Source organism: Methanomassiliicoccus luminyensis B10 (assembly GCF_000308215.1).
Taxonomy (GTDB): Archaea; Thermoplasmatota; Thermoplasmata; order Methanomassiliicoccales; family Methanomassiliicoccaceae; genus Methanomassiliicoccus; species Methanomassiliicoccus luminyensis.
In genome coordinates, this window is record NZ_CAJE01000012.1 from 677,245 (window position 1) to 765,266 (window position 88,022).

Sequence of the window (88,022 nt, forward strand, 5' to 3'; positions counted from 1 at the left end):
TTGCGGGCGAAAGCGATGGCCATCTCCTTGGGCACCACATCCATGAGCATGTCCAGGAGGGCGTTGGTCAGGGTGAGGAAGAGAACCTCTTCCCGGGCCTCCTTGGGCACGGTCTTGTCCATGATGACCTCCTTGAGGCTGGAGAACCACACATCGCGGAGCGCGTAGGTGCGGTTCTGGTTCTTGCCGAAGATCATCTCCTCGGCAATGGAGTCCAGGTCCTCCCCGATGGTCTCGAGGTCCTCCACCAGCTCCTCGGGGGCGGGGAGGTCCCGCACCGCGGGCTGCGCTTTCTTGGTCTTCTTGGGCGTTTTCGCGGCCCCGCTCTTGGCGGCGGGCTTGGACTTGGCGGGCTTCTTGGTGCTGGTCAAAGGGCGATACCTCCACTTTCGGTCCGAGTATGAACGGCAAGGGGGCGGACGCCAGCAGCGGCGCCCGTCCGACGCCTCGAATAAATGACGTGCGCCTATATAGTTCCTCTTTGTCCAGGGGCGCCGGCCTTATTACTGCGGCCCCTCGACCACCTTCTTCACGATGTCCAATCCCTTGATGATGCTGGCCTCCGACGCCGCGTAGGAGAAGCGCAGGTGGCCTTCCGCGCTGTCGCCGAAAGCGGTCCCGGGGGCGCAAATGACGCCGGCGGCCACCAGCTTCCTGGCAAGGTCCCGGGAGGGAATGTCCAGGTCGTACGAGGGGAAGGCATAGAACGCGCCTTCCGGCAGGTGGCAGTGGAACCCCTTGATGTCGTTCAGCATCCTGGTGATGGTGACCCTGCGGCGGTCGAAGGTGGGAAGGATGCCCCGGGTGAACTCTTCCTGAGCGTGGAACACCTTGGCGATGGCGAACTGCGGCGGGGTGGGCGGGCACGCTACCAGGTGATACTGCATCTTGGCCAGGTCGTTGATGATATCGAGGGGCGCGGTGAGGTATCCGATCCTCCAGCCGGGGACGGCGAAGGACTTGGAGAACGAGTTCAGGACCACCGCCCCCTCCAGCACCTCGTTGAAGGAGTGGTGCTTCCCTTCGTATATGAAGTCCTCGTAGACCTCGTCCGAGATGATCCACAGGTCATGGTCCTGGGCGATGTCCACGAGGGCCTTGAAGTTCTCGCGAGTGAGCACCGAGCCGGTGGGGTTGGAGGGCGAGTTGACCACCAATCCCCTGGTCCGGGGGGTGATGGATTCCTTGATGCCCTCGATGTCCGGCTGGAACCCTTTCTCGTCCAGGAGGTGATAGGCCACCGGCTTGGCATCCGCCAGCACGCTGTCCGGCTCGTACAGCACGAACCCGGGCTCGGGCACCAGCACCTCGTCGCCGGGATCGAACAGGGTCTGGAACGTGGCCATGGTCCCCTGGGTGCCGCTCGCGGTTATGATGACATTTTCCGCCGTGACGTCCTCGCAGTACTTGCGCACCTTGCCCGCCACCAGTTCCCTGAGCGGGTCGATGCCTTTGGTCGGACCGTACTTGTTGCGGTCCTGGTCCAGCGCCTCCTTGAGCGCTTCCCTGGCCTCCCTGGGGGGCTCGAAGTCCAATTCTCCCAGACCGAGGTTTATGGCGTCCCTGCTGGCCATCTCGAAAATCTCCCTGACACCAGATGGCTTGATGCTCTGAACTCTCTTGGAGACCATCGCCCCGGGAAGGTTTAACGCAGTCTTATTGGTTTTGTTCAGCGCTGAGGTGAGACCCAGAGGGATCGGCGACGGCGAGGGCTGTGACCTGTCCCCGGCGGACCTGGTCAACAAGTGCGGCCATGGGCATCATGGGCTCGATTGCCATGTTGGACATCGAAGGGATATACATCAGCGCGGTGGAGAAGGGCGCCGGGAGCACCGTCAGCGTACGGACGACGGGGGCCCGGGGAGGGTGCCGGGGGCCGTACTTCCAGCGTTCCGGGGTGGGCTCCGGGATCGTGCTGGACGACCGGGGGCACATCCTCACCAACAATCATGTCGTCGCCGGGGCCGAGCGCATCGTGGTGGTTCTGGGGAACGGCAACATCCACGAGGCCAGGGTCATCGGGAGCGACGAGCGGACTGACATCGCGGTGCTGGGGACCGACGCGAAGGAGCTGGCGCCGGCCGAGCTGGGCGATTCCGACGCGCTGAGGGTCGGGCAGCCCATCCTGGCGATAGGGAGCCCGCTGGGGCTGGCAGGCGGGCCAACGGTGACGTCGGGAGTGGTGAGTTCGCTGCACAGGAACCTGTGGATGAGCTGCGGGAACGGTCTGAGCGTCATACAGACCGACGCGCCGGTGAACCCCGGCAACAGCGGAGGCCCCCTGGTCGATCTTTCAGGAAGGGTGATTGCGCTGACGGCGGCACAGGTGCTCTACGCCGACGGAATCGGCTTTGCCATACCTATCAATCTCGCAAAGAAGGTGTCCGAGCAGATCATACAGCACGGTTCGGTGCGGCGGCCCCGGCTGGGGATAGTGGCCATAGACGTGCTTCCGCGCATCGCCTACCAGTTCAGGCTCCCCAACACCCTGGGGGTGTTCGTCACGGACGTGCTTCCAGGGAGCGCCGCGGAGGCCGCGGGGCTGCGCATCGGGGACGTCATCCTGGCCATCGGCGAGGAGAGGCTGGGCGGAGTTCACGACCTGCTCGCCGCTCTGGGAAAGAGGGAGGTAGGCGCGGCGGTGGAGATGGAGGTGAGAAGGAATGGAAGGACCGAACGGATATCTGCTGATCTGGGCGCCAATCCTGACTGAGTCGCGCGCCTGGAAACCTTTCGAGCCCAAGCTCCCGGGCCCCTCGGGGCCGGCGGTCCCGCCGGGGCCTCCCCGCTGAGGTCTCAGCGGGAGAAACTTTCTTAGGGCACGACGCACGTGAGCAGGACGACGGATATGGAAGAAGAGCGCAAGATGGCCGTGGAGGACCTGGGCCTGTCGGCCGATGACCTGCGGGAGACGGACATAGATATAATGCGGTCGCTGGAGGCAGAGGGCGGCGACGTGGCCTTCCAGGGTCTCCGCCGGGTCACCAACCTGCACCAGGAGACGCTGTCCCGGGCGCTTAAGCGCCTGGAGGAGGACGGCTACGTGAAGCGGACGCCCCGGGGGTATCGGCTCACCGACGCCGGCTCGCACCTGGCGCAGGGGCTGCTCCTAGCCCCTCCCAAGGCCTACGCCACCGTCTTCCAGTCCTTCCTCCCCGGCGACGTCGGCCCGGGGGAGCTGGCCGGGCGCCTGGAGGGGAGATGGTTCAACAACCTCCGGTGGCTGGGCATGAGGGAGGACGGCGAGGAGGCGGTCCTCCGCTGGGTCACCGAAGGGAGTGGGATCGAGATAGTGGTCCGCCTGCGATGGGGGCAGGCCATCGTGGAAACGGATGCCTCCGGCCAGGAGGAGCTGGTCGAAGCCCTCGTGGCCGCCCAGAGAGTGTTCGGCCACTTGACCGAACAGTGGCGGAACGGGCTGGAGAGGATACCATCAGGCGTGAACCTGTTGTGGTGGTCCGACCGCGCACCCCGCCCGGCCGGCTGAGCGCTCTTGCTCGGGATCAGCCCTTGCCCAGAAGCTTGACTTTGATATTGTGGTCTCGGCTGAAGTGCGCAGCCAGATTGTACGACAGGTCGTCGGCCGCATATCCGCGGACGGACGAGCCGCACACTGGGCAGCGCACCGATTCTGGCACATCCTCCCCCGGCGGCCTTTCCTCGGGGGACCCATGCCACTCCTGGATGGCCCTCTGAGAATAAGGCAGCGGGGACAGGCCCTCTTCATGCACCTCGCTCCGCCGTTCCTTCTCCCCCTTTGCCGGGGCGCAGCTAAGGTCGCATAGGTCAGTGAAATTGTGGGCATTGGACATGTGGGCCTGAAGGCCCATGCTGAGATCGAGCTCTCCCTCTCCGACGATGTTGGTGTTGCAGATGGGACACAGGATCGATACCATGGAAACCAGTCTCCTTTGGCTAACGAGGCAACCCAAATGATGTCAGCTACCAGCACATAAATATGCTGGCCTGCAACTGAGCTCGGCCTCATCATTCGCTGCATTCGGCTCGCTGACGCGGAGCCTGCCGCCTTCCCGTGCAGAGAAGGCGGCGATGTTCCCGCTGGCGTTCGAGCCGACGCCAGATCGAGCCCGCACTGGATGCGCATTTGAACTGCCTTCCCGTTCTGCTGACCTAAGACACACTGGCACGCCTTGTTGACACGTTGCCCGTCTGAACTAGGTCGTCGGTACGTTCCAGGCGTATCTTGACGGTGCGAAACATCTTACCATGCAACGCTATTCCGCTGTTTACGCTCGTCACCGCTCAATATGTCTACACAAAGGCGGGTTTCCCGACCTTTCCGACAATACATATTATAAACCGAATACGGGATGAAGTGGCATTGTATTCGAGATCAGCCACGCACAGCCCCTGCCACCGGCCAGCTGCGGGTACGGGAAAGGACCATACAGATGCGGTTCATACGTCCAGCCATCTTGACAAAGAGGGATGGCCGTGCTGACGTTCTCGGCTGCAAGCACGAAGGACCGCCTTATCGCCACCGTCCTGTTCTGCCTGATGGTCGCAGGGGCGGCCCTCACCGTGGCGGACATGAACCCGTTCTGGTTCCTAGTGGCGCTGTGGGTACTGGCCATGATCATCGGTGTGACATCTCACAGTGATATAGAGATCACCTTTTCCCTCACATGCCTGACCGTGGCGGCCCTCCCGTTCGTCATCGGCCTGATAGGGGTTCCCTTCTGGAGCGGACCGTTCTCCATGGACACCTTGGGGTCCAAGCTGCTGCACAGCGTCTCTATATTCGCGCTCTGCCTGGTTACCTCGATTTACTTGGGATCGCACACCGCCATGTGCCTGAACCGTCCGTTCATGGTAGGGGTGTCGTTCATGCTGTACATGGCGGTGTTCACCATCCTCGGCCCCATAGGGTTCTATGGGGACCTGATCTTCCAGACCAGCCACCTCGCTGACCTCGACATGTTCATGTCCAACCTGATCATCTGCAGCATCATCGGGCTGGTGCTGGCGCTGACGATCAACCGCCGCTTCCGCCGGCTCGCCTTCTTCTCGGCGCCGGCATCGGCAAAGGGAGGGGCGTCCCCGTGAACCGTCTCCTGGCCATGGCCGCAGCGCCCTTCATGGCAGTCCTGGGGATAGGAGTGGTGTTCGGCCTCCTGACCGGCAAAGGCACCTACATCGCCTCAACCTGCTTCTGGAGCATAGTCATCCTCTCCATCCCCTTGATACTGGACAGGCATGAAAGGGTCACCCTGCCCTGGCCGGTGGTGCTGTGCGCCGGTATCGCCCTGATCCTGCACGCCATCGGTCTAATCATGGAGATGTACGGGATGTTCTGGTGGGATAAGCTCACCCACCTGGTGTCGGGCATCGTGGTGGCATCGCTGGTAAGCCTGGTGCTGCTGGTGATCCTGCATTACTCCAAGACCATCCGTATACCCTCAAAGTGGTTCCCCTTCCTCCTGATAATATCCGTCCTCGCCTTCGAGGGAGTATGGGAGATCCTGGAGTTCACGGTCGACCACACTATGGGCACAGGCATGCAATACGGGTTCGGCGACACCGTCAACGACATCACCACCAACCTCATCTCCGGCATACTAGCCGGGTTCGGCGCGTCGTATTTCATCGGCAAGAGCTCCGTTGATAAGATCGTCGAGGGTATGAAGGTGGAGAAGACCGTCAGGTTCCTCCAGAAGCACGTCGACCGGTGATGCCGTTCGCGCCTTGGGCATCACCAGGTTTTTTGAACAAGGAACGTGTATAGTCATCAAGCTCGGGGAGAAGGACATTTGAACATCATCGACACGATCAACCAATGGGTCATATCCCTCATCGAGACCACCGGGTACCTCGGCATATTCCTCTCCATGTTCGTGGAGGGGATATTCACTCCCATACCCAGCGAGGCCATCGTACCGTTCGCCGGCTACCTGGCTTCCACCGGCCAGCTTAACTTGATCCTGGTCGTTCTGGTGGCTTCGGTGGGGGCGACGGCCGGTTCGACGGTAGCCTACGCCCTGGCGAAGGTCATCGGCCGGACCGCGGTGCTGCGCTACGGCAAGTACTTCGGGGTCAGCCACGAGACCCTGGGCAAGGCGGACCGGTGGTTCGAGAGGTATGGTTACTGGGGGGTGCTGATCGGGCACTCCATCCCCGGGATAAGGTCCATCATCTCCTTCCCTGCAGGTTTGGCCAACATGAACCTGAAGAAGTTCATGGTCGCCACATTCACCGGCGCTTGCATCTGGAACACCGTGCTCACCCTGACCGGGTACTTCCTCGGCGAATACTGGGTGGAGTTCTGGGGCGGCCTGGACGGCCTGGACTACTACATACTCGCGGCGGCGGGCCTCGGGCTGGCGGGCTACTTCCTGTACAAGAGGTACGGGAAGAAGAGGGGCGTCCAACCGCAAGAGGAAAGTTGAGATCGGAACTGCTCACGGACCCGCGACGGTCTTGGCGGCACGAGTTTAGGTGATGGGCAGATATGGCGGAACCCTGGAAAGCGATGTACGATGAGGCGTTCCTCCGCGGCTTCGGGGAGAGAGTGCGCTCCGCGTACGGCGGGTTCGATGCCGACGCCTTCGTGGCCGCAGTGACCTCTGGGGAGTGGGGCGGTCTCGAGCTCAAGGCCCGCACCCGGCGGATCGCCGAGGCGCTGGGGAAGTACCTCCCGCCGCGGTACGAGGACGCGCTGGGAGTGCTGTACGCCGTCGACGAGGATTGCGTCGGCTTCCCCTATCTGTTCTTCCCCGACTTCGTGGCGGTGCACGGGCGCGGGGAGTGGGATCGATCTATGAAGGCGCTGGAGCGGTTCACCCGGCGCTCGTCGTCGGAGTTCGCTGTCAGGGCGTTCATCATCGATGACCCAGAAAGGGCGATGGTGCAGATGATGGCCTGGACCAGGCACGAGGATGAGAACGTGCGCCGGCTCGCCAGCGAGGGATGCCGCCCCCGCCTGCCGTGGGGAGAATCGCTGCCGATGTTCAAGCGCGACCCCACCCCGGTGCTGGCGGTGCTGGAGAGGCTGAAAGACGACCCTTCCCCGTACGTGCGCCGGAGCGTGTCCAACAACCTGAACGACATTGCCAAGGACCACCCCGAGGTGGTCCTGGAGCTCGCGGAACGCTGGAAGGGGGCCAGCGAGAGGACCGATTGGATCCTGAGGCGGGGCTGCCGGACCCTGGTCCGCAAGGCTGAGCCGAAAGCCCTGGAGCTGTTCGGGTACGAGTCGTGCGGTGCGCCACTGGTCTCATCGGCCTCGCTGATCGCATCGCCGTCGACCCTGGCGATCGGAGATTCGTGCGAGTTGCGCTACGAGCTCGATGCACGAGAGGGGAAGCCTCTCCGAGCTCGCGTGGAATATGGGATCTATTTCGTAAAGGCGAGCGGACGAACATCGCGCAAGCTGTTCCTTCTGTCCGACAGGACGGTGCAGGGAGGCGGGCGCATCGCCGGCGAAAGGACCCACGACTGGTCCGACCTGACCGTGCGGCGCCACTATCCCGGTGAGCATCGCATCGCCCTCGTGGTGAACGGTCAGGAGGTCGCCGACACCGCTATAATGCTAGAAAGGCGAGAATGACGTGCGAAAGAGGGCGACGCGGGATGAATCTCAACACTTGTTGCTGAAGTTCGAGGAAGGCATTGTCAAGGTCGTCCAGAGGGCCAAGGAGGTCTGCTTAACATGAGGGAGTCGACGTCCTAAGGAACCTTCAGGTGATGGAGAACATCCATCCCTGGGACCTTTCCTATGACATCATGATGGCAATAAGGTTCTATCCGATACAGTATTTCGACGCGTTCCTGGAGCGCCCCACCATGTCAAAGCGGCCGACCTCATATCACCAATGATCTGGAGAGCGGGGCATCGGTCTGCTACGAGCCTTTTGACTGGTGAATGAGGATAGTCCAGGACAGGGGTCTGTATAACCTAACCCCGCCCGACTAGACTATAAATCCCCCCAGAAAGAGATACCAACGATCAGCATACCGCCGATGAAGGGGAAAGCCCGAGCAAGCTAAAGATCGCTCACTATGTCCTTGACCATCAGCTCTGCGGTTGCTCTTTTCGGCATGATGTCGACCTTGAGGCCATATTCCTCAAGCTTGTCCTTGGTGTCGTTGCTTAAGACAGCGATGGTAACCCCATCTAAGACATCATTTGCATCCGCGCCTTCAAAACGCTCTTTCAAATGGAAGAAAAAAGCATCGGCATGACTCGGAGTTGCAAACGCCAACGTGCTGACCTCGTTGTCTTCCAACCGGTCCAGAAGCACCTCCATGTCTTCAGACCTCTTTAGCTGTAGGGAGTACACCGGCACCTCTGTCACATTCCACCCCGCCTCGATCAGGGACGATGGAAGGAGGCGTGAGCCCCTGTCAGAGCGGAGCAAGGCGATGCTGCCTCTATGCGGCAGCGCGTTTATGTGCTCGATGAGGGAACTGGTAGATGCTTCTGAAGATACAGATGGAACTTTCAGTCCGTTCCATTTTGCCGTCTCTGCTGACCGGTCGCCTATCACGATGACCTCGACCTTGCTCATCGACGTTAAGAACCTGTTGAGCAGTCCACGTTCGATGGCCATGTTGATGGAATGCCTTACCGCTGTAGGACAAGTCAATACCACACAATCGTATTTGGCCAGCGATAGGTCCATAATGAAATTGGAAAAAACGGAGTTGTCGATCGGCAAAGATACGAACAGGGGCACAAAGACGAATTCGGCCTTATCGGCATATGGGCGACATATCGGTTCCCAGCCTTCGGATGGGGCCAGAATTGCCACGCACTTTTTCATCGGTTCGCACAGGGGACAGTAAGATTATTTATCTTTCCTTAGGATTACGAAATATAATCGATGTTAGATTTTTAACATCCGATGTTGCTCCAGGGCGCAAATGAGCTGTTTCGACCTAGCTGCAAGTCCTAATCGTTCTCCGAATCCTTCCGGACACAAAAGGCAAGAAGATCCATATGGCGATGGGGGACGCTCGAGTTCCATTTGGTCTCCTTGTTTAAATAGGTATATGGAGCTTTATCCGTAGATTTATGCGATCGGCCACCTTTAGAATTAAAATCCCCGATTTTTGCCGTACATGCATAAACTGCCTTCCGTTCCTTGAAAAGAACAACGTATCCGTAAAGATCCTACGATGCGCCCCGTTGGGCCCCCATTGCGGTCACAGCCTGTTAAGGTTCGAAGGTGAACCCGAATTATTGGACGAACTCCTTCTGAATCCCTGGGATGTTGCAGCCGATGACATGAAGATCGAGGTTGCTAGAACAGGCAATGGGGTTTATTCTGCATTGGTCGTCAACAATAATTGCGAGTTGAGCCACATTATCAACGACTCGGGCTGCTTTTTAGAATTGGCCATCAAATCGGACGACAACGATGTGGTATTTCATCTGATCGGGACCGACGTAGACTCGATCAACTTATTTCTGAGCTCGGCAAAAGGTGCGGGGTTCGACGTGCGCGTCGTAAGTGTCTATGAAAAAAGGACTTGGGGAGGCCTCACATACCGGCAGGAAAAGGACCTGAGGATAGCCTTTGAATCTGGCTATTACAATATACCGAGCCAGATCACCCTGGAAGATCTGGCCAACAAGATGGGGATATCCAAATCGACCCTCAACATCACGCTCAGAAGAGCGGAACGAAAGATCATTTCCGACCATCTGACCAACTCTGAGGCAAATCAACGATAGACATGTATGCGGCCTCGAGCGATGCAGATCACAAAAGCAATTCGATCCATGACATTGATAATCCTAGACATGCCGTGTCAAGATGTCCAGCCTTCGGCCCCGGCCTGAAATAGTTCGTTGACGATGACAGTACCCTGACTTTTCGTTGCTATGAAAATACCGACCACATAACTGTGATATCGGCTTTTGATTCATATATGAATCTAAATTAGATCATCTGGCATTTTGCCAGACTACTCGGCCGACATGTACGACGATAGTTATAATAAGACTCTATCGAAGATGTTCGTCGTTTTAAAATTGTAGCCATGCACCGATAGGCCTTCAATCGGAAGGTTGATGAATTGTCATCTGAGAAATTAGGAAATGCTGGAGCTCTCGGCCTTTGCGCCTTTGGTCTTACGACCCTGGCCCTGATGCTTCACAACAACGGGCTGTACGGCATGAACACCATGATCCTCGCTATGGGCATGTTCTATGGCGGGATCGTTCAGCTTCTCGTGGGAGCTTTGGAGTGGAAACATGGCAACACCTTCGGAACTGTCGCCTTCGCCTCTTACGGAGCATTCTGGCTCTCATTCTGTTTCATGTTAATGCTCCCAGCATTTGGGCTCGCCGCTCCCGACGCTGCGGCGGTAGGCTGGTTCATGGCTTTGTGGACGGTGTTCACCTTCGCCATGTTCGTGGGCACTCTCAGGATCGCAAAGGCCTTGCAGCTTGTGTTTGGACTTGGTACGATCGGTTTCGCCCTGCTGGCTTTGAACGACCTCACCGGCATAGAGGTGCTTGGCGACATTGCCGCAGTGGTTGGCGTGCTCCTCGGATGCTCGGCACTCTACGCTGGCCTGGCAGAAGTGCTGAACGAGGTGTATGGAAAGGTCATCCTGCCCATCGGGCCCGTGGTCCACGCGGAGCCTAGACCAAAGCAGGACTCGCCTACCTCGCCGAATGACTGAGGTTGGGTCCGATAATCCGACCCCCGCCCCTAGGGAGAGGGGGACATACCCCAACCATGTGGTCCACCATTGAACGAACAGAGCGTAGAGAAAAAGGTGATTAGGTCAATGATACACGAATCAGAAAAACAAGCATACACAGGACATCAGACAGTTGCACGTAAGCACGATCTCGGGCACAGAGCACAAGTTGAGATGGCCTTGAACTTCGAGAAGCCGTATCGGACGCCAGTACAGAACTTTTCCAACATCACCGCAGTCCATAGCGGCGGATATCAGTTCAAGGACGCGCGCACAAATGCGACCCTATCGGCAAAGCTGGCTCTGAGATTTGCCAAGCTCACTCACTCGGATTTCGTCAAGCCAGCCCTGGATACCAATGGGCAGTTGATCGATATCGGGCTGAACATTAAACAGCCAGACGACAACTACGGTCGGGCCGTATCATCGCTTATCAACGAACCCGAGGATGTGGATCGGCTCGAACTGTATGATCCGTTCAACCCGAAAGAATGCCCCTATTTCACAAAGGGGTTTGTGGAGAACATACGGATGGTCTCCGACACCATGGATGAGGATTTTCATGTTCTCGGCATGTCCTGGGGCCCGTTCACCACCGCCGCCTACATACGGGGTGCGGAGAACATCATGATGGACATAAATCTCGATCCAGACCTTATCAAGAAGCTCGTGGCCAAAACTGCAGAGTTCTGCGAAAGAATACAGATGAGGTGCATTGATGCCGGCGCTACCGCTCTGTGGATGTCAGACCCAACAGCCTCGGAGGACATGATATCGACCGACATGTACCGTGAATTCGCACTGAAAGGGACCAAGCGTGTCTGCACCAATGTGAAGAAGGAAACCAAGGTACCCATATTCGTCCACATGTGTGGAGAATCTTCGGAAACAATGCAGCTATTGCCGGATGCCGGCGTTGAATGTTTCAGTTGCGATTCCAAGGTCAACCTGGCAATTGCCAGGAAGAACATCGGGAAAAAGATGGCCATTATGGGCAATATCGATCCCGTGAGGGTCTTGTGGCAAGGTACCCCCCAGACCATAAGGGACACTGCGTTCAAATGCATAGATGATGCGGGCCAAGAGGGCGGGTTCATCCTTGCGCCTGGGTGTGAAAGTCCCAGGGACTGCAGCGACGAGAACATGATCGCCATGGGCATGGCAGGAATCGACTATTGGATGAGATAGGGTTGACGCAACGCACCAGGGATGCATGGACCTATGGCGATATCCTTGGTGCCCCTCTTCATTTTTTAGCCAGTGTTTTGTCGGCGCATCCTGAGGCGCTGCAGCATTCACCTCATTGGCGTGGTGCAAAGGGCAGGTTTGAATTGGGGTGCCCTCGATAGAGTAGCTCGCCATTCTGGAGCGCCTTGTCCACACCCAGTGGCTAATCATATCAACAACACAACCTGGAGAGCGAGATTGCCGGTATGACGCTACGAACCTTGGCTAGTGAACGGCGGCCTAGAGCAGGACGCAGATGCGGCGTCGATCTTTATCGTGTAGCCATATTGGGCGGGATGGCATATCCTGTCGGGGGGTGGGCAAGCATGAAGGCATAGGCATACAGTCAAGCCCCCGGGGCAAGAACAGCAACACCCTCCGGCTGCTGAACGCGGCGTTGGAGGGGTCGCGCAAAGCAGGCACGGAGGCCAAACTCGTTGACATCACCAAGATGAACACCAGGTACAGCACCGGTGCCAGTACTGCCGCCGGAGCGGCAAGTGCAATATCAAGGACGATTACCTCCACCCTGCTGAAGAAGATGCTAGCCGCGAACGGCATCTTATTGAGCGGTCCGAACTACATGTCCCATGTCACCGCCCAGCTGAAGACAGTACTGGGCCGCAGCGTCAACGTGGAGCATGAGCAGTACCTCGCCGGCAAAGATGGCTTCTTAATCATGACCGCCGGCGGGGGTGTGAGAAGCTGTTGCTGGGCTACATGAATGGCTTCCTGAGGGAATCGGGAGCGTTCGCGGTCGGAGGCGTCGGCCATTTGCTGAACCGCGGGCCGGAGGCATGAACGAGGCGGTCAAGCGCTCGCAGGACATGGGCCGCGACAGGCGGGAGCGATCAAGGAAAAGCTGATCCTATTCAGAGCAGGTCGAGGAGCATGAGGCCTGGAGGAGGGGGTTCGCGAGGACCATCAGGACCAATGAAAAGACCTGGAGCCATAACTATGAGATCCGGGTCAAGAAGGGATGGGTGGGGCCTCAGTAGAGAAACCATTAATCGCGGCATGGCCGTTCCACCATCGATGGGCGTGAAACTAGGATACAGCGACAGGTCCCGCCTCGTCGTTCAGTCGGAGATCAGGAACATGACCCTGGAATGCAACAGGGTCGGGGGGATCAATCTCGCGCAGGGCGTGTGCGATCTTGATGTGCCCCAAGTGGTCATCGAATCCGCGTACGAGGCGATGAAGCAGGGAACGAACCAGTACACCAGGTACGACGGGCTGCCCATCATAAGAAAAGCGATCGCGCACAAGTTCAAGACCTTCAACCACGCGGACATCGACCCGGAGAAGAACGTCGTCGTCTCCGCCGGCGCGACCGGAGCGTTCTATTCGGCCTGCCTCGCGTTGCTGAACCCCGGCGATGAGGTCATTGTGTTCGAGCCGTTCTACCAGTACCATGTGAACACGCTGCTGGCCGTCGGTGCTGTTCCGAGATACGTTAGCATGAAGACGCCCGAGTGGACCATCGACATGGATGAGGTTAGGTCCGTGATCACCCCAAGGACCAAGGCGATGATCATCAACACGCCCGGCAACCCGTCAGGCAAAGTGTTCACCAGGAAAGAGCTGGAGGAGCTCGGTTCCATATGCGAAGCAGCGGACATCTTCCTGTTCTCCGATGAGATCTATGAGTACTTCGTCTACGACGGCCTGGAGCACGTCAGCCCGTGGTCGATACCGTTGTTGAGGGAGAGGACCATCGTCATCTCCGGTTACTCCAAGACGTTCTCCATCACCGGGTGGAGGCTTGGCTACTGCGTGTGCGGCGAGCGCTGGGCGCAGATGATCGGGTACATGAACGACTTGGTGTACGTGTGCGCACCGGCACCGTTGCAGGTCGGCGTGGCCGAGGGCATCATGAGGCTGCCGCCGAGCTACTACGAGAACATCGCCAGAACGTACCAATATAAGAGGGACGAGATGATCTCTTCCCTCCGTAGCGCGGGCATGGAGCCGTACGTGCCTCGGGGGGCGTATTACATCCTGGCGGACGTGACCAACGTGCCCGGTAGAACGAGCAAAGAGAAGGCGCTGCGTATACTGAAGGAGAAGAATGTGGCATCGGTGCCGGGATCGGCGTTCTACTCGAACGGAGGAGGGGAGAACCTGGTCAGGTTCTGCTTCGCCAAGAGGGACGAGGTGCTGAGTCGAGTGTGCGCATGCCTGAAGTAATGAGGTAGATTGGGATGCGGCAACAGATGCACATTCGAAAAAAAATCCCGCTGTAAGATTTTTTAATATTTTTTTAGAAATTTTAGAATCCAAAGTGCGAGGGGCCGGATTTGAACCGGCGGACCTCTTCAGGAACAGATCTTGAGTCTGTCGCCTTTGGCCGATGAGTGTGAGTCATCATTGACCTGGCTTGGCTACCCTCGCGGTGATGGACTTTCGTAAATACCATGCACATATTAAACCTTGCTTAGCCCAGATTTATACCGTTTGTGGACCGGAATCTACACGGAGAATACATCCAGACGTTTTATTCATAGTATATTATGGTTGGCGAAGTATTTTATATTCATAATTCCATTTACGTCCGCCTGTGCAAGCAGGCACGGGAGGGGTGCAGAACGACCTCGCCATTTCCTCCAGATTCGAACCACCCACAGATTCTTTAGAGGTGGCACCTCTCCCCCTCAACGTCCGCTACTTGATTTCATGTCTCATAGCGTCGTCACTGTCGCTTTGCCGTTGGAGACCGCCACGGTATGCTCGGTCTGCGCCACCATGCCTCCCCTGACCTCAGAGAGCATGGGGTACGCGAACAGCAGGCCGTGCCGGACCAGCGTCTTCAGGTGAATGGGCGCCTTGGAATCGAGCTTGGTGCACCAGCGCTCGCAGAACGGCAGCGTGCCGAAGTTCTCCTTCAACAGGCGGAAATGCTCAGCGGCCTTCTCGTCCCGGAGCTCCCGGTCCCGCATGATGCGGTAGATATTGCCGTGCTTGGAGTTGCGCACCTCGCCGGCGCCGTTGGTGGAGAACGGCTCGATGGCGAGGATCATGTCCTTCCCGACCCTGGTGAGATTGCCGTCGTCGTAGTTGGCGACGGAAATGCCTGCGTGCAGGTTGTACTGCTGCATGCTGTGCCCGGTGAGGTTCGTCACCGGCAGGTAGCCGTTGCTCTTGACGCCACGCTCTATGGCGCCACCCAGAGCGCCGATCGGAACGCCCTCGCTGACGATCTCGATGGCCATCCCCAGCCCTTTCGCGGACGCGTCGATCAGGGGGCCCCAGTTCCTCGTGCCCACCTCCACCGTTTGCGCTGTATCCCCGATATAGCCATCCACGTGCGCTCCGACATCCACCTTCACCAGGTCGCCCCGGCTGAACTTCAGCTCGTCATTGGTGCTCGGCGAGTAGTGCGCGGCGACCTCGTTGATGCTGATATTGGTCGGGAATGCCGGCTTCGCCCCCCTCTTCTCGATGAGGGCTTCCACCTCCTCGGCCACGCTCAGCAGGCTGACGCCCTCCCCGACCATGCCTGCACCGAGCAAGCGCGCTTCACTAGCAATGGCGCCGGCCCTCTTCACCTTCTCGAGGACCTCGTCATTCATTCAAAGCCGCCTCGATCGTTTCCGCCGGAATGGCCCCGGGACGAATGAGGGCCATCTCGCCCTCGTTGAGCTGGACTATGGTGGACGGCTTTCCGAACCGGGCGGGGCCGCCGTCGACGTACACGCTGACCGCGGGGCCGAGGTCGCCGATAGCGTCCTGGCAGGTCAGGGGGTTCTTGTGAGAGTGGATGTTCGCCGACGTGGACACTATCGGCCCGAACTCTTCGATGATCTTCAGCGCGACGGGGTTGTCCGGTATCCGAATCCCGATCTCGTTGGTCGACGATGTCAGTATGTCCGGCACCGCCGGCCTCTTGGCGACGATGAGGGTTATGGGCCCGGGCATGAACTTCTTGACCAGGCTCCTGGCCCGGTCATCGAGGACGGCAAGCTCCTCCATCATCCTGACGTCCTTCACCGCTATGGACATGGCCATGTCAAACGGGCGCCTCTTGGCCATGTATACGCGCTTCACCGCCGTCTCGTCGAACGGGTCGCACCCCAGCCCGTACACCGTCTCGGTCGGATAGACAATAAGCCTCCCAGCGGCGAGCTCCGATACTATACGCTCCATCTGCTCCTCGGGGATCGTGACGACCCCACCCTTCTCCACTACCTTGACTATCTCCATCAGTATTCCCCTAGATATCTCAGCGCTTCCACGATCTGCTCCCCCGCGTTCCCCCGGGCGGAGGGGCCGTGCCCCGGGTAGAGGTCCACCGCTCCCAGTGCCTGGAGCTTCTTCACCGAGGCGACCAGGTCGCCATGGTTCCCCGTGCTCAGGTCCCATCGGCCCACTCCGCCGGCGAAGACGGTGTCCCCGCTCAGCAGGGCCTTCGATCTGGCATCGAAAAGGGATATGCCTCCGGCAGTATGGCCGGGGGTGTGTATCACCTGCAGCTCATGCTCCCCGGTGGAAAGTACTTCCCCTCCCCGAAGCTCCTCCACGTCCAGGGGCGCCAAGCTTTCCCCGAACATGATGGCCTCGGTCCCCCTGGCCGAGCCCTCTCTGACCGGGGGCGCGTCAAGCTCGTGAATGAGCACCTTGGCCCCCAGCGCGGCGGAGAGCGCGGCAGCGCCCCCCACATGATCGAAATGGCGGTGAGTGAGGACGAGATGGGAGACCCTGTCCTTCCCCAGCGCCTTGGTGATGGCCCGGAGGGTCCTTTCGGCATATGCCCCGGTGCCCGCGTCCACCAGAATGGGCTCGTCCCCTGTGAGCAGGAAAACGTTGGAATCGAAACCCTGTCCAGGGAACATATGGACGGTCATCTGATGTTGAGAAGTCCGAGGGGCTATTTAACTTATTCTAGCCAAGTGAAAACGGAGTCAGGAATGTGTCTAGCGGCATCCGCTCTGGCTAACGAGAAACGAATGAAATATCTGTCTTTCGAACGAATGAACGTTCCACCGTGAACTCTAAGTACGTGGTGGCTCCTCGACTGGATACCACGGACCGGGGCGGTGCGCCCGGGACCGCGGCCGCCACTGATCGAGGGAAACACGGATGGATGATCATTTCTGCCCATTTTGCTTCGTAAGGAGAACAGCGCCCCAGGTGACCAAGGACCTGGTGATGAAGTTCGCAAAGGTCCCCGGCGTGCATATCAGGGTGCGGGAGGACCGCTGCACCGGCTGCGGCGCCTGCGTCAGGAAGAACTATTGCCTCGTCGGCGCCATATCCATCGCGGACAGGAAGGCCAGGGTGGACCAGGAGTTGTGCCGCGGCTGCGGGCGCTGCACCCATTTCTGCCAGAAGAAGGCTTTAGAGACATACGGCCTGGCCCCGGACATAGTGAACGGCGCGACCGGCCTGGCGCACGACGCCATCAGGCGAACCGACCGTCTGGTCCGCTCGGTCCTGAAGTGATGCCGCGGTGACCGGGCCGAGAGGGCCGTCTTTCGCCTTTTTCCCAACGTCCCGGACCTCCAGGGGGTCCGGACAAGCATTTATATTCATTGCGCACCCCACCACGAGAGCGACCAACGTTACGGCGTTGCATGGGCATGGGGAGCGGCCGCTGGGGCGAGAACCCCATACGGCCGAGGACCGTGCGCGAGGGAGCGATAGCATGGCACGCGGCATCATCGACAGAGTTGCGCAACGGATCAAGATAATGAGGAACGGCCCCTACGTGGTCTCGGGCGACGTGCCCCTGGACAAGCAGATCACCGAGAGCGACGACACCGGTTCGTCGGTGGGGTGGAAGGCCGGCGAAAAGTATCCGGAACAAGGCGAGGAGTACCGGCTGTGCCGGTGCGGGCAGTCGGGCAATAAACCGTTCTGCGACGAGACCCACCACATGGTGGACTTTGACGGGACCGAGACGGCCGATCGCAAGAGCTACGCGGACAGCTGCGAGACGCTGGAAGGCCCCCGGGTGAGGCTGACCGACCGGGATGACCTCTGTGCGGTGGCAAGGTACTGCCACGGGAAGGGTAACGGCGACGCCTGGGACCTCGCTCAGAGGGCCAGCACCGATCAGGAGGTCAGGGAGGCCGTGGACCTGGCCTGCAGCTGCCCCTCCGGGCGCCTGGTGGCGTGGGACAAGGGAACCGGCAAAGCGATCGAGCCGGAGCACCAGCCATCGGTGAGCCTGATCGAGTACCCCTTGGAGGGGGTCAGCGGGCCGATATGGGTCAAGGGCGGCATTCCCGTCGAGTCGAGCGGCGGGGGGCAGTACGAGGCCAGGAACCGCCAGACCCTGTGCCGGTGCGGCGCGTCGGAAAACAAGCCGTTCTGCGACGGCTCCCACATCTCCGAGGGGTTCAACGACGGAGACAGGTCCGTGGAAAAGGGGAGGGCCTCGGCCATCGTCCGGATAAAGTGAGAGGGGTCAGAACCGCTTGCTCCATCCGAGGAAGCCGACCACGTCCTTCACGGGGTCCTTGGTGGGGCGGGCCCCCAGCTGCTCGCGGTAGCGGGATACGCGATTGTCCAGTATGACCGCCGCCCCCCTGTCCGTCTCCGTGCGGATCAGGCGGCCGATGGCCTGCTGGACCTTACGCACCGCCGGGGCGGCGCTGGTATACTCCCACCCCTTCCCCGACCCATACTTCTTATCGTAGCGGACCTTCAGCTCGTCCAGCATCAGGGACGGGGGAGGATATGGTATCCCGACCACGATGGCGATGTCCAGCTCCTGGCCCGGGAAATCGAGCCCCTCCGCGACCTTGCCGCCCATGACGGTGAAGAACACACCGTCCTTCTCCTTCTTGAACGCCTGGATGTTGGACGCCAGCCTCCTCGACGAGCCGGACTCCTCCCAGTACAGCTGGCGGTCCACCTTCTCCTCGATGCCGCCGCGCATGGACCTCAGCATCTCGTAGGAGCGGAAGAACACCATGGTGTTGCGGTCGGTGGCGTTGCACAGGTCGATGATGTGCCCGGCGATCCTCCCCTTCATGGAGGGGTCCATGCGCATTTCCCTCTGCCCCGCGCTCACGTCCTCCGGGTATACCACCAGGCGGTTCCCTGGCGGGAACGGCGACGGGAACGAGCGCAGCTCGCTGCCGGGCGGAAGGCCCAGGACATCAGCGTACTGCCTCAGCGGGTGGAGCGTCCCGGACATGTGCACCGCCCCCTTGACCTGGGACAGGAACGCGGTGGTCTCCTCCGGCTCCACGCAGTTCGCCACCAGCTTGCCGTTGCTGTCGACGGAGATCAGCTTGACGAACCGGGAGTCGTCGGCGGAGATCCAGCTCTCCAGCAGCGTCCCCAGGCGGAGCGTGGCGGAAACGGGCTCCTTGCCCCTTTCCATGCGCTCCTCCACGAACTTGTCCCCCATGTCCATAAGGTTCGCGCACAGGCTGCGCAGCTCCTCCTCGCTGAGGCCGAGCGCCCCCCTCAGCCGCCCCTCCAGGAACCTCCTCCCTAGGCGGGCCTCCGACGAGTCGGGGGGCACCTGCTCCCTGGCCGCGTCATCGATGATCGAGCGCAGCGTAGCGCACAGCGAGCCCAGGTCCACTCCGGTCATCACCCGGGGGTTGGCGTGGTCCCTGGCCTCCAGCTCTGCCGCCTCCACGTCATGCATGGTAATGGTAAAGCTCTCCTGGTCGCGGGCGGCGTCGATGAGGTTATGGGCCTCGTCCACGATGAGCACGAAATCGTCCGGGGTCAGCTTCAGCCGGTCGAACAGCGCCGAGCGTATCTCCTTGGATAGCAGGTGCACGTACGGCACCACGATGACGTCGACCAGGGGGAGGATGGCCTTCCTGGCCTCATATGGGCACGCCCCCTGCTTCTGGCAGTAGCGGTCGAACTCGTCGGCGGTGGGCAGTTCGCTCATGCAATGATGGGCGAAGCTCATCTCCCCGATGGCCAAGTAGTCGGCGAAGAAGGGGCAGCCGCCCTTCTGCCGGGCCATGGTCCTCTGCTTCCTCTCCTCGCATATCTTTGAAAGAGCGTGCGGGGGGACATCCTCGTACTCCTCCAGGGTCCGCAGCAGCAGGCAGGACTTCCGGCGGCCCAGGAGCGGGATCCCCGTCACCTTGGTCCGGCGGGAGATGGAGCGCAGCTCTTTCATCACCTGGTCGCTCTGCGAGATCGTCCTGGTGAGGTACAGCACCTTCTTCTTGTGCTCCCGGGCGTGCTCCAGCGCGCCCACCAGCGAGCATATGGTCTTCCCGGTGCCGGTCCCCGATTCCATGACCAGGTGCTTCCCCTCCGCCAGCGAGGCCCCTATGGCTTCCACGACCTCCAGCTGGGAGGGGCGGGGCCGGTACGGGAACAGCGGATGGCCGCCCCGGTCCACGGGAGTGCCCTCCCACGGCCTGGGAACGTCCTCGGCCGCTCCACGGGGCTTGGAGGCTGGTGCCCTGACCCCTCCAGAGGGACGCCCGCACTTGGGGCAGCGCTCCGAGCCAGGGGACAGGAGGCTCTGGCAATTGTCACAGAATCTTCCGGCCACGAGTTTCCCATGCATAGGGGGTTTATATACATGACCCAGGGGGCCCCGAAAGAGAAAAAGAAGGGGGCGCTCCGGCCCTCCGCTGACGGCCGGAACCAGTTCATATAATGGACGGGCCCGAGGACATCTTCATCAGCCCTTCCTTCACCCGGCCCTCGTACTCGTCGCTCAAGCGGTCCATGGTCTGCTTGTCCAGCAGGTCCTTCGCCGCCGGGATCACCAAGCCCTCCTCGACCATGAAGTGGTTCTCGATGATCGACTTGAGGACGCGAAGCTTGGGCATCCACAGCTCGTCGTCCACGCCGATCTTCCGCAGCTCCACCAGGAGGAGCCTGATGATGCGCTCCTGCTCCAGGGACTCCATGGCGATCTCCCGGATCCGGACGTCCTCCTCCTTCATGATGGCCGCGTGGAGGGTCTGGGCCTCGGCGCGCTCGTGCGCCTCCACCCTCATGGAGAGGTCCGCGTACACCTCCATCCTGAGGTCGGCGTCCTCGATGCCGGTCTGGGTAAGCTTCTCGAGCATCTTCCTGTACTCGTTGTGCTCCGCTACGATCCGTTCTTCCAGGTTCATCCATATCCCTCTAGGGAGGGTTGCGAGCCAACGCATATATGATACTTGCACGCTGGCCCGGGGAAGATATTTCTACCGCCTCCTTCGTCAACATCGTAGACATGACCATAGATCTCCGGCACGCCATGACCGAGGGCCAGTTCGATGACCTCATGGAGATGTACCGGTCCACCTACTGGGCCAGGGACCGAACGCAGGAGGACGTCCGGAGGATGCTGGAGCGCACCGACATGATCTTCGCCCTGGTGGACAGCGGGGACGAGCGCCTGGTCGGCTTCGCCAGAGTGCTCACGGACACGGTCTACAAGGCCCTCATATTCGATGTGATGGTACGCCCCGACCGTCGCGGGGAGGGGTTGGCCCGCACTCTCCTGGAGAGCGTTCTCGCCCACCCTGAGCTGAGGGGAGTGAAGCACTTCGAGCTGTACTGCCGTGACGACGTCATCGACCTCTATAAGAAGTGGGGCTTCACCCAGGACCTTGCCGGACAGGTGTTCATGCGGAAAGAGGGGGAGCACGGCGGGGCTACCCGAGAGTAATGAACCTAGCGGGCGGCAGCGCGTAGACATCATGGAGCGCCACGTCCACCTCGTCCCAATCGGCGCATTCTAGGAAGTCGGTTGTAATGAGAGTGTTCTTCATTATGGAGTAAATGTGCTCCGGCGCCGGCGATTCGAACCGCAGAACGTAGATCCGGAACCCCGGCTTGGCACCCTTGAGCCCCTTGGGGCTGGAGATCACCGACGCACCATAGTCGTTGGGGAACCGGTAGATGTTGTGGATCCTCTTCCCGTCCATGCAGCCGCACACGCACTTGGCGTTCAGGTCCACTTTGTACTCGTCAAAGTTCAAGGAGCCCGCCTCTAATGGTGCCTATACCGTTGCCCGCGCTATTAACGCTTGCGTGGCTCGCAAGCTCACGGCAGCGAGATCGATCCAGCCACGCGAAGCTTGCCGCCGTCGAGGTGCATCAGCACCGCCCTCGATCCGGCGGGGTGCACCACTGGCTTCTCCAGGGCGAGGGTGAGCGTGGGCCTCCGGGGGTCCCCGCTGTCCTTGACCGCCTCCACCCGCGCGGGGATGAATTGCATCCAGTGACCCAGGTGCAGGACCATGCCCTCCTTCATGGGGATCTTCCAGAAGCTGACCAGGTCGGCCGTCGCGGTGACGGAGGCATCGCTCTTTATCTTGTCGTCCTTGGTGAGCACGTAGCCCCGGTCCAGGTCCTCCACGTCGATGTTCTTGAGGGCCAGTCCGACCCTGTCCCCGGTGACCGCTTCGTCGAAATCGTCGTCGTGCTTCTGTATCGACCTAACCTGGGCGACCTTGCCGGTCGGCAGGGCCTTGAGGTCGTCGTGCTTCCTGATGGTGCCGTACGGAACATAGCCCAAGATGACGGTTCCGACGCCCTTGACGTTGAAGAAGTGGTCTATGGGCACCGCCCCGAGGCCCTCCGAGGGCCTCTGCTGGTCTCTGGCCTCCTGTAGGAGCATCTCGCGGATGGCCGTCTTGTCATCCTCGATGAACCTATAATTCTCCAGCACGGTCCCCTTGGTCAGGGGCGCCAGCTGCTCCGGCGCCAGGTAGTTGCGCAGGATGATGTACCCTTTGCCGATCCCGGCGGCGTGGAGCATGACCATGGACTCGCCCAGCTGAGCGTTGATCGCCTCCACGATGACCAGGGCGCGATCGGCCATGGAAACGGCGAAGAACAGCGGGGCCAGGCGCTCAGGGTACTTGCTCGCCTCGATGAACGTGACGGTGTCGGTGCCCTGCTTCAGGTCGTACAAGGTGAGGTCCGATACCGTTCCCTTCTTGCCAAGGTCCTTGGCGTAGTCGTTGGGGCCTATGACCGCGACGTTCAGGTTGGCCATGGAGCAATGGTAAAAACGGCGCAGATAAAAGCCTTGCCATGGCCCGGGGCGGCCTCACGGGCGCGGCCCCGAGGGCGTCTCGCAGGCCTGCGGCTTCCCCCGCGCCAGGGATGTTATTGCTGCAGCTACCGCGATCCCTGCGGACACCAGGAAGGCCAAGCTCATGCCCCTCACGAACTCGTCGATGATGACCGGCGAGCCGCCGTCCATGGCGCCGGAGAACAGCGCGGACACCACTTCCGTGGAGGCGACCGAGGCCATCACCGCGCCCATTACGGCGAGGCTCAGGGATTGCCCTATGGTCCGCATGGTAGAGAGCGTTCCCGAGGCCACGCCCAGCTGGGAGCGTTCTACGCAACCCATCACGGCGCTGGTGTTGGGTGATGAGAACAGCCCCATCCCGATGCCGGTGATGACTAGGTACACTACCACCTCGAAGGTGGTGGAGCCCTCCCCCAAGGTGGCCAGGAGCGCCAGGCCCAGGGCGACGATGAGCATGCCGCCGGACGCCAGGGCGCGGGAGCCGATCTTATCGGAGAGATGGCCGGCCAGGGGGGACAGGACGCTCATGACCAGGGGCATCGACAGGAGGACCAGCCCGGTGGTGTACAGGTCCAGGCCCAGCACGCGCTCCATGTAGAACGCGATGATGAACGATACCCCGAAGTAGGCGGTGTAGTTCAGCAGGGTGGAGATATTGGCCGCCGCGAACAGGCGGTTCCGGGTTATCAGGTCCAGGTGCAGCATGGCATCCGGACCCTTCCTCCTCTCCGCCAAGATGAAGGCGGCGAGGGAGGCCGCCGTGACGGCCAGGAGCGATAGGACCGTGGCGGAGGTCCAGCCGGCGTCGTCGCCGATGGTCAGAGCCACCAGGAACGTTACCAGGGCCATCGCGAAGGTGACGGCCCCCGCGAGATCGAACCCCTTCCCGCTGCTCTCCACAGCCGGTTCCTTGAGCTTCCACGCCGCCAGGGCCATGACCAGGAGCCCGATGGGAACGTTGACCAAGAATATGGAGGGCCACCCGAACGCCTGGGTCAGTATGCCGCCCAGGGGCGGGCCCAAGGTAAGGCCGATGTACACGGACATGGCGTTGATGCCGAGGGCCTTTCCCCTCTCGTTCGGGGGGAACGCTCCTGTGACCAGGGCGGTGGCGGTGGACATCATTCCCGCGGCGCCCAAACCCTGGACGATGCGGAAGATGATCAGCTCCTCGCCCGACCGGGCGAAGCTGCACAGGAACGAGCCGAGGACGAACACCCCGAACCCGGCGATGAACAGGGGCTTCCTGCCGCGGACGTCGGAGAGCCTGCCGAAGGTCAGGAGAAGGCTCGCCAGGGTGACCAGGTACGCAGTGGGGATCCACACGGACAGGGCGAAGTCCATGCCCAGGCTCTGGGATATCGTCGGGAGCGACACGCTGACGATGGTGGAGTCCAGCGGCCCCATCATCGAGCCGATGCACGCGATCAGCAGGACCGTCCACTTATACGAGCTTTCCTTGACCATGGTCACCACATCTCGCTCCCCGGGCCCCGGGCGGGCTGTCGGCCATGCTTCTTCGGCGATAAGAGCGTTGCGCATTTGCACCGCCGGAAAGGCGCGCCATCAGCCTCGCGCCGGGCGGCGAGGATGGTCCGGGATCCGATAAGGCGGTCGAAAGCCGTATCTATTTCCGGGACGCTCCGTTCCCCGGTCGTGAGGAAGCCATGTCTGTACCTTCAGGGGGAGCGGCGGAGCGTGCGTATGGCATACCGCCAGGTACGGAGGGGAGGACCCAGACCGTACGGGCGACGGGACGATGTCCCCGCTGCGGCGTGTTCGTTCAGGAGAACTATCTGGTGTGCCCATACTGCGCGTTGCCGCTGAAGAAGGAGTGCCCGCACTGCGGGAAGCTGATCCCGCCGAACTGGAACGCCTGCTCGTTCTGCGGACACGTCATGACGAACGCCCTCCCGCTGGACGCGAGGGGTGCGGACGCCGGGAACGCGCCGATGAACGGAGCGGATGCGCCCCCTGAGCCCCGCGGAAGGTGCCCCCAGTGCGCCCGCGCCATCAGCGGCGGGGCCCGCTACTGCGGCGGCTGCGGCCTGAGGATCGAGGGGATCGACCCCGGACCGGTCGACGCCCCGTGACACTGGCGCGGTCCGGCCATACCGTTCTGCCCATTATCCCGACAGAGCGTAAGCTCGCACATGGATGCGATGGTGCAGAACAAGCAAATGACCAGGGCACATTTGAGGCGATTCTTTACAACACCTGTATCAGCGCGACCGGTACGAGCGGGTACTGCGCCTGAACGAGAAAGGTCCTGCTGCCGGGGGCAGGGAGGCGTTAAAGAGGACAGAGGTCCGCTGCGCTGCGTTCATCTGAACATGACCCCTGGGTCAGTAACTCCGGTCTCAGGGACATCGGCGACTATGCCCCTCTCCTCGTCGCCGACCTCCTCGTTGAAGGAGATCTTGCCGAACTTCTTCTCATAGTTGTCCAGCTGGACCTCCAGCCAGTCCCGGAATATCTTGGCCTGCTGAGGGCTCATCTTCAGGCACACCTGCTCCACCCTGTCCAGGACCGCCTCGCCGGACGTCTCGGACTGGGACGCGTTGATCGATATGGTCCGGATGGTCACCTCGAAGTAGTCTATCTGATGACCGCCGAAGATATCGCTCACGTACACCACCCGATAGTCTTTCGATCTATCGTCCTTGTACTTGATCTGCGGCTCGTGCATAGATATCGGAGTCAGCTTTAGTCATTGAGTATTAGTTATTTTCACCCAACATTATTGACCGGAACGGGAAAAGATGGCAGAAGGGGCGCTAAAACGCAGGAAAAGCGTGCTTCCTGATGCAATGGTCCGGGATCAGAGCCTTCCTGCCAGCCCAGTGCCGCATCCTCCGGCCTGTTCCACCGCTCTGGACGCCGGACAGCGGCGCGCCGGGGACATTCCCCGCCACCGCACTGGTTCGGGAATCGATTAATTATCTAGAGACGCATTATTGTTATACGGTGATTATTTTGAGCAATGAGAAGGTATGCTCCGAGACGCCTCTGCTGGGGGACAAGTTCCCCGACGTGGAGGTCGTGACCACGCATGGAAAGGCCAGCCTGCCCAAGGACTACGCGGGGAAGTGGTTCGTATTGTTCAGCCACCCCGGTGACTTCACCCCGGTGTGCACCACCGAGTTCGTGGCCTTCGCCAAGAGGGCGGACAAGTTCAAGGCGATGAACTGCGAGCTTATCGGCCTGTCCATCGACCAGGTGCAATCCCACCTGAAGTGGACCGAATGGATCGCCGACAACCTGAAGGTGGAGGTGCCGTTCCCCATCATCGCCGACGGGGTGGGGTCCCTCGCCACCAAATTGGGCATGATCCATCCCGGCAAGGGGACCAACACCGTGCGCTCGGTGTTCGTCGTGGACGACAAGGGCGTCATCCGCCTGATGATCCACTACCCACAGGAGGTGGGCAGGAGCGTGGACGAGGTCCTCCGGGCCGTGAAGGCGCTGCAGTTCCATGAGAAGAACCACGTGGCCCTGCCGGAGAACTGGCCCAACAACGAGATCATCGGGGACGAGGTCATCATTCCCCCCGCCGCCGACGAGAAGACCGCCAAGAAGCGCAAGGAACAGGGCGGCTGCTACGACTGGTGGTTCTGCCACAAGAAGATGTAAGGGGCTTTCCCGCCTTCGGGCGGGGCCCATTTTTTTTACCTCTCCGTTCCGAGGGAGCGGCGGCGATAGAACCTGGACTTGACCAGGTCGACCACGATGAGATAGGATGCCGTCACTACTGCCAGGAATGCGTAGAACTCCGGGGGCGGGGGGACCATCTGGAAGGGGCCGGCCAGCGGGGTGAACGGCATCAGGACGGCGAACCCCGCCACCGCCAGCGAGCTCAGGACGACCGGCAGGCTGGGGCGGCTCAGGAAGAAGGGGGTGGCCCGGGTGCGTATCGCGAATATGACCAGGGTCTGCGTCACCACCGATTCGATGAACCATGCGGTCTGGAACAGCCCATCGCCGGCGTGGAAGAGATACAGAAGGACGAAGAAGGTAAGGAAATCGAACGCCGAGCTGATGGGGCCGAAGAACACCATGAAGTCGCGGACGTACCGCACGTCCAGCTTCCGGGGCCGGGAGATGTACTCGCGGTCCACGTTGTCAGTGGGTATAGCGGTCTCGGACAGATCGTAGAGCAGGTTGTTCAGCAGGATCTGCAGTGGCAGCATGGGCAGGAACGGAAGGAACAGGGAGGCGCCGGCCGCGGAGAACATGTTGCCGAAGTTCGAGCTCACCCCCATCTGGATGTATTTCATGGTGTTCCCGAAGGTCCGCCGGCCGTCCAGGACCCCCTGGTTCAGGACCCGGAGGTCGTTCTTCAGCAGGATTATGTCCGCGGCCTCCTTGGCCACGTCCACGGCGTTATCGACCGATATGCCCACATCGGCGGCGCGGACCGACGGAGCGTCGTTGACCCCGTCGCCGAGGTAGCCGACCACGTGGCCGTTGGCCTTGAGAGCGGTGATTATCCTGACCTTCTGCACCGGGTCGGTCCGGGCGAACACATTGGCCCGCTCCACCGCCTCCTTGAGCTGCGGATCGTTCATTTTATCCAGCTCGCTCCCCAGCACCACCCCGGTGATCTCGAACCCCAGCTCCGAGCACACCTTCCGGGTCACCAGCTCGCTGTCGCCGGTGATGACCTTCATCGCCACGTTGGAGTCCCTGAGCATCCGGAGCGCTTCCCTGGTGCTCTCCTTGGGAGGGTCCAGGAAGGCCACGAACCCGGCGAACACCAGGTCCCTCTCGTCAGCCCTTCCGTACCCCTGGCGGTCCTCCACGTCCTTGTACGCCACCCCCAGCACCCTGAGCCCGTCCGCGCTCATGCGCCGGTACATCTCCCGGAGGCGGCCCAGCGTCTCGGGGTCCATCCTCATTGCGGAGCCGTTGCGATCGTAGTATGACGACACCCCGAACATGCTCTCCGGGGCCCCCTTGGTCATCATCACGGCCTTCCCGCCCCCGCGGACCACCACCGACACCCTCTTTCGCTCGAAGTCGAAGGGCACCTCCTCGATCAGCTGGTAGCCGCTGACGTCCACCCCGCCGTGCTCCACTATCGCCCCGTCCAGGGGGCTCCTCTGTCCCGTCTCGAAGTAGCTGTTGATATACGACAGCCGGAGCACCGGCTCGCTCCGCTGCTCCCCCCGAACGCCCACATACTGGACCAGGACTACCTTGTTCTGGGTCAGCGTCCCGGTCTTGTCAGTGCACAGGATATCCATGCTGCCGTAGTTCTGGATCGCCTCCAGGCGCTTCACGATGACCCCCTTGCGGCTCATGTCCATCGCCCCTTCAGTGAGATTGATGGTCAGGATGAGGGGCAGCAGCTCGGGGGTCAGACCGACCGCCAAGGCCACCGAGAACAACAGCGAGTCCACGATGCCCCGTTGGTTGGCAGCGTTGATGATGAAGACCACGACCACCAGGGCGAAGGTGACCCTCATGATCAGGTACCCGAAGCGGCGGGAGCCCTTCTCGAACTCGGTGGGCGGGCGGCGCTGGACCAGCTTTTCCGCCACCTCGGCGTAGCGGGTGCTCCGGCCGGTCCTGACCACCGCTGCCACCGCCGATCCGTTGACCACGGAGGTCCCCATGAAGAGGTAGTCGGACCGGTCGGCCGGCTTGCCCCTGGCCGGCGGCGCGGCGCTCTTTCCCACGGCCATCGACTCGCCGGTCAGCGCGGACTCGTTCACGAAGAGGTCCCGAGAGGACAGCACCCGGCACTCCGCGGGCACGATGTCCCCCGTGGACAGATGGACCACGTCGCCGGGCACCAGCTCGCTCAGCGGCACCTCCCTCTTCGCGCCGCCACGCACCACTGTGGCCATGGTCCTGACCTTCTTTGACAGCTCCTCGGACGCCCGCTCCGAGCGATGCTCCTGGAAGAAGGTGAGGCCGGTGCTGATCAGGACGATGGTGTAGATCACCGCGGCGCTGAGAGGCTGCCCGGTGAACAGGGTGACCGTCCCCGCCAGCAGGAGGATGATGACCAGGGGGTCCTTGAACTTGGACAGGAAGGTCCCCGCGGCGCTACGTTTCCGGCGCGGCGCGGCCTCGTTGGGGCCGTAGCGCTCCAGCCTCCGAGAGGCCTCCTCCTCGCCCAGGCCGAGGCGGGCGTCGGTGCCTAGGCGGCGCGCTGCCTCCGAAGCATCCAACACGAGCGCGTCATCATCGCTCAGGAAATCGTCCTGGCCGCGCCCGGCCTCCCTGCGGTCCCGATGAGGCCTTGCCATCGGAGCAGGTTGGAAACCAAGAGTATATCATAGCCTCCCGCCGCCGACAGTGGGAAATAGTCCGAGGTGCCAGGAAGGGGAGAGGATGAAAGCATGGCCGAAAAGAAAGGTATGTATTCGCTGCCAGACCTGCCATATGGCTACGGGGACCTCGCCCCCTTCGTCTCCGAGGCCCTTCTCAAAGTGCACCATGACGGCCACCACCAGAAGTACGTGAAGCAGGCCAACGCATTGCTGGAGAAGTTCGACCAAGCCCGGGCCGACGGCTCCTCCCTGGATATGAAGTGCGCCGCGCAAGCTCTGGCGTTCAACGTAGGAGGGCACTATCTTCATTCGCTGTTCTGGAAGAACATGGCCCCGCCGTCGAAAGGGGGCGGGGGAAGGCCGGGCGGAAGGATCGGTGACGAGATCGACAAGGAGTTCGGCAGCTACGAGCGCTTCCAGAAGGAGTTCACCGAGCTCGCCAACAGCGTGGAGTCCTCGGGATGGGCCACCTTGGTATGGTGCACCCAGACCGGCCGGCCGCTGCTGGTGCAGATCAAGGACCACGACCTCTACGCCATCCCGGGGTTCCGGACCCTCCTGGTGCTGGACGAGTGGGAGCATGCCTACTACCTTGACTACACGAACAAGAAGCCGGACTACACCGCGGGGTTCTGGAACGTGGTCAACTGGGAGGAGGTGGACCGGCGGCTGGAGAACATAATCGGCGGCAATAAGGCCGAGAGGACCGAGAAGTCGATAGAGCGGGTATCAAGCGGGGCCGTGCCTATAAGATAAAGCGGCCCCGAGGCCGCCGAGGGCTGCGACATTTCAGAAACCGAGAAATACGCGAGAGCGGTTCCATCCCTGACCCGGGAGAGGGTCGGGTGAGTCACGTTGCGCAAGTGGTGCGATGACCTGAGGAGGGGCGACCACGTCGTTCATATCTACAAGAGCGCTGACGAGCAGGCCAAGGCACTGCTGGACCTGATAGGCTGGATGCGCGAGGACGAGAAGCTCGTGCTGCACTGCGACGGCCCCGACCGCGAGGGCGGCGACTGCTTCGCCCTGAATGGCCAGATGTTCGAGGCGGCGGCCCAGGACGGCCACATGGAGGTACTCCCGTCATATCGTGCGGTGTGCCCCACCGGCAAGTTCCGCGCCGACGCCCTGCCGGACCTGCTTATATACGATCTCGGCCGGACCATGGACGAGGGGTTCAGCGGCGCGGTCCTGTGCATAGACTATTCCTGGATCGCCGAACTCCCCGATGACTTCGCCTCGCACGTGGTGCAGAGTTCCCAGATCACCCTGGCAAGGCTCCCCTCGAACCTCACCCTGCTCTGCCAGTACGACCGGCGCAGGCTCACCGCCGAGCAGGCCGATCAGCTCCTGAGGGTCCACCAGCTCGCCCTCGCCGACGGAAAGCTCGCCCGCAACTTCTGGGTGGTGGCCACCAGCACCCTGGGCGGAAGGGGCAGGAGCATAAAGGCCATGCCCCAGCCCAGTGCCGCGGCTACCGGACAAGAGAAATAATCACAGGCCGGGGTACCGGATGACCGGCTCGAGGACCATGGTCACCTCGATGTTCTGGAACCCCAAGGGCCGTATCTTCTTGTCGATCACCTCGACCAGCTCCGAATTGTTGGCGGCACGCACCCTGAACATGATGCGCCTCTCGCCAGTGACCCGAAGTATCTCCGAGATGTTCTCCATGGAGAACAGGGAAGCTATCGCGGTCTGCCCCTTCTCGGGCGGGATGTCGGCCGCGACATAGGCATCGGAGTTGATGCCCACCTTCTCCTGGTTGACGATGGCCGAATAGCCGAGGATGGTCTTGTTGTCCTCCAGCTTTTTGATGCGGTCGCGTATGGTGGAGGGCGACCGGTCCACCATGGCCCCGATCTCCTCGTAGGTGAGCTTGCCGTTCCGCTGCAACAGTCGGAGGATCTTCAGATCGAGGTCATCTTGGAGCATCTGACCTTATAATACGCTCCTGCCAGCCTAAAATAGTTTTGTTCACGCAGAACCGACGAACGCTCCCATTGGGCTTCAATAATCTTTACGGGACCTCGTGCTCAGGTAGTCGCCGATGATCTTGGCATGATCGAAAGCCAGCTCCGGCAGCTTGTCCAGCGGGAAAAGCTCCACGCCCTCGGCATCATCGCCCGCACGCGGTTCTCCTCCTATCAGCCGGAGGACGTACACCGCGCTGATTATATGGCCCCGAGGGTCCCTGGACGGGTCGGAGTAGATCCCCAGGAGGCCCAGCACCGCCGTCTCCAGCCCCGTCTCTTCCCTGACCTCGCGGACCGCGCTGTCCTCGGTCCGTTCCCCATACTCCACGAAGCCGCCGGGCAGCGCGTATTTGCCCTTGCCCGGCTCCCGTCCCCTCCTGATCAGCACGATCTTGCCATCGATGACCACGATGCCGTCGGTGGTAAGCTTGGGGTTCCGGTATTGGGGGGCGCTGTCGGAGGCCATGGGAAAAGCGATGATGGAGCGCTGAGAAATAGTTGTCGGGAGAGGGAGCGGTCCCTCGGCGAAGAACGGGACGTTCGGGATAAGAGTTATTAATGACATATGTCATAAACTCGGTCCGATGAATGAAACACCTACAGAAGCAGAGAGCAGCCATAACGAGAACGGGGCACCCGCCAGTGGCAGATGCCGATGCGGCGGGACCGGTGAAGGACATGGACCCGGGCACGCCTGCGGACATGGTCCTGGTGAAGAGCGCAAAGGGCACTGCCACGAGGGCGAGGGGGCACGGCACCACGCACGCCACGGACAGTGCGGACGCGGCCTGAGAAGGCACGCTGGCCAGCATGATAGCGGACCAGACCGATGCTGCCGCGAGTGAATAAAGGATATGCCTAGACCAACGAAGTGCAGGAGGGTCTGCTGCCTGCCCAGGTCCGAGCGATTCGGGCCCCTGGGGCTCCCCATGGACCTGGACGGCGCGGTGAGAATGACCGTGGACGAGTACGAGACCATCCGGCTCATCGACCTGGAGGATATGACCCAGGAGGAGTGCGCACGCCGTATGAACGTCGCCCGCACCACCGTCCAGGGCATTTACGACAGCGCCAGGAGGAAGCTGGCCGAGTCCCTGGTCCTCGGCAGAACGCTGCGCATCGAGGGTGGCGAGTACATGCTGTGCGACGGCCACGGCAGGGGGTGCGGCGGCCGGGGATGCCCCCGGCGAGGGAGCGTGGCGGTCCTCCCGGAGAATGAGGGTGCGTAATGCCAGTGTTCTCGCCGAGAGCACCTCCATCTCGGAGAAGTTCGGGGCGCAGCACGGGCTCAGCCTGCACATCCTGGCGAGTGGGCGCGGTCATATGCAACCCTGAGTCCGGTGATGGGGAAGAGCATCGACCGCTCCTCCACCGGCCAGGTACTGGGACTTTTCGAAGAGGATGAGATATCATGAGCGATAACTGTGATCAGAGCTGCGGAAGCTGCAGCGCGGAGTGTTCGGAACGAAGGGCAACGGAGGATTTCACGGAGAGGCCGCACGAGCTGAGCCATATCCGGAGGGTCATCGGGGTGGTCAGTGGCAAGGGCGGGGTCGGCAAGTCCCTGGTCACCTCCACGCTGGCCACCCTGATGCGCCGGAAAGGGTACCGGACGGCCATCCTCGACGCGGACATCACCGGCCCTTCCATCCCCAAGGCGTTCGGGATAAGGCAGAGGGCCCTGGCCGACCAGACCGGGCTGCTCCCTATCAAGAGCAGGACCGGGATAGAGATCATGTCCATCAACCTGCTGTTGGAGAACGACACCGACCCAGTGATATGGCGTGGGCCCATCCTCGCGGGTACGGTCAAGCAGTTCTGGAAGGACGTGGTATGGGGCGACGTGGACTATATGTTCATTGACATGCCGCCGGGGACGGGGGACGTTCCCCTGACGGTGTTCCAGTCCATCGCAGTGGACGGCATCATCATCGTGACCTCCCCGCAGGAGCTGGTGTCCATGATAGTGTCCAAGGCGGTCAGGATGGCGCAGATGATGAACGTCCCCGTGCTGGGCCTGGTGGAGAACATGTCCTACTTCAGGTGTCCCGACAACGGGAAGGACTACCGGATATTCGGGGAGAGCCACATCGAGGACGTGGCCGCCGCCCACGGCCTGGAGGTCTTGGCCAGGATACCCATCGACCCGAGGCTGGCGGAGGCCTGCGACTCCGGCCGGGTCGAGTCGTTCGATGGGGACTGGCTCGACCCGGTGGCGAGGGTGCTGGAGGGCGTGAAGGGGAAGGATGGATGACATGGTCGGACGGGACGCGGTGAGGATAATGGTAGCGAGCGAGAAGAACCGGGTGGCCGAGCACTTCGGCCACTGCAGCGTTTTCAACATCTTTGAGGTGGAGAGCGGCCGGGTCATTCATTGCGGCTTCGTCCCCAACCCCGGCCACAGGCCCGACTTCTTGCCCGACTACCTCTGCAAGCTGGGGGCGAACGTGATAATAGCCGGCAGCATGGGGAGCAGGGCTATGGACGCCCTCGCCCGGAACGGCGTGGAGGTGCTCACCGGAGCGACCGGGAGTGCCCGGGCCGCGGTGGAGCGGTACGCGGAGGGTGCCTCCGCTCCGCCGGCTCGGCGCGAGGAACGCCGCGACGAGCGCGGCGGGGGCGATGTGATATCTTAATTACTTACTGCATCTTATGCTCCGCCCATGCAGAACTGGAAGCGGCAGATCCCCACCATCATGACCTCACAGGAACTCTTGGACCGCGCGTACGCCAGGGCGTCCAAGTCCCAGGTCAACGGGTCCGTGCCCTTCGATACGGTCAAGAAGACCAACATCGCCAAGATCACCGCCATAGGGGACATGACGGTCGTTACTCTCAACAAGTACGTCAAGGCCTTCCCCAAAATGGAGAAGGAGGATGATTTCTTCAACGAGCTGGTGGACGTCATCATCGGTAAGGAGAAGCTGAAGAGGGCGCTCCTCAACGTCGCGTGGGGGGCCGAGAAGTGCGCCGACCTCCAGAAGATGTACCTCTCGCGCGTTCGAAGGGAGCCGAACATCGACGGGGTGGCCAAGGCCACCAAGCAGTTCTACGGCCGCTTCTCCTCCATCATCTACCGCATCGAGCCGGAACTGAAGCTCCTGCAGGACGCCAGGGAGAAGCTCAAGGAGCTCCCCACCGTGGACCTTCAGGTGCAGACCGTCGTGATCGCCGGCTATCCCAATGTCGGGAAGAGCAGGCTGGTGGAGCGCATCTCCACGGCCAAGCCGGCGGTGGCGGCCTACCCCTTCACCACCAAGGGGATCGTGGTCGGCCACTACAAGAGCGGGTGGCGGACCTTCCAGGTCATCGACACCCCCGGCCTCCTGGACCGCGAGCTGGAGGAGCGGAACGCCATCGAGCTGCAAGCCATCCTGGCGCTGAAGCACCTCGCCGACCTCATCGTGTTCATCCTCGATCCCTCGGAGACCTGCGGCTACCCGATGGACCGGCAGCTCGCGCTGCTTGAATCGGTGAAGCGCAACTTCGAGGGCATCCCCTTCATAGAGATAGAGAACAAGGCCGACCTCGACAACATGGTCCCGCCCACCGGCCGCCCCCGGATATCGGCGGCCACCGGCGCCGGCGTGGACGATCTCGTGAAGGACATCGAGGCCCGCTTCAAGGAGATGCGGATGGCCGATATGGACAAGCTCCCGGCGTGATATCCGGGAAGATTCCATGTTCACGTCCTTCCTAGCGTCGTTTTTATCTTCCCATCGCGCTTAAACAACGAGCGGCGCGGAAGGGGGCTCGATGATTTGCCGGTAGCATGCAGCAAGGCCATGGAGGATTATTTCAATGGCCTCCTCAAAGAGACGGAGCGCTGCTACGGCGTGGCCCGCCGGGCCAGGGGGCGGGGCCTGGACCCCGAGACATTCATAGAGATACCGATGGCCGAGGACCTGGCCTCCCGCGTGGAGAAGCTCCTGGCACCCTGGAACGTGGAGGGCGTCGCGGAGCGCATCAGGGAGCTGTCGAAGAACAATAACAGGGAAGAGGTCTCGCTCCTCATCGCCAAGGAGATGGCCGCCCAGCCCGCCAAGTCCAAGGAGGACGCCATCGACCGCGCCGTCAGGGTAGGCCTGGCCGTGCTCACGGAGGGCATTCTGGTCGCTCCCCTCGAAGGCATCGCCGGCTGCAAGGTCGGCCGCAACGGGGACGGGACCGATTACCTGGCCATATCCTTTGCAGGACCGATCCGCGCGGCAGGGGGTACCGGACAGGCGCTGAGCGTGCTCATCGGCGACGTGGTCAGGCGCGAGCTGGGCATCGGGAAGTACATCCCCACCGAGAGCGAGGTGCAGAGGTTCCACGAGGAGATACCGCTGTACAAGCAGTGCCAGCACCTCCAGTATTGTCCGGGGGACGAGGAGATCGAGATCATCACCCGCAGCTGCCCGGTGTGCGTGGACGGCGAAGGCACCGAGGACATGGAGATCTCCGGCTTCCGGGACCTGCCGCGAGTTGAAACGAACAAGGTCAGGGGCGGGGCGTGCCTCGTTATCGCGGAAGGCATGTGCCTCAAGGCCCCCAAGATCCAGAAGCACGTCAAGAAGCTGGGCATCGACGGCTGGGAGTTCATCAACGAGTACCTGGACTGGAAGAAGAAGCACGAGGCCGGGGACGGGGCCAAGGCCACCAAGAAGATCGTGCCCGACTCCAAGTTCCTGAAGGACATGGTGGCCGGGCGGCCGGTGATAGGGCACCCCTCCCGCGTGGGCGGCCTGAGGCTGCGCTACGGGCGCGGCCGCACTACAGGGCTCGCCGCGCTGGCCATCAACCCCGCCACCATGTTCGCCCTCGATGACTTCCTGGCGGTGGGCACGCAGATAAAGATCGAGCGGCCCGGCAAGGCCGGGGCGGTGACGCCCTGCGACATGCTCGACGGCCCCATATTGCTGCTGAAGAACGGGGACCTGGTGCAGGCGCAGACGGTGAAGGAGGTCAAGGAGGTCCGGCCCCAGATCTCCGAGATCGTGGACCTGGGCGAGGTGCTCCTCCCCTACGGCGAGTTCATGGAGAATAATCACATCCTCGCCCCGGGAGCGTACGCCCCGGAGTGGTACAAGGTGGAGCTGCGCTCCAAGGGCAAGGGCATGCCGGAGGACTGGGAGTCGCCGACATACCAGAGAGCCAAGGAGATCGGCCGCGAGTACGGCGTTCCGCTGCACCCGAAGTACAACCTGTTCTGGTACGACCTCCCCCTCGACGAGCTGAACGCCCTGAGGGCGCACCTCCTAGCCACGGGGGCGTGGAAGGAAGAGAAGCTCGTGCTCAAGAAGGAGCCCCTTACCAAGCGCACCCTGGAGTCCCTGGGCGCCCTGCACACGGTCAAAGGGGAGGAGGTCATCGTGGACCTCTACGCCCTCCCCCTGCTGGAAGGACTGGGCCTCTCCCATAACGGCCCCGGGATCATCGAGGCTTCGGTCCTGGAGGATCCCGGCTGCCCCGAGGAGCCGGCGTTCGCCTCGGCCACCCTGAGGGCGGTGTCGAGGGCCCTGGGCATCGAGGTCCGCGCCCGGGCCGTCACCCGCATCGGTTCGAGAATGGCGAGGCCGGAGAAGGCCAAGGAGCGGAAGATGAAGCCGCCCCCGCACGCCCTGTTCCCGCTGGGACAAAGCGGCGGAATGCAGCGCCTGGTGTCCACGGCCGCGGAGGAGTCGAGGGTGGAGGCGGAGATGGGGGTACGGCAGTGCCCGGACTGCGGCAAGAACACCTTCCTGTGCAGCTGCAGGGAGTGCGGAGCGCACACGCTGCCAGTGGGGAGGCCGGCCACGCAACGCATCGACCTCAACGGCATGCTGGCAACGGCCATGAAGCGGACGGGGGTGGCGACGGCGCCGGAGATCAAGGGGGTCCAGGGGATGATCTCCAAGAACAAGACCCCCGAGGCGCTGGAGAAGGGGCTGCTGCGGGCGGTCCACGACCTTTACGTGTTCAAGGACGGCACCATACGCTTCGACATGACCGACGTGCCGGTGACGCACTTCCGGCCGAGGGAGATCGGGCTGAGCGTGGAGAAGGCCGTGGCCATGGGCTACCTCCGCGACGTCAAGGGCAACGAGCTCACGGACCCCGAGCAGGTATGCGAGCTGAGGGTGCAGGACATCATACCCTCCATATCGTGCGGCGACTACATGGTGCAGGTCGCCGACTTCATCGACGATCTCCTGGAGAAGATCTATGGCCTGGACCGGTTCTACAACGCCAAGACCAGGGACGACCTCATCGGGGAGCTCACCATCGGGCTGGCGCCGCACACCTCCGGCGGCATCCTGTGCCGGATCATCGGGTACACCCGGACCAACGTGGGCTACGGGCACCCCTTCTTCCACGCCGCCAAGAGGAGGAACGCCGACGGCGACGAGGACTCGGTCATCCTGCTGATGGACGGCCTCCTGAACTTCTCCCGGGGGTTCCTCCCGGAGCGCCGGGGCGGCCTGATGGACGCGCCCCTGGTCCTCACCACCAGGCTCGACCCCAACGAGATCGACAAGGAAGCGCACAACATCGACGTCCGGTGGGAGTACCCCCTGGAATTCTACCAGGCCTGCCTGGAGTACAAGCACCCCAAGGAGATCGAGGGGATCATGGACCAGGTGGCCGGCCGCATCGGCTCGGCGCTGCAATACGAGGGCTTCGGGTACACTCACGACACCAGGGACATATCCGAGGGGCCGGTCGAGTCGGCGTACAAGACCTTGGAAACGATGATCGACAAAATGAACGCCCAGCTCGACCTGGCCAAGAAGATCCGCGCGGTCGACGCCAAGGACGTGGTGTACCGCGTCATCACCAAGCACTTCCTGCCAGACATGATCGGCAACCTGAAGAGCTTTTCATCCCAGTCGCTCCGCTGCACCAAGTGCGGGGCCAAGTACCGCCGGATACCGCTCATAGGCAAGTGCTACTGCGGGAACAACCTCACCCTCACGGTGCACGAGAAGAGCGTCAAGAAGTACCTTGAGATCACCAAGGAGATCAGCGAGAAGTTCGATCTGGACGTGTATACCCAGCAGCGCATCACGCTCATCGAGGATTCGATGAACTCGCTGTTCCAGTCGGACAAGGTCAAGAAATGCAAGCTCTCCGACTTCATGTGACGCGTTCCGCCCGCTATCAGCTCGTGGAGATATCCAGTCATGAAGGGCCTTACATCATTATCCATCGCGTGCCGCCAGCACGAACTCGGGACAGCAGCGGGGCAACGCCGCGAGGCAATGATGCACTTGAGGTCTTGACGAACAACGAACGAACCGACATATCAGGCTGAAAAAACAAACGCTGGAAATGGTTTGACAGGGAAACGGTTTAGGCTTCCAGTCCGGAGACGCCCTCGCGGAACTCCTCGAACTTCTGCTCCAGGATCTGCAGCGCTTTCCTCAGGGTGTCGCGGGCCGACAGCGAGCCGTCGGTCTCGAACTCGACGAGGAACTTGGTGTCATCGCCCTCCACCGTGATGGCGCCGCACTCGCACTCTTCCTCGCAGGCCTTGCACAGCATGCAGGCCTCCAGGTTGTCGATCACGAGCTTGCCGTCCTTGCTGGCGAGCACGCCGCGGGGGCATACCTCCGCACAGTTGCCCTCGCCGTCGCACTTGGCGGCGTCGATGGTGATCTTGGGATAGTAACGGTACCCCGCCCCGGAGGTCACCTGCCACTTGGCGTGGCGCTTGGCGGTCCCCAGCTCCGCGGAGGCGTAGGCGAGCAACGCCTGCCCCGGACCGAGCTTGACGATGGGCACCAGCTCGTCCTTCACCCTAAGCTCCTGGCCTCCCAGGGGCTCTAGGTCCCCGGAGTATACCTCGCAGGGGCCCTTCTTGTTGATGGAGTACATGATGGTGCAGGACGGGCACCCCTCCCCCTCGCAGCTGCACTTGTCCTTGAAGGTGTACAGCTCAGGGTCGGTGGGCACCGGGACCAGGCCCAGGCGGTGGGCGATGATCTCATCGAAAAGCGGGCTTACGCTCTCGAACTCCATGCCGTCCTCGTCCCTGATGGGGCCGAGGTGGTACTCCACCGTCTCGATGGCCATCTTGGGCACCTCGGTCATGAGGCAGCGCCGCAGGGCGTTGGCCATGTCCGGGCGGGTGTTCGAGATGATGATTTTCGCGTGGTTATCCGTCAGATCGATGACTTTCAGGTCCATGATGCAGCCTCTCAGACTCTCCGGCCCCTTCTGCCGCCCTTCTTCTTGGTACCGTCGTGCGGTATGGGGGTGACGTCCTCGATGCGACCGATCTTCATGCCGGCACGGGCGAGGGCACGGATAGCGGCCTGGGCGCCGGGACCGGGAGAGGTAGCCTTGTTCCCGCCGGGCGCGCGGACCTTCACGTGAATGCCTTCGATCCCCTTCTCCTTGGCGATCTCAGCGACCTTCTCGGCCGCCCTCATCGCAGCGTAGGGAGAGGACTCGTCCTTGGCCGCCTTGACCACCATGCCGCCGGTGGCCTTGGTGATGGTCTCGGCGCCGGTGATGTCGGTCAGGGTTATGATGATGTTGTTGTAGCTGGCGAATATATGCGCTATGCCCCACTTTCCCATGTTCACTCCTCCTTGGGCTCGTCCTCGACAGGCAGGTCGGCGGCGACGTCCTCGACGACGTCCTCGGCCGTGGCCTTCAGGACCTTCTCCACCTTCTCAGGCACTTCCTTCCGCTCGGCGGGGGCCTCGGGGGCCCTCTGGCCGTTCTGGGGGGCCGCCCTCAGGGGGTGAAGCTCGTTGGATATGGGGGACTGGGTGTTGAAGGCGATCTTGTCCTCCTCGGTCCTCTTGACCATGTACCCAGGTATGGTGACCTTGCGGCCGTCGATGGCCACATGGCCGTGCACGATGAACTGGCGGGCCTGCTTGTAGGTGGCGGCCAGGCCCTTCCTCTGCACTATGGTCTGGAGCCTGCGGTCCAGTATGGCTTCGGATGTAAGGCCGAGCACATCGTCCAGGGTGCTTCCCTCCATGGGAAGGAGCCCCAGCCGGGCGCACTTCTTCAACAGGAGGCTGGCTTCCAGTTTGGCCTGCTCGTCGTTAAGCCTAACGCGGGCCTGGAGCAGCTTGGACTGGTTCCTCAGGTTCCTGAGGACGGCCTGGGCCTTCCATACTTCGGTCTTGTTCTTCAGTCCGTACGCCTTTACGGTCTCGGACTCGGCCTTGATCCTTTCTCCTCTCCAGGGGTGAGAAGGAGTGTCATAGGACCTGCGCGGAAACTTCGGATCTCCCATTTCAACACCTTACGTTGTTCCGGAACGCTTACTTCTTCTCGGCAGCGGGGGTCGCACCAGGCTGAGCTTTCTGCCTGCTGACGCCCATGGTAAGGCCAGTCCTTCCGTTGGACCGGGTTCTCTGACCGCGAACTTTCTGTCCCTGTTCGTGCCTTACGCCTTTGTAGCTGCGGATCATCTTCAATCTGTTGATATCGTCCTTGTTGACAATGCCGAGGTCCACGCCGAGTATGTGCATGTCCTCGCCAGTCTCGAAGTCGCTCTGCCTGTTGACAGCCCAGTGGGGCGCATACTCGGGGTATGCAAGAAGGACCTTCTCGATGGCGTCGGTCTGCGCTTCGGACAGATTGCCGACCTTCTCAGTAAGGCTGACGCCGGTCCTCTTGGCCACTACGGCGGCGACACGGGAGCCTACGCCCTTCACGGCCTGCAAGCCCATGATGAGGGACTTGTTGCCGTCAACATCAGTGTTCAGGAAGCGGACGATGTAGCGGAAGTTCTCGTCCACCTTCTTCTCCTCGACCTTAGGGGCCTGAGGCTTCTTCTCCGATTTCTTTTCCTTATGCGGTTTCTCCGCCTTCTCGGGCTTTTCCTGTCCTTCTGGTTGAGCCAAACTGCTACCTCCAAATGAGATTCAGATTAAGTTGATCCATATGACCTTTATAGTTTATGGAGTATCCCCCCTACACCCAAGTTCGTATTTAAGGGTTTCTGATGGAACTGGGTGCTCCCAGGTCCCCCTTTCCGGGGGCGTCTGGGATGAGTGCCGGAAGGACCTCACTTGGCCTGACGCTTGACGAGGGCCTCGCGGACGATCCGGGGGGCCTGCTCCAGCGCCGCGGGGAGCTTGGACGGGTCGCCGCCCCCGCCCTGGGCGAGGTCGGGCTTGCCGCCGCCCCCGCCGCCGACCAGCGCCATCACGCTCTTGAGGATGGGGCGGGCGTCGAGATCGACGTCCTTGGACCGGGCAACATACAGCTTCGGGGAGCCGTTGGCGGAGCCGACCACCGCCACCACGCCAGGGTTAGATATCAGCGCCAGGGCGATGGCCTGGGGGTCCTCGCCCTCGGCGGCCTGGTGGACCACCATGGAAACATTGTCGGCCCGCTCCGCCTTGGACAGCAGGGCCTCGGAAACGATCTGGTTGAGCCGGGCGGACAGGGATTCCAGGCGCTTGCGGTCCTCCCTCATCTCGGCCAGCAGCTTCTCGGCCGCGGGCAGGACCGTCTCCCTGGTGACCATCATGCGGTCGGCGAGGAGGTCCACGCAGGCCTTGTCGGCCTGCATCCCCGACACCGCCGCGAGGCCAGCGGAGTACTCGATGCGCACCACGCCGTCCTGTATGCGCTTGGTGCGGAGGATCCTGATGGGGCCGACGCGCGAGGTGCGATCGCAGTGGAGGCCGCCGCACGCCTCCACGTCCACGCCGACGGTGTTCACGACCCTGATGACCTTTCCCGGCACCACGCCGCCCTGGTACAGGCGGAAGCCGAACTTGGCCTCCGCGTCGTCGCGCTGCATGAACTTGATCTCCACAGGATGGTCCTCCAGGACCACCTCGTTGCAGCGGCGCTCCAGCTCGTTCCTCTGCTCGTCAGAGAGGTTCTCATAGTGGGTGACATCGAGGCGGGCCTCGTCCACGCTCTTGTGCGCGCCGGACTGCCATATGTGGTTGCCGAACATGCGCCGGGCGGAGCCGTTTATGATGTGCGCCGCGGTGTGGTGCCTCATGAGCTGCCGGCGGCGGGTCTCGTTGATGGCCCCCTTGACGGTCTGACCAGGCTTGATGCCGTGCTTGCCCTTGAGGAAGTGGAGGACGGTGTTCCTCACTTTCTGGACGTCGGTGACCTCATGCCCGTCCAAGACGCCATAGTCCGCCTCCTGCCCCCCGCCCTCGGGGTAAAAGTAGGTGCGGTCCAGGACGATGGCCCCGCTGACGACGGCGGTGACCTTGGCCTCGAAGACCATTTTCTCAGGGTCCTGATAGTAGCCGAGCTCGGTCTCCGGCATGTCCAGCGGCCACTCGTCCCCTTTGGGGCCTTCCTCGACCGCTTCGGTGGACTCGTGGCGCTTGGCGACCTGTATGTAGAAGTTGTCGGGGATTTCCACGGGCACGTCGCTGAACTCCTGGACGATCTCGGGGTTGAGGCCGTGGGAGTCGTAGAGCTCGATCAATTGGTCCGTGGCTATCGGTTTGCCCTTGAGGTCCCGGGTCATGCGCTGGACGATGGAACGGCCCCTCTCCAGGGTCTCGTAGTATCTCTTCTCTTCGACAGATACTATGTTCATTATATCCGCACGGTTTTCCGTCAGTTCTTCGAAATAGGGGCTGAAGTAGTCGATCTGCTCGCCGACAATATCCGCCAGGGTGAATTTTACATCTAGGCTGCGCATCGAGCGCAGGGCACGGCGGACCAGCATGCGGGCGAAGTAGCCCTCTCTGACGTTCGACGGCACCACGCCGTCGTTGATCATGAATGCCAGGGCACGAGAATGGTCGCAAATGATGTAGATGTCCTCCATCGGCCCTATGGTCTTGAGAAGCTCCTCGAACGATATGCCTAGTCGATCGGCGGTCCTCTGGCGGAGGTCGCGGATGTCCTTGGCGGTCTTCATGTTCATCGCACCAGCGACTTTAGAATACTCTGCCAGAATGCGCGGGTCAGGGATGATTCCCAGATCGCTCTGGATCTTCTTGACCACCGGTCCGAACACGGCCTCATAGGCGGACGGGGTGCCCTGGGAGACCCAAGTGGCACGCTCCAGGCCATATCCCGTATCGACCACTTTCATATCCATAGGGACGCGGCCCTGGGGGGTCTCCCTGTATTGCATAAATACTAACGTAGCGAGCTCGACGCCCTCCAGGATGACCTCGACGCACGGCCCGGAGTTGCCGCCACCCTCCCACCATTCCTCTACATACCTCATGAGCTTGGGGTCGACCCCAAGGCGCTCGGTATAGAACATGTGGCAGAGTTCGACGGTCCGGTCCTTGAAGTAGATCTCCTTGCCTGGCCGGTTGAAAGCATGATGGGCCAGCATCTCGAAAAATGTATAATGGCGGCCTGTTCGGCCGACATTGTCCACATCATTAAAACGGACACACGTTTGCGATATTGTCAATGGATTGTGTGGTGGTTCGATCACACCTGAGATGACCCAGGGTTGAAAATCATATATGGACGCTTGTGTAAAAAACACATCATCGCGCCATCTGGCAACTATCGGGTACCTTCTGACCCTCCCATGGCCATGCTCCTCGAAAAAGCTGAGATATTCCTCCCGCATTTCGTGGTTGGAATATGGCTTCTTAATTGGAGAGTTATTGATGAATGAGTACTCTTCGCAGGGGGACTCACCACAACTGGGCCAGATGCCCTGAGACCAGAAGGCCCTACCACATTTGGGGCATATCTGGCGGTGAAAGTTGTTTTCCTTGAAATATTCTAATTGAAATTCTGAAGCGAGATCGGAGGACATGACCCTTGGAATGAGGGGGCTTTATTTAAGCCATTCTCCAAATGCCAGGGCACTTCTCAACAATGTGAACAAGCCATGGGCACAATCGACCCGATTGGAAACGGGGCCGTTTAGCAAAGCCTTATCCTAGAATCTCTACTGCTCGGGAAAGGCGTAAATTTGTTATTGGAGATCTCTCGCTTCAATCTAACGATTCAACTAGATTTGATAGGCCATCCATATCACATCTGGATTTTTCCCGTAACACAGCACGGTTGACCTCATTCAACCAATTGTTGGGAATGAGCTTACGCGCCCTCTGAAGTGTGCTCTTCGCTGGCGCCTTCGGAAGTCTCAGAATCCCAAGTAACCACCTATCGTGCTCAAGGTGAGCGGACATTTCCTCAAATGTGAATCCTCTCCTGAGCATCAGCGTCAGAATGACGGTCAGCGCCTTCCAATCAAAGACCTTCTTGTGACTGTGACCATTGCTCTCATTCCAGCCTGATGGCGGCGGTACGGTGTCTAACGCATGCAATAAGCACCGGACTTTGTCTTCTTCATAACATTTCTCAATCTTTTCATCCAACGCATACCTATGTGTTTCTTTATTTTTTCCCGAAAGTGCCTGGTCCTGCCCTTCGGACGAGTGCTTAGCTAAAGGGCAGATGTGCTGGCAGATGCAAAATGTTCTGGCATAGCATACTGATAATTTTTCAATCCCCACCTCATTTAAAGAGGTGACTTTGTCGTTAGGTATGACAATCTGCCTCATCGTTTGATTTCACCACCAGCGACGTGACTTTCTTTCATTATTAGTATACTATATACAGTCTACACATATAAATCTATACGAATGTGAGGAAGAGGGGCAAGGCAGAGCATAATTATAGAAAAAAGTGTCTGGCATAGTTTTTACGCCGTGCCGTCGCGCGTCGGCTTGGTGAATCCAGATGCCAGACGTGTCACGGTTGGAGCACACCACACATAGAGATTACCCTCCGCCTGCCATGTAGAGATCATCGTGGCTGACGTCGAAAGGGTGATGTAATATCGGGCGCGAAATGACCTCGCCGAGGTCAGTTCATCGTCTTCCAGAAGACAACTGGCCCCGGGACGGAATGGTCTCGTGTCCAAGAGTGACATATTGCACAGCAACAAAATAATGCGTGCGGTCGATCAGATAGCGAAGGGAGCGGGACGCCTCGGTATGCCGCTGTATTCGAGCAGCAGGTCGAAGCACTCGTTCACGCAGCATCAATGCTATGCCTAGCCGTGCTCGGGCAGATGCTGGTGAAGTCGTACCGCGACTTCGCCGACTGGTTCGAGATCATGACCTCGCTGCATAAACGTCTGCGTCTTCGGTCGACGCTTCACTTCACCACGCTGCACAAGTTCTCGCTGCGCCTCGAGGCGCACGTGCTGGACGGCCTCCTGGCCACGCTCGCTTCGAGCGTGGCCGGCGGTCGTCTGGACGTGATAATCGACTCTACCGGGATGCAATCTGGCTCCGCCTCACACTACTACATCAGGACGATGTTGCTGCGTTCTGGCTCGCGGGGCACCGAGCTTAGGAAGATACGCCGCCACGTCAAGCTCACGAGCGTGATAGACTCGCGGACGATGACGGTGCTGGCCATGCTGGCCACGCCAGGTCCAGGGCCGGACCAGGACAAGCTGGTCCCCGCGATATCTAAGGCGGTCGAGCATGGTGCGAGCATCGCCTCGGTCATCGGGGACAAGGGCTACGACTCGGAGGTGAACCGACGCTACGTCGTTCATGAGCTGGGCGCGGAAACGCACATACCGCTGCGCAAGATCGACAGGAAAGCTGTGGATCACCAGGGCTTCTACCGCCGCCGTCAGCTCAAGATGTTCGACGAGCTGAAGTACGGCCGCCGTTCGCTGGTGGAATCGGTCAACCGGATGCTCAAGAACATGTCGCCGGCGGCGCTGGGTCGGAGCGAGTGTGCGCGGTACTCGTTCCTCATCTCGTGGAAGATCGAGCTGGACGACATGAACTCGAACAAGAAGGGACGTCCATTCGAGTATCCTCGCTCGTTCATCGGCTTCGTGACGTTCGCCCGTGATGTCTAGCGCCTCACGTTCCGAGCCGCTGAGGAATTACTGCGAGTACTAGGTGGATGCTTGGTTTCGAGGCGCCGGACTACACCACGCTGTGAAGGCGCGAAACTGAGGATGATCCTGACGAGCTCGTCGTCCCGGAGGCGGAGGAGCACGTGCTGCCCGTCGATTCGACCGGTCTGTCAATCTCACCTCGGGGCGAATGGATAGCTCACAAGTACCGCGTTCCTCGCGGCTTCGTCAAGCTGCATGCCGCCGTGGACGTGGCCACGGGAGAGGTGGCGGCGGCCACCGCTACTGGCACCAGAAAGGGCGACGCCGCTCAGCTTCCTGGACTGGCTAAGCAGGCGGAGGAGCGTCTGGACGGACGCATCGTCGAGTGCTGGCCGACGGCGCTTACGGCACCAGGGAGAACTTCGACTTCTTGAGGAAGAGAGGTATCGAGTCGGTGATACGAATGAGAAAGAACGCCAACATGAAGCGCAATGGCGGCACGTCGGGCAGGCCGCTGGCCGTGCAAGAGCGCGATCTTCTCGGCGAGGAGTATTGGCGCTACGTTAAGCGATACGGTCATCGATGGTCGGCGGAAGGAATGTTCGATCGATTAAGAGTATGCTGGACGAGTCGCTTCGTTCGAGAAGGGAGGACCTCATGATGAAGGAGGCGCTGAGAAAGGTAGTGGCGTACAATCGGCTGCTGCTGGCGTAATTAGTCAACACGGCACAACATTGCATAAAATGACTGTGAGGCATACTGTTGATGATTAGATAATTCTCACATCGTGTCATCCCTGAGAGCAAACACACAAGTAACTTTCAATCCACGCACCCGTGAAGGGTGCGACAGTACTCCACAGGCTGGGAGACATCGGCGTGAGGGTTTCAATCCACGCACCCGTGAAGGGTGCGACGCCGCCTGGGTGAGATACATTTCAGGGACAGTATGTTTCAATCCACGCATGTTGAAATGCGAGTTTGGAAATGTTTTCCCCTTACAAGATGAATAAGTCCCATAGTCTGAATAAAAGTAATGAGAATCAATAAATTTAGCCAGATAGTTAGATAACCCCAATTGATGATATTATGCGCATGTCCTCTCATAATTACTACGCCCACTCTAATGAATCCAGGGATAAATCTACTTGGCAACCATTGGCAACTCATCTTACAAATGTGGCAGAACTCGCTTCAAAATTTGCGGACGATTTTGAAGGAGGAAAATTTGCCTATGCTTCGGGCATGTTACATGACATAGGCAAATATTCTTCAGAATTTCAGAGCTTACTTGATGGGGCAAAAATACGAGTCGACCATTCAACTGCGGGTGCAATTGTGTCAAGGCAAAAATATCCGGCTTCGCAGAGCAGAGTCCTTGAGTATATTGTGGCAGGACATCACGCTGGCCTAGCAAACTTTGGCTCTGTACAATCTGGCCTCGAACAACGGCTTATCCATCGAAAGTTACCAGACTATGGGGGATACATTGATGAGATATCACTACCAGATCTCACCGGAGTAATCCCCAGCATCAAACCGGGCAACGGCTCTGCTGGTTTTTCTATATCTTTTTTCATTCGTATGCTCTTTTCTTGCCTTATCGATGCTGATTCGTTAGATACGGAGCGATTTTGTAACCCTGAAAAAGCCGTGCAACGAGGAAATTACGACGATTTCATCGTATTAAGCAACAAGTTCGATAGGCACATGGCTTCGAAAAGGACCGGCTCCGATGGGAATATAATCAATAATTATAGGAATGATATTTTTGATCAGTGCAAAAGTAAGGGGTCCGAACGGCCTCGTTTATTTACGCTCACGGTCCCGACTGGCGGCGGAAAGACGCTCTCATCTATGGCTTTTGCCTTGGAACAAGTCAAGAAATATGGTCTCAAAAGAATAATTTACGTGATACCTTACACAAATATTATTGAGCAAACTGCCGCCATATTCAAGGAGATATTTGGAGAGAAGAATGTTCTAGAACATCATAGCAATTTCGACCCATGGGCATCCGAAGACGAAAGCGACAATCCCAGCTATAATTCAATAATGTTCTCGACCGAGAATTGGGATGCACCGATCATTGTGACCACCAATGTGCAGTTCTTCGAGTCTTTGTTCTCCAACAAACGTTCACGCTGCCGGAAAATTCACAACATTTCAAAAAGTGTCATCATTTTTGACGAAGCGCAAATGTTGCCAATACAGTATCTTTCACCATGTCTGGCCGCTGTAACAGAATTGGTCCGCAACTATGGTTCATCGATAGTGATGTGCACAGCAACACAACCAAAATTCAGTGAACTGTTGCGTGGCGACGAAATGCCCAGGGAGATAATCGAGTCGCCAAAGGAGCTCTACGAAGCCTTCAAACGGGTAGAATTTAAGAATTTTGGAGTGATAAATGACGAAGAATTATCGGCCGCCCTAAGAAATGAGGATAAGGTCCTCTGCATCATCAATACGAGGAATCATGCCAAAGCGCTCTATGATTCCCTCTCGGACACGAAAAACATCTTTCATCTCAGTGCTCGAATGTGCCCGGTGCATCGTAGGCAAAAGTTGGATGTGATCAGGAAAATTCTCGATAAGAAGGGCGAACCGTGCCGAGTAATCTCCACCCAGCTAATTGAAGCCGGAGTGGACATCGACTTCCCAACCGTGTTTAGGGCCATGTCCGGCCTCGATTCCATCGCACAGGCAGCTGGAAGATGTAATCGAGAAGGTAAGTTGCAATCAGGGCGTGTGAATGTATTCCGTTCAAGTGAAAAACATGGCCAAGCGACGTCATGGCAAAGACGAACCGCTGAATTGGGGGAGATGATACTTGGAAATGGGAACGAACCATTATCTCTGGAAAATATTGAGATGTTTTTTCATGCGCTATACTATCACGAAGGGGAAGACGGGCGGGATCGAAAGAAGATCCTTAAGCTGTTGGAAGAACGAAGCCGCTCGTTGGAATATCCCTTTGAGGATGTAAACGATCTCTTCTCAATAGTTGAGAAGGGAACAAGGGAGGTAGTAATTCCTTATGATTATAATGTGCAGTCAATTATTGAGGAGATGCATATGGCCCAATACCCTTGGAAGTATGCCCGAAAATTACAGGGTTACACCGTAAGCATCTTTGAGCCCGAATTCAAAGAACTGGCCGCCATGCATGCAATTGATACAATTGGTGATAGGTTTTTCGTGCTTAATGACCTCAAGAAATATTCATCGGATACCGGTCTATTGAGTAGTAAATATAATAATTATGAAAATGCATTACTGCTCGTTTGAGTGGGTGGGTAGCATAGGATACGGATTTCGTTTGATGGTTTGGGGAGATTACGCCTGCTTCACTAGGCCAGAAATGAAGGTGGAGCGGGTAAGCTATGATGTAATGACCCCCTCAGCGGCTAGAGGAGTCCTCGAAGCAATCTATTGGAAGCCGGCGATTCGATGGAACGTAGACAAGATCCACGTAATGAATCCAATAAAATTTGACAATATCCGGAGGAATGAACGGTCTGGTAAGATTTCGTCAGTCAAAGTGGAAAGGGCGATGAGGGAAGGAAACGTTTCCCTATATCAGGATAAAAGCGAAGACACGGTGCAAAGAGCATCCTTGCTACTGCGGGACGTATGTTATTGCATAGATGCGCACTTTGACATCTCCGAGACAAATGGTGAGACTGAAACTGACGAAAAGCATTACAATATGGCCTTGCGAAGAATGAGGAAGGGGCAATGCTTCCACCATCCATACCTGGGATGTAGAGAGTTTTCCGCTCAATTCGAATTAATCGAGGGCGAGTTGCCCGCCTCATACTACAATGGCAGAGTGGATGGTACCAGAGATTTGGGGATTATGCTTTGGGACATTGATTTTTCAAATGATAATAAACCCATATTTTTCCGGGCACAGATGAAGGATGGAATAATCGACGTTCAAAAGTGTCGGGAGGAGGGAACATTCTCATGATCCTCCAGGCACTCTGTCGATACCATGACATACTAAAAAATGATGATCAAGTGGCCTTACCAGAATCTGGCTACAGCGTTGCTGGTGTCTCGTTTGTATTGGTGCTATCCGCCGATGGGCACTTAACGAATATCATCGACCTTCGGACCGATGGGAAAAAGCCGATACCTAGACAGATGCCAGTTCCCTTTCAGAAGGTACGGAGTAGCGGTGTCGCTCCCTACATTCTGTGCGATAATTCAAAGTACATTTTTGGGGTCGAGGGAAAGAAAGAGGATGCAAAAAAGAGAGGGTCAAAAAGCGAATCTCATAATTCCCCCTACGAAGAAGGAGATGAAACCAAAATAAACAATGTGACGCCCCGCACTCTAAAGTGTTTCAAAGAGTTCAAGTCTCTACATCATGCTCTTTTTGATGATTTAGATCTCGATGCTACTCGCTCCCTCCTGACATTCTTGGATTCATGGGACCCAAACGGGTTCAATAGTCATCCTAAAATAGCTCAGTACAGAGATGATATTCTTGCTGGTGGAAATCTAATATTCGAATTCGGGGGACGATTTCTTCATGAGCATCCTGAAATCAGGCAAAAACTGGCCAACGATTCGGGATCAAACGAAGAAGTCGGAAATAATCTCTTAGTGCAACAATGCCTTGTGACTGGACAGGTGGAGCCAATCTCAAGATTGCATCCCAAGATTAAGGGCGTATATGGGGCTCAACCTTCTGGTGCATCAATAGTAAGTTTTAACGATGATGCATTCTGCTCATATGGGAAGAGACAGAATTTTAATGCCCCTATTGGCAATTCTTCGGCAGTAAAATACACTTCAGTTTTAAATCATCTGCTTGATAGAGATAGTAAAAATAAGATTCAACTAGGAAACACGACAATAGTTTTTTGGGCAGAAACAAAAGACGATCAATATCTGGATCTAGCAACCTTTTTGTTAAATCCTCCAAACTTGAAGGGGAGCGGCGGAAAAGACGATAGTGACGAATTTGTTTCGAAAGTGGATCCAAAAACCGTCCAACTTATTGGGGACATTTTGAACAAGGTAAAGGTTGGAATGCCGCTTTCACAAACCGAATTGGGCGTGGATTCTGAGAAGACGAATTTTTATATGCTTGCCCTCTCGCCCAATGCTAGTAGACTATCGGTGCGATTTTGGTATCAAGATAGCGTGGGTCATTTCATCGAAAGATTGGCGCAGCACCATCTTGACATGGAAATATTTCGGGGTGAGAGGGATCCCCCGTTCGTCCCAATCTATAGAATACTGAAGGAGACAGTTCCCAAGAACTCGAAAGACAAAGCTTCCTCTCCAATGCTAGATGGGGCACTGATGAGAGCGATATTGGATAACTCCCCCTATCCGCTGGAGTTGTACGCCGCCATCTTGAGCAGAGCAAAAACGGATGGAACCATCAACTATGCTAGGGCAGCATTTCTAAAAGCATACCTAGTAAGGTCCCAAATGCAGAAAACGAAAGGTAAGGAGGGCTGGATTACTGTGGGTCTGAACGAAGAGAGCTTGAACATCCCATACCGATTGGGGAGATTATTTGCAGTACTGGAGAAGGCACAGAAGGATGCCATCAATGGAGCGAAGAGCGGGATAAATAGCAAATATTTCAGTAGTGCGTCGACGACACCGTCTGTTGTGTTTCCTGCACTTCTGAAACTTGCCCAGCACCACATCTCAAAATCAGATTGGGGAGTAAAAACGAGCCAATCTATCGAAGAAATAATGTCTGGGATCGATCACTTTCCCAAATACCTCAATCTTGAGGACCAGGGAATGTTCATGATCGGATATTATCACCAACAAAAGGAGCTATATAAGAAGAAAGGGAGCAACGGGGAGAAGGAGGAGAGCGCATGAACGAACCTATCAGAAACCGCTATGAATTTATCTTGTTGTTTGACGTAGAGAACGGAAATCCCAACGGAGACCCGGATATGGGCAATATGCCAAGGGTCGATCCGCAGACTGGGCACGGGATAGTGACTGACGTCTGTCTAAAGCGGAAGATACGTGATTACGTGGACCTTGTTAAGGACGGCCAAGAGGGGTACAATATCTATGTAAAATCTGGGGTCGTTTTGAACGATCAGAACAAGAAAGCGTATGTCGCAAATGGGCTGGAACCCACCGATAAGAGGCAAAAGCCGGATGTCGAGGCTAAATTAGTCCAGTTCATGTGCCAAAACTTCTTTGACATCAGGACGTTCGGTGCAGTCATGACTACAGGGGTGAACTGTGGCCAAGTTCGAGGCCCAGTGCAGCTGAGTTTCGCTCGGAGTATGGACCCCATATTCCAGCAGGAAGTGACTATCACACGTCGTGCAGTCACCAACGAGAAAGACGCTGATGCCGGTCAAACCATGGGCAAGAAGCAGGTCGTTCCCTACGGACTCTACCGTGCTGAAGGATATATATCTGCAAATCTGGCCAAGAAGACCACTGGCTTCAGCGAGGATGATCTCATACTGCTATGGGATAGCCTGGTCAACATGTTTGAGCATGATCACTCCGCTTCTCGTGGAAAAATGGCTGCTAGGAAGTTGATCGTGTTCAAACATGAAAATGAACTCGGATGTTGCCAATCTCATATTTTGTTCGGAAAGGTCCAAACGAAGCGACAGCCTAGTGAATTGCCCCCAAGATCGTTCGAAGACTATTCGATAACGATCGACAGAGACCTGCCGAAAGGTGTTGAATTAATTGAAAAGCTGTAACGAAGTGCGGTATGCCGACGAGGAACTTTTGTCCCTGTCTGGCATACAGCACTTTTCCTTTTGTAAGCGCCAATGGGGACTCATCCACGTCGAACGCCAGTGGGCCGATGATCTCAGAACGGCAGAAGGGCATCATATTCACCGAAGGGCCGATGACCCCTTCTTCGACGAATCCCGGGGCGAAACGCTCATATCAAGATCCGTTCCGGTAATCTCTTATTCACTGGGGCTTCAGGGCATTGCCGATGTTGTCGAATATTCTTCATCGGACAATGGAATCAAACTTCCGGATCGAGAGGGCCTATGGCTGCCAAAACCTGTCGAATACAAGAGAGGTAAGCCTAAAGTTTACGCGTGGGATGAGGTGCAGCTCTGCGCGCAGGCGATTTGCCTGGAAGAAATGCTCAACACTCAAATCAAAAGGGCGGATTTCTACTACCATGAGATCAGAAGGAGAACGTCTGTCGAACTGACGGACGAACTCAGGCATCTCGTGTTCACGCTATCTATGGAAATGCATGACCTTTTCAAGAAAGGGATCACCCCGCCCGCAGAGAAGGGCAAGCCCTGCAGGTCATGCTCTCTGATGAACCTCTGCATTCCTACGCTCACGAAGAAAAAAATTTTGGTCGATAAATACATCTCCAAACATGTCAGGGATGCCGTGAACAGGGAGGGCCGATAATCGGTCTTGCTGTCATGTCGGCACGATCAAGTTCCAGCGAGGAGTGAATGTGAGAAAACTACTCAATACTCTCTATGTGACCACACCCGACTCGTATCTTTCGAAGGACGGGGAGAACGTCGTCGTAAAAACGGACGGCAAGGAAGTATTCCGGATACCGATCCACAACCTCGAGAACGTAGTTTGCTTCGGATACATGGGCGCCAGCCCACAGCTGATGCAGCTCTGCTCTGACAATAATGTCGGACTGTCTTTCCTGACGCCGCACGGAAAATTCCTCGCGAGAGTGAACGGAGAAACACGCGGCAATGTTCTGCTGAGGCGCACCCAATACAGGGTCGCAGATGATAATTCGGCTTCGCTTCAGATAGCGAAATCCTTCATGATCGGCAAGATTGTTAATTGCAGGAACGTTCTCAACAGAGGCATCCGGGACCACGGCGCCACTATCTCCAGCAGCAAGATCCGAAGAGCAGACTCGTATCTTCTCGAGGATCTGGAGAAGATCAGCGATTGCGACGACATCGACAGCCTGCGCGGCATCGAGGGCAACTGTGCCAGGGCATATTTTGACGCATTTGACGAGCTCATTCTCCGGCAGAAAATCGATTTCTTCATGTTCGACCGCAACAGGCGGCCTCCGCTAGACAACATGAACGCTCTGCTATCGTTCCTCTACGTCTTATTGGCCCATGACGTCCAATCAGCTCTGGAGTCAGTGGGCCTGGATCCATATGTCGGCTTCTTTCACACGGACCGGCCGGGCAGAGCAGGGCTGGCACTGGATGTGATGGAGGAACTGAGGCCGTTCCTGGCCGACCGCCACGCCTTGACATTGATTAATCTTCAGCAGATCGAGAAGGACGACTTCTATCAAAAAGAGGATGGCGGGGTCATGTTGACAGATGTAGGGAGGAAAGCGGTCCTGAGCTCTTGGCAGAAGCGCAAGCAAGAGGAGGTTACGCATCCATATCTGAACGAGACGATACCTATCGGCCTCATCCCCTACACGCAGGCATTGCTGATGTCCCGCTATCTGCGAGGGGACCTCGATGGATATCCACCCTATTTCATGAGCTGAGGCATAATAATGATGGTCCTAGTGACGTACGACGTGAATACGGAAACGCCCGAGGGGCAAAGAAGGCTTAGGCAGGTCGCCAAAGAATGCAAAGATTATGGACAAAGGGTTCAAAATTCAGTATTCGAATGCTTGATAGATCCTGTTCAATTTTTTAATCTGAAACAAGCATTGTGTGACATAGTGGATGAGGACAGGGACAGTCTACGGTTCTATTTCTTAGGTGACAATTGGCAAAGGCGGGTTGAGCACTACGGTACTAAGAAAGGGTACGACCCCGAAGGCACTTTAATAGCGTAACTGTGCGAACCCCTAGCGAACATAGAATCCCCGTGGCCTTCGCAGGAAAAATTTGGAGGTAGTTTATTTACTTTCCGCTAAAGGGATATTTTAATTGAAATATGTAGATATTACTAAACCTGACAACATTTAATCCCAGATGCAACATTATGAGTCATGTATTTGCGGTCGCACCCTTCACGGGTGCGTGGATTGAAACCTCGTCCGTGGTGGTGGAGACCCAGACGGGGATGTAGAAATTGTCGCACCCTTCACGGGTGCGTGGATTGAAACCTCGGGAAGTCCGGCTGGCCGGCGAGGGTGAACGGTCGCACCCTTCACGGGTGCGTGGATTGAAACGTCACCGAGGATCATACGCTCGACGCAACCATGTCGCACCCTTCACGGGTGCGTGGATTGAAACCGTTACCTGGGCCCTGGCTGCCCTGGTGGCAGCACGTCGCACCCTTCACGGGTGCGTGGATTGAAACGTGCATGATTTGTAGCATGCCGACCGCGCGACCAGTCGCACCCTTCACGGGTGCGTGGATTGAAACGTGAAGGGGAAGGGCCAGGGCGCGAACGTTTGGTGTCGCACCCTTCACGGGTGCGTGGATTGAAACCGCCAGCGGGACCTCGGGGTGAAGGGAGTCAAGGGTCGCACCCTTCACGGGTGCGTGGATTGAAACTCCTCACCAGTGACGCGTAACCTGTACCTGACCGTCGCACCCTTCACGGGTGCGTGGATTGAAACACTACGGCTCCGTCCTCTTGAGGGAGGGCCTGGAGTCGCACCCTTCACGGGTGCGTGGATTGAAACGCCGTCTTTAGCTGCTGTGTAAACTCCATCAGCTGTCGCACCCTTCACGGGTGCGTGGATTGAAACTCGGCCTTAGTCGGCAACGCCGGGAACGCGCCGAGTCGCACCCTTCACGGGTGCGTGGATTGAAACTTTCGTCTCTGTGATAGGCTCGCCGGATGATAGTGTCGCACCCTTCACGGGTGCGTGGATTGAAACATCCATTGCCTCGATTTTAGCCTTTGTCTCTGCGGTCGCACCCTTCACGGGTGCGTGGATTGAAACTGTATGCTCGGGAACAGCAGGTCCGAGATAAGGTGTCGCACCCTTCACGGGTGCGTGGATTGAAACCAATAAAGCGAAGCATCCCCGCCAGGGCATCGATGTCGCACCCTTCACGGGTGCGTGGATTGAAACCGTCGCTCTCGGCCAGGGCCCGGTGGAGGTGGCGTCGCACCCTTCACGGGTGCGTGGATTGAAACCGTATCGCGGTCTTGCCCCATCCAGACGGCACGCTGTCGCACCCTTCACGGGTGCGTGGATTGAAACCCGACGTAGACCTTTCCTATCTGTGCCATGATCTCGTCGCACCCTTCACGGGTGCGTGGATTGAAACGCCACCCTGTAAGCATATCCGAGGTCGTGCCAGGTCGCACCCTTCACGGGTGCGTGGATTGAAACCCGGGGGAGGTATTTAACGTTGAGAGGGCGGGCGCGTCGCACCCTTCACGGGTGCGTGGATTGAAACACGATCTCCCAGGAGGGCTGGATCTCCTCGTCGACGTCGCACCCTTCACGGGTGCGTGGATTGAAACCCTCCCGGCCCCCTCTTGGGCTTGCGCTTGGTCAGTCGCACCCTTCACGGGTGCGTGGATTGAAACTTGACCTGGACCTTCCACCGGACCTCAGAATATCGTCGCACCCTTCACGGGTGCGTGGATTGAAACTCTGACGTCGGATTGCTTGTCCACCAGCCCCTCCCGTCGCACCCTTCACGGGTGCGTGGATTGAAACATCAAAAAATAGGGAGAAAGGGTTTGGTCAATGTCGCACCCTTCACGGGTGCGTGGATTGAAACAGGGTATTCGGCCAGCAGGCGTTTGACCAGTTTGGTCGCACCCTTCACGGGTGCGTGGATTGAAACGTGCAGCTCGATTTCCCCAGCAATGGCACCTAGTCGCACCCTTCACGGGTGCGTGGATTGAAACTATTATCGCGCCGACATTGTAAAGGAAATCCTCGTCGCACCCTTCACGGGTGCGTGGATTGAAACACCAACTCCATGTTTCGGGAGGCCAGGAAGGCCGGGTCGCACCCTTCACGGGTGCGTGGATTGAAACTTCTCTGTGTGCGGAAAATACCTGGAGAGGGCGAGTCGCACCCTTCACGGGTGCGTGGATTGAAACAGCCACTTGCAGCACATCACCGAGCGGATCTACATGTCGCACCCTTCACGGGTGCGTGGATTGAAACGGAATCATCCCACCACTGGCAACCGCAGTCGGCAGTCGCACCCTTCACGGGTGCGTGGATTGAAACTAGAAAACGATGTGTATAAATATGAGCGGTCCCGGTCGCACCCTTCACGGGTGCGTGGATTGAAACAATACGATCATGGTGGGATCGAAGGGAGCGTTGCAGTCGCACCCTTCACGGGTGCGTGGATTGAAACCTGGAGATTGACGACATGCTTTGGGGAGACAAAGTCGCACCCTTCACGGGTGCGTGGATTGAAACTTGAGCTCGGCGGAGACATGGGCCCGGGATATCCCGTCGCACCCTTCACGGGTGCGTGGATTGAAACATCGCGTCGATCATCAGATACGCCATTGCGCCGCCCGTCGCACCCTTCACGGGTGCGTGGATTGAAACAACTTCGACGGCGATATCTCGACCAACGCGGGAGTCGCACCCTTCACGGGTGCGTGGATTGAAACCGTAGACGCAGGAAACGCGATACCTGCCACCCTGTCGCACCCTTCACGGGTGCGTGGATTGAAACTTGGTCCCGTCCGGCTGGAGGAACATCCCGCACTGTCGCACCCTTCACGGGTGCGTGGATTGAAACAACCCTACCGGCGCGACGCGCTATCACTATCGCTGTCGCACCCTTCACGGGTGCGTGGATTGAAACACCCTGATCTCCGGAGGAGGTGAGCTCATCAAGGGGTCGCACCCTTCACGGGTGCGTGGATTGAAACCCCGCAGACCACAGCGCGCAGGAGGTGTGCCGGAGTCGCACCCTTCACGGGTGCGTGGATTGAAACAGTTTCATTGAGTCACTACTCCATGGCGAGCTTGTCGCACCCTTCACGGGTGCGTGGATTGAAACAGGTCCCTGTCCCTTTTCGCGGCGGTCGAACGAGGTCGCACCCTTCACGGGTGCGTGGATTGAAACTCGAGGGATTACCAGCAGGAGATGAACAAGGCGCGTCGCACCCTTCACGGGTGCGTGGATTGAAACCTCATGAACCGCAAGGGCCGGTGAGGCCTGATCCCAGTCGCACCCTTCACGGGTGCGTGGATTGAAACTTCTTGATTTTGTCGTGCAGCTCGCCCGAGGATGTCGCACCCTTCACGGGTGCGTGGATTGAAACCTCAGTGGCGAAGAGACCGTACTTGCTCGGAGTAGTCGCACCCTTCACGGGTGCGTGGATTGAAACGTCTATCGCAACATCCAGATAATCGGCAATAAGAGTCGCACCCTTCACGGGTGCGTGGATTGAAACTGCTTCTGGGCACGCACCGCCGCCTCGGTGGCCGTCGCACCCTTCACGGGTGCGTGGATTGAAACTCGTCCGTCCAGCAGTCCGCGATTTTAGCGGGTGTCGCACCCTTCACGGGTGCGTGGATTGAAACGTCTTCCCGGTCACGCGGACCGGGGACCTCGCGCGTCGCACCCTTCACGGGTGCGTGGATTGAAACCCGGTCCTTGTGGCCGAGGCCCTCCTTGATCACGGTCGCACCCTTCACGGGTGCGTGGATTGAAACTACAAGAACAACACCGTCAAGGACATGGATATCGGGTCGCACCCTTCACGGGTGCGTGGATTGAAACGTGATGGGGGGTGCCTGAATGGCCCGCGCCAAGAGTCGCACCCTTCACGGGTGCGTGGATTGAAACCCCCAGGACCGCATCGACCTGCTGACCATCGCACGTCGCACCCTTCACGGGTGCGTGGATTGAAACCCCCATCCATTTTCTGGACGGTCGCTGCTACATTGTCGCACCCTTCACGGGTGCGTGGATTGAAACTCCATGTCCCGCCTCATCATCGAGACGTCCTGGGCCGTCGCACCCTTCACGGGTGCGTGGATTGAAACTGGGCCTCGCCGAGCAGCCGGTGGCGGAGGGTCGTCGCACCCTTCACGGGTGCGTGGATTGAAACAGCATCGAGTCGGAGATGCGGCTGGATGTGGCCGAGTCGCACCCTTCACGGGTGCGTGGATTGAAACCGCTCCATGACGCCGCTCTTGCAGACGCTGCACGTCGCACCCTTCACGGGTGCGTGGATTGAAACGAGCCAGATGGGGAAGGGGGGAAAAGCTCGGGGCGTCGCACCCTTCACGGGTGCGTGGATTGAAACAGCCATGTAGATTACCTGGTCAATCCAGACGGATGGTCGCACCCTTCACGGGTGCGTGGATTGAAACTGCGGGAACCCCCGCAAGGTGAAGGTCCCCCGGAGGTCGCACCCTTCACGGGTGCGTGGATTGAAACGACGATGCTAGGGGCGCGTACTGGATGGGGGAGTAGTCGCACCCTTCACGGGTGCGTGGATTGAAACTCTTTGAGGTAGGCCACCACACCCATCTTGACCGTCGCACCCTTCACGGGTGCGTGGATTGAAACCCGGCACTCCCTCTCGGTCATGCACATGGCTTACGTCGCACCCTTCACGGGTGCGTGGATTGAAACCTCCAGCTCCGTCACGTATTGGTCCAGGTCGTCCGTCGCACCCTTCACGGGTGCGTGGATTGAAACGGCGGGGCTACCACACTCTCCGGGCACGGCAACTGTCGCACCCTTCACGGGTGCGTGGATTGAAACTCCTCCACCCCGCGCTCTATCTTCTCGGGGGTCGTCGCACCCTTCACGGGTGCGTGGATTGAAACCGGTGGTTCCAGGTCTCCCCAGAGATCTGGGCCGTCGCACCCTTCACGGGTGCGTGGATTGAAACAACTGGCCGACATGCAATCAATTCAAGCTCTGGTGTCGCACCCTTCACGGGTGCGTGGATTGAAACCGGAGCCCGCGCCGAAGGCGGGCAAGAGCAAGGACGTCGCACCCTTCACGGGTGCGTGGATTGAAACACCCTCGACGTGGCCCCTATCCTGGAAGCCATCAGTCGCACCCTTCACGGGTGCGTGGATTGAAACGCCGACCACGATCTTTTCCCGCACCTCGGGGTGCGTCGCACCCTTCACGGGTGCGTGGATTGAAACTCGGCCAATCTGTTCAAGACTTTAGGATCCAAAGCGTCGCACCCTTCACGGGTGCGTGGATTGAAACACCTGACGCACCCGCTCAGCGTTGAACGGGTCACGTCGCACCCTTCACGGGTGCGTGGATTGAAACGGCGTAAGGGTTCCCGGCAAAGTCCAGCAGCCGAGAGTCGCACCCTTCACGGGTGCGTGGATTGAAACACCAGGGAAGTAGGGCAGGATATCTACGTCGAGGGGGTCGCACCCTTCACGGGTGCGTGGATTGAAACCTCTTAGGACGCGGCTCCCAGCGCAGGGAGTACGCGTCGCACCCTTCACGGGTGCGTGGATTGAAACAGGCTATTGTCGAGAGGGCTGGCATCTACGCCAAGTCGCACCCTTCACGGGTGCGTGGATTGAAACTCCTTTTGGCCTGACTAGCCCCCCCGGCCAACCTGTCGCACCCTTCACGGGTGCGTGGATTGAAACGTCAAATGACGTAGGACCGCCGTGCCAGCGGTCAAGGTCGCACCCTTCACGGGTGCGTGGATTGAAACCAGACCATCGACCCGGCCGCCTCGGAGAAGGAGGTCGCACCCTTCACGGGTGCGTGGATTGAAACTGGAAGTCCATGGCGCGCACCAGGTCCACCAGCGTCGCACCCTTCACGGGTGCGTGGATTGAAACAAAACGCTGACGATCGCGTGAGGTGAGACAACGAGTCGCACCCTTCACGGGTGCGTGGATTGAAACCCGGTGGAGCTGGTGGAGCTGGCAAGCTCCCAGTAGTCGCACCCTTCACGGGTGCGTGGATTGAAACAGAATCAGCGCAACACCATGATCGATTGGGTCATGTCGCACCCTTCACGGGTGCGTGGATTGAAACGCCCTGTTCGGGGGGTGGGCCTGAGATGATGAGCGTCGCACCCTTCACGGGTGCGTGGATTGAAACATCGCATTGGTCCTAGGGACCGCTACCTTCTTGCTGTCGCACCCTTCACGGGTGCGTGGATTGAAACCTGCCAGCGGGGTGTATCTTGCGTCGATGAGCAGGTCGCACCCTTCACGGGTGCGTGGATTGAAACATCTTCTCGGCGCGGTCCATGTCCCTCTTGAGGTGTCGCACCCTTCACGGGTGCGTGGATTGAAACGACGGGGAGCACCAGGACACCGAGGCCGCAGGGGGGTCGCACCCTTCACGGGTGCGTGGATTGAAACAGAATCAGCGCAACACCATGATCGATTGGGTCATGTCGCACCCTTCACGGGTGCGTGGATTGAAACACGTCAACGGCCCACTGCGGCAGGTTGGGCTCCTGTCGCACCCTTCACGGGTGCGTGGATTGAAACAACCAATCGACCGATAAGTCCATCGTGGTGACTGTCGCACCCTTCACGGGTGCGTGGATTGAAACTCGATCGGCAGCATGAAATTGCCGAGACACGCCGGTCGCACCCTTCACGGGTGCGTGGATTGAAACTTGGCGTTCAGGCTCCCTTCGATGCTGCTTGCTGTCGCACCCTTCACGGGTGCGTGGATTGAAACTACCCAAGCACGCTGGACCCCGCCGTGGTGTACCGTCGCACCCTTCACGGGTGCGTGGATTGAAACTCGTCGCGCATGAACGGCTCATCGAGCATCAGGGTCGCACCCTTCACGGGTGCGTGGATTGAAACACGATGGATGTCCCAGGTGGACCAGACGTTCCGTGTCGCACCCTTCACGGGTGCGTGGATTGAAACATATTCGGCTCCTGACCTTAAGAAGATATTGGAGTCGCACCCTTCACGGGTGCGTGGATTGAAACCGACGACAATATGAGGGAAAGAGAAGAGGCCATCAAGTCGCACCCTTCACGGGTGCGTGGATTGAAACGACCGGGCCGAGCTGGGTCTCCGGCTGCACGAGGTCGCACCCTTCACGGGTGCGTGGATTGAAACGTCTTTGACGGGTTTTACTTGGCCGATACTGCTGGTCGCACCCTTCACGGGTGCGTGGATTGAAACGACCGCCTGGACACCAGGAGGCTTCGGACTCCAAGGTCGCACCCTTCACGGGTGCGTGGATTGAAACACCGATGTCGACAAAGAAATCAGCGATGCCCTGGACGTCGCACCCTTCACGGGTGCGTGGATTGAAACTCCACCGTGACGGTCCAGGTGAACGTCGCGGTCCCGTCGCACCCTTCACGGGTGCGTGGATTGAAACCTCGGCAATACGCCGCACTACGGCACCCGATTTTGGTCGCACCCTTCACGGGTGCGTGGATTGAAACGTCTGTACCCACGTATCCTCGGATACCGCGAGGCCGTCGCACCCTTCACGGGTGCGTGGATTGAAACTCGATGGCCATACATGAGGCGATAGTGAGAAGAGTCGCACCCTTCACGGGTGCGTGGATTGAAACCTCCACCCCACAGCGGCTTCCCTGGTCGTCGGTGTCGCACCCTTCACGGGTGCGTGGATTGAAACCACCTTGATGGAGATCAAGCTACAATTCTGGAAAAACGCACTCCAGCAATACAGAGATTAGTATAATGAGATGGAACACCATAGCTCTAATTTGTGGATATTTACTGTTCGAACCTTTCCACCCCTTCTTTCATTTTATCCGAGACTATGACCTGCAGCATTAGTTTATCTCACTCACTGAATCTTGAGCCTGGAATTCTCCTCATGGTCGATTACCACGTCGATAACGGCTAGCGAATCATCATTCAGACTCCGGGTGAGCGCTTCCTTGAGATCCGCAGCCGAGGAGACACGATAACCCTCCGCGCCTAGGGACTCGGCGAACTTTACAACATCGGGATTATTGAATCTCGTCCCAATGCTACGCCCCCGCCCGAACGCGCGCTCCTGCTTGAGCTTTATGAGGCCGTACTCAGAATCGTTCCAGACCACCACTACGAAAGGCGTTCCCAGCCTCTTTGCGGTCTCAAGCTCCATACTGGTCATCAGGAAGCTCCCATCCCCAACAGAAGCAACGACCTTGCGGTCAGGGTGCGTCAGCTTGGCCGCGATCGCCCACGGAACGCCAACCCCCATGGGGAGGAGGCCATTGGAAAGCAGCGCAGTGCTCGGCCCATAGACGGGATATCGTTGAGCCATCCAGATGAGGTGGGCCCCGACGTCCGATACGACGATGCCGTCGCGGCCCAGCGCGTCCCGGATGGCATGGATGACCTGTTGTGGTTTTACCGGCGAAGAGTCCTCCGGCAGCGCGGAGATCGCGCGGTCGAGCTCAACGCGATAACCGGAAGCCCAATCCACCCTCGGCCGGGGGTGCCTGTTCAACGCCATGAGGATATGGCCAACATCACCAAGGACCTGGATGTCCGGCTGGAACCCCGGCGCACCATCGCACGGCGCGGCTCCCATGTACACGACCTTCTTCGGCGCCCCTATGTTCCAGAACTGCGGCTCGAACTCGATGACGTCAAAACCGACCAATATTATCAGGTCCGCTTCCTCGAACGCCCCGCGCACCAAGTCCGCCTTGCGAAGTCCCACTAGTCCAAGGCTCAGGGGGTTTTCGCACGATATCGACCCTGCCCCCAGCCAGGTCATGGCCACGGGGATGCTCCAGGCGCTGGCGAAGCGAGTCAGCTCTTCCGACGCCCGCCCCCTGATCACGCCCTGCCCCGAGAGTATGAGCGGCTTCTTCGAGTTGATCAGCAGCTTCCTGATAGCTTCGGTCTCGAAGTCCGCCGCGGCCGGCGCCTCGTGAACAACGGGGCACGGCCTCGCGCCGGCGGTGCTCTTCAGCACGTCCTCCGGCAATTCTACGAAGACCGGCCCCGGCCGCTCCGTCGTTGCTGTCGCGAACGCCTTCCTCGCGAGATCAGGGATACTGTTGGGATCACGGATCGAGAACGAGCTTTTGGTGATCGGTTTGAACATGGAGACCAGGTCGATGTACTGCTTCCTGGGGGAGCGCTGCTGTTCGGTCCGCACCTGCCCGCTCAGCGCCACCATTGGATAGTATCCCAGGTACGCCTCGCCCACGCCGATGACCATGTTCGACGCGCCCGGCCCCAGGGTGCTCAGGCACACCCCGGGCCGCTGTGTTAGCCGACCCACCATTCCTGCCATGAACGCAGCGCTGCTCTCGTGGCGAGTAAGAACGAACTCGATGTTGGAACCTATCAGCGAGTCCATGAGGTCGAGGTTCTCTTCCCCCGGGATGCCGAAGATGTGCTTGACGCCCTCGTTCTCGAGGCATTTTACCAGCAGGTCCGAGCCTTTCATTATAACACCAGACTGTCGAGATCACTCGAACGTCGCGGAGCGCTCCTTGAATATGGAGTCGACCGCCCTGCGCAACGCTTCCTTCACATTCCCGCTGTCCTCGATCGGCACGATGCCTTCCTCGCGCAACAGCTCGATCGCCGGGAGGCCGAACTTGGTAGAGATGACCGCGTCCATGCCTTTCAACTTATCGGACGTAGCTTCGATCTTGGTGCGGTGGCCCGGACCGAACAGGGGGATCTCCTGCTCCTCCGTCACGTCGATGCTGGGGCCTTCGGTGATGCTCGGACCTTCCACGACGTACGTCCTGAACTTTTCAGCGAAGCCGAAATGCTGATCAACCTCCCTGCCGTCGGTGGTAGCCACGGCGATGCGGTATTTGGTATTACCTTCCAGCTCCATCGCCGCGGGTGCCCCTTCCTTCTCCCCACCGCCGCAGGTGAAGTGCGCGAACTCCGCCGACCGGTCCTCGCCCAGTAGCCCGATGGCATCGGCCCGGCACTGCCGGCAGTGCCGCATCTGACGTATGTCCACCTCGCACTCGTCCTGCAGCTGCTTGCGTTCCTTGGACGTCGGCGCGCGCATGCTCTCGAACTTGGTGCCCGGAACTGGTATCAGAGGAAGAATGTTCACTATGTAAGCGCCGAGCTCCTTCGCTCTCTTCGCTACCGCGGGCAGATGGTCCATATTGATCCCTGGGACCAGCACGGAGTTGACTTTGACCAGCATGCCTGCTTTGGCAGCTAGTTTGATACCTTCCTGCTGCTTCTCCACCAGCACCCTGGCTGCCTCGACCCCCCGCAGGCTCTTGCCTCGATACCTGACGAAGTCGTACATCTTCGCCGCCACTTCAGGATCGATGGCGTTCATGGTCACGGTGACGAACCTCACTCCCAGACCCCTGAGGCGGTCCACGTTCTCCGGGAGCGCCAGGCCGTTGGTGCTCAAGCACAGCGTCATCTCCGGGAACTCCCTGCCCACCAGCTCGAGCGTTCGGAACGTCTCCTCGTTGGCTAAAGGGTCCCCGGGACCGGCGATGCCTAGGACCGACAGGTACGGGACCTTCTCCTTGACGTAGCGGACTTTCTCTACTGCCTGCTCCGGAGTGAGGATCTCAGATGTTACTCCCGGCCTTGATTCGTTGGTGCAGTCGTACTTGCGATTGCAGTAGTTGCACTGGATGTTGCATTTCGGGGCGACCGGCAAATGCATCCGGGCGAACTTGCGGTGGGCGCACTCGTTGTAGCAGGGGTGCGTCTCAAGCAGCTTTTCCAGTTCCGGTCGGGGGTCCGATGCCATGTTCCTCGCCTCCACTTATGGACCAGGTGAATAATAATCAATGTCCCGAAATCTTCCAGATATCGGCGCTTGCGCCTCACTTCGATGGTGCCTTGACCTCGATGACCCGCGGCCCGCTGCCGAGGCGTTCGATCAGCCAGTCCACCCCGTCGCTGCGCGCTTCCTCATTCAGGAAGTGGCTGGCGTCGTAGACGGTCACGGTCTTGGGCTGGCTGCCGGCGCCGGCGAACCTCTCCAGCGCTTCGGCCGGGAACACGTCCCGCCGCCCGTACTGGATGAACAGCTGCGCCGGGGACGCCTCCCCCAGGAAGTTGACCGGGTCCACTGGCGCCATGATGTCGCGGTAGCGCTCCAGCGCCTCGCCCTTGAGGACGGGGATGTTCACCGCTGCCACATCGGTAAAGGAAGCCAGCCCGGACATCAGCACGAACGCGGAGATGCGGCGGTCCGCGCCGGCGAGGATGCCGCCCAGCATGGCCCCCAGGCTCATGCCCAGGAACCCCATCCGGGAAGAGTTGACGTTGCCCCGGCGCTCCAGGAAGTCCAGGACGCGGCGCAGCTCCACTGCCGTGCTCACGATCCTCTCCCTCCCCGGCCCCGGCTCCGCGAGGTCGCGGCCCCACGCCTGCACGTCCGCCCACGGGGCGTCGATGAGCAGGGACACCACCCCGCTGCGGGCCAGCTCCCTCGCCTCTTTCAGGAAGAACGAACGGTCCCCCGGGGCGGGGTGCAGGGCCAGCACGGCGGGGTGCCTTCCCCCCTCCAGCGGCTCCACCAAGAACGCAGGGACCTTCTCGCCGTTCATGGCCAGCTGGATATCGGTGGTCCTCACGCCGTCGGTCTCCTTGGCCTCCCTCTCCTCGAAAGCAGGCAGGGGGCCGGGGGGGTCGAACAGCCTGCGCTTGACGCTCTCATCGATGACATTGACAGCGGGAGGGGGAGACATGCCACTGCTATTCCAGGTCAAGATTACTTTAAGGTTGCCCTCCGCCGTTGCAGTGGGGGCTCCAAAACATTATGGGGCCCCGGCGTCGTTCGGAAGGACGTGCAAGAGGACAGCCAGCTGCGCAAGATGTTCGAGATCATGAACCGCCACGTGCCGTCCAAGCGCATCTCCCTGGCCGAGCTGATGGAGCAGTCGGAGGCGGAGTACCAGGCCAAGGACGGCATCAGCTACCGCATCAAGAAGCGGGAGCTTGACTACCTCGCTGGCATGCTGACCCCCGAGGAGCAGTTGAGGCTCAAGCTGCCTATTATCATCATGACCGATACATCCTACGGGGCCGGGGGCGCCTGGAAGGTCCTGGGCAAGCTGGAGGTCAAGGTGGTGTCGCGGATCGTGGGCCGGGAGCCGGATTTCCCCGACCAGATGCGGCTGTACCACCCCCACATGGTGGCGCTGCGGAACGCGCTGCCCACCGCTACCACCACCATGTTCGCTCCCTGAGCCCCGAGCACTTTCGAAGGGCCTACGGGAACGCTTATACGCCCTTTTGACGTGGAACGTCCCATGGCCCGCACCGGCATCACCGACCTCCCGCTGCACAACGGCACCGCGCCCCGGTGGCTGTTCAACCAGATGGTCAAGCTGGCCGGCGCCATCACCGACGTCATGGTGCTGGAGCGCGGCAGCGAGGAGTACCTGCGCCGGCTCGCCGACCCTTTCTGGTTCCAGGCGTTCTCCTGTGTCCTGGGGTTCGACTGGCATTCCTCCGGGACCACTACCGTGACATGCGGCGCGCTGAAGAAGGCCTTCGAGGGCCGCAAGGACCTGGCGGTGGTCGGGGGGAAGGGGAAGGTGTCGCTGCGGACGCCGGAGGAGATCGCCGAGGTGGCCGAGCTGAACGATATATCGGAAGAGTTCGAGCGGCAGCTGGTGTACATCTCCCGCATGTGCGCCAAAGTGGACAACGCCGCCATACAGTCGGGCCATAGGCTCTATCACCACGCCCTGCTGTTCGACCGGGAGGGCCACTGGACCGTGGTCCAGCAGGGCATGAGCGATGCCACGGGGTACGCGCGCCGGTACCAGTGGTGCTCCTCCGAGCTTCGCCACTTCGTGGAAGAGCCGCACACCGCCATCCTAGGGAGCAGGGTGGAGGAGGCCCTGGACATGACCGCGAGCAGTTCCGAGGGGTCCAGGAAGCTGGCCGTGGACCTGGTGAACGACGGCATCGACCACCTGCGGAACGATATCGTGGTGGTGGAGAAGGGGCAGACCACTCTGGACGAGTGGTGCGGCCTTCGGCCCAAGAAGCTGCACATGCCCCGGACGGTGAACTGGAGGGCGCTGAGGGCGGCGTACGAGTTCCAGCCCCAGGACTACGAGGAGCTGCTGGCCATCCGGGGGGTGGGGCCGTCAGCGGTGAGGGCGCTGGCCCTCGCCGGCGAGCTGGTGTACGGGGAGGAGCCGTCGTGGAGGGACCCGGTGAAGTACACCTTCGCGGTCGGGGGGAAGGACGGAGTGCCGTTCCCGGTGGACCGCCGGGCCATGGACGAGGCGGTCCGTTACCTGGAGATGGGGGTGGAGGAGGCCAAGCTCAAGAAGCGGGAGAAGCTGGAGGCGATGCAGCGCCTCCGGGCCATGGTGCCCCCTGACGCCTGAGAGCAAAAAGGTCTATCTGCCACCTTCATATCTAGGCGCATGGCAAGGCGCAGGCGCATTGAGCGCGGCGAGGAGGAATCGGCCGGCGAGAAGCCGATATATACTGAGAAGATACCGCTCAGCCTCATGCCCCGGAAGTACCTGAGGGGCAAGAAGTGGCATTATTTTGAGAGCCTGGGGAGGTTCGTCGGCATTGTCCTCATCATGTACATCATCATAACGGTGTTCAGGGGGCAGGGGGAAGAGGACCTCTCTGAGATCGTCCTGGCGGCAGTGGGGGCGGGAGCGGTGTTCTACGTCACCGAGGTCATGAGCCCCCGCGCTCAGAGAGTGGTCCGCCCGATCCGCGTGTACCGGGACGGGGTGCTGGTGTACACCTCCCCCCTGGAGAAGCTGCTCGGCAAGCCGTCCTTCATGGCCGAGGACGACCTGAGGGGCATCAAGGTCCGCCGGATGCAGCTTCTGGACGAGGGCGAGGTCAAGGTACTGCCGTCGCACCTGACCTTTGTGCTGGCGAACGGCAAGAAGCTGGACATGGGCCGGCGCAACTCGGTGGAGCTGCAGACCATCATCGATAAGCTGAAGGGGCTGGGGATCGAGGAGATCTCCCGGTGACATCATTTTGAACCGGTCCGCTCCGAGGCCTCCTTGACCCGGTAGTGCATAACCTCGCGGATGAGGTCCATAGGCAGCGGCTCGGACAGCGGGAACCGTATGGCCCCCTTGGACGTTCTATAGCCTGTCAACTTCTCCCTGAACGCCTCCACACCTTCTGGTTGGGATAGAGCCCTATATGCTTAGAGAATGCAGTGTAGTGAACGAACCACCTGCCGTTCAGGTAGAACGTGGGCATCCGCATGCAGATGCGCTCTTCGGCGACGGCGCTTCTTCGCGGACAACGTCGCGGATGGCCCGGAGCTTTGTTCTCCGGATGAACGCGCCCGTATTTCCTTTTCATTTAGGAAGATCTCGAGAGCATGCACCATCATAACACCATTTCGAATGGTCCTAGAGCTATGGCGTTCCCGGCACCTCGGCTAGCGTTACAGGCTCCAGGCTTGACCGTGAAACGATCAAGAGAGGAAAGCAATACAACGACAAAACCAGCTAGGCCATATAAAAATGAAAATCTCGGGAAGAGAAATCATATGCAATTCGATTGACTGTTAAGCCGACACTTTTGCGACGCAAACGTTAGTAACTGCGGGCTGAATACCTCGGAGAACCTCGGTACTTACACCCCAGTCCTATCAATCTCGTCATTTACGAGTGTTCTAAGATGCCTCTTTTCCGGGGGAGTTTCGAGCTTAGATGCGTTCAGCTCTTATCCCTTGCAGCGTGGCTGCTCAGCAGTGCCTTGCCAGACAACTGATGAACTAGAGGCTACGAATCCCCGTTCCTCTCGTACTAAAGGATCCTTCCCGTCAGGCATCAAAACACTTCCACCAAAAAGCAACAAACCTGTCTCACGACGGTCTAAACCCAGCTCACGATCCCTTTTAATGGGCGAACAACCCCACCCTTGGCAGCTGCTGCACCGCCAGGATAGGGAGAGCCGACAGCGAAGTAGCAAACCGCTAGGTCGATATGAACTCTTGCTAGCGACGACTCAGTTATCCCCAGGGTAACTTTTCTGTTATCACTCGCCCCCATTCAGAAGGCTGAGTGGTTCGCTAGGCCCTACTTTCGTATCGCGGATTGTTATTGTCCCAACCCACGTCAAGCCAGCTTATACCCTTGCATTCAACGGCAGATTTCTGACCTGCCTGAGCTGACCATTGGGCGCGCTTGTTACCTTTTTGAGCGCGTGGCGCCCCACCCAAACTGCCTACCTATAGCTGTCCTCCCGAAGGAGTAAGTGATACGAGTCCCGAAGGGCAGTGTTTCATTGTTGTCTCGGAACTTGCCTAGCGGCAAGCCCTGATAACGACTCCTGCCTACGCTACACATCGGGGCTCGTACCACAACAACAGGTTGCAGTAAAGCTCCATGGGGTCTTCGCTTTCAGGTGGAAGATACCGGATTGTGCGCCGGTACTATCAGTTTCACCGGCTTCGAAGCGGGGACAGTAGAGCTCTCGTTGGGCCTTCATGCAAGTCGCCAATTAAGCGACAAGGTATTACGCTACCTTAAGAGGGTCATAGTTACCCCCGCCGTTTAACGGTCCTTCGCTCAGTTGAACCCGAGGTTCAGATACCGTCACTGGGCAGGCTTCAGCCACAATACAAATCCTTTCGGACTAGCTGTGACCTGTGTTTTTATTAAACAGTCGGAGCTCCCTTGTTACTGAGACCAGCCATCTTCATGGCTGGCACCCCTTATTCCGAAGGTACGGGGCTAATTTGCCGAATTCCCTCGCTTCGATTACGCCGACACGCCTTAGGCTTCTCACCTAGGGGCACCTGTGTCAGTTCTTGGTACGAACATGACAAACTAAACTAGCGCGATTTTCATTGACACCAGGAATTGACCGAAGCGGGCCTTCGCCCGCCTACTCGCGGATTCACCTAATTCTCACCATTACGGTTCTCCAAAGGCTTCGACGCTTGAACAGGTTGACACCCCTGCTCGATCTATCCCGATGTGTCTCGCGTTAGGCAATGGATGCCATGGCGCAGGAATATTAACCTGCTTCCCTTTTGACAACTTCGATTAAGGGTTGTCTTAGGATCGGCTAACCCTCGGCTGACGAACATTGCCGAGGAACCCTTGCCCCTGCGGCGGATTGGATTCTCACCAATCTTTGCTGCTACTCCTACCAGCATCCTTATAAGAGCACGGTCCACTTGACCTCACGGCCAAACTTCTACCCATGCACTTCACCTCGCTACCAGATCACCTTGCGGTGCTCTGAAGTATCGGTAACCGGCTTTAGACCCGTCCATCTTCCTGGCCCACAATCTCGACCGGTGAGCTGTTACGCTTTCTTTGAAGGATGGCTGCTTCTAAGCCCACCTCCCGGTTGTCTTTGACTGCGGACGCAGTTTCATGTTTCACTTAGCCGGTATTTAGGGACCTTAACTTCAGGCTGGATTCTTTTCCTTATGGACCCCAAGCTTACCCCAGAGGCCCTCAATCCCAGCGTCTACGACGATCGCAGTTTCGGAGTTCAACACAGGGCCGACCGGTTTCCCGGCCTAAGCCCCGAATTGGTCGCTCTACCCCACAATCTATCTCGGCTGAGGTCTTGCTGCGACAAGTTTCGCGAGGAACCAGCTATTTCCAGTTTAGATTGGCCTTTCACCCCTATACGCAGGTCATCCGAAAGATTTGCACATCATTACCGGTTCGGTCCTCCACCCTCCTTTCGAAGGGCTTCAACCTGCCCACGCATAGATCAACTGGCTTCGGGTATCCCACCAGTGACTCCAGGCGAGCACACCTCGCACCTCACCCGAAGGTTGCGTGCTTGTTGGTTTCCCTGTGACTCCGGTATTCAATACCTTAGTCTCGCCACTGATCAGAACTCGCTGGCCCGTTATTCAAAACGGATAATGCAACGCTGCTCCACACTTTCGTGCTTCTTCGCTTTAACGCCACATCTGGTTATAGTCGGATGGTTTCAGGCTCTTTTGACCTCCCGTCAAGGGTACTTTTCAGCTTTCACTCGCGCTACTACTGCGCTATCGGTCTCGAGACGTATTTAGAGTTGGAGATGAATGTTCCCCAGATTCACGCGCGATATCCAACGCACGTTACTCCGGAACACCAAAACTCATCTTTCCGGCTTATCCCTAAAGGACTATCACCCTCTTTGGTGCGTCTTTCCAGACGACTTCGGGTTGACCGGTTAAGATGTATCTGGGTCCACTACACCACAACTCCCTCACATTTCTATGAGGGATTCGGTTTGCTCTGTGCCGCGTTCGATCGCCTTTACTGACGGCATCTCGGTGATTTCTTTTCCTGCGGGTACTAGGATGTTTCGATCCCCCGCGTTCCCGTTGATTACTCAACATTCCGAAGAATAGGAAGTCCCATTCGGCGGTCACCGGATCAAAGACTTCTTGCGTCTACCCGGTGCATATCGCAGCTTGACACGACCTTCATCGGCGCTCGAGCCGAGCCATTCCCCATACGACGTAGCATGCCGCTACTTGTGTCGGCTTAACACACGTCCGAATTGCATATGATTGGTGATCATTAAACGCAGGACCTCTTCCCTTATCCTGTCCGTTCTCCACCACTTCCCCGAAAAGGGTATCTTTCCGGGTGCATCAGAGTGAATCATTGCGGTCGATATTGACTTCGACCGCAGCTTCCCTCCATGTTCGAAGGGGTATATATTAGTTGCGTTTTCGTCGCAACCCATACCGCCCGAACCTAGGGAAATGCACAGATGACGTTTTTCGCGCCTGTCCATGCACCCGATACCACACTGGGCCTTTACTCGGGTATTCCCAGCTAAGCGGCTATTGTATTTAAGCGTTTCTGAAGCTGTTTAACCGCATATATTCCCTGAAGCTGTACCCAGCTTAGCGAAAGGAACATCGCACACATATAGAGGTCGAAGGTGCTATTATATTGTTACTTTAGCGGCCGACTCGCGACTTAGTGATATAATATATTGTGCGCATTGTGCGGCCGCTCATCCCCGGGCCTTTCGGACCAGCCCAGGGATGTCCGATGACACCTTGGCCACCAGCGCGCCGGCCTTTTCCAGCGCTTCGATCTTGCTCTGGGCGGTTCCCTTGCCCCGCGAGATAATGGCGCCGGCGTGGCCCATGCGCTTGCCCGGCGGCGCGGACCGGCCAGCCACGTAGGCCACTACGGGCTTCCTTCCCCTCCGGATACGCTCCGCGGCATCCTCCTCCGCCGTGCCGCCGATCTCTCCTATGAGTACTATCTGGTGAGTAAGCTCGTCCTCCTCGAAGAGGTCCAGCGCGTCTAAGAACGAGGTTCCTGTCACCGGGTCGCCGCCGATGCCGATGCAGGTCGACTGACCAATCCCCGCGGCGGTCAGCGAGCTCACGACCTCATAGGTTAGGGTGCCGCTCCGGGATACCACCCCGACGCTGCCTTCCATGAAGATGCTGTTGGGCATAATGCCCAGCTTGGCCCGGCCGGGGGACGCGATGCCAGGACAGTTCGGCCCGATGACCCTGGCACCTTTCAGCCTGGCGAACTGAACGATATCCATGGCGTCGTGCACAGGGACGTGCTCGGTGATGATGACCAGCAGCCTGATCCCATTCTCCAGGGCCTCCAGGGCGCTGTCCTTGGCTGCGGGGGCGGGGACGAACATCACCGACGCTGTCGCCCCCGTGATCTCGACCGCTTCCCTGACGCTGTCCATGACCGGCACCCCCTCGACCTCCTGACCCCCCTTTCCTGGAGCGACCCCGGCCACGATGTCGGTCCCGAAATCCAGCATCGCCCGGGTGTGGTACCGCCCCTGGCGGCCGGTGATGCCCTGGACGATGATCCTGCCCCCGTGGTCGATCATTTCCCGGCCTCCAGCGCCACCGCCTCCCTGACCGCCTCCTCCAGATCAAGGTGCGAGGCGATGCCGTGGTCCCGCAACATCTGGCGTGCTTTCTCCTCGTTCACCCCGCGTATGCGGGCGACCAACGGAAAGTGATGGTCCAGCCTGCCCATGGCCCCGACCACGCCCTGGGCCACCGTGTCGCACTTGGTTATGCCGCCGAATATGTTGAGCAGGACCGCCTTCGGCCCGGCCCTGGCCATCAGCTTGAACGCCTCTTCCACCTTGGCGGGGTCGTCGGTGCCGCCCAGGTCCAGGAAGGCGCCCCCGCGGCCGCCCCGCAAGGCGATCTCGTCGAGAGTGGCCATCGTAAGCCCCGCTCCGTTGGCGATGACCCCGATGTCCCCGTCCAGGCTTACGAAGGATATGTCCTTGCTCCGCGCTTCCGCTTCCAACCCCTCCACTCCCTGCTCCTGGCTGCCCAGCTCGGGATGGCGGAACAGGGCGTCGTCGTTGATGATGACCTTGGAGTCAGCGGCGACGAGCTCGCCTCCGTCGGTGAGGGCCAGCGGATTGATCTCCACCAGCTCGCAGTCCATGGCGCGGAAGAGGGCCCACACCGATGTCAGCACCTCCTCCAGATCATCTCGATATTCTTGGAGGCCCAGTGCCTTGGCGGCCTCCCTCACCAGGTGGGGCTGCACCCCCAGGAACGGATGGATGGTCCAGCGGGCGATGGCGCTGTCCGGCAGGCTCTCGATGTCCACGCCGCCCTGGGGGCTGGCCAGGAGCGCCGGCAGACCGGACGAGCGGTCCACCGTGAGGCTCAGGTAGATCTCGCGGGACATCGGTGTCTCCTCCTCGATCAGCACCGAGCGGGCCCTGAACCCTTTGATATTCATGCCCAGCAGGCGCCGGGCCGCCGACCTGGCCTCCTCCACGGTAGCGGCCTTGAGCACTCCCCCCGCTTTTCCTCTGCCCCCCACCGGGACCAGGGCCTTCAGCACCATCGGGCCCGCGATATGGTCCACTTCTTCGGGGGTCGTGACGGTCCGGCCTCGCGGCACCCTCAGACCATACTCCCGGAACAGCCTCTTGCCGTGGTCCTCGAGAAGCCTCATGATATCTGGAAGAAGGCCCTTCCGGCCTAATCTAGATGCCGGAGACCATAAGGGGCGAGCGCATCGCCGCCTCGCCGCGATATCCTCAACGGACCTTCCCGGCGGGCCGAGCGAACCTCGGGTCATCGACTAATACGATGATCGACAAGTAGCGACCGCGGCCGGTGGTGAAAGCTCCCGGCCGGCCAAGGAGGCAGACGACATGAGAGATCGGACCACCCATGAGAAGAGAGCAGAAGCGGGACGGATGGGGGGCTTGGCGCCCCACGAGTGCCGGGGGAGCGAGTGCACTCATCCATCCCACATGCGCGAGATGACCACCCACGAGAAGCTCTCCGAGGCGGGCAAGAAAGGTGCCAGGGCCCAGCCCATTGAGGCGAAAAGGAAGGGCGGGCAGCACTCGCACATGAACGACTGAGGCCATCGCCGGTGGCCTTCTTTTCAAATCCCTTCCATTTCCCATGATCTAGTTCTCGGTTCCGTTAAGTATCCCAAAACGCCATGTACGCGGCGTTCCCTGACATTGATCATCTGGTCAGGCCGGTGCGCCGGACCTTTATCCGAAACGGCCTTATGAAATGAGGTCGATGTGTTCGGTCGCCGAGGGAAGGAAAATGGCAGAGAACGAGGAAGGGAACAGCTCGCGGAAAGTGATCGTGACCAAGGACGGCCCCTACATCGTAGAGGGCGGCATTCCCCTGACCAAAGATATCATCGTTGACGATGAGGACGGGGTCCCCAGGGAGTGGGAGATCAGAGCGAGGTTTCCTGAGCAGGAATCCTACCAGCTGTGCCGGTGCGGCGGCTCCTCCGACAAGCCCTATTGCGACGGCAGCCACCTGAGCAACGGGTTCAGCGGCAGCGAGACGGCCAACGTCACCGGGTTCAACAAGCGCTACAAGCTCTATGAGGGCCCCGGGCTGGAGATGAAGGACGAGGCCGGTCTGTGCTCGGCCCTGCAGTTCTGCCACCGCGCCGAGGGAGCATGGAGGATCGTCAAGAACCGCTCCGGCGATCCAGAGGCGAGGGATATGGCAATCGACATGGCCCAGAAGTGCTCCTCCGGCCGCCTGGTGCCGTGCGAGAAGCGCACCGGGAAGGAGCTGGAACCCAAGCTGGAGCAGACCATTGGTGTGGTGGAGGACCCCGGCAAGAAGGTCAGCGGGCCGCTGCGGGTGCTGGGTGGCATCCCGGTGGAGTCGGCGAACGGCAATCGATATGAAGTGAGGAACCGCCAGACCCTGTGCCGGTGCGGGCGATCGAAGAACAAGCCGTTCTGTGACGGGACCCACCTGGCCACCCGCTTCGACGACGGCGACGAAAGCCTCCGGTGATGCGGGGCGGAAGCGGTTATATACCCTCATGCCATGTGAGCCCTCAGAAATAAGATGAGGGCCAGTCTCATGTTCAGGATCGCGCGCAACGGTCCGGGCCTGCCCCTTCCCTCTCTGGCAAGGGGTGGGCAATGGACCTGCTAACGGTGCTCCTGATAGCAGTGGGTCTGGCCATGGACGCCTTCGCTGTCTCCATCGCCAAGGGGATGACGGTGGAGGATGAGAAGCTGAAGCAGGCCATCTTGATCGCTGCCCTGTTCGGGAGCTTCCAGATGCTCATGCCGGCCATCGGGTGGCTGGTGGGCCGCAGCTTCGCCGAGGCCATTGCTGCCGTGGACCACTGGATCGCCTTCGGGTTGCTCGTATTCATCGGCGCGAAGATGATCTATGACGCGCTGAGGGGCGATGACGACGAGGGGGGATGTTTGACATTGAGCGGCGCGTTGGTATTGGCCGTGGCCACCAGCATCGACGCCCTGATGGTGGGACTGAGCTTCGCCTTCCTGGAGACCTCGGTCCTGGAGCCGATCCTCCTGATAGGCGCCGTAACGTTCGCGCTGTGCCTTCCCGGATTCCTGTTCGGCTCCCATCTGGGCAAGCTATTCGGCGAGAAGGTCAGGATCGTGGGCGGCGCGATCCTCATCCTGATCGGGCTGAGGATACTGGTGGAGCACTTGCTGGGATGAAGTTCATCAGGAGCAGAACTATCATCCTGGACCTCTGAGCGCGATCACAGGACTTGCTCGTCGGCGCCTGACCGCATCTCCTTCTCGATCAGCTCCCTGATCTCTCTGGACGTGGGGTAGCGACCCTGGACCGCGATCTTGCCATTGATGAACAGCACGGGGGCCTGGGTGGCGCCCCGTCTCTTGGCCTCCTCGATATCGGTGAGCTTCTCCACCGGTACGTCCAGACCGAGGTCCTCCACCGCGGTTATGGCGGCGTGCTCTATGCGCTTGCAGCTGCCGCATCCCCACTGGTACAGGACCTCGATCTTCGGCTTGCTCATCGCCAAGAAAACCGCTGTCGCGATATATGATACTTTGACCGAAAGACGACTATGATGTCATGGCTGCGCCGGCGCCGCCTGCTCAGGACGAGGCTTCACGGTGGGGCTGATGATGGAATGAACTCTCGACAATCACGAGTAATGTATCTCGGCGCCCAAAGGCAAAGGAACTTGGGTGAGGCTCAGCCTAGTTGATCTTCGATGCCTGAATTTCGGCGTATTGCAGCATCATAGAGTCCTCGACAATATGGCCGTCCAGGCCCAGCCAGATCATGCCTATCACGAATTGATCTTTGTACACCATCATCCTCTTCTCTGTTTCCCCACCAATATATGTTCCGACATGGTGGAATAGGGCCGCCCCGCCCCCTATATCGTGGTCACCCAAGAACTGTTCTCCCGTGGCCGGCCCATTGTTTTTCATTGTGCTCACGAACTGATCATAGATTGTGTGAGCCTGGTCGGATGTATTGTACTTAAGAATCATTATCTGCAGGAGAATGCTGCATGTGTCGTTCGTGAACTTGAAGGATGGGCCACCCCACTCGTTCAGGTCATCCGGAAAATAGATCTTCCAGTCCTGACCGGGCTCCTCGGTCCAGCCCTGGGGGATGTCCGACAACGCCAAGGACACATCATCTACTGACTGCTCTGAGGGGTCTGCATCCGTCGGGCCCAACAACACGATCGCGGTCATCGCCACCGAAACGAGTAAGATGACGACGGCGATAGTGGCAAGCACAAATCTCTTGCGCTTCGCCCCACTAGACGAATCCTCAATATCCATGATCTACCTGCCTGTCTGAACTAATATGATATGCCACGTGTTTATTAAATTCTAACTCCGCAAATTGGGGCATAATCTCATGAAGGAGCGGCCGAAGACCTCATCCGCCTCTTCCAGACCCCCCTTCCATTCAATATGGAGATAAGGGCCCAGCTTCCAGTCCAGGGTCCTCGCGTCCCCTTCGGCACCGTCTGCCTGACCTCCGCGTCCGAGGTCATCACCTTCATCGCGGCGTATGCGTACAGAAGTCCGGGACAGTGCACGACCTGACATCCCGGCGCGGTCGATGAGGCCCGCGATAGCGGACAATATGTATGGGGGGGGAAGGTAACGAACATGTGCCCCCTATGTGCTCGTCGTCGATCATGTGCATCTTGTCCGCGGACATGCAGTTCTTGTCACAACACCCACGGTCCATTATCGGGATGTTTCCCCGGAACGTTAAAAGTCGTCCAGCATGGAGACTTGAACCCCTCCTTCCCGTTGCCGGTGACGCCCTCACGTACTGGGGCAGCCTCGACCGGTCCCTGTGATTGTATGAGGCACCGTTGAGGACATCGCACAGATAATGGGTCGCGAGGAGATCATGACCTCCATTGGCTACTCGATCTCTGCCTCGATGATAAGGACAATGCGATGTGCAAGCTAGCCGAGTTTTAACCGCCACATAATACGGGGTCGCGCAGAATAATGGATGTGAAAGTGGACCGATCGGGATTTGAACCCGAGGCCTCGTGATTGCAAATCACGCGATCTTCCGAGCTGATCTATCGGCCCTTGCCTCACTCGTAATGCCAGGACAGATAAAAGGTTTATGGACCTGGCTTATTCGTTGGCCCGTATCTCCTTCAGAATGGCATCGTACATCTCGCGGTACTCCGAGGGACCGTCGTACCTTTTCCCGCTGATGTAGAAGGTGGGAGTGCCGTTGACCCCGCTCATGATGCCGCTGTCGAGGTCCTCCTCGACCCGGGAGGCGTGGACGTGGCCGTCCAGCTCCTGTTTGAAGCGGTCGGTGTCAAGGCCCAGGTCCGCGGCCATGGTGGACAGCGACTTGGGGTCCAGGCCGTGCTGGTTCTCGAACAGCTTGTCCACGTACTCCCAGAACGCGCCCTGGGCCGCGGCAGCCTCGGCCGCCTCCGCGGCGATCATGGCGTGGCGGTGTATCGAGGAGAGGGGGAAGTGGCGGAGCACGAACCTCAGATCTGGACCGAGCGATTCCTGCAGCCTCTTCACCACTGGGTACGCGCGCCTGCAATAAGGACATTCAAAGTCCCCATACATGATCAGGGTGACCTTGGCGTTCTCCCCGCCCTCGACGTGGTCCCTCTTCCCGACCTCCTGGCTCAGCAATCCCTGCTCGATCTCCGGCATCATATCCCTTCCTCCTTCATGGCGCGGAGCGCCTTCAGTATCCCGTCCGCCCCTGGGTTCACGCCCATGGGAGATAGGTAGCTCCAGTAGATCCTTCCCTTGGGGTCAAGGACGAACAGCGCCCTCTCGCTGATGTCCTCTCTTTTGGAGAACGCCCCGTACTTCTTGGAGACCTTGCCCTTGGGATTGAAGTCCGAGAGCAGGGGGAACTTTACGCCCCGGTCGGCGGCGAAGGCCGCGTGGGACCATATCGAGTCCACGGATATGCCGAACAGCTGGGCGCCGTACTTCTCGAACTGCGGCAGTATGGTCGAGTACAGGGCGAGCTGGTCGGTGCACACCGGGCTGAAGTCGGCCGGGTAGAAGATCAGCACCACCGGCTTGCCGCGGTAGTCCTTGAGAGCGTACTTCTTTTCCGCTGACGCCGGCAGCTCGAAGTTCGGCGCCTTCTCCCCGCTCTGCAATATGCTCTCTTTCTTCTTGCCCTTCCCCTTCGCGTCGGCGGTGCCTGCCATATCCCGATCTCCAGGCCATAATGGCAGGCAGGGGTATAATCTAATTTTCCCCGGGATTAAATATCTTTACTAATTAAATAAAAATACATTATGCCGTCGAGCTCGGAGGGCGGGACGGAAAGGGAGTAAGGTGAAAGGGGTTTCGGGCGCTCACTTGCAAACTGCGCCCTCGGCAGCGCTCCTGACCAGACGGCGGTACTTCGCCAGGATGCCCGAGACGGGGCGCTCCACCGGCTTGACGGCCCTCAGGCGCGCCTCCATCTCTTCCTTGGATATCTGGAGCTCAAGCTTGCGCGCGGGGATGTCGATCTGTATGATATCCTCGTCCCTGACGGCGGCGATGGGGCCCTTATCGAAGGCCTCTGGCGACACGTGGCCGATGCACGGCCCCCGGGTCGCGCCGGAGAACCTTCCGTCGGTTATCAGTGCCACGTCGTCGGAGAGCCCCATGCCCGAGATCAGGCTGGTGGGGGAGAGCATCTCAGGCATGCCCGGTCCGCCCTTCGGACCTTCGTACCTTATGACCACGACATCCCCCTTGACGATCTGCTTGGTGGTGATCGCCTCCATGGCCTGGGCCTCGGAGTCGAACACCCTGGCGCGCCCGGTGAACTTCATCATCTTGGCGGAGACGGCGGCCTGCTTGATCACCGACCCCTGGGGAGCGAGGTTGCCGTAGAGCACCGCGATGCCGCCCTCCCTGTGGAAGGGGCGGTCCAGCGGGCGGATGATCTCTCCATCGTTGACGGTGGCCTCCTCAGCGATCTGGTGGATCCTCTTGCCGGACAGGGTCATCTCGTTTGACAAGGTGCCCTGAAGCCTCTTGAGCACTGCGGGGACGCCCCCGGCGCGTTCTACATCCTCCATGTGGTAGGGGCCTGAGGGCCTTATGGAGGTGAGGTGCGGCACTTCCCTGGACACCTTGTCGAAGAGGGAGAGGTCGACCTTCAGCCCGAAGTCCGAGGCGATGGCGGGGAGGTGCAACGCGGTGTTCGTGGAACCCCCTATCGCCATGTCCACCTTGATGGCGTTGACGAACGAGTTCTGCGTCACCACTGACCGAGGGGTGATGTGCTGATTTACAAGCTCGACGATCCTCCGGCCGGTGGCGCGAGCGATGTCCTTCTTCTTCTGGCTGGTCGCCAGTGAGGTACCGCAGCCCACCAGGCTGAGGCCCATGACCTCGGTTAGGCAGGCCATGGTGTTGGCGGTGAACAGGCCGGAGCATGAGCCTTCGCCGGGGCAGGCGCACCTCTCCACCCTGATGACCTCTTCCTCGGTCATCTTGCCGGCGGCGTGGGATCCCAGGGCCTCGAAGATGTTCTGCAGGTCCATTACATTGCCGTCCATCTCCCCAGCCTTCATCGGACCGCCTGTCAGCATGAGCGCGGGGATGTCGATCCTGCCCGCGGCCATGAGCATGCCGGGGGTGATCTTGTCGCAGTTGGTCACGCCGACCCAGCCGTCGAACATGTGGGCGTTGTCCATGATCTCGACGCAGTCAGAGATCGTTTCTCTGGATGGAAGCGAGTAGCGCATCCCGGAATGGCCCATGGCCACGCCGTCGCAGACCGCGGGGACACCGAACACGAAGGGCACCCCTCCGGCCTCGATTATGCCTTTCTTCACTTCCTCTACCAGGGCGTTCAGGTGCACGTGCCCAGGGACCACGTCGTTCCAGGAATTGGCGATGCCGATGAACGGCTTCGGCATATCCTCGTCGGTGATCCCGCTGGCGCGCAGAAGGCTCCTGCTGGGGGCCTTGTCCAATCCTTTCTTGACCTGATCGCTCCTCATGGTCTCTCGGCTGTGTGGATGGGCGCCGAGCTAAAAAATGTTGTCATAATGCAAAGTTGGCAAATTGCCAAGTTGTAAAGAGGTCAAAATGAAAGGAAAATGGAGAGAAATGGCCCTGATCATCCGGCGGCCGGCAGAAATTCATGGACGTGGTAGAACCGCGCAAAAATGATGGGCCTTAAGTGGTTTGGGAAACCGTTTCTCGCGTTCAGGACCTCAGGACGATCTCGATGTTCACACCGTCAGGGACCTGGATCCTCATGAGCTGGCGCAACGCCCGCTCATCGGCGTCGAGGTCGATCAGGCGCTTGTGGATGCGCATCTCCCAGCGATCCCAGGTCTCCGAGCCCTCTCCGTCGGGGCTCTTCCTCACCGGGACCACGAGCCTCTTGGTGGGCAGGGGGATGGGGCCGCGGATGGCCACTCCAGTCCTCTGCGAGATCGATTTGATCTGACCGCAGACACTGTCCACTTTCTTGGGGTCAGTGCCGCTCAGCGATATTCTTGCTCTCTGTGCCATATGTGGTTCCCCCAAAAAATTTGGGAGGGAAGGGGTTTACTGCTCCTTCTTCTCGATGTCCAGGCACATGCCCGCAGCGACGGTCGCACCCATATCGCGGATGGCGAACCTGCCGAGCTGGGGGAACTCCTTGGCCTTCTCGATGACCATGGGCCTGGAGGGCTGGATCTTGACGATGGCGGCATCCCCGGTCTTGAGGAACTGGGGGTTCTCCTCCTTGGTGGCGCCAGTGGCGGGGTCGAGCTTCTTCTGGAGCTCGATGAAGGTGCAGGCGATCTGAGCAGTGTGGCAGTGGAACACCGGGGTGTATCCGACGGTGATCACGGACGGGTGGTTCAGGACCATGATCTGCGCGGTGAAGGTCTTGGCCACGGTGGGCGGGCTGTCCACGGGACCGGCCACGTCGCCCCTCTTGACATCGTTCTTGGCGATGCCGCGGACGTTGAAGCCGACGTTGTCACCGGGCAGGGCCTGGGGCATCTGCTCGTGGTGCATCTCGATGGACTTCACTTCACCGACCACGTGGGACGGCTCGAACATGACCTTGGTCTCGGGCTTCAGCATGCCGGTCTCGACACGGCCGACAGGCACGGTGCCGATGCCGGTGATGGTGTAGACATCCTGGATAGGCAGCCTGAGGGGCAGATTGGTGAGCTTCGCGGGCTCCTTCAGGTTGTTCAGGGCGTCCAGCAGGGTGGGGCCCTTGTACCAGGACATGTTGGCGGACGCCTTGGTGGCGTTGTCGCCCTTGAAGGCAGAGTACGGAATGAACGGTACCTCATCGAGCTTGTAGCCGACGGACTTCAGGATCTTGCCAACGTCCTCCTTGACCTTCTTGTACTGCTCCTCGGACCAGGCAGGCTTGGTGGCGTCCATCTTGTTGATGCCGATGATGATCTGCTTCACACCGAGGGTCCTGGCCAGGAAGATGTGCTCCTTGGTCTGGGCCTGGGGCCCCTCAATGGCGGACACGACCAGAACGGCGGCGTCGGCCTGGGAGGTACCGGTGATCATGTTCTTGACGAAGTCACGGTGGCCAGGAGCGTCGATGACGGTGAAGTAGTACTTGTCGGTGTTGAACCTCTTGTGGGCAACATCGATGGTAACTCCCCTCTCCCTCTCTTCCTTCAGAGAGTCCATGACCCAGGCGAACTCGAAGGTAGCCTTTCCCTTCTCTTCGGCCATCTTCCTGTACTTCTCGATCAGGTACGCATCTACATTTCCGGTGTCGGCCAGCATCCTGCCTACAGAGGTGGACTTGCCGTGGTCGACGTGACCGATAAAGACTAGGTTCAAGTGTGGTTTTTCTGCCATGTTTCTGCCTCCTATGATTTTATATACATCTATTCGGTTTTTACTCCATACTGTTTTTCGTATTTAACCGTTTTTCACTCCTCAGCCCGAATAGTACGCTGCGTCGTACGGCTCTGGCTTCAGTCCCTTCCTGGTCCTGATCTCAGCGACCACCTTGGTCTGCAGCTCAGGGGGCACAGGTACGAACCCGGAGTTCTCGGTCGACCACAGGGCCCTTCCCTGGGTCGCGCCGCGGATCGCAGAGGCGAACCCGAACATTTCCGCCACCGGCGCCTTGGCGACGATGATGGTGGCCTCGCCTTCCTGCTTGATATCCTCGATCACGCCCCTCCTCTGCTGCAGCTCGCGCAGAGCGTCGCCCATTACGGCCTCGGGGCAGTTGATGAAGATCTTGGTCAGAGGTTCCATCAGAACCCTCTGGCCCAGGCACATCGCGCCGTACACGGCGGACCTGAACGCGGGGATGACCTGCGCGGGGCCCCTGTGGATGGAGTCCTCGTGCAGCTTGGCATCCATGAGCTTTACCTTCAGGCCCATGACCTTCTCCTGGGCCAGGGGGCCGAGGTTCATAGCTTCCTCGAACCCCTGCTTGCACAGCTCGATGGTCTCGTTAAGGTACTGGATACCCTTGGTCCCGTCGATGAAGACGTTGTTGTCCTTGAACATGACAACGCCCTTGGCCTCATCTTTTTCCATGCCGAGTTCGGCCAGCTTCCTGGCCAGCTCCTTGGCGTCCTTAATCTTCCCTTCCACCGATATCTCGCCGGACTTGATGGCGTCGACGATGGGCTGCTCCAGGGGGGACACTTCCACGAAGAAGCGGTTGTGCTTGTTGGGGGACTTCCCCTCGAAGACCTGGCTCCTGCCGCGGACGTTCTCCCTGTACACCACGATGGGCGGGGAGGACTTGATCTCGACCTTGTGGTCGTTGACGATCCTGTAGGTGGTGATCTCCAGGTGCAGCTCGCCCATGCCGGACATGAGGTGCTCCCCGGTCTCGTTGTTGATCTCGACCTGGATGGACGGATCGGCCTTGGCCACGGTCCTCAGCACCTCGACCAGCTTGGGCAGGTCCTTCATGTGCTTGGCCTCCAGCGCGACAGTGACTACGGGCTCGGTATAGTGGGAGATCTTCTCGAACGGCTCCATGCCCTTCTCGGAGGAAACGGTGGAACCGGCCATGGCGTCCTTCAGGCCGGCCACGGCGACGATGTTCCCACATTCCATATGGTCGATGGGGATCCGGTCTGCACCTACGCTGAGAGATACGGTCTGGGACCTCTGCACGTTGGGCATCCCGGACACCCACAGCTCCTGGCCGCGGGTGAGGGTCCCGGAGAACAGGCGGCCCATGGCCACCTCGCCGGCGTGGGGGTCGACGATGATCTTGGTGACCATCAGGGCGACCGGGCCGCTGGCGTCGCAGTGCATCATGGACTTGCCCACATCGGACTCCATGTCGCCCTTCCAGATGACCGGGATACGGATCTTCTGGGCGTCCAGGGGGTTGGGCACGTGCTCGATGGCCATGCTCAGCAGGATCTCGTGCACGGGGGACTTCTTGGCAAGGGTCTTCTGGTCGTTGTTCTTGCAGTACTCGTAAACGTCCTTGAAGTTGATGCCGGTCTTCTTCATGTAGGGCACGTTGACGGCCCAGTTGTGGAACGCGCTGCCGAAGGCGACGCTGCCGTCCTCCGGCCTGACCTGCCACTGCTTGTTCAAGGGCTCGGGCAGCTGGGATATGATACGGCGGTTCACCTCGGTGATGATGGTGGTGAACCTCTTCTGCATCTCCTCAGGAGTTACCTTCAGCTCATTGATCAGCCTGTCCACCTTGTTGATGAACAGGACCGGGCGGACCCTCTCCTTGAGCGCCTGCCTGATGACGGTCTCGGTCTGGGGCATGATGCCCTCGACCGCGCACACCAGAATGATGACGCCGTCCAGTGCTCTCATGGCCCTGGTCACGTCACCGCCGAAATCGACGTGACCGGGAGTGTCGATAAGATTGATCAGGTACTCCTTGCCGCCGTAGCGGTGCACCATGGATGCGTTGGCGGCATTAATGGTGATACCGCGGGCCTGCTCCTGCTCGTCGAAGTCGAGCATGAGCTGTTTTCCGGCGAGGTCCTCGGACATCATCCCGGCACCAGCGATGAGGTTGTCGCTCAACGTGGTCTTGCCGTGGTCGATGTGCGCGGCGGTCCCGATGTTCCTTATGAACTCGGGATTCTTGGAGATCGCCTGGGCCCTTGCTATGTTGTCTTCCTTGCGTCCCATATTAACACCTGTTGATTCGTATGTAGTACACTTAACGGGCCGAGGCCGCTACCCTCTCGAGCTCCTCTTTCTTGGAGACGGAGAAGGAGTTCATGTCGCCCTTGGAAGCTAGTATAAGCTCGTCGGCGAGGCACTCCTCGACAGGTTTCTTGTTCTTGAAAGATGCGTCCACAGTTCCCTTGGCGATGTTCCTCAAGGCGATGTCCAACCTCCTGGAGGGAGCGACATCGACAGCCTTGGGCACGGATATCCCGCCGAACTGCAGCCTGGTGATCTCCTCACGGGGCGCGGCGTTCTCCAGCGCCTCCACGAGGACCTGGATCGGGTTCTTCTTGGTCTTCTGCGCAATGATCGCGAAAGCGTCCTGGACGGCCTTGACGGACTTGGCCTTCTTTCCGGTGTAGACCTCGGTCCTCATGAGGTTGTTGACCAGACGCTCGACGATGCTCATCTTGGACTTGCCGAAGGACCGGTTGGCATGCTTCCCGCCAGTGTGGGGAACGGTGATGGGGGTGAGGTCTATGTACTTGGCTAGGCCGCCATCCCTGATGCCGATTCCGGTCATTTCGTACTTGCCGAAGAGCAGCACGCCGCTCTGAACTTGAGTTTCAGTTTCCACAGTGTTCACCTCACCGGCTTCTCCTTTCGGCCCCTGACGAGCTCGTTGAGAGAAACATTGTTTACCTGGATTACCTTGTAACGAACGCCGGGAATGTCACCGTAGGACCTTCCCAGCCTGCCGCCGATGCCCTCTACGAGGACCTCGTCGTGCTCGTCGATGAAGTTGATGGCGCCGTCGCCGACCGCGAAAGCGGTGATCTGACGGCCGTTCTTGATAAGCTGGACCTTGACGCACTTTCTGATGGCGGAGTTAGGCTGCTTCGCCTCGATACCGACCTTTTCCAGTACGATGCCGCGGGCCTGGGATGCGCCCTCGAGGGGGTCAGACTTCTCCCGGAATTTCAATAGCCTCCGCTTGTACGTGCTGTCGGACCATCTGAACTTTTGACGGTCGCTCGCGAGCTTCCTAGCCGTGTAAAGACCTCTAGCCAATGTTTCACCTTCTTATCAGAAGCGGGCTCCCTATTATGATAGTTATATTTAACTGTTAAGGGTTTTTCAGTACCCGTTCAGCTTAACTCTTAATGAACTCGATTATTAAAATCATTCGGTGGGGCATTTTTTCATCTGGATGATGCTGAGGGGAGGAGCGGTCAACGCGACCGCGGGCCCTTTCGCCGCGGCGCCCTTCCGCGGCATCCGGATAAATATGCGAATTCGGCGGCATATATAAACCTATTTTCCGGGCGATGCCGTTCCGGTCTTGTGAACGCTCCTTGACCACTCGGGCGCAGAAGGACCGCGGGGGGGCGCCCAGCGCCCCTCAGCAATTCCAGGAGCTCCGGCCGGTGTGGGATTCCCCCCCCCCTCATGGTCTCCAACATGAACACTGTTCGCACAGGATGGGGTGAGGGCCCGGCCACATTCCCCGTCGTGCGAATGACGTGGGATTGTTCTTTTAACCCCTTGAGGATGAACAGGCACGCGCAGGCCTTACCTGCGCGTGACCAAGAGGTGAGTCAGAAATGAAGAAGATGGGAAAGATCGCTATAGCGGTAGTGGCGCTCCTGGTCGTCCTGGCCTTGGCGCTCGCGTTCAACTATTCCTCGACATATGGTAAGGGATGGTTCGGAAGCTCCGGCGAGATACAGATCAATGTGAACAACCTCTTTTCGGACGAGCCCATAGATGTGACCCTCACAGTGAACGGGAACGAAGTGGGCAAGAAAACATTGACTAACGGGGCGGACTGGAACTTCGCCTTCAAGCCCCTGTTCTTCGGAGATAATGCCACGTATGAGATCGTACTCGACGTCCATGGCAGCATTATAGAAGGAGATCAGACGAGGACCGTCACCCTCCAGAGGGGAGAGACCGTTCCGATCGACTTTTTCATAGTGCTCTAAACCCTTGGCAGCCCGGTTAGGGGCTGCTTATCCCCGGCGATCCGCATGCCGATAGCGTATTAAGCACGGCATGCGGATGGCCCCCCGGGATGGGACGGGATGGGCGGTTCGTGTGTCGAGGCGGCTCGCCGGCTGGATAGGGCGCAGAAGATCATCGAATACTCGCTGGCGGTGCTGGTGCCGGGCCTGATCGCCCTGATGCTCTACTCGTACCTCCTGTTCGATGCTTTGTTCCAGCCGCTGTTCATCATCACCCTGGCATCCGCGGCCGCGCTGATGGTCCCGGCGTACCAGGCGCTGCGATCCCACTATGAATGCTGGTCCAAGAACCGGATGCCCCAGCGGATGGTCACCGGCCTCGTGGGCATAATATACATCACCGCAGCGTCGACGTTCGGGGCGTCCCTGATCTCTGCCTCTGAGGGGCTGGACCCCGGGAAGCCGCTGACCTTCGCAGTGTTCGCCGGGCTGGCCGTGGCGCTCATCGCGGTCATGGCCTATGGCTCCAAGAACAAGGACCGCTTCGAGCACATGGACATCCGCTT

General features: G+C 59.2%; 80 protein-coding genes, 2 tRNA genes, 1 rRNA gene, 1 pseudogene and 1 CRISPR repeat array (1 of these 85 running past the window's edge). Of the genes and pseudogenes, 43 read left to right on the forward strand and 41 right to left on the reverse strand.

The window, feature by feature from the left end; genetic code table 11:
- Together WYS_RS06345 and WYS_RS06350 are read right to left on the reverse strand one after the other, a co-directional pair.
- Window positions 1-371, reverse strand: partial view of a hypothetical protein gene (locus WYS_RS06345; protein WP_019177331.1) — the 5' portion only. It extends 235 nt beyond the left edge of the window; the window shows 371 of its 606 coding nt (coding positions 1-371); it begins with the start codon at window positions 369-371; its stop codon lies off the left edge, out of view.
- Between the two features lie 132 nt (window positions 372-503).
- Entirely contained in the window at window positions 504-1,631 is a 1,128-nt protein-coding gene (locus tag WYS_RS06350) for a pyridoxal phosphate-dependent aminotransferase (RefSeq protein WP_019177332.1), read from the reverse strand.
- Window positions 1,632-1,777: 146 nt separating this feature from the next.
- Here WYS_RS06350 and WYS_RS06355 point away from each other — a divergent pair, with 146 nt between their 5' ends.
- Both WYS_RS06355 and WYS_RS06360 read left to right on the forward strand, forming a co-directional pair.
- On the forward strand, window positions 1,778-2,713 hold the full coding sequence (locus WYS_RS06355; protein WP_019177334.1) for a S1C family serine protease: 936 nt from the start codon (window positions 1,778-1,780) through the stop codon (window positions 2,711-2,713).
- A gap of 135 nt (window positions 2,714-2,848) precedes the next feature.
- Window positions 2,849-3,487 (forward strand): helix-turn-helix transcriptional regulator, encoded by a 639-nt coding sequence (locus tag WYS_RS06360; RefSeq protein WP_019177335.1) that lies wholly within the window; start codon window positions 2,849-2,851, stop codon window positions 3,485-3,487.
- 16 nt (window positions 3,488-3,503) lie between these two features.
- On the opposite strand, the gene WYS_RS06365 is transcribed toward WYS_RS06360, so the two are convergent.
- Entirely contained in the window at window positions 3,504-3,896 is a 393-nt protein-coding gene (locus tag WYS_RS06365; protein ID WP_019177336.1) for a hypothetical protein, read from the reverse strand.
- A 559-nt stretch (window positions 3,897-4,455) separates the two neighbouring features.
- Between WYS_RS06365 and WYS_RS06370 the strand changes: the two genes are divergently transcribed.
- The 5 genes from WYS_RS06370 to WYS_RS16520 all read left to right on the forward strand — a co-directional run bounded on the left by WYS_RS06370 (window position 4,456) and on the right by WYS_RS16520 (window position 7,836).
- Window positions 4,456-5,067, forward strand: coding sequence for a hypothetical protein (locus WYS_RS06370; RefSeq protein WP_147654464.1), 612 nt, complete (start codon window positions 4,456-4,458; stop codon window positions 5,065-5,067).
- A complete protein-coding gene (locus WYS_RS06375; protein WP_019177338.1) occupies window positions 5,064-5,693 on the forward strand; it encodes a hypothetical protein in 630 nt (209 codons plus the stop codon). The genes WYS_RS06370 and WYS_RS06375 overlap by 4 nt, the downstream gene beginning before the upstream one ends.
- A 78-nt stretch (window positions 5,694-5,771) precedes the next feature.
- Entirely contained in the window at window positions 5,772-6,407 is a 636-nt protein-coding gene (locus WYS_RS14605; RefSeq protein WP_019177339.1) for a DedA family protein, read from the forward strand.
- 62 nt (window positions 6,408-6,469) lie between these two features.
- Complete coding sequence (locus tag WYS_RS06385) at window positions 6,470-7,567, forward strand: hypothetical protein (RefSeq protein ID WP_026068868.1); 1,098 nt, start codon at window positions 6,470-6,472, stop codon at window positions 7,565-7,567.
- Between the two features lie 134 nt (window positions 7,568-7,701).
- Complete coding sequence (locus WYS_RS16520; RefSeq protein ID WP_272898445.1) at window positions 7,702-7,836, forward strand: hypothetical protein; 135 nt, start codon at window positions 7,702-7,704, stop codon at window positions 7,834-7,836.
- 167 nt (window positions 7,837-8,003) lie between these two features.
- On the opposite strand, the gene WYS_RS06395 is transcribed toward WYS_RS16520, so the two are convergent.
- Window positions 8,004-8,783, reverse strand: coding sequence for a uroporphyrinogen-III synthase (locus WYS_RS06395; protein WP_019177342.1), 780 nt, complete (start codon window positions 8,781-8,783; stop codon window positions 8,004-8,006).
- 419 nt (window positions 8,784-9,202) lie between these two features.
- Between WYS_RS06395 and WYS_RS06400 the strand changes: the two genes are divergently transcribed.
- The 5 genes and pseudogenes from WYS_RS06400 to WYS_RS06420 all read left to right on the forward strand — a co-directional run bounded on the left by WYS_RS06400 (window position 9,203) and on the right by WYS_RS06420 (window position 14,091).
- Window positions 9,203-9,697 carry a helix-turn-helix domain-containing protein gene (locus WYS_RS06400; RefSeq protein WP_236993916.1) on the forward strand — a complete coding sequence of 165 codons (495 nt, stop codon included), beginning with the start codon at window positions 9,203-9,205 and terminating at the stop codon, window positions 9,695-9,697.
- A gap of 335 nt (window positions 9,698-10,032) precedes the next feature.
- Window positions 10,033-10,653, forward strand: a pseudogene (locus WYS_RS06405) (acetate uptake transporter); the annotation flags it as partial.
- A gap of 69 nt (window positions 10,654-10,722) precedes the next feature.
- Window positions 10,723-11,862 carry a uroporphyrinogen decarboxylase family protein gene (locus WYS_RS06410; protein ID WP_019177345.1) on the forward strand — a complete coding sequence of 380 codons (1,140 nt, stop codon included), beginning with the start codon at window positions 10,723-10,725 and terminating at the stop codon, window positions 11,860-11,862.
- A gap of 355 nt (window positions 11,863-12,217) precedes the next feature.
- Window positions 12,218-12,625: a flavodoxin family protein gene (locus WYS_RS06415; protein ID WP_019177346.1), complete on the forward strand. Its 408-nt coding sequence runs from the start codon at window positions 12,218-12,220 to the stop codon at window positions 12,623-12,625.
- Between the two features lie 311 nt (window positions 12,626-12,936).
- Window positions 12,937-14,091 (forward strand): pyridoxal phosphate-dependent aminotransferase, encoded by a 1,155-nt coding sequence (locus WYS_RS06420; RefSeq protein WP_019177348.1) that lies wholly within the window; start codon window positions 12,937-12,939, stop codon window positions 14,089-14,091.
- A gap of 95 nt (window positions 14,092-14,186) precedes the next feature.
- On the opposite strand, the gene WYS_RS06425 is transcribed toward WYS_RS06420, so the two are convergent.
- From WYS_RS06425 to WYS_RS06440, 4 genes are all read right to left on the reverse strand, one after another.
- Window positions 14,187-14,295, reverse strand: a tRNA-Leu gene (locus WYS_RS06425).
- A gap of 287 nt (window positions 14,296-14,582) precedes the next feature.
- Window positions 14,583-15,473 carry a type II methionyl aminopeptidase gene (map, locus tag WYS_RS06430; protein ID WP_019177349.1) on the reverse strand — a complete coding sequence of 297 codons (891 nt, stop codon included), beginning with the start codon at window positions 15,471-15,473 and terminating at the stop codon, window positions 14,583-14,585.
- Window positions 15,466-16,104 (reverse strand): L-threonylcarbamoyladenylate synthase, encoded by a 639-nt coding sequence (locus WYS_RS06435; RefSeq protein WP_019177350.1) that lies wholly within the window; start codon window positions 16,102-16,104, stop codon window positions 15,466-15,468. The genes map and WYS_RS06435 overlap by 8 nt, the downstream gene beginning before the upstream one ends.
- A complete protein-coding gene (locus tag WYS_RS06440) occupies window positions 16,104-16,745 on the reverse strand; it encodes an MBL fold metallo-hydrolase (RefSeq protein WP_019177351.1) in 642 nt (213 codons plus the stop codon). Before WYS_RS06440 ends, WYS_RS06435 begins: the two co-directional genes overlap by 1 nt.
- Window positions 16,746-16,980: 235 nt before the next feature.
- Between WYS_RS06440 and WYS_RS06445 the strand changes: the two genes are divergently transcribed.
- Window positions 16,981-17,343 carry a DUF362 domain-containing protein gene (locus tag WYS_RS06445; protein WP_147654466.1) on the forward strand — a complete coding sequence of 121 codons (363 nt, stop codon included), beginning with the start codon at window positions 16,981-16,983 and terminating at the stop codon, window positions 17,341-17,343.
- A 202-nt stretch (window positions 17,344-17,545) separates the two neighbouring features.
- The gene (locus WYS_RS14610; protein WP_081579869.1) at window positions 17,546-18,304 is read left to right on the forward strand and encodes a CDGSH iron-sulfur domain-containing protein; all 759 of its coding nucleotides are present in this window, start codon (window positions 17,546-17,548) and stop codon (window positions 18,302-18,304) included.
- Window positions 18,305-18,310: 6 nt separating this feature from the next.
- Here the strand turns inward: WYS_RS14610 and WYS_RS06455 are convergent, their stop codons facing one another.
- Together WYS_RS06455 and WYS_RS06460 are read right to left on the reverse strand one after the other, a co-directional pair.
- Window positions 18,311-20,383, reverse strand: coding sequence for a helicase C-terminal domain-containing protein (locus tag WYS_RS06455; RefSeq protein WP_162137710.1), 2,073 nt, complete (start codon window positions 20,381-20,383; stop codon window positions 18,311-18,313).
- Window positions 20,384-20,483: 100 nt separating this feature from the next.
- A complete protein-coding gene (locus WYS_RS06460) occupies window positions 20,484-20,957 on the reverse strand; it encodes a hemerythrin domain-containing protein (RefSeq protein WP_019177355.1) in 474 nt (157 codons plus the stop codon).
- A 38-nt stretch (window positions 20,958-20,995) separates the two neighbouring features.
- Here WYS_RS06460 and WYS_RS06465 point away from each other — a divergent pair, with 38 nt between their 5' ends.
- Window positions 20,996-21,496, forward strand: a complete 501-nt coding sequence (locus tag WYS_RS06465; protein WP_201798858.1) for a GNAT family N-acetyltransferase — start codon at window positions 20,996-20,998, stop codon at window positions 21,494-21,496.
- Here WYS_RS06465 and WYS_RS06470 read toward each other — a convergent pair.
- The 3 genes from WYS_RS06470 to WYS_RS06480 all read right to left on the reverse strand — a co-directional run bounded on the left by WYS_RS06470 (window position 21,483) and on the right by WYS_RS06480 (window position 24,415).
- Window positions 21,483-21,809 (reverse strand): hypothetical protein, encoded by a 327-nt coding sequence (locus tag WYS_RS06470; RefSeq protein WP_019177357.1) that lies wholly within the window; start codon window positions 21,807-21,809, stop codon window positions 21,483-21,485. The two genes, WYS_RS06465 and WYS_RS06470, sit on opposite strands and share 14 nt — an antisense overlap.
- Before the next feature lie 65 nt (window positions 21,810-21,874).
- Window positions 21,875-22,831, reverse strand: a complete 957-nt coding sequence (locus WYS_RS06475) for an EF-Tu/IF-2/RF-3 family GTPase (RefSeq protein WP_019177358.1) — start codon at window positions 22,829-22,831, stop codon at window positions 21,875-21,877.
- A gap of 54 nt (window positions 22,832-22,885) precedes the next feature.
- Window positions 22,886-24,415, reverse strand: a complete 1,530-nt coding sequence (locus tag WYS_RS06480) for an MFS transporter (RefSeq protein WP_081579870.1) — start codon at window positions 24,413-24,415, stop codon at window positions 22,886-22,888.
- A gap of 125 nt (window positions 24,416-24,540) precedes the next feature.
- Between WYS_RS06480 and WYS_RS14615 the strand changes: the two genes are divergently transcribed.
- Window positions 24,541-24,966 carry a zinc ribbon domain-containing protein gene (locus WYS_RS14615; protein ID WP_081579871.1) on the forward strand — a complete coding sequence of 142 codons (426 nt, stop codon included), beginning with the start codon at window positions 24,541-24,543 and terminating at the stop codon, window positions 24,964-24,966.
- A 230-nt stretch (window positions 24,967-25,196) separates the two neighbouring features.
- On the opposite strand, the gene WYS_RS06490 is transcribed toward WYS_RS14615, so the two are convergent.
- On the reverse strand, window positions 25,197-25,562 hold the full coding sequence (locus WYS_RS06490) for a hypothetical protein (protein WP_019177361.1): 366 nt from the start codon (window positions 25,560-25,562) through the stop codon (window positions 25,197-25,199).
- Window positions 25,563-25,849: 287 nt separating this feature from the next.
- Here WYS_RS06490 and WYS_RS06495 point away from each other — a divergent pair, with 287 nt between their 5' ends.
- Window positions 25,850-26,506, forward strand: coding sequence for a peroxiredoxin (locus tag WYS_RS06495; RefSeq protein ID WP_019177362.1), 657 nt, complete (start codon window positions 25,850-25,852; stop codon window positions 26,504-26,506).
- 35 nt (window positions 26,507-26,541) lie between these two features.
- On the opposite strand, the gene mgtA is transcribed toward WYS_RS06495, so the two are convergent.
- On the reverse strand, window positions 26,542-29,130 hold the full coding sequence (mgtA, locus tag WYS_RS14620) for a magnesium-translocating P-type ATPase (protein ID WP_019177363.1): 2,589 nt from the start codon (window positions 29,128-29,130) through the stop codon (window positions 26,542-26,544).
- 93 nt (window positions 29,131-29,223) lie between these two features.
- Between mgtA and WYS_RS06505 the strand changes: the two genes are divergently transcribed.
- Both WYS_RS06505 and WYS_RS06510 read left to right on the forward strand, forming a co-directional pair.
- A complete protein-coding gene (locus WYS_RS06505; RefSeq protein WP_019177364.1) occupies window positions 29,224-29,910 on the forward strand; it encodes a superoxide dismutase in 687 nt (228 codons plus the stop codon).
- Window positions 29,911-30,009: 99 nt separating this feature from the next.
- Complete coding sequence (locus WYS_RS06510) at window positions 30,010-30,648, forward strand: MEDS domain-containing protein (RefSeq protein ID WP_019177365.1); 639 nt, start codon at window positions 30,010-30,012, stop codon at window positions 30,646-30,648.
- Here the strand turns inward: WYS_RS06510 and WYS_RS06515 are convergent, their stop codons facing one another.
- Together WYS_RS06515 and WYS_RS06520 are read right to left on the reverse strand one after the other, a co-directional pair.
- On the reverse strand, window positions 30,649-31,089 hold the full coding sequence (locus WYS_RS06515; protein ID WP_019177366.1) for an Lrp/AsnC family transcriptional regulator: 441 nt from the start codon (window positions 31,087-31,089) through the stop codon (window positions 30,649-30,651).
- Between the two features lie 75 nt (window positions 31,090-31,164).
- The gene (locus WYS_RS06520; protein WP_019177367.1) at window positions 31,165-31,596 is read right to left on the reverse strand and encodes an NUDIX domain-containing protein; all 432 of its coding nucleotides are present in this window, start codon (window positions 31,594-31,596) and stop codon (window positions 31,165-31,167) included.
- 122 nt (window positions 31,597-31,718) lie between these two features.
- Between WYS_RS06520 and WYS_RS06525 the strand changes: the two genes are divergently transcribed.
- The 6 genes from WYS_RS06525 to WYS_RS06550 all read left to right on the forward strand — a co-directional run bounded on the left by WYS_RS06525 (window position 31,719) and on the right by WYS_RS06550 (window position 38,236).
- Entirely contained in the window at window positions 31,719-31,922 is a 204-nt protein-coding gene (locus WYS_RS06525; RefSeq protein WP_019177368.1) for a hypothetical protein, read from the forward strand.
- A 62-nt stretch (window positions 31,923-31,984) separates the two neighbouring features.
- Complete coding sequence (locus WYS_RS06530) at window positions 31,985-32,359, forward strand: DUF134 domain-containing protein (protein WP_026068873.1); 375 nt, start codon at window positions 31,985-31,987, stop codon at window positions 32,357-32,359.
- A gap of 182 nt (window positions 32,360-32,541) precedes the next feature.
- Window positions 32,542-33,384, forward strand: a complete 843-nt coding sequence (locus WYS_RS06535; protein ID WP_019177370.1) for an Mrp/NBP35 family ATP-binding protein — start codon at window positions 32,542-32,544, stop codon at window positions 33,382-33,384.
- A complete protein-coding gene (locus WYS_RS14625) occupies window positions 33,377-33,766 on the forward strand; it encodes a NifB/NifX family molybdenum-iron cluster-binding protein (RefSeq protein ID WP_019177371.1) in 390 nt (129 codons plus the stop codon). Before WYS_RS06535 ends, WYS_RS14625 begins: the two co-directional genes overlap by 8 nt.
- 27 nt (window positions 33,767-33,793) lie before the next feature.
- Window positions 33,794-34,795 carry an NOG1 family protein gene (locus WYS_RS06545; RefSeq protein ID WP_019177372.1) on the forward strand — a complete coding sequence of 334 codons (1,002 nt, stop codon included), beginning with the start codon at window positions 33,794-33,796 and terminating at the stop codon, window positions 34,793-34,795.
- 96 nt (window positions 34,796-34,891) lie between these two features.
- Window positions 34,892-38,236 (forward strand): DNA polymerase II large subunit, encoded by a 3,345-nt coding sequence (locus tag WYS_RS06550; protein WP_026068874.1) that lies wholly within the window; start codon window positions 34,892-34,894, stop codon window positions 38,234-38,236.
- 208 nt (window positions 38,237-38,444) lie between these two features.
- Here the strand turns inward: WYS_RS06550 and WYS_RS06555 are convergent, their stop codons facing one another.
- The 6 genes from WYS_RS06555 to WYS_RS06580 all read right to left on the reverse strand — a co-directional run bounded on the left by WYS_RS06555 (window position 38,445) and on the right by WYS_RS06580 (window position 44,587).
- Complete coding sequence (locus WYS_RS06555; RefSeq protein WP_019177374.1) at window positions 38,445-39,281, reverse strand: DNA-directed RNA polymerase subunit D; 837 nt, start codon at window positions 39,279-39,281, stop codon at window positions 38,445-38,447.
- Window positions 39,282-39,292: 11 nt separating this feature from the next.
- Window positions 39,293-39,676: a 30S ribosomal protein S11 gene (locus tag WYS_RS06560; RefSeq protein WP_026068875.1), complete on the reverse strand. Its 384-nt coding sequence runs from the start codon at window positions 39,674-39,676 to the stop codon at window positions 39,293-39,295.
- 2 nt (window positions 39,677-39,678) lie between these two features.
- Window positions 39,679-40,350, reverse strand: coding sequence for a 30S ribosomal protein S4 (locus WYS_RS06565; RefSeq protein ID WP_019177376.1), 672 nt, complete (start codon window positions 40,348-40,350; stop codon window positions 39,679-39,681).
- Between the two features lie 28 nt (window positions 40,351-40,378).
- Window positions 40,379-40,963 carry a 30S ribosomal protein S13 gene (locus tag WYS_RS06570; RefSeq protein ID WP_019177377.1) on the reverse strand — a complete coding sequence of 195 codons (585 nt, stop codon included), beginning with the start codon at window positions 40,961-40,963 and terminating at the stop codon, window positions 40,379-40,381.
- Window positions 40,964-41,127: 164 nt separating this feature from the next.
- The gene (gene alaS, locus WYS_RS06575) at window positions 41,128-43,833 is read right to left on the reverse strand and encodes an alanine--tRNA ligase (protein ID WP_026068876.1); all 2,706 of its coding nucleotides are present in this window, start codon (window positions 43,831-43,833) and stop codon (window positions 41,128-41,130) included.
- Window positions 43,834-44,014: 181 nt separating this feature from the next.
- Entirely contained in the window at window positions 44,015-44,587 is a 573-nt protein-coding gene (locus WYS_RS06580; RefSeq protein ID WP_019177379.1) for a hypothetical protein, read from the reverse strand.
- Between the two features lie 485 nt (window positions 44,588-45,072).
- Here WYS_RS06580 and WYS_RS06585 point away from each other — a divergent pair, with 485 nt between their 5' ends.
- The 10 genes from WYS_RS06585 (at window position 45,073) to cas2 (ending at window position 54,675) form a co-directional block, all read left to right on the forward strand.
- Window positions 45,073-45,909 (forward strand): transposase, encoded by an 837-nt coding sequence (locus WYS_RS06585; RefSeq protein ID WP_081579873.1) that lies wholly within the window; start codon window positions 45,073-45,075, stop codon window positions 45,907-45,909.
- A 143-nt stretch (window positions 45,910-46,052) separates the two neighbouring features.
- Complete coding sequence (locus WYS_RS15980; protein WP_026068877.1) at window positions 46,053-46,325, forward strand: hypothetical protein; 273 nt, start codon at window positions 46,053-46,055, stop codon at window positions 46,323-46,325.
- Window positions 46,277-46,552, forward strand: coding sequence for a transposase (locus WYS_RS16635; protein ID WP_081579874.1), 276 nt, complete (start codon window positions 46,277-46,279; stop codon window positions 46,550-46,552). Before WYS_RS15980 ends, WYS_RS16635 begins: the two co-directional genes overlap by 49 nt.
- A gap of 433 nt (window positions 46,553-46,985) precedes the next feature.
- Window positions 46,986-49,181, forward strand: coding sequence for a CRISPR-associated helicase/endonuclease Cas3 (locus tag WYS_RS06600; protein WP_049796267.1), 2,196 nt, complete (start codon window positions 46,986-46,988; stop codon window positions 49,179-49,181).
- A gap of 34 nt (window positions 49,182-49,215) precedes the next feature.
- A complete protein-coding gene (gene cas5c / locus WYS_RS06605) occupies window positions 49,216-49,866 on the forward strand; it encodes a type I-C CRISPR-associated protein Cas5c (protein ID WP_201798860.1) in 651 nt (216 codons plus the stop codon).
- Entirely contained in the window at window positions 49,863-51,752 is a 1,890-nt protein-coding gene (cas8c, locus tag WYS_RS06610; RefSeq protein WP_019177386.1) for a type I-C CRISPR-associated protein Cas8c/Csd1, read from the forward strand. Before cas5c ends, cas8c begins: the two co-directional genes overlap by 4 nt.
- Window positions 51,749-52,609, forward strand: coding sequence for a type I-C CRISPR-associated protein Cas7/Csd2 (cas7c, locus tag WYS_RS06615; protein ID WP_026068880.1), 861 nt, complete (start codon window positions 51,749-51,751; stop codon window positions 52,607-52,609). Before cas8c ends, cas7c begins: the two co-directional genes overlap by 4 nt.
- Before the next feature lie 4 nt (window positions 52,610-52,613).
- On the forward strand, window positions 52,614-53,294 hold the full coding sequence (cas4, locus tag WYS_RS06620; protein ID WP_019177388.1) for a CRISPR-associated protein Cas4: 681 nt from the start codon (window positions 52,614-52,616) through the stop codon (window positions 53,292-53,294).
- Window positions 53,295-53,343: 49 nt separating this feature from the next.
- Window positions 53,344-54,375 (forward strand): type I-C CRISPR-associated endonuclease Cas1c, encoded by a 1,032-nt coding sequence (gene cas1c / locus WYS_RS06625; RefSeq protein WP_026068881.1) that lies wholly within the window; start codon window positions 53,344-53,346, stop codon window positions 54,373-54,375.
- Window positions 54,376-54,384: 9 nt separating this feature from the next.
- Window positions 54,385-54,675 carry a CRISPR-associated endonuclease Cas2 gene (cas2, locus tag WYS_RS16640; RefSeq protein WP_019177390.1) on the forward strand — a complete coding sequence of 97 codons (291 nt, stop codon included), beginning with the start codon at window positions 54,385-54,387 and terminating at the stop codon, window positions 54,673-54,675.
- Window positions 54,676-54,842: 167 nt separating this feature from the next.
- A CRISPR array of direct repeats spans window positions 54,843-62,351; the repeat unit is 32 nt; unit sequence GTCGCACCCTTCACGGGTGCGTGGATTGAAAC.
- A 174-nt stretch (window positions 62,352-62,525) separates the two neighbouring features.
- Here the strand turns inward: cas2 and WYS_RS06635 are convergent.
- The 3 genes from WYS_RS06635 to WYS_RS06645 all read right to left on the reverse strand — a co-directional run bounded on the left by WYS_RS06635 (window position 62,526) and on the right by WYS_RS06645 (window position 66,375).
- Entirely contained in the window at window positions 62,526-64,130 is a 1,605-nt protein-coding gene (locus WYS_RS06635; protein ID WP_019177391.1) for an acetolactate synthase large subunit, read from the reverse strand.
- 21 nt (window positions 64,131-64,151) lie between these two features.
- Window positions 64,152-65,429, reverse strand: a complete 1,278-nt coding sequence (gene nifB, locus WYS_RS06640) for a nitrogenase cofactor biosynthesis protein NifB (RefSeq protein WP_147654468.1) — start codon at window positions 65,427-65,429, stop codon at window positions 64,152-64,154.
- A gap of 76 nt (window positions 65,430-65,505) precedes the next feature.
- On the reverse strand, window positions 65,506-66,375 hold the full coding sequence (locus tag WYS_RS06645; protein ID WP_019177393.1) for an alpha/beta hydrolase: 870 nt from the start codon (window positions 66,373-66,375) through the stop codon (window positions 65,506-65,508).
- Between the two features lie 99 nt (window positions 66,376-66,474).
- On the opposite strand from WYS_RS06645, the gene WYS_RS06650 reads away from it, so the two are divergent.
- The 3 genes from WYS_RS06650 (at window position 66,475) to WYS_RS06660 (ending at window position 68,649) form a co-directional block, all read left to right on the forward strand.
- On the forward strand, window positions 66,475-66,876 hold the full coding sequence (locus WYS_RS06650) for a DUF61 family protein (protein ID WP_019177394.1): 402 nt from the start codon (window positions 66,475-66,477) through the stop codon (window positions 66,874-66,876).
- A 63-nt stretch (window positions 66,877-66,939) separates the two neighbouring features.
- Window positions 66,940-68,034 (forward strand): DUF763 domain-containing protein, encoded by a 1,095-nt coding sequence (locus WYS_RS06655; protein ID WP_019177395.1) that lies wholly within the window; start codon window positions 66,940-66,942, stop codon window positions 68,032-68,034.
- Window positions 68,035-68,073: 39 nt separating this feature from the next.
- Window positions 68,074-68,649, forward strand: coding sequence for a hypothetical protein (locus WYS_RS06660; RefSeq protein ID WP_019177396.1), 576 nt, complete (start codon window positions 68,074-68,076; stop codon window positions 68,647-68,649).
- Between the two features lie 2 nt (window positions 68,650-68,651).
- Here WYS_RS06660 and WYS_RS16360 read toward each other — a convergent pair whose 3' ends face one another.
- The 4 genes from WYS_RS16360 to WYS_RS06680 all read right to left on the reverse strand — a co-directional run bounded on the left by WYS_RS16360 (window position 68,652) and on the right by WYS_RS06680 (window position 74,580).
- Window positions 68,652-68,801 carry a hypothetical protein gene (locus WYS_RS16360; RefSeq protein ID WP_019177397.1) on the reverse strand — a complete coding sequence of 50 codons (150 nt, stop codon included), beginning with the start codon at window positions 68,799-68,801 and terminating at the stop codon, window positions 68,652-68,654.
- A 411-nt stretch (window positions 68,802-69,212) separates the two neighbouring features.
- Window positions 69,213-72,132 (reverse strand): 23S ribosomal RNA (locus tag WYS_RS06670).
- Window positions 72,133-72,622: 490 nt separating this feature from the next.
- Window positions 72,623-73,480, reverse strand: a complete 858-nt coding sequence (gene sucD, locus WYS_RS06675) for a succinate--CoA ligase subunit alpha (protein ID WP_019177398.1) — start codon at window positions 73,478-73,480, stop codon at window positions 72,623-72,625.
- Complete coding sequence (locus WYS_RS06680; protein WP_019177399.1) at window positions 73,477-74,580, reverse strand: succinate--CoA ligase subunit beta; 1,104 nt, start codon at window positions 74,578-74,580, stop codon at window positions 73,477-73,479. The genes sucD and WYS_RS06680 overlap by 4 nt, the downstream gene beginning before the upstream one ends.
- Window positions 74,581-74,782: 202 nt before the next feature.
- Here WYS_RS06680 and WYS_RS15985 point away from each other — a divergent pair, with 202 nt between their 5' ends.
- The 3 genes from WYS_RS15985 to WYS_RS06695 all read left to right on the forward strand — a co-directional run bounded on the left by WYS_RS15985 (window position 74,783) and on the right by WYS_RS06695 (window position 76,600).
- Window positions 74,783-74,998: a hypothetical protein gene (locus WYS_RS15985; protein WP_147654469.1), complete on the forward strand. Its 216-nt coding sequence runs from the start codon at window positions 74,783-74,785 to the stop codon at window positions 74,996-74,998.
- 196 nt (window positions 74,999-75,194) lie between these two features.
- Window positions 75,195-75,914 (forward strand): CDGSH iron-sulfur domain-containing protein, encoded by a 720-nt coding sequence (locus tag WYS_RS06690; protein ID WP_147654470.1) that lies wholly within the window; start codon window positions 75,195-75,197, stop codon window positions 75,912-75,914.
- A 131-nt stretch (window positions 75,915-76,045) separates the two neighbouring features.
- Window positions 76,046-76,600 carry a manganese efflux pump MntP gene (locus tag WYS_RS06695; protein ID WP_019177402.1) on the forward strand — a complete coding sequence of 185 codons (555 nt, stop codon included), beginning with the start codon at window positions 76,046-76,048 and terminating at the stop codon, window positions 76,598-76,600.
- Between the two features lie 44 nt (window positions 76,601-76,644).
- Here WYS_RS06695 and WYS_RS06700 read toward each other — a convergent pair whose 3' ends face one another.
- The 11 genes from WYS_RS06700 to WYS_RS06755 all read right to left on the reverse strand — a co-directional run bounded on the left by WYS_RS06700 (window position 76,645) and on the right by WYS_RS06755 (window position 86,563).
- Entirely contained in the window at window positions 76,645-76,923 is a 279-nt protein-coding gene (locus tag WYS_RS06700; RefSeq protein ID WP_019177403.1) for a thioredoxin family protein, read from the reverse strand.
- A 187-nt stretch (window positions 76,924-77,110) separates the two neighbouring features.
- Window positions 77,111-77,710 (reverse strand): hypothetical protein, encoded by a 600-nt coding sequence (locus WYS_RS06705; protein ID WP_019177404.1) that lies wholly within the window; start codon window positions 77,708-77,710, stop codon window positions 77,111-77,113.
- A gap of 703 nt (window positions 77,711-78,413) precedes the next feature.
- Window positions 78,414-78,487: transfer RNA gene (locus WYS_RS06715), tRNA-Ala, on the reverse strand.
- 48 nt (window positions 78,488-78,535) lie between these two features.
- Window positions 78,536-79,087: a DsbA family protein gene (locus WYS_RS06720; protein ID WP_201798861.1), complete on the reverse strand. Its 552-nt coding sequence runs from the start codon at window positions 79,085-79,087 to the stop codon at window positions 78,536-78,538.
- On the reverse strand, window positions 79,084-79,599 hold the full coding sequence (locus WYS_RS06725; protein ID WP_019177407.1) for a redoxin domain-containing protein: 516 nt from the start codon (window positions 79,597-79,599) through the stop codon (window positions 79,084-79,086). Before WYS_RS06725 ends, WYS_RS06720 begins: the two co-directional genes overlap by 4 nt.
- A gap of 150 nt (window positions 79,600-79,749) precedes the next feature.
- Complete coding sequence (gene ilvD, locus WYS_RS06730; RefSeq protein ID WP_019177408.1) at window positions 79,750-81,396, reverse strand: dihydroxy-acid dehydratase; 1,647 nt, start codon at window positions 81,394-81,396, stop codon at window positions 79,750-79,752.
- 208 nt (window positions 81,397-81,604) lie between these two features.
- On the reverse strand, window positions 81,605-81,916 hold the full coding sequence (rpsJ, locus tag WYS_RS06735) for a 30S ribosomal protein S10 (RefSeq protein WP_026068885.1): 312 nt from the start codon (window positions 81,914-81,916) through the stop codon (window positions 81,605-81,607).
- 36 nt (window positions 81,917-81,952) lie between these two features.
- Window positions 81,953-83,230: a translation elongation factor EF-1 subunit alpha gene (gene tuf, locus WYS_RS06740; RefSeq protein ID WP_026068886.1), complete on the reverse strand. Its 1,278-nt coding sequence runs from the start codon at window positions 83,228-83,230 to the stop codon at window positions 81,953-81,955.
- Window positions 83,231-83,311: 81 nt separating this feature from the next.
- Window positions 83,312-85,510, reverse strand: coding sequence for an elongation factor EF-2 (locus tag WYS_RS06745; protein WP_019177411.1), 2,199 nt, complete (start codon window positions 85,508-85,510; stop codon window positions 83,312-83,314).
- 31 nt (window positions 85,511-85,541) lie between these two features.
- Window positions 85,542-86,138 (reverse strand): 30S ribosomal protein S7, encoded by a 597-nt coding sequence (locus WYS_RS06750; RefSeq protein ID WP_081579877.1) that lies wholly within the window; start codon window positions 86,136-86,138, stop codon window positions 85,542-85,544.
- Window positions 86,135-86,563: a 30S ribosomal protein S12 gene (locus tag WYS_RS06755; protein ID WP_026068887.1), complete on the reverse strand. Its 429-nt coding sequence runs from the start codon at window positions 86,561-86,563 to the stop codon at window positions 86,135-86,137. Before WYS_RS06755 ends, WYS_RS06750 begins: the two co-directional genes overlap by 4 nt.
- Window positions 86,564-87,096: 533 nt before the next feature.
- Between WYS_RS06755 and WYS_RS06765 the strand changes: the two genes are divergently transcribed.
- Together WYS_RS06765 and WYS_RS06770 are read left to right on the forward strand one after the other, a co-directional pair.
- Window positions 87,097-87,477: a hypothetical protein gene (locus WYS_RS06765; RefSeq protein ID WP_019177415.1), complete on the forward strand. Its 381-nt coding sequence runs from the start codon at window positions 87,097-87,099 to the stop codon at window positions 87,475-87,477.
- Between the two features lie 99 nt (window positions 87,478-87,576).
- Window positions 87,577-88,022 (forward strand): hypothetical protein (locus tag WYS_RS06770; protein ID WP_026068888.1); only part of this gene is annotated, 446 nt, incomplete at its 3' end.

Bases quoted from the DNA above. Each gene is read 5' to 3' on its own strand.
- WYS_RS06350 (WP_019177332.1), bottom strand. From the start codon at position 1,631: ATGGTCTCCAAGAGAGTTCAGAGCATCAAGCCATCTGGTGTCAGGGAG.
- WYS_RS06355 (WP_019177334.1), top strand. From the start codon at position 1,778: ATGTTGGACATCGAAGGGATATACATCAGCGCGGTGGAGAAGGGCGCC.
- WYS_RS06360 (WP_019177335.1), top strand. From the start codon at position 2,849: ATGGAAGAAGAGCGCAAGATGGCCGTGGAGGACCTGGGCCTGTCGGCC.
- WYS_RS06365 (WP_019177336.1), bottom strand. From the start codon at position 3,896: ATGGTATCGATCCTGTGTCCCATCTGCAACACCAACATCGTCGGAGAG.
- WYS_RS06385 (WP_026068868.1), top strand. From the start codon at position 6,470: ATGGCGGAACCCTGGAAAGCGATGTACGATGAGGCGTTCCTCCGCGGC.
- WYS_RS06395 (WP_019177342.1), bottom strand. From the start codon at position 8,783: ATGAAAAAGTGCGTGGCAATTCTGGCCCCATCCGAAGGCTGGGAACCG.
- WYS_RS06420 (WP_019177348.1), top strand. From the start codon at position 12,937: ATGGGCGTGAAACTAGGATACAGCGACAGGTCCCGCCTCGTCGTTCAG.
- map (WP_019177349.1), bottom strand. From the start codon at position 15,473: ATGAATGACGAGGTCCTCGAGAAGGTGAAGAGGGCCGGCGCCATTGCT.
- WYS_RS06435 (WP_019177350.1), bottom strand. From the start codon at position 16,104: ATGGAGATAGTCAAGGTAGTGGAGAAGGGTGGGGTCGTCACGATCCCC.
- WYS_RS06440 (WP_019177351.1), bottom strand. From the start codon at position 16,745: ATGACCGTCCATATGTTCCCTGGACAGGGTTTCGATTCCAACGTTTTC.
- WYS_RS06445 (WP_147654466.1), top strand. From the start codon at position 16,981: ATGGATGATCATTTCTGCCCATTTTGCTTCGTAAGGAGAACAGCGCCC.
- WYS_RS14610 (WP_081579869.1), top strand. From the start codon at position 17,546: ATGGCACGCGGCATCATCGACAGAGTTGCGCAACGGATCAAGATAATG.
- WYS_RS06460 (WP_019177355.1), bottom strand. From the start codon at position 20,957: ATGAACCTGGAAGAACGGATCGTAGCGGAGCACAACGAGTACAGGAAG.
- WYS_RS06465 (WP_201798858.1), top strand. From the start codon at position 20,996: ATGATACTTGCACGCTGGCCCGGGGAAGATATTTCTACCGCCTCCTTC.
- WYS_RS06475 (WP_019177358.1), bottom strand. From the start codon at position 22,831: ATGGCCAACCTGAACGTCGCGGTCATAGGCCCCAACGACTACGCCAAG.
- WYS_RS06480 (WP_081579870.1), bottom strand. From the start codon at position 24,415: ATGCGCAACGCTCTTATCGCCGAAGAAGCATGGCCGACAGCCCGCCCG.
- WYS_RS14615 (WP_081579871.1), top strand. From the start codon at position 24,541: ATGTCTGTACCTTCAGGGGGAGCGGCGGAGCGTGCGTATGGCATACCG.
- WYS_RS06490 (WP_019177361.1), bottom strand. From the start codon at position 25,562: ATGCACGAGCCGCAGATCAAGTACAAGGACGATAGATCGAAAGACTAT.
- mgtA (WP_019177363.1), bottom strand. From the start codon at position 29,130: ATGGCAAGGCCTCATCGGGACCGCAGGGAGGCCGGGCGCGGCCAGGAC.
- WYS_RS06505 (WP_019177364.1), top strand. From the start codon at position 29,224: ATGGCCGAAAAGAAAGGTATGTATTCGCTGCCAGACCTGCCATATGGC.
- WYS_RS06515 (WP_019177366.1), bottom strand. From the start codon at position 31,089: ATGCTCCAAGATGACCTCGATCTGAAGATCCTCCGACTGTTGCAGCGG.
- WYS_RS06520 (WP_019177367.1), bottom strand. From the start codon at position 31,596: ATGGCCTCCGACAGCGCCCCCCAATACCGGAACCCCAAGCTTACCACC.
- WYS_RS06525 (WP_019177368.1), top strand. From the start codon at position 31,719: ATGAAACACCTACAGAAGCAGAGAGCAGCCATAACGAGAACGGGGCAC.
- WYS_RS06530 (WP_026068873.1), top strand. From the start codon at position 31,985: ATGCCTAGACCAACGAAGTGCAGGAGGGTCTGCTGCCTGCCCAGGTCC.
- WYS_RS06535 (WP_019177370.1), top strand. From the start codon at position 32,542: ATGAGCGATAACTGTGATCAGAGCTGCGGAAGCTGCAGCGCGGAGTGT.
- WYS_RS14625 (WP_019177371.1), top strand. From the start codon at position 33,377: ATGGATGACATGGTCGGACGGGACGCGGTGAGGATAATGGTAGCGAGC.
- WYS_RS06545 (WP_019177372.1), top strand. From the start codon at position 33,794: ATGCAGAACTGGAAGCGGCAGATCCCCACCATCATGACCTCACAGGAA.
- WYS_RS06555 (WP_019177374.1), bottom strand. From the start codon at position 39,281: ATGGACCTGAAAGTCATCGATCTGACGGATAACCACGCGAAAATCATC.
- WYS_RS06560 (WP_026068875.1), bottom strand. From the start codon at position 39,676: ATGGGAAAGTGGGGCATAGCGCATATATTCGCCAGCTACAACAACATC.
- WYS_RS06565 (WP_019177376.1), bottom strand. From the start codon at position 40,350: ATGGGAGATCCGAAGTTTCCGCGCAGGTCCTATGACACTCCTTCTCAC.
- alaS (WP_026068876.1), bottom strand. From the start codon at position 43,833: ATGTCCTCCGATCTCGCTTCAGAATTTCAATTAGAATATTTCAAGGAA.
- WYS_RS06580 (WP_019177379.1), bottom strand. From the start codon at position 44,587: ATGAGGCAGATTGTCATACCTAACGACAAAGTCACCTCTTTAAATGAG.
- WYS_RS06585 (WP_081579873.1), top strand. From the start codon at position 45,073: ATGCTATGCCTAGCCGTGCTCGGGCAGATGCTGGTGAAGTCGTACCGC.
- WYS_RS06600 (WP_049796267.1), top strand. From the start codon at position 46,986: ATGTCCTCTCATAATTACTACGCCCACTCTAATGAATCCAGGGATAAA.
- cas5c (WP_201798860.1), top strand. From the start codon at position 49,216: ATGGTTTGGGGAGATTACGCCTGCTTCACTAGGCCAGAAATGAAGGTG.
- cas8c (WP_019177386.1), top strand. From the start codon at position 49,863: ATGATCCTCCAGGCACTCTGTCGATACCATGACATACTAAAAAATGAT.
- cas7c (WP_026068880.1), top strand. From the start codon at position 51,749: ATGAACGAACCTATCAGAAACCGCTATGAATTTATCTTGTTGTTTGAC.
- cas2 (WP_019177390.1), top strand. From the start codon at position 54,385: ATGATGGTCCTAGTGACGTACGACGTGAATACGGAAACGCCCGAGGGG.
- WYS_RS06635 (WP_019177391.1), bottom strand. From the start codon at position 64,130: ATGAAAGGCTCGGACCTGCTGGTAAAATGCCTCGAGAACGAGGGCGTC.
- nifB (WP_147654468.1), bottom strand. From the start codon at position 65,429: ATGGCATCGGACCCCCGACCGGAACTGGAAAAGCTGCTTGAGACGCAC.
- WYS_RS06645 (WP_019177393.1), bottom strand. From the start codon at position 66,375: ATGTCTCCCCCTCCCGCTGTCAATGTCATCGATGAGAGCGTCAAGCGC.
- WYS_RS06655 (WP_019177395.1), top strand. From the start codon at position 66,940: ATGGCCCGCACCGGCATCACCGACCTCCCGCTGCACAACGGCACCGCG.
- WYS_RS06660 (WP_019177396.1), top strand. From the start codon at position 68,074: ATGGCAAGGCGCAGGCGCATTGAGCGCGGCGAGGAGGAATCGGCCGGC.
- sucD (WP_019177398.1), bottom strand. From the start codon at position 73,480: ATGATCGACCACGGGGGCAGGATCATCGTCCAGGGCATCACCGGCCGC.
- WYS_RS06680 (WP_019177399.1), bottom strand. From the start codon at position 74,580: ATGAGGCTTCTCGAGGACCACGGCAAGAGGCTGTTCCGGGAGTATGGT.
- WYS_RS15985 (WP_147654469.1), top strand. From the start codon at position 74,783: ATGAGAGATCGGACCACCCATGAGAAGAGAGCAGAAGCGGGACGGATG.
- WYS_RS06690 (WP_147654470.1), top strand. From the start codon at position 75,195: ATGGCAGAGAACGAGGAAGGGAACAGCTCGCGGAAAGTGATCGTGACC.
- WYS_RS06695 (WP_019177402.1), top strand. From the start codon at position 76,046: ATGGACCTGCTAACGGTGCTCCTGATAGCAGTGGGTCTGGCCATGGAC.
- WYS_RS06700 (WP_019177403.1), bottom strand. From the start codon at position 76,923: ATGAGCAAGCCGAAGATCGAGGTCCTGTACCAGTGGGGATGCGGCAGC.
- WYS_RS06705 (WP_019177404.1), bottom strand. From the start codon at position 77,710: ATGGATATTGAGGATTCGTCTAGTGGGGCGAAGCGCAAGAGATTTGTG.
- WYS_RS06720 (WP_201798861.1), bottom strand. From the start codon at position 79,087: ATGATGCCGGAGATCGAGCAGGGATTGCTGAGCCAGGAGGTCGGGAAG.
- WYS_RS06725 (WP_019177407.1), bottom strand. From the start codon at position 79,599: ATGGCAGGCACCGCCGACGCGAAGGGGAAGGGCAAGAAGAAAGAGAGC.
- ilvD (WP_019177408.1), bottom strand. From the start codon at position 81,396: ATGAGGAGCGATCAGGTCAAGAAAGGATTGGACAAGGCCCCCAGCAGG.
- rpsJ (WP_026068885.1), bottom strand. From the start codon at position 81,916: ATGGCACAGAGAGCAAGAATATCGCTGAGCGGCACTGACCCCAAGAAA.
- tuf (WP_026068886.1), bottom strand. From the start codon at position 83,230: ATGGCAGAAAAACCACACTTGAACCTAGTCTTTATCGGTCACGTCGAC.
- WYS_RS06745 (WP_019177411.1), bottom strand. From the start codon at position 85,510: ATGGGACGCAAGGAAGACAACATAGCAAGGGCCCAGGCGATCTCCAAG.
- WYS_RS06765 (WP_019177415.1), top strand. From the start codon at position 87,097: ATGAAGAAGATGGGAAAGATCGCTATAGCGGTAGTGGCGCTCCTGGTC.